General features: G+C 70.3%; 90 protein-coding genes, 1 tRNA gene and 2 pseudogenes (2 of these 93 only partly in view). 49 read left to right on the forward strand and 44 right to left on the reverse strand.

Translation table 11 applies throughout. The annotated features are described in order from the left end of the window. From ACN20J_RS18590 to iolC, 6 genes and pseudogenes are all read right to left on the reverse strand, one after another. Window positions 1-1243, reverse strand: partial view of an APC family permease gene (locus tag ACN20J_RS18590; RefSeq protein ID WP_419666354.1) — the 5' portion only. Its footprint begins 188 nt before the window's first position; only the first 1243 of its 1431 coding nucleotides appear in the window; its start codon is at window positions 1241-1243; its stop codon lies beyond the left edge, outside the window. Between the two features lie 256 nt (window positions 1244-1499). Continuing rightward, window positions 1500-3002, reverse strand: coding sequence for a CoA-acylating methylmalonate-semialdehyde dehydrogenase (gene mmsA / locus ACN20J_RS18595; RefSeq protein ID WP_189837725.1), 1503 nt, complete (start codon window positions 3000-3002; stop codon window positions 1500-1502). 14 nt (window positions 3003-3016) lie between these two features. After that, entirely contained in the window at window positions 3017-4912 is a 1896-nt protein-coding gene (gene iolD, locus ACN20J_RS18600) for a 3D-(3,5/4)-trihydroxycyclohexane-1,2-dione acylhydrolase (decyclizing) (protein ID WP_361919619.1), read from the reverse strand. A 119-nt stretch (window positions 4913-5031) separates the two neighbouring features. After that, window positions 5032-5250: pseudogene (locus ACN20J_RS18605) on the reverse strand (5-deoxy-glucuronate isomerase); the annotation flags it as partial. A gap of 39 nt (window positions 5251-5289) precedes the next feature. Next, window positions 5290-6168, reverse strand: coding sequence for a Cgl0159 family (beta/alpha)8-fold protein (locus tag ACN20J_RS18610; protein WP_419668906.1), 879 nt, complete (start codon window positions 6166-6168; stop codon window positions 5290-5292). An 80-nt stretch (window positions 6169-6248) separates the two neighbouring features. Then, window positions 6249-7220: a 5-dehydro-2-deoxygluconokinase gene (gene iolC / locus ACN20J_RS18615; protein ID WP_419666355.1), complete on the reverse strand. Its 972-nt coding sequence runs from the start codon at window positions 7218-7220 to the stop codon at window positions 6249-6251. Between the two features lie 123 nt (window positions 7221-7343). Here iolC and ACN20J_RS18620 point away from each other — a divergent pair, with 123 nt between their 5' ends. Together ACN20J_RS18620 and ACN20J_RS18625 are read left to right on the forward strand one after the other, a co-directional pair. Next, entirely contained in the window at window positions 7344-8273 is a 930-nt protein-coding gene (locus tag ACN20J_RS18620; RefSeq protein WP_055615576.1) for a sugar phosphate isomerase/epimerase family protein, read from the forward strand. Window positions 8274-8601: 328 nt separating this feature from the next. Further along, window positions 8602-8802: a helix-turn-helix transcriptional regulator gene (locus ACN20J_RS18625; RefSeq protein ID WP_055615575.1), complete on the forward strand. Its 201-nt coding sequence runs from the start codon at window positions 8602-8604 to the stop codon at window positions 8800-8802. Between the two features lie 89 nt (window positions 8803-8891). Here the strand turns inward: ACN20J_RS18625 and ACN20J_RS18630 are convergent, their stop codons facing one another. Then, a complete protein-coding gene (locus ACN20J_RS18630) occupies window positions 8892-9935 on the reverse strand; it encodes a zinc-dependent alcohol dehydrogenase family protein (RefSeq protein WP_419666356.1) in 1044 nt (347 codons plus the stop codon). Window positions 9936-10225: 290 nt separating this feature from the next. Between ACN20J_RS18630 and ACN20J_RS18635 the strand changes: the two genes are divergently transcribed. The 3 genes from ACN20J_RS18635 to ACN20J_RS18645 all read left to right on the forward strand — a co-directional run bounded on the left by ACN20J_RS18635 (window position 10226) and on the right by ACN20J_RS18645 (window position 13796). Continuing rightward, window positions 10226-11176 carry a PrsW family glutamic-type intramembrane protease gene (locus ACN20J_RS18635; protein WP_419666357.1) on the forward strand — a complete coding sequence of 317 codons (951 nt, stop codon included), beginning with the start codon at window positions 10226-10228 and terminating at the stop codon, window positions 11174-11176. A gap of 72 nt (window positions 11177-11248) precedes the next feature. Further along, a complete protein-coding gene (locus ACN20J_RS18640; RefSeq protein WP_419666358.1) occupies window positions 11249-11488 on the forward strand; it encodes a heavy-metal-associated domain-containing protein in 240 nt (79 codons plus the stop codon). A 25-nt stretch (window positions 11489-11513) separates the two neighbouring features. Continuing rightward, window positions 11514-13796 carry a heavy metal translocating P-type ATPase gene (locus tag ACN20J_RS18645; RefSeq protein ID WP_419666359.1) on the forward strand — a complete coding sequence of 761 codons (2283 nt, stop codon included), beginning with the start codon at window positions 11514-11516 and terminating at the stop codon, window positions 13794-13796. 587 nt (window positions 13797-14383) lie between these two features. Here ACN20J_RS18645 and ACN20J_RS18650 read toward each other — a convergent pair. Continuing rightward, window positions 14384-15673, reverse strand: a complete 1290-nt coding sequence (locus ACN20J_RS18650; protein ID WP_189837719.1) for a citrate synthase — start codon at window positions 15671-15673, stop codon at window positions 14384-14386. Window positions 15674-16051: 378 nt separating this feature from the next. Next, the gene (locus ACN20J_RS18655; RefSeq protein ID WP_419666360.1) at window positions 16052-18313 is read right to left on the reverse strand and encodes an ATP-dependent RecD-like DNA helicase; all 2262 of its coding nucleotides are present in this window, start codon (window positions 18311-18313) and stop codon (window positions 16052-16054) included. Window positions 18314-18725: 412 nt separating this feature from the next. Here ACN20J_RS18655 and ACN20J_RS18660 point away from each other — a divergent pair, with 412 nt between their 5' ends. The 5 genes from ACN20J_RS18660 to rbsD all read left to right on the forward strand — a co-directional run bounded on the left by ACN20J_RS18660 (window position 18726) and on the right by rbsD (window position 24674). Next, on the forward strand, window positions 18726-19802 hold the full coding sequence (locus ACN20J_RS18660) for a LacI family DNA-binding transcriptional regulator (protein ID WP_189837717.1): 1077 nt from the start codon (window positions 18726-18728) through the stop codon (window positions 19800-19802). Then, complete coding sequence (locus ACN20J_RS18665; protein WP_246574988.1) at window positions 19799-21361, forward strand: sugar ABC transporter ATP-binding protein; 1563 nt, start codon at window positions 19799-19801, stop codon at window positions 21359-21361. The genes ACN20J_RS18660 and ACN20J_RS18665 overlap by 4 nt, the downstream gene beginning before the upstream one ends. Next, a complete protein-coding gene (locus ACN20J_RS18670; RefSeq protein WP_361887846.1) occupies window positions 21351-23306 on the forward strand; it encodes a substrate-binding domain-containing protein in 1956 nt (651 codons plus the stop codon). Before ACN20J_RS18665 ends, ACN20J_RS18670 begins: the two co-directional genes overlap by 11 nt. A 79-nt stretch (window positions 23307-23385) precedes the next feature. Then, on the forward strand, window positions 23386-24285 hold the full coding sequence (locus ACN20J_RS18675; RefSeq protein ID WP_055615058.1) for a ribokinase: 900 nt from the start codon (window positions 23386-23388) through the stop codon (window positions 24283-24285). Continuing rightward, window positions 24282-24674, forward strand: a complete 393-nt coding sequence (gene rbsD / locus ACN20J_RS18680; RefSeq protein ID WP_361919603.1) for a D-ribose pyranase — start codon at window positions 24282-24284, stop codon at window positions 24672-24674. The genes ACN20J_RS18675 and rbsD overlap by 4 nt, the downstream gene beginning before the upstream one ends. A gap of 205 nt (window positions 24675-24879) precedes the next feature. On the opposite strand, the gene ACN20J_RS18685 is transcribed toward rbsD, so the two are convergent. Further along, on the reverse strand, window positions 24880-26082 hold the full coding sequence (locus ACN20J_RS18685) for a serine hydrolase domain-containing protein (RefSeq protein ID WP_419666361.1): 1203 nt from the start codon (window positions 26080-26082) through the stop codon (window positions 24880-24882). Window positions 26083-26213: 131 nt separating this feature from the next. On the opposite strand from ACN20J_RS18685, the gene ACN20J_RS18690 reads away from it, so the two are divergent. Together ACN20J_RS18690 and ACN20J_RS18695 are read left to right on the forward strand one after the other, a co-directional pair. Further along, window positions 26214-26714 carry a hypothetical protein gene (locus ACN20J_RS18690; RefSeq protein ID WP_419666362.1) on the forward strand — a complete coding sequence of 167 codons (501 nt, stop codon included), beginning with the start codon at window positions 26214-26216 and terminating at the stop codon, window positions 26712-26714. 245 nt (window positions 26715-26959) lie between these two features. Continuing rightward, a complete protein-coding gene (locus ACN20J_RS18695; protein ID WP_419666363.1) occupies window positions 26960-27280 on the forward strand; it encodes a DUF6355 family natural product biosynthesis protein in 321 nt (106 codons plus the stop codon). Here ACN20J_RS18695 and ACN20J_RS18700 read toward each other — a convergent pair. The 6 genes and pseudogenes from ACN20J_RS18700 to ACN20J_RS18725 all read right to left on the reverse strand — a co-directional run bounded on the left by ACN20J_RS18700 (window position 27277) and on the right by ACN20J_RS18725 (window position 35195). Further along, window positions 27277-27783 carry a hypothetical protein gene (locus ACN20J_RS18700; RefSeq protein WP_419666364.1) on the reverse strand — a complete coding sequence of 169 codons (507 nt, stop codon included), beginning with the start codon at window positions 27781-27783 and terminating at the stop codon, window positions 27277-27279. The two genes, ACN20J_RS18695 and ACN20J_RS18700, sit on opposite strands and share 4 nt — an antisense overlap. A 2-nt stretch (window positions 27784-27785) precedes the next feature. Further along, window positions 27786-29981: an amidase domain-containing protein gene (locus ACN20J_RS18705; protein ID WP_419668907.1), complete on the reverse strand. Its 2196-nt coding sequence runs from the start codon at window positions 29979-29981 to the stop codon at window positions 27786-27788. Window positions 29982-29987: 6 nt separating this feature from the next. Then, window positions 29988-31790: pseudogene (locus ACN20J_RS18710) on the reverse strand (DNRLRE domain-containing protein); the annotation flags it as partial. Between the two features lie 230 nt (window positions 31791-32020). Then, on the reverse strand, window positions 32021-32818 hold the full coding sequence (locus tag ACN20J_RS18715) for a sugar phosphate isomerase/epimerase family protein (protein ID WP_419668908.1): 798 nt from the start codon (window positions 32816-32818) through the stop codon (window positions 32021-32023). Between the two features lie 44 nt (window positions 32819-32862). After that, on the reverse strand, window positions 32863-34041 hold the full coding sequence (locus ACN20J_RS18720) for a dihydrodipicolinate synthase family protein (RefSeq protein ID WP_246574986.1): 1179 nt from the start codon (window positions 34039-34041) through the stop codon (window positions 32863-32865). Then, a complete protein-coding gene (locus ACN20J_RS18725; RefSeq protein WP_190227809.1) occupies window positions 34038-35195 on the reverse strand; it encodes a Gfo/Idh/MocA family protein in 1158 nt (385 codons plus the stop codon). The genes ACN20J_RS18720 and ACN20J_RS18725 overlap by 4 nt, the downstream gene beginning before the upstream one ends. Window positions 35196-35650: 455 nt before the next feature. Between ACN20J_RS18725 and ACN20J_RS18730 the strand changes: the two genes are divergently transcribed. Continuing rightward, on the forward strand, window positions 35651-36703 hold the full coding sequence (locus ACN20J_RS18730) for a LacI family DNA-binding transcriptional regulator (protein WP_189838461.1): 1053 nt from the start codon (window positions 35651-35653) through the stop codon (window positions 36701-36703). A 516-nt stretch (window positions 36704-37219) separates the two neighbouring features. On the opposite strand, the gene ACN20J_RS18735 is transcribed toward ACN20J_RS18730, so the two are convergent. After that, window positions 37220-38056 carry an aldo/keto reductase gene (locus ACN20J_RS18735; RefSeq protein ID WP_419666365.1) on the reverse strand — a complete coding sequence of 279 codons (837 nt, stop codon included), beginning with the start codon at window positions 38054-38056 and terminating at the stop codon, window positions 37220-37222. 175 nt (window positions 38057-38231) lie between these two features. Here ACN20J_RS18735 and ACN20J_RS18740 point away from each other — a divergent pair, with 175 nt between their 5' ends. Then, window positions 38232-39167 (forward strand): bifunctional helix-turn-helix transcriptional regulator/GNAT family N-acetyltransferase, encoded by a 936-nt coding sequence (locus ACN20J_RS18740; protein ID WP_055612356.1) that lies wholly within the window; start codon window positions 38232-38234, stop codon window positions 39165-39167. 247 nt (window positions 39168-39414) lie between these two features. Here ACN20J_RS18740 and ACN20J_RS18745 read toward each other — a convergent pair whose 3' ends face one another. Next, window positions 39415-40842, reverse strand: a complete 1428-nt coding sequence (locus ACN20J_RS18745; RefSeq protein WP_419666366.1) for an alkaline phosphatase family protein — start codon at window positions 40840-40842, stop codon at window positions 39415-39417. Window positions 40843-41293: 451 nt separating this feature from the next. Here ACN20J_RS18745 and ACN20J_RS18750 point away from each other — a divergent pair, with 451 nt between their 5' ends. Then, window positions 41294-42094: a sugar phosphate isomerase/epimerase family protein gene (locus ACN20J_RS18750; protein WP_189837704.1), complete on the forward strand. Its 801-nt coding sequence runs from the start codon at window positions 41294-41296 to the stop codon at window positions 42092-42094. 47 nt (window positions 42095-42141) lie between these two features. On the opposite strand, the gene ACN20J_RS18755 is transcribed toward ACN20J_RS18750, so the two are convergent. Then, window positions 42142-42498 carry an ATP-binding protein gene (locus ACN20J_RS18755; RefSeq protein WP_419666367.1) on the reverse strand — a complete coding sequence of 119 codons (357 nt, stop codon included), beginning with the start codon at window positions 42496-42498 and terminating at the stop codon, window positions 42142-42144. Window positions 42499-42699: 201 nt separating this feature from the next. Between ACN20J_RS18755 and ACN20J_RS18760 the strand changes: the two genes are divergently transcribed. The 5 genes from ACN20J_RS18760 (at window position 42700) to ACN20J_RS18780 (ending at window position 47862) form a co-directional block, all read left to right on the forward strand. Further along, window positions 42700-43518, forward strand: a complete 819-nt coding sequence (locus tag ACN20J_RS18760; RefSeq protein ID WP_419666368.1) for a helix-turn-helix domain-containing protein — start codon at window positions 42700-42702, stop codon at window positions 43516-43518. Then, window positions 43515-43766 (forward strand): DUF397 domain-containing protein, encoded by a 252-nt coding sequence (locus ACN20J_RS18765; RefSeq protein ID WP_419666369.1) that lies wholly within the window; start codon window positions 43515-43517, stop codon window positions 43764-43766. The genes ACN20J_RS18760 and ACN20J_RS18765 overlap by 4 nt, the downstream gene beginning before the upstream one ends. Continuing rightward, on the forward strand, window positions 43760-44731 hold the full coding sequence (locus ACN20J_RS18770) for a hypothetical protein (protein ID WP_419666370.1): 972 nt from the start codon (window positions 43760-43762) through the stop codon (window positions 44729-44731). Before ACN20J_RS18765 ends, ACN20J_RS18770 begins: the two co-directional genes overlap by 7 nt. A 522-nt stretch (window positions 44732-45253) precedes the next feature. Continuing rightward, on the forward strand, window positions 45254-47068 hold the full coding sequence (locus ACN20J_RS18775; RefSeq protein WP_189837699.1) for a glycoside hydrolase family 3 protein: 1815 nt from the start codon (window positions 45254-45256) through the stop codon (window positions 47066-47068). A 152-nt stretch (window positions 47069-47220) separates the two neighbouring features. Next, complete coding sequence (locus tag ACN20J_RS18780) at window positions 47221-47862, forward strand: hypothetical protein (protein ID WP_259333346.1); 642 nt, start codon at window positions 47221-47223, stop codon at window positions 47860-47862. A 63-nt stretch (window positions 47863-47925) separates the two neighbouring features. Here the strand turns inward: ACN20J_RS18780 and ACN20J_RS18785 are convergent, their stop codons facing one another. The 8 genes from ACN20J_RS18785 to ACN20J_RS18820 form a co-directional block, all read right to left on the reverse strand. Further along, complete coding sequence (locus ACN20J_RS18785) at window positions 47926-49374, reverse strand: S28 family serine protease (RefSeq protein ID WP_189837698.1); 1449 nt, start codon at window positions 49372-49374, stop codon at window positions 47926-47928. A 159-nt stretch (window positions 49375-49533) separates the two neighbouring features. Next, a complete protein-coding gene (locus ACN20J_RS18790; RefSeq protein ID WP_246574984.1) occupies window positions 49534-49920 on the reverse strand; it encodes a hypothetical protein in 387 nt (128 codons plus the stop codon). A 96-nt stretch (window positions 49921-50016) separates the two neighbouring features. Beyond that, entirely contained in the window at window positions 50017-53742 is a 3726-nt protein-coding gene (locus ACN20J_RS18795) for an ABC transporter ATP-binding protein (protein WP_419666371.1), read from the reverse strand. Between the two features lie 150 nt (window positions 53743-53892). After that, on the reverse strand, window positions 53893-54912 hold the full coding sequence (locus ACN20J_RS18800; protein WP_419666372.1) for an esterase-like activity of phytase family protein: 1020 nt from the start codon (window positions 54910-54912) through the stop codon (window positions 53893-53895). 429 nt (window positions 54913-55341) lie between these two features. Further along, the gene (locus tag ACN20J_RS18805) at window positions 55342-56208 is read right to left on the reverse strand and encodes a calcium-binding protein (protein ID WP_419666373.1); all 867 of its coding nucleotides are present in this window, start codon (window positions 56206-56208) and stop codon (window positions 55342-55344) included. 264 nt (window positions 56209-56472) lie between these two features. Then, window positions 56473-57072, reverse strand: a complete 600-nt coding sequence (locus tag ACN20J_RS18810) for an AAA family ATPase (protein ID WP_190227797.1) — start codon at window positions 57070-57072, stop codon at window positions 56473-56475. Continuing rightward, on the reverse strand, window positions 57069-57983 hold the full coding sequence (locus ACN20J_RS18815; protein WP_190227796.1) for a serine hydrolase: 915 nt from the start codon (window positions 57981-57983) through the stop codon (window positions 57069-57071). The genes ACN20J_RS18810 and ACN20J_RS18815 overlap by 4 nt, the downstream gene beginning before the upstream one ends. A gap of 290 nt (window positions 57984-58273) precedes the next feature. Beyond that, complete coding sequence (locus tag ACN20J_RS18820) at window positions 58274-59008, reverse strand: hypothetical protein (RefSeq protein ID WP_419666374.1); 735 nt, start codon at window positions 59006-59008, stop codon at window positions 58274-58276. Between the two features lie 296 nt (window positions 59009-59304). On the opposite strand from ACN20J_RS18820, the gene ACN20J_RS18825 reads away from it, so the two are divergent. From ACN20J_RS18825 to ACN20J_RS18835, 3 genes are all read left to right on the forward strand, one after another. Next, the gene (locus tag ACN20J_RS18825; RefSeq protein WP_419666375.1) at window positions 59305-61593 is read left to right on the forward strand and encodes an ArnT family glycosyltransferase; all 2289 of its coding nucleotides are present in this window, start codon (window positions 59305-59307) and stop codon (window positions 61591-61593) included. Between the two features lie 237 nt (window positions 61594-61830). Continuing rightward, the gene (locus ACN20J_RS18830) at window positions 61831-62634 is read left to right on the forward strand and encodes an endonuclease I family protein (protein WP_055616271.1); all 804 of its coding nucleotides are present in this window, start codon (window positions 61831-61833) and stop codon (window positions 62632-62634) included. Between the two features lie 176 nt (window positions 62635-62810). Further along, entirely contained in the window at window positions 62811-64298 is a 1488-nt protein-coding gene (locus ACN20J_RS18835; protein WP_419666376.1) for an FG-GAP-like repeat-containing protein, read from the forward strand. A gap of 85 nt (window positions 64299-64383) precedes the next feature. Here the strand turns inward: ACN20J_RS18835 and ACN20J_RS18840 are convergent, their stop codons facing one another. The 3 genes from ACN20J_RS18840 to ACN20J_RS18850 form a co-directional block, all read right to left on the reverse strand. Continuing rightward, window positions 64384-66084, reverse strand: a complete 1701-nt coding sequence (locus ACN20J_RS18840) for a thiamine pyrophosphate-binding protein (protein ID WP_419666377.1) — start codon at window positions 66082-66084, stop codon at window positions 64384-64386. Continuing rightward, the gene (speB, locus tag ACN20J_RS18845) at window positions 66081-67082 is read right to left on the reverse strand and encodes an agmatinase (protein ID WP_189837687.1); all 1002 of its coding nucleotides are present in this window, start codon (window positions 67080-67082) and stop codon (window positions 66081-66083) included. The genes ACN20J_RS18840 and speB overlap by 4 nt, the downstream gene beginning before the upstream one ends. A 63-nt stretch (window positions 67083-67145) precedes the next feature. Beyond that, entirely contained in the window at window positions 67146-68621 is a 1476-nt protein-coding gene (locus tag ACN20J_RS18850; RefSeq protein ID WP_419666378.1) for a sodium:solute symporter, read from the reverse strand. A 206-nt stretch (window positions 68622-68827) separates the two neighbouring features. On the opposite strand from ACN20J_RS18850, the gene ACN20J_RS18855 reads away from it, so the two are divergent. Further along, window positions 68828-70399 carry a PucR family transcriptional regulator gene (locus tag ACN20J_RS18855; RefSeq protein ID WP_419666379.1) on the forward strand — a complete coding sequence of 524 codons (1572 nt, stop codon included), beginning with the start codon at window positions 68828-68830 and terminating at the stop codon, window positions 70397-70399. 456 nt (window positions 70400-70855) lie between these two features. Further along, entirely contained in the window at window positions 70856-71659 is an 804-nt protein-coding gene (locus tag ACN20J_RS18860; RefSeq protein WP_419666380.1) for a phosphatase, read from the forward strand. 54 nt (window positions 71660-71713) lie between these two features. On the opposite strand, the gene tesB is transcribed toward ACN20J_RS18860, so the two are convergent. From tesB to ACN20J_RS18875, 3 genes are all read right to left on the reverse strand, one after another. Then, complete coding sequence (gene tesB, locus ACN20J_RS18865; protein WP_419666381.1) at window positions 71714-72586, reverse strand: acyl-CoA thioesterase II; 873 nt, start codon at window positions 72584-72586, stop codon at window positions 71714-71716. Window positions 72587-72643: 57 nt separating this feature from the next. Beyond that, on the reverse strand, window positions 72644-73801 hold the full coding sequence (locus tag ACN20J_RS18870) for an acyl-CoA dehydrogenase family protein (protein ID WP_419668909.1): 1158 nt from the start codon (window positions 73799-73801) through the stop codon (window positions 72644-72646). 109 nt (window positions 73802-73910) lie between these two features. Then, on the reverse strand, window positions 73911-74501 hold the full coding sequence (locus ACN20J_RS18875) for a TetR/AcrR family transcriptional regulator (RefSeq protein WP_361920770.1): 591 nt from the start codon (window positions 74499-74501) through the stop codon (window positions 73911-73913). A gap of 201 nt (window positions 74502-74702) precedes the next feature. Here ACN20J_RS18875 and ACN20J_RS18880 point away from each other — a divergent pair, with 201 nt between their 5' ends. From ACN20J_RS18880 to ACN20J_RS18925, 10 genes are all read left to right on the forward strand, one after another. Further along, window positions 74703-76319, forward strand: a complete 1617-nt coding sequence (locus tag ACN20J_RS18880; RefSeq protein ID WP_419666382.1) for a carboxyl transferase domain-containing protein — start codon at window positions 74703-74705, stop codon at window positions 76317-76319. A 14-nt stretch (window positions 76320-76333) separates the two neighbouring features. Next, window positions 76334-78526: an acetyl/propionyl/methylcrotonyl-CoA carboxylase subunit alpha gene (locus ACN20J_RS18885; protein WP_419666383.1), complete on the forward strand. Its 2193-nt coding sequence runs from the start codon at window positions 76334-76336 to the stop codon at window positions 78524-78526. Further along, window positions 78523-79479, forward strand: coding sequence for a hydroxymethylglutaryl-CoA lyase (locus ACN20J_RS18890; RefSeq protein WP_361920767.1), 957 nt, complete (start codon window positions 78523-78525; stop codon window positions 79477-79479). The genes ACN20J_RS18885 and ACN20J_RS18890 overlap by 4 nt, the downstream gene beginning before the upstream one ends. 5 nt (window positions 79480-79484) lie before the next feature. Continuing rightward, window positions 79485-80651 (forward strand): acyl-CoA dehydrogenase family protein, encoded by a 1167-nt coding sequence (locus ACN20J_RS18895; RefSeq protein ID WP_190227788.1) that lies wholly within the window; start codon window positions 79485-79487, stop codon window positions 80649-80651. A gap of 216 nt (window positions 80652-80867) precedes the next feature. Next, window positions 80868-81917, forward strand: coding sequence for an ABC transporter substrate-binding protein (locus ACN20J_RS18900; RefSeq protein WP_190227787.1), 1050 nt, complete (start codon window positions 80868-80870; stop codon window positions 81915-81917). A 176-nt stretch (window positions 81918-82093) separates the two neighbouring features. After that, window positions 82094-83011, forward strand: a complete 918-nt coding sequence (locus ACN20J_RS18905) for a siderophore-interacting protein (RefSeq protein WP_419666384.1) — start codon at window positions 82094-82096, stop codon at window positions 83009-83011. A gap of 184 nt (window positions 83012-83195) precedes the next feature. Next, window positions 83196-84638, forward strand: coding sequence for a lysine decarboxylase DesA (desA, locus tag ACN20J_RS18910; protein ID WP_419666385.1), 1443 nt, complete (start codon window positions 83196-83198; stop codon window positions 84636-84638). Next, window positions 84622-85908, forward strand: a complete 1287-nt coding sequence (locus ACN20J_RS18915) for a lysine N(6)-hydroxylase/L-ornithine N(5)-oxygenase family protein (RefSeq protein WP_419666386.1) — start codon at window positions 84622-84624, stop codon at window positions 85906-85908. The genes desA and ACN20J_RS18915 overlap by 17 nt, the downstream gene beginning before the upstream one ends. After that, window positions 85905-86465, forward strand: a complete 561-nt coding sequence (locus ACN20J_RS18920; protein WP_190227783.1) for a GNAT family N-acetyltransferase — start codon at window positions 85905-85907, stop codon at window positions 86463-86465. Before ACN20J_RS18915 ends, ACN20J_RS18920 begins: the two co-directional genes overlap by 4 nt. Beyond that, the gene (locus tag ACN20J_RS18925) at window positions 86462-88258 is read left to right on the forward strand and encodes an IucA/IucC family protein (protein ID WP_190227782.1); all 1797 of its coding nucleotides are present in this window, start codon (window positions 86462-86464) and stop codon (window positions 88256-88258) included. The genes ACN20J_RS18920 and ACN20J_RS18925 overlap by 4 nt, the downstream gene beginning before the upstream one ends. A 114-nt stretch (window positions 88259-88372) precedes the next feature. Here ACN20J_RS18925 and ACN20J_RS18930 read toward each other — a convergent pair whose 3' ends face one another. Further along, on the reverse strand, window positions 88373-89965 hold the full coding sequence (locus ACN20J_RS18930; RefSeq protein ID WP_419666387.1) for a beta-N-acetylhexosaminidase: 1593 nt from the start codon (window positions 89963-89965) through the stop codon (window positions 88373-88375). 62 nt (window positions 89966-90027) lie between these two features. On the opposite strand from ACN20J_RS18930, the gene ACN20J_RS18935 reads away from it, so the two are divergent. Beyond that, window positions 90028-90906 carry a DUF4429 domain-containing protein gene (locus tag ACN20J_RS18935; RefSeq protein WP_189843352.1) on the forward strand — a complete coding sequence of 293 codons (879 nt, stop codon included), beginning with the start codon at window positions 90028-90030 and terminating at the stop codon, window positions 90904-90906. Window positions 90907-91140: 234 nt separating this feature from the next. Here the strand turns inward: ACN20J_RS18935 and ACN20J_RS18940 are convergent, their stop codons facing one another. After that, window positions 91141-92715: a purple acid phosphatase family protein gene (locus tag ACN20J_RS18940; protein ID WP_419668910.1), complete on the reverse strand. Its 1575-nt coding sequence runs from the start codon at window positions 92713-92715 to the stop codon at window positions 91141-91143. Window positions 92716-92878: 163 nt separating this feature from the next. On the opposite strand from ACN20J_RS18940, the gene ACN20J_RS18945 reads away from it, so the two are divergent. Next, window positions 92879-93136 carry a hypothetical protein gene (locus tag ACN20J_RS18945; protein ID WP_055616059.1) on the forward strand — a complete coding sequence of 86 codons (258 nt, stop codon included), beginning with the start codon at window positions 92879-92881 and terminating at the stop codon, window positions 93134-93136. A 100-nt stretch (window positions 93137-93236) separates the two neighbouring features. Beyond that, window positions 93237-95054 (forward strand): glutamine--fructose-6-phosphate transaminase (isomerizing), encoded by a 1818-nt coding sequence (gene glmS, locus ACN20J_RS18950; RefSeq protein ID WP_055616058.1) that lies wholly within the window; start codon window positions 93237-93239, stop codon window positions 95052-95054. A 113-nt stretch (window positions 95055-95167) separates the two neighbouring features. On the opposite strand, the gene ACN20J_RS18955 is transcribed toward glmS, so the two are convergent. Together ACN20J_RS18955 and ACN20J_RS18960 are read right to left on the reverse strand one after the other, a co-directional pair. Further along, window positions 95168-95737: an acetate uptake transporter gene (locus ACN20J_RS18955; RefSeq protein ID WP_189843354.1), complete on the reverse strand. Its 570-nt coding sequence runs from the start codon at window positions 95735-95737 to the stop codon at window positions 95168-95170. 235 nt (window positions 95738-95972) lie between these two features. After that, window positions 95973-96497 (reverse strand): universal stress protein, encoded by a 525-nt coding sequence (locus ACN20J_RS18960; protein ID WP_055616056.1) that lies wholly within the window; start codon window positions 96495-96497, stop codon window positions 95973-95975. Window positions 96498-96961: 464 nt separating this feature from the next. Between ACN20J_RS18960 and ACN20J_RS18965 the strand changes: the two genes are divergently transcribed. The 5 genes from ACN20J_RS18965 to ACN20J_RS18985 all read left to right on the forward strand — a co-directional run bounded on the left by ACN20J_RS18965 (window position 96962) and on the right by ACN20J_RS18985 (window position 100785). Further along, window positions 96962-97345 (forward strand): hypothetical protein, encoded by a 384-nt coding sequence (locus ACN20J_RS18965; RefSeq protein ID WP_373310814.1) that lies wholly within the window; start codon window positions 96962-96964, stop codon window positions 97343-97345. Between the two features lie 377 nt (window positions 97346-97722). Continuing rightward, the gene (locus tag ACN20J_RS18970) at window positions 97723-98952 is read left to right on the forward strand and encodes a helix-turn-helix domain-containing protein (protein ID WP_189843355.1); all 1230 of its coding nucleotides are present in this window, start codon (window positions 97723-97725) and stop codon (window positions 98950-98952) included. A 150-nt stretch (window positions 98953-99102) separates the two neighbouring features. Next, a complete protein-coding gene (orn, locus tag ACN20J_RS18975; RefSeq protein ID WP_055618480.1) occupies window positions 99103-99705 on the forward strand; it encodes an oligoribonuclease in 603 nt (200 codons plus the stop codon). 95 nt (window positions 99706-99800) lie between these two features. Next, window positions 99801-99873, forward strand: a tRNA-His gene (locus tag ACN20J_RS18980). A 141-nt stretch (window positions 99874-100014) separates the two neighbouring features. Further along, window positions 100015-100785, forward strand: a complete 771-nt coding sequence (locus tag ACN20J_RS18985; protein ID WP_361920758.1) for a hypothetical protein — start codon at window positions 100015-100017, stop codon at window positions 100783-100785. A gap of 163 nt (window positions 100786-100948) precedes the next feature. On the opposite strand, the gene ACN20J_RS18990 is transcribed toward ACN20J_RS18985, so the two are convergent. Next, window positions 100949-102004: a LacI family DNA-binding transcriptional regulator gene (locus ACN20J_RS18990; protein ID WP_266739571.1), complete on the reverse strand. Its 1056-nt coding sequence runs from the start codon at window positions 102002-102004 to the stop codon at window positions 100949-100951. A 567-nt stretch (window positions 102005-102571) separates the two neighbouring features. Here ACN20J_RS18990 and ACN20J_RS18995 point away from each other — a divergent pair. The 4 genes from ACN20J_RS18995 to ACN20J_RS19010 all read left to right on the forward strand — a co-directional run bounded on the left by ACN20J_RS18995 (window position 102572) and on the right by ACN20J_RS19010 (window position 107441). Beyond that, window positions 102572-103894, forward strand: coding sequence for an ABC transporter substrate-binding protein (locus ACN20J_RS18995; protein WP_055616335.1), 1323 nt, complete (start codon window positions 102572-102574; stop codon window positions 103892-103894). Next, a complete protein-coding gene (locus tag ACN20J_RS19000; protein WP_190227777.1) occupies window positions 103891-104919 on the forward strand; it encodes a carbohydrate ABC transporter permease in 1029 nt (342 codons plus the stop codon). Before ACN20J_RS18995 ends, ACN20J_RS19000 begins: the two co-directional genes overlap by 4 nt. Beyond that, a complete protein-coding gene (locus ACN20J_RS19005; protein ID WP_190227776.1) occupies window positions 104916-105833 on the forward strand; it encodes a carbohydrate ABC transporter permease in 918 nt (305 codons plus the stop codon). Before ACN20J_RS19000 ends, ACN20J_RS19005 begins: the two co-directional genes overlap by 4 nt. Window positions 105834-106010: 177 nt before the next feature. Continuing rightward, window positions 106011-107441, forward strand: a complete 1431-nt coding sequence (locus ACN20J_RS19010) for a GH1 family beta-glucosidase (protein WP_419666388.1) — start codon at window positions 106011-106013, stop codon at window positions 107439-107441. Between the two features lie 165 nt (window positions 107442-107606). Here the strand turns inward: ACN20J_RS19010 and ACN20J_RS19015 are convergent, their stop codons facing one another. The 3 genes from ACN20J_RS19015 to ACN20J_RS19025 form a co-directional block, all read right to left on the reverse strand. Continuing rightward, window positions 107607-109073 (reverse strand): cellulose binding domain-containing protein, encoded by a 1467-nt coding sequence (locus ACN20J_RS19015; protein ID WP_419666389.1) that lies wholly within the window; start codon window positions 109071-109073, stop codon window positions 107607-107609. A gap of 133 nt (window positions 109074-109206) precedes the next feature. Then, a complete protein-coding gene (locus ACN20J_RS19020) occupies window positions 109207-110610 on the reverse strand; it encodes a HAMP domain-containing sensor histidine kinase (RefSeq protein ID WP_189843362.1) in 1404 nt (467 codons plus the stop codon). After that, window positions 110607-111320 carry a response regulator transcription factor gene (locus ACN20J_RS19025; RefSeq protein ID WP_055616868.1) on the reverse strand — a complete coding sequence of 238 codons (714 nt, stop codon included), beginning with the start codon at window positions 111318-111320 and terminating at the stop codon, window positions 110607-110609. The genes ACN20J_RS19020 and ACN20J_RS19025 overlap by 4 nt, the downstream gene beginning before the upstream one ends. 110 nt (window positions 111321-111430) lie before the next feature. Here ACN20J_RS19025 and ACN20J_RS19030 point away from each other — a divergent pair, with 110 nt between their 5' ends. After that, on the forward strand, window positions 111431-111991 hold the full coding sequence (locus ACN20J_RS19030) for a hypothetical protein (RefSeq protein ID WP_190227774.1): 561 nt from the start codon (window positions 111431-111433) through the stop codon (window positions 111989-111991). Between the two features lie 25 nt (window positions 111992-112016). Here ACN20J_RS19030 and ACN20J_RS19035 read toward each other — a convergent pair whose 3' ends face one another. Both ACN20J_RS19035 and ACN20J_RS19040 read right to left on the reverse strand, forming a co-directional pair. Then, window positions 112017-112907: a spermidine synthase gene (locus tag ACN20J_RS19035; protein ID WP_190227773.1), complete on the reverse strand. Its 891-nt coding sequence runs from the start codon at window positions 112905-112907 to the stop codon at window positions 112017-112019. An 80-nt stretch (window positions 112908-112987) separates the two neighbouring features. Then, window positions 112988-113356: a hypothetical protein gene (locus ACN20J_RS19040; protein ID WP_189843521.1), complete on the reverse strand. Its 369-nt coding sequence runs from the start codon at window positions 113354-113356 to the stop codon at window positions 112988-112990. Window positions 113357-113632: 276 nt separating this feature from the next. On the opposite strand from ACN20J_RS19040, the gene ACN20J_RS19045 reads away from it, so the two are divergent. Continuing rightward, window positions 113633-115117 (forward strand): hypothetical protein, encoded by a 1485-nt coding sequence (locus ACN20J_RS19045; RefSeq protein ID WP_419666390.1) that lies wholly within the window; start codon window positions 113633-113635, stop codon window positions 115115-115117. A 10-nt stretch (window positions 115118-115127) separates the two neighbouring features. Here the strand turns inward: ACN20J_RS19045 and ACN20J_RS19050 are convergent, their stop codons facing one another. Beyond that, window positions 115128-115343 carry the 3' portion of a histidine phosphatase family protein gene (locus ACN20J_RS19050; protein ID WP_361887690.1) on the reverse strand. The gene runs 381 nt beyond the window's last position, so 216 of the gene's 597 nt are visible here — the last part of the coding sequence; its start codon lies off the right edge, out of view — the gene reads right to left on this strand; its stop codon occupies window positions 115128-115130.

Here is a 115343-nt window from a genome sequence, read left to right on the forward strand (position 1 = left end):
GCATTCGCCACGCGGGCGTGTGTGCGTGGGAGCCGCGGCGGGCGAGCAGGGCGGCGACCGCGACCAGGAGGTACATGCCCGTCACGGAGACGCCGGTGATGCCGTACAGGGTGTCCAGGTCGACGAAGCACAGGACCGCGCCGGGCACGCCCACCAGGAGCGTGGCGACCCACGGGGAGCCGAACCGGCCGAGCCTCGACAGGACGTTGTTGACGGGCTCGGGCCAGGCCTTGTCGCGGGCGGAGGCGAACAGCACGCGGGAGTTCTGGATGACCATGACGATGCCCGCGTTGATGATGGCCAGGGCCACGCAGAGGCTGACGAAGGTGCCGACCGCGGAGTTGGACCAGGCGGCGACCATGCCGCTGATGTCACCGCCGGTCAGCTCGGCCAGGTCCGAGGCGCCCAGGGTGATCGCGATCACGGGTACGAGGATGATCACCGCGGAGATGGCGAGGGTGGCCAGGACCGTGCGGGCCACGTTGCGGCGCGGGTTCTCCATCTCCTCGGAGAGGTAGACGGCGGTCGAGAAGCCCTGGGTGACGAAGAGGGCGATGGCGAGCCCGGAGACGACCAGCATCGCGGTAACGGTGTCCGTGTGCCCGCCCTGTCCGGCCACCTCCATCGACACCAGGCTGCCCGCGCCGCGCTCGCTGTGGGCGAAGCCCAGGACGGCCACCACGGCCGCCGCGACGACTTCGAGGACCAGGAAGACGCCGGTGATCCAGGCGTTGGCCCGCAGGTCGAGCAGGCCCGCGAGAGTGGCGAGCAGCATCACGCCCGCACCCGCCATGGACGGGTTCAGATGCATGACCGGCGCCAGGTAGTCCGCCGTGCCCATGGCGATCACCGGCGGCACGATCATGACGACGAGCAGCGACAGCACGAAGACCAGCCAGCCCGCGAGCCGCCCGGCCAGCGTCGACACCATGGCGTACTCGCCGCCCGCGCTGGGGATGAGGGTGCCCAGCTCGGAGTAGCAGAACGCGACGGCGATACAGAGCAGCGAGCCGACGGCGATGGTCAGCGCGGTCGCCGTGCCGAGGGTCGAGAACAGGTCGGGCACGACCACGAAGAGCGTGGAGGCGGGCGTCACGCAGGAGATCGTGAGCAGCGTGCCGCCGACGACGCCGATGGAGCGCTTGAGTTTCCGGGGGCCGTCCGGTGCGGGGAGGTCCGGTGCGTCCGGTGCCTCGGCGGCGGGGGCGGCGGAGGGCTGGACGGGGCGGAGCGTGTCGGTCATACGCGGCGGTTCCGATCGACTCGTACAGCGGATTGCGGAGCATCGAACCCCGACGAAAACCATCGCGTCAATGGTTCCTCGGCAACGAAATCCGTAGCCCGAAGGCGACTTCACTGCTGTTTACGGCATCGATCCGCAAGCCACCGCTCGTCCGGCGCCCGTACGGGAACCGCAGCGCGGGCGTCAAAAAAACGTCAGGCCGTCCGGAGTCCGGACGGCCTGACGCGGGTGGGCGAGGGTGCTCGGTGGCTGCGGGTCAGTGGTTGCGCGGGAAGCCGAGGTCGACGCCCGTCGGGGCCTCCGACGGGTCCGGCCAGCGGGTCGTGACGACCTTGCCGCGGGTGTAGAAGTGCGTGCCGTCGTTGCCGTAGATGTGGTGGTCCCCGAAGAGGGAGTCCTTCCAGCCACCGAAGGAGTGGTACCCCACCGGCACCGGGATCGGCACGTTCACGCCGACCATGCCCGCCTCGATCTCCAGCTGGAAGCGGCGGGCCGCGCCGCCGTCCCGGGTGAAGATCGCGGTGCCGTTGCCGAAGGGGGACCCGTTGATCAGGGCCACACCCTCCTCGTACGTGTCGACGCGCAGCACGCACAGCACCGGGCCGAAGATCTCGTCCCTGTACGCGTCCGAACTCGTCGGCACCTTGTCGAGCAGCGAGAGCCCGATCCAGTGGCCGTCCTCGTGGCCCTCGACCGTGTAGCCCGTGCCGTCGAGGACGACCTCGGAGCCCTGGGCCGCCGCGCCCGTCACGTACGAGGCGACCTTGTCGCGGTGGGCCGCCGTGATCAGCGGGCCCATCTCGGAGGTCGGGTCGTTGCCGGGGCCGATCTTGATCTTCTCGGCGCGCTCGCGGATCTTCTCCACCAGCTCGTCGCCGACCGCGCCGACGGCGACGACGGCCGAGATGGCCATGCAGCGCTCGCCCGCCGAGCCGTAGGCCGCCGAGACGGCCGCGTCCGCCGCCGCGTCCAGGTCGGCGTCCGGGAGGACCAGCATGTGGTTCTTGGCGCCGCCGAGGGCCTGTACGCGCTTGCCGTTGGCGGAGGCGGTGGTGTGGATGTAGCGGGCGATCGGGGTCGAGCCGACGAAGGAGACCGCCTTGACGTCCGGGTGCTCCAGGAGACGGTCGACGGCCACCTTGTCGCCGTGGACGACGTTCAGCACGCCGTCCGGCAGCCCGGCCTCCGCGAACAGCTCCGCGAGCCTGACGGACGCCGACGGGTCCTTCTCGCTCGGCTTCAGCACGAAGGTGTTGCCGCACGCGATGGCCAGCGGGAACATCCACATCGGCACCATGGCCGGGAAGTTGAACGGCGTGATGCCGGCCACCACACCGAGCGGCTGGCGGATCGAGGCGACGTCGACCCGGGAGGCCACCTCGGTCGACAGCTCGCCCTTCAGCTGGACGGTGATCCCGCACGCCAGGTCGACGATCTCCAGGCCGCGCGCGACCTCGCCGAGCGCGTCCGAGTGCACCTTGCCGTGCTCGGCGGTGATCAGCTCGGCGATCTCGTCGCGGTGGGCGTCGAGCAGCGCGCGGAACTTGAAGAGGATCGTGGACCGCTTGGCGAGCGACGCGGTGCCCCAGGTCGCGTAGGCGTCCTTCGCGGCGGCGATCGCCGCGTCGACCTCGTCGACGGTCGCGAAGGCGACCTTCGTGGTCACGGCGCCGGTCGCCGGGTCGGTCACCGGCCCGTACGTGCCCGACGCGCCCTCGACGGACTTGCCGCCGATCCAGTGGTTGACGATCTTCGTCATGACCGAGTGCTCCTTCACAGATGGCGGCGCCGGGTGGAGACGTGCCGTTCGTACAGCTCACGGGCCTTGACCGCCGACGGTCGGGTCGCGGTCTCGGCCACAGGAACATCCCACCAGGCCTGGGCCGGGGGCGCGCCCGACACTGTGTCTGCCGTTTGGGTCTCCACGTAGACACAAGTGGGAGTGTCGTCGGCCCGGGCCTCGGCGAGGGCCGCCCGCAGGTCGCGCACGGTCTTCGCGCGCAGGACCCGCATGCCCAGGCTGGCCGCGTTGGCGGCCAGGTCCACGGGCAGCGGGCGCCCCGTGTAGGTGCCGTCCTCGGACCGGTGGCGGTAGGCGGTCGCGAACCGCTCGCCGCCCACCGACTCGGAGAGGCCGCCGATGGACGCGTACCCGTGGTTCTGCAGGATCACGACCTTGATCGCGATGCCCTCCTGGACGGCGGTGACGATCTCCGTCGGCATCATCAGATACGTGCCGTCGCCGACCAGCGCCCACACGGGCCGGTCGGGCGCCGCGAGCCGTACGCCGATGGCGGCCGGGATCTCGTAGCCCATGCAGGAGTAGCCGTACTCGACGTGGTACTGGTCGCGGGAGCGGGCGCGCCAGAGTTTGTGCAGGTCGCCGGGGAGGGAGCCGGCCGCGTTGATGAGGATGTCGTCGCCGGTGACGATCTCGTCGAGCAGGCCGAGTACCTGCGGCTGGGTGGGCCTGATGTCCGGGTCCTCGGCCTCGTAGGCGGCGTCGACGCGGTACTCCCAGCGCTCCTTGTCGTCCGTGTACTCGGTGACGTACGCGGGTTCGGCGCGGTGGCCGTGCAGCGCGAGCGCCTCGGTGAGGGACTCCAGGGCCGTGCGGGCGTCCGCGATGAGCGGCTGTCCGGAGAGCTTGTGGCCGTCGAAGGACGCGATGTTGATGTTCAGGAAGCGGACGCCCTGGGCGGTGAAGAGGGTGCCGGAGGCGGTGGTGAAGTCGGTGTAGCGGGTGCCGACGCCGATCACCAGGTCGGCGGTGCGGGCGAGTTCGCAGGCGGTCGCGGTGCCGGTGTGTCCGACGCCGCCGACGTCCGCCGGGTGGTCCCAGGTCAGCGAGCCCTTGCCGGCCTGTGTGGAGGCGACCGGGATGCGGGTGAGGTCGGCGAACTCCTTGAGCGCGTCCTCGGCCTCGCTGTGGTGGACCCCGCCGCCCGCGACGACCAGGGGGCGCCGGGCGTCCCGAATCGCCCTTACGGCGGCGGCCAGTTCCTCCGGGTCGGCGACCGGACGGCGGACCGTCCAGACCCGCTCGGCGAAGAACTCCTCGGGCCAGTCGAAGGCCTCCGCCTGCACGTCCTGCGGCAGCGCGAGCGTGACGGCACCCGTCTCGACCGGGTCGGTGAGCACCCGCATCGCCTGCAGCGCGGCCGGGATCAGGGCCTCGGGGCGGGTGATCCGGTCGAAGTACTTCGACACCGGGCGCAGACAGTCGTTGACCGACACATCGCCCGCGTACGGGACTTCGAGCTGCTGGAGGACCGGGTCGGCGGGGCGGGTCGCGAAGATGTCACCGGGCAGCAGGAGCACCGGCAGATGGTTGATCGTGGCGAGGGCGGCGCCGGTGACGAGGTTGGTGGCGCCGGGCCCGATGGAGGTCGTGACCGCCTGGACGGAGAGGCGGTTGGACTGACGCGCGTAGCCGACGGCCGCGTGGACCATGGACTGTTCGTTGCGGCCCTGGTGGTACGGCATCTCGTCGCCGTACTCCAGGAGCGCCTGACCGAGCCCGGCGACGTTGCCGTGTCCGAAGATGCCCCAGGTGGAGTCGACCAGGCGGCGTCGCACGCCGTCGCGTTCCGTGTACTGGGCGGCGAGGAACCGCACCAGTGCCTGCGCGACCGTCAGCCTTGTCGTCGTTGACGTCGGCTCTGTCATCGGTAGCCCTCTGCGCTTTCTTCGTGTCCCGGGTGGAAGCAGATCCGCCACGTCATACGTCTGAACGGGCCTTACGTCTCTATGGCCCGTCCGCCAATGTGCGGCCGTGCACACCCGATGACGGGGACCTCCGGCGCGGGGCCGTAGCGGGCGGGGAGTCGTCGCTCGCACTTCGCTCCTGCCAGGGCGAAGCGGCTTCCCGCGCCGGAGGCGATCAGGACCCGGGCGTCACGGGGGGCATGTGCGAAGTCGGCGACTCCGGCGAACACGCCCTCCCTGCCCGGGAGTTCAAACACTTTGTCCTCTTTATTCCCCTCTGTGCGCACAGTACAACCGCCGCCGGGGACGCGTGGCTCGTCGGTCATGTCGGCTTCCCCTCACAGCAGTCCGACGGCGGTGTCGACCGCGGCCCCGACATCGCCGTCGGCCGGGTAGAGCAGCGAACGGCCCACCACCAGACCCTGGACGGTGGGCAGTTGGAGGGCGCCGCGCCATTTCTCGTACGCGCCCTCCTGGTCGGCGCCGACGTCTCCGCCGAGCAGGACGGCCGGGAGGGTCGAGGTCTCCATGACGCGGGCCATGTCGTCCGGGTTCTCCGTGACGGGGACCTTCAGCCAGGTGTACGCCGAACTGCCGCCCAGGCCGCTCGCGATGGCGATGGACCGGGTGACGGCATCCGCGCCCAGGTCGTTGCGGAGGGTGCCGGTGGTGGGGTCGCGGCGGCTGAGGAACGGCTCGACGAACACGGGGAGCCGGCGCTCGGCCATGTCGTCCACGGCACGGGCCGTCGACTCCAGGGTGGTGAGCGAGCCCGGGTCGTCGTAGTCGATCCGCAGCAGCAGTTTGCCCGCGTCGAAGCGGAGCCGCTCGATGTCCCGCGGCTGGTGCCCGGTGAACCGGTCGTCCAACTCCCAGGCCGCGCCCGCGAGTCCGCCCCGGTTCATCGAGCCCATGACCACCTTGTGGTCCAGCGCGCCGAGCAGCAGCAGGTCGTCGAGGATGTCGGCGGTCGCGAGCACGCCGTCGACGCCCGGGCGGGAGAGGGCGAGGCAGAGCCGTTCGAGCAGGTCGATCCGGTTGGCCATGGCGAGCCTGCGGTCACCCACGGAGAGGGCTCCGCGGGCGGGGTGGTCGGCGGCGACGATCATCAGCCGCCCGGACTCACCGAGCAGCGACCGCCGGGGCCGCCGGGCGGCGGCCTCCTCGACGGCTTCGGGGCGCTGGGCCCGGATCCGGACGAGTTCCGAGATGTCGATGCGCGTCGGGGCGCCTGCCGCGGGGTCGTACGCCCCCGTGGCGCCCTCCTCGTGCCGGTCGACCCCCGCGTATCCCGCCGTCACAGCACCGCCCCCGCCTTCAGTGCCTGCTCGACTTCCGCCGGGGTCGGCATGGCCGAGGAGCACTCCAGGCGGGACGCGACGATGGCACCGGCGGCGTTGGCGTGCCGCATGATCCGCTCCAGGTCCCAGCCCGCCAGGAGGCCGTGGCAGAGGGAGCCGCCGAACGCGTCGCCCGCGCCGAGGCCGTTGAGGACCGTCACCGGGAGGGGCGGCACCTCCGCCAACTCGCCCTGCCGGTTCACGGCCAGGACGCCCTTGGGGCCCTGCTTGACCACGGCCAGCTCGACACCCGCGTCCAGGAGGGCGCGGGCGGCCGCGTGGGGCTCGCGCACGCCCGTGGCGACCTCCACCTCGTCGAGGTTGCCGACGGCGACCGTGGTGTGGCGCAGTGCCTCGGCGTAGAAGGGCCGGGCGGCCTCCGGGTCGCTCCAGAACATCGGCCGCCAGTCCAGATCGAAGACCGTCGTCCCGGACTTGGCGCGGTGGGCGAGAGCGGCGAGCGTCGCCGTCCGGCTGGGCTCCTCGCTCAGGCCCGTACCCGTGACCCAGAAGATCCGGGTGTCACGGATGGCGTCCAGATCCAGTTCGTGGGCGTCGATCTCCAGGTCGGGCGCCTTGGGGAGCCGGTAGAAGTACAGCGGGAAGTCGTCCGGCGGGAACACCTCGCAGAAGGTGACCGGCGTCGGCAGCCCGGGCACGGGTGTCACCCAGCGGTCGTCGACCCCGAAGTCCCGCAGCGCCTCGTGCAGATACGCCCCGAAGGGATCGTCACCGGTCCGCGTCACCACGGCCGTACGCCGCCCGAGCCGAGCCGCCGCCACAGCCACGTTGGTCGCCGAACCGCCGAGGAACTTCCCGAAGGAGGTCACCTGCGGGAGCGGCACCCCGGTCTGCAGCGGGTAGAGGTCCACGCCGATCCGCCCCATGGTGATGAGGTCGTACGCACTGGACTCCGCTGACTCGGCCATCGAGTTCCCTTCGTATCGGTTGACCCAAGGTCTAGCGGCGCTCACAGAGCCCTGTCAATTGGTTGTCCGGACATTCGGACCAGGCCTTGACACCTCTCCCCGACGGACCCGAAGCTGGCGCTCATGACGTCGTTGTCACCTCAGTCATCGCCGCAGTCCTCACTGTCGCGCATCCGCATCGGCTCGGCCCCCGACTCGTGGGGCGTGTGGTTCCCCGACGACCCCCAACAGGTGCCCTGGCAGCGGTTCCTCGACGAGGTCGCCGAGTCCGGATACGAGTGGATCGAGCTGGGCCCGTACGGCTATCTGCCGAGCGAGCCGGCCGTCCTCGCGGACGAGACCGCGCGCCGCAACCTGCGGGTGTCGGCCGGCACGGTCTTCACCGGGCTGCACCGCGGCCCGGACGTGTGGGACGCCACCTGGGCCCATGTCTCGGACATCGCCGCGCTCACCCAGGCGATGGGCGCCGAACACCTGGTCGTCATCCCGTCCTTCTGGCGCGACGACAAGACCGGCGAGGTCCTGGAGCCCGACACGCTCACCGCCGAGCAGTGGCGCCACCTCACCACGCAGACCGAGCGGCTCGGGCACGAGGTGCGCGAGCGGTACGGGCTGAAAATCGTCGTCCACCCGCACGCGGACACGCACATCGACAGCGAGGAGAACGTGGCGCGTTTCCTCGACGGCACGGACTCGTCGCTGGTCTCGCTGTGCCTGGACACCGGTCACTACGCCTACTGCGGCGGCGACAGCGTCAAGCTCATCGAGACGTACGGGGAGCGGATCGGGTACCTCCACCTCAAGCAGGTGGACCCCGAGATCCTGGCCGACGTGCGGGCGAACGAGGTTCCGTTCGGGCCGGCCGTTGCACGTGGCGTGATGTGCGAACCGCCGTCCGGGGTGCCCGCACTGGAGCCGGTACTGGCCGCCGCGCAGAAGCTGGACGTGGAGCTGTTCGCCATCGTCGAGCAGGACATGTACCCGTGCGAGCCGGACAAGCCGTTGCCGATCGCTCAGCGCACGCGGGCGTTCCTGAGGTCCTGCGGGGCGTAGGCGCTCCGCCGGGGGCGCGTTTTCGGCTGCGGGTCGTAGGTGCTGGGCGCACCCACGCGGCGGAGCCGCACATGTCACAGCCCCGCACCCCTGCCGGGGCACGCCCCTCACTGTTGCGCAATGCGTCACTCGTGTCACAAAAGACCCCTTCCTGTCACACATGTCGCGTGTACGCGGGTCTTGCGTCACACCCGCGCGACAGGCGCTACCGGCCGGTCACGCTGTGTCGTTGAGCGGGCACAGGCTTTGTGATCGCCAGCGCAGTGCCCGGCTCCCCCGACGGCCGCCCCTCGGCCGCCGCTGTGGCGCGCGCAGGGAGGTGCAACTCATGACCGACCGAAGGCTCTGGTCGTACAAGGAGATCGCGGCGCACATCAAGGTGCAGCCGGACACCGTGCGGTCCTACCGCAAGCACGGGCTGCTGCCCCCGCCCGACCACGTGGAGAGCGGCAAGCCCTACTGGTACGCCGACACGGTCCGCGCCTGGGTCGCCTCGCGGCCCGGCAACAGAGGCCGCAGAGACGGCTGATCACCTCCCGGCACGACAACCACGACAACCGGGCCCCCGCACGACGGACGTGCGGGGGCCCTCCCATGTCGGCCCGGCGAGCGAGCGGTTCACGCCCACGGTTCGATGATCGTCACTCCCGCCCCCGGCGCCGTCCCCATCGCCGCCAGCGCCGCGGGGGCCGCGCCGAGGGGGATCGTGGACGTCACCAGGAGGTCGGGGCGCAGCACACCGGCCCGTACGGACTCCAGCATCGGCGGGTAGGCGTGGGCGGGCATGCCGTGGCTGCCGAGGAGTTCGAGTTCCAGGCCGATCACGCGGGACATCGGCAGGGTCGGGTCCTGGGGCAGCAGGCCGACCTGGACGTGCCGGCCCCGGCGGCGCAGGCTTCCGACCGACGCGGCGCAGGTGGCGGGTGAGCCGAGGGCGTCGAGGGACAGGTGGGCGCCGCCGCCGGTCAGTTCACGAACGGCCTCCGCCGTCTCCTCGGGCCGGGCGTCCCGGGCCACCTCCACACACTCCGCCGCCCCGAACTCCCGCGCCAGCTCCAGCGCCCGCGGCGAGAGGTCGACCGCGACGACCCGAGCACCGGCCGCCGCCGCGATCATCACGGCGGACAGCCCGACCCCGCCGCAGCCGTACACGGCCACCCACTCCCCCGGCGCCACCCGCCCCTGCGCGACGACCGCACGGAACGCCGTGGCGAACCGGCAGCCCAGCGAGGCGGCCGTCCCGAAGGACAGCTCGTCCGCGACGGCGACGAGGTTCACGTCGGCGTGGTCCAGGGCCACGAACTCGGCGAACGACCCCCAGTGCGTGAACCCCGGCTGGGTCTGCCGCTCGCACACCTGCTGGTCGCCCGCCGCACAGGAGGCGCAGCTGCCGCAGGCGCAGACGAACGGCACGGTGACGCGGTCGCCGGGGCGCCAGCCGGTCACCAGGGCGCCCACCGCCTCGACGGTTCCGGCGAGTTCGTGGCCCGGCACGTGCGGGAGTGCGATGTCCGGGTCGTGACCCTGCCAGCCGTGCCAGTCGCTTCGGCAGAGGCCGGTGGCCGCCACCCGGACCACGACGCCGTGCGGTGCGGGGGTCGGGTCCGGGACGGTTCGCAGTTCGGCCGGCTTTCCGAATTGCTCGAACACCACTGCGCGCATGTGTTTTGCCCCTCCGCCGTCGGCCCGTGGATCGCTGTTGCTGATCGAACGCTAGACGCCCCGCGGGGAGCGCGGTTTTTGTGTGCGGGTCGGTAGGGGCGGGGTGCGCAGTTCCCCGCGCCCCTAAAAGCCACAAGATTGCGCCGTTCCCCGCGCCCCTAAAGACCAAAGGGTTGCGCCCTCCCCTACACCCCGAAAAGGGCGCATATGCCAAGGAGGCGCATAACAACCACTTGCCATAAAGTGCGGACAAATCTTCCGAGTCGCACTTTCGAGTCGAGGGATGTGTCGTGACCCAGCCCCCGCCGCCCGGCGCGCCCCGCGCGCGCATTCCCGGGCCTCAGCAGCCCCCTCCTTCCTATCCCCGGACGCGCACCGGGCTGTGGCGGCGGTGTCTGTGGGGCGGGCTCGTGCTCTGGGGGCTCAGCGCGGTCGTCACGTACGCGACCGGGAACACCACCCTGCTGCCGACGCTGATCCTGCTCGGCAGCTTCCTGGTCCCGGTCGTCTTCGTGCTGTGGGCGTACGAGCAGCACGGCCGCGACCTGGGCGTGAACGTGATCCTCGGCTGCTTCCTGACCGGTGGCGTACTGGGCGTGCTCGGCGCCTCGGTGATGGAGTACTACCTGCTCCATCCGTCCCTGTGGATGTTCGTCGGGGTCGGGCTGATCGAGGAGGCGGTGAAGGCGGCGGCGCTGATGTTCGTGCTGCGCCGGCAGACCCGTATCCGCGGACTGCGGGCCGGACTCGTGCTCGGGGCGTCGGTCGGTTTCGGGTTCGCGGCGCTGGAGAGCGCGGGGTACGCGTTCAACGCGGCCGTCTCGACCGAGGGCATCGATCTGCGGGCGCTGCTGGAGACCGAGATCCTGCGGGGCGTGCTCGCCCCCTTCGGGCACGGCCTGTGGACGGCGATCACCGGCGCGGTCCTGCTCGCGCACCGCCGCCCGAGCGGGCACTTCGCGTTCACCGCCCCGGTCGTCGGCACGTACGTCGGTGTCGCGCTGCTGCACGCCCTGTGGGACTCGACACACGGCATCGCGCTCTGGCTGGTGGCGCGGCTGACGCACGCGGGGCTCAACCCCGCCCTGTTCGGAGCGGGTTACCTGCCGGCCGTGACCGACCAGCAGAAACATCTCTTCACGCTGTTCTCGGTCGGCGGCATGGTCGCCGTGTCGTTGATGGGCATCGCCTGGGTACGTTCCCTGGCACGTCGCGACCCCTCTTGGCGAAATACCCCCTAGGGGTACAGTGTGGTTAGTGTGAGGCCCTCGTGGGCCACGCACGCCCCACACGTCTCGACGAGGAGCAACGACATGACCGCCCAGACCGACACCCCGGGCTCCCTCACCACCGTCTACCAGGCGAGCGGGATGAGCTGCGGACACTGCGAAGGCTCGGTGTCGAGCGAGATCTCCGAGATCGCCGGTGTCACCTCGGTGAAGGCCGTCGCCTCCACCGGCGAGGTGACCGTGGTCTCCGCCGCCCCGCTCGACGAGGAGGCCGTGCGCGCCGCCGTCGACGAGGCCGGCTTCGAGCTCGTCGGCAAGGCCTGACCCCGGCGAGACCCGGAGCACGGAGATGACCAGCACCACCGCGACGAGCCCGATAGGCGCGACCGCCGAGGTCGAGCTGACGATCGGCGGAATGACCTGCGCCTCCTGCGCGGCCCGCGTCGAGAAGAAGCTCAACCGGATGGACGGGGTCACCGCCACGGTGAACTACGCCACGGAGAAGGCGAAGGTCTCGTACGCGCAGGGGGTGCTGGTCACCGACCTGATCGCCACGGTGGTGAAGACGGGGTACACGGCCGAGGAGCCTCCCCCGCCGAGGATCGAGCCGCCCGCGGCCGACGCCGGGCAGTCCGCCCAGGAGAGCGCCCGGGATCCCGAACTGGCCGCGCTGCGCGAGCGTCTCACCGTCTCCGCCCTCCTCGCCCTCCCCGTCGTCCTGCTGTCGATGGTCCCGGCGCTGCAGTTCGACAACTGGCAGTGGCTGGCGCTCACCCTTGCCGCGCCTGTCGTCGTGTGGGGCGGACTGCCGTTCCACCGGGCGGCGTTCACGAACGCCCGGCACGGCGCGGCCACCATGGACACGCTCGTCTCGGTCGGCACGCTGGCCGCGTTCGGCTGGTCCCTGTGGGCGCTGTTCCTCGGCGACGCGGGGATGGAGGGCATGCGGGACGAGGGCTTCTCGCTGACCGTCTCGCGTACGGAGGGCTCGTCGGCCATCTATCTCGAAGTCGCCGCCGGGGTCGTCGCCCTCATCCTTCTCGGCCGCTATCTGGAGGCCCGCTCCAAGCGCCGCGCGGGTGCCGCCCTGCGGGCCCTCATGGAACTGGGCTCCAAGGACGTCTCCGTCGTGCGGGACGGCCGCGAGGTCCGTGTCCCGGTGGCCGCTCTGGCCGTGGGCGACCGTTTCGTCGTACGGCCCGGGGAGAAGGTCGCCACGGACGGCACGGTCGTCGAGGGTTCCTCGGCGGTCGACGCATCCATGCTGACCGGCGAGTCGGTGCCGGTGGACGTGACGGTGGGTTCGGCCGTCACGGGCGCCACCGTGAACGCGGGCGGACGGCTCGTCGTCGAGGCGACCCGGGTCGGCGCGGACACCCAGCTGGCGCGGATGGCGCGGCTGGTCGAGGACGCGCAGAACGGCAAGGCCCAGGTGCAGCGCCTCGCCGACCGGGTCTCCGGCATCTTCGTACCCGTCGTGCTGCTGATCGCGGTCGGCACGTTCGGGGGCTGGCTCGGTGTCACCGGTGACACGGCCGCCGCGTTCACCGCGGCCGTCGCCGTGCTGATCATCGCCTGCCCGTGCGCGCTGGGCCTCGCCACCCCGACCGCGCTCATGGTCGGCACCGGCCGCGGCGCCCAGCTCGGCATCCTGATCAAGGGCCCCGAGGTCCTGGAGTCCACCCGCCGCGTCGACACGGTCGTCCTGGACAAGACGGGCACGGTCACCACCGGCCGCATGACCCTCCAAGAGGTGTACGCGGCCGACGGCACCGACGAGAAGCTCGTGCTGCGGCTCGCGGGGGCCCTGGAGCACGCCTCCGAGCATCCGGTCGCCCGGGCGGTCGCCGAGGGCGCCGAGGCCCGTACAGGCCCTCTGGCGGCCGTGGACGGCTTCGAGAGCGTGGCCGGGCTCGGGGTGCGCGGCACGGTCGAGGGCCACGAGGTCCTCGTCGGGCGGGCCCGTCTCCTCGAAGAGGCCGGGATCGCGCTGCCGGAGGAGCTGGCCGCGTTCAAGGCGCGGGCCGAGGAGGACGGGCGTACCGCCGTGGCCGTCGCCTGGGACGGCGTGGCACGCGGTGTCGTCACCGTCGCCGACGCGGTCAAGGAGACCAGCGCGGAGGCGGTACGCGCCCTGCGCGCCCTGGGCCTGCGGCCGGTGCTGCTGACCGGGGACAACCGGACCGTCGCCGAGTCCGTGGCCCGCACGGTCGGCATCGACCCCGCCGACGTGATCGCCGAGGTGCTGCCGCGGGACAAGGTCGACGTGATCGAGCGGCTGCGCGGCGAGGGGCGGACGGTGGCGATGGTCGGCGACGGCGTCAACGACGCTGCCGCCCTGGCCACCGCCGACCTGGGCCTTGCCATGGGCACCGGGACGGACGCGGCGATCGAGGCGAGCGACCTGACACTCGTACGGGGGGATCTGCGGGTGGCCGCGGACGCCATCCGGCTGTCGCGGAGGACCCTTTCCACCATCCGGGGAAACCTCGTCTGGGCCTTCGGCTACAACGTGGCGGCGCTGCCGCTCGCCGCGGCCGGACTGCTGAACCCGATGATCGCGGGCGCGGCCATGGCCTTCTCCTCGGTGTTCGTGGTGACGAACAGCCTGCGGCTCAGGGCATTTTCATGACGAAGAGGTAAGAGTCCCCCTAGAGTCCGGCACACGCCTTCACATAAGCTCTTCACAAGGCTCGCGCATCATCCTTACGCTTGGGTTCCGGTAGCGATATCGGAGCGCTTGCGTATCTTCAGGACATACGCAAGAGACGCAGATCACAGTGATGTGAACGTAACCATCGAAGGGGTTCGTGAGTCTAGATTGACGATGTCAGAGACGTCTTGGGGGGCGAATCTGACATCTGGGGACGTCTTGGGGGACGTTCTCGGAATTGCGTTGCCGGGGCACGTACAGCGGGGAGCTTTGAGCGGCCCTCCCGTACGTACGGGTCCCGGCAGACCGCAGCTCACCAGTCCGACCAGTTTTGCTCGTTTAGCTCGCAGCGACTCAGGCGCTGCCTTCAGACGCCCGGCCGGATCCCGTGGGGGGAATCCGCACCGGGACATGGGAAGGCGCCCCGATCTACGGCCCGTGGGGGGACCGTAGCGGGGCGCCTTCTGTTTGCCCGTACGACTGACCAACCGAGTTGCCCGTACAACTGACTGAGGCTGGGGCGTCCCCTACAGGGACGCCCCAGCCTCAGCAGACGAACGGACCGTCTAGCGCTCTTCGACAGGAACGAAGTCGCGCTCGACGACGCCCGTGTAGATCTGGCGCGGGCGGCCGATGCGCGAACCCGGCTCCTTGATCATCTCGTGCCACTGGGCGATCCAGCCCGGGAGGCGGCCGAGGGCGAACAGGACCGTGAACATCTCGGTCGGGAAGCCCATGGCCCGGTAGATCAGGCCGGTGTAGAAGTCCACGTTCGGGTAGAGGTTGCGCGAGACGAAGTAGTCGTCGGAGAGCGCGTGCTCCTCCAGCTTGAGCGCGATGTCCAGCAGCTCGTCGGACTTGCCGAGGGCCGAGAGGACGTCGTGCGCAGCCGCCTTGATGATCTTGGCGCGCGGGTCGAAGGACTTGTACACCCGGTGGCCGAAGCCCATCAGGCGGACGCCGTCCTCCTTGTTCTTCACCTTGCGGATGAAGGAGTCGACGTCGCCGCCGTTGGCCTTGATGCCTTCGAGCATCTCCAGGACCGACTGGTTGGCGCCGCCGTGCAGCGGGCCCCAGAGGGCGCTGATGCCGGCGGAGATCGAGGCGAACATGTTCGCCTGCGACGAGCCCACCAGACGGACGGTGGAGGTCGAACAGTTCTGCTCGTGGTCCGCGTGCAGGATGAGCAGCTTGTCGAGCGCGGAGACGACGACCGGGTCCAGGTCGTACTCCTGGGCGGGGACCGAGAAGGTCATGCGCAGGAAGTTCTCGACGTACCCGAGGTCGTTGCGCGGGTAGACGAAGGGGTGACCGATGGACTTCTTGTACGCGTACGCCGCGATCGTCGGAAGCTTGGCGAGAAGGCGGATCGTCGAGAGGTGACGCTGCTTCTCGTCGAACGGGTTGTGGCTGTCCTGGTAGAACGTCGACAGGGCGCTGACCACCGACGACAGCATCGCCATCGGGTGGGCGTCGCGCGGGAAGCCCTGGTAGAAACGCTTGACGTCCTCGTGCAGCAGGGTGTGCTGCGTGATCTCGTTCTTGAAGACGGAGAGCTCGTCGACCGTGGGCAGCTCGCCGTTGATCAGCAGGGAGGCCACCTCAAGGAAGGTGGAGCGCTCGGCCAGCTGCTCGATCGGGTAGCCGCGGTAGCGGAGGATGCCCTGCTCACCGTCGAGGTAGGTGATGGCGGATTTATAGGCGGCGGTGTTCCCGTAACCGCTGTCCAGCGTCACCAGACCGGTCTGGGCGCGGAGCTTCCCGATGTCGAAGCCCTTGTCGCCGACGGTGCTGTCGATCACCGGGTAGGTGTACTCGCCGTCGCCGTACCGCAGTACTACAGAGTTGTCGCTCACGTCATCCCTCACCGACGTTGTGCCTCTTCTTCGAGGTGCCCTGACTGTCTCTACCATCCCCCATTTGGCGCAGGAGAGTGCACTCGGGGTCGACCATTGGGCCTATTGGCGGCACTCAGTGCCGCCAACCTGTTCATCCTGCCCGGTTCCTCCTTCTTCCGAAAGTGCCGTGTGACGTTTCCGACTCGTTTGATCGATCATTTTTTGGGGTGGGGGTGTCGGTGGGGGTTGGTTGTGGCTGGGGTGCGCGGTTCCTCGCGCCCCTGAAAGATGCGCCTGCGGTTGGGTAGGGGGCCGGGTTCCTTCAGGGGCGCGAGGAACCGCGCACCTGGCCACGACCCACCCGCACTTCTTAGGGGCGCGGGGAACGGCGCAGGCTCAGTCCGGGAGCCGTGTGCCGGAGAGGCGGTGGGCCAGGGCTGTGCAGCGGCGGCCGGCGGAGACCGTGCGGACGGCCTGGCCGAGGGCCTTGCGGGAGCCGACCAGGACCACGAGCTGCTTGGCACGGGTGACGGCCGTATACAAAAGGTTGCGCTGGAGCATCATCCAGGCCCCCGTGGTGACGGGGATGACGACGGCGGGGTACTCACTCCCCTGGGACCGGTGGATCGTCACCGCGTACGCATGGGCCAGCTCGTCGAGTTCGTCGAAGTCGTACGGGACCTCCTCGTCCTCGTCCGTCAGGACGGTGAGGCGCTGGTCGTCGAGGTTGAGGGAAGTCACCACCCCCACCGTGCCGTTGAAGACGCCGTTCTCGCCCTTGTCGTAGTTGTTGCGGATCTGGGTGACCTTGTCGCCGACCCGGAAGACCCGGCCGCCGAACCGCTTCTCGGGTAGGTCGGGGCGGGCCGGTGTGACGGCCTGCTGGAGCAGGCCGTTGAGGGTGCCGGCGCCCGCGGGGCCGCGGTGCATGGGCGCCAGCACCTGGACGTCCCGACGGGGATCCAGGCCGAACTTGGCCGGAATGCGCCGCGCGGCCACGTCCACCGTCAGCCGCCCCGCCTCCTCCGTGTCGTCCTCGACGAAGAGGAAGAAGTCCTTGAGCCCGTCCGTGATCGGATGCTGGCCCGCGTTGATCCGGTGAGCGTTCGTCACCACCCCTGATTGCTGGGCCTGACGGAACACCCGGGTGAGACGGACCGCCGGCACCGGGCCCCGCTCGGCGAGCAGGTCGCGCAGCACCTCGCCCGCCCCCACGCTCGGCAACTGGTCGACGTCCCCGACGAAGAGCAGATGCGCCCCCGGAGGCACCGCCTTCACCAGCTTGTTGGCGAGGAGGAGGTCCAGCATGGACGCCTCGTCCACGACCACCAGGTCCGCGTCCAGCGGGCGGTCCTTGTCGTACGCCGCGTCGCCGCCCGGCTTCAGCTCCAGGAGCCGGTGCACGGTGGAGGCGTCCGCGCCGGTCAGTTCGGCAAGTCGCTTGGCGGCGCGGCCCGTCGGCGCGGCGAGCACGACCTTGGCGCGCTTCGCCTTGGCCAGTTCCACGATCGAACGGACCGTGAAGGACTTGCCGCAGCCGGGCCCGCCCGTGAGCACCGCGACCTTCTCGGTGAGGGCGAGCCGGACCGCCTGCTCCTGCTCGGGGGCCAGCTCCACCCCCGTACGGTCCTTGAGCCAGGCCAGTGCCTTGTCCCAGGCCACGTTCCCAAAGCCCGGCATGCGGTCCTCGTCCGTACGCAGGAGGCGCAGGAGCTGGGCCGAGAGGGACAGTTCGGCCCGGTGGAAGGGGACCAGGTAGATGGCGGTGACCGGTTCGCCGCCGTCCGGGCCCGGCACGCGCTCCCGTACGACGCCCGGCTCCTCGCCCTCCTCGGACGGCGCCGCCAACTCCGCGAGGCACTCGATGACCAGGCCCGTGTCCACCTGGAGCAGTTTCACCGCGTCCGCGATCAACTGCTCCTCCGGGAGGAAGCAGTGGCCCTGGTCCGTCGACTGCGAAAGGGCGTACTGCAGGCCCGCCTTGACGCGCTCCGGACTGTCGTGCGGGATGCCCACGGACTGGGCGATCTTGTCGGCGGTGAGGAAGCCGATGCCCCAGACGTCGGACGCGAGGCGGTAGGGCTGGTTCTTGACGACCGAGATCGACGCGTCGCCGTACTTCTTGTAGATGCGGACCGCGATCGACGTCGACACCTCGACGGTCTGGAGGAAGAGCATGACCTCCTTGATCGCCTTCTGCTCCTCCCAGGCCTCGGCGATCTTCTTGGTCCGCTTGGGGCCGAGCCCTGGCACCTCGATGAGCCTCTTCGGCTCCTCCTCGATGATCTGCAGGGTGTCCAGGCCGAAGTGCTGCGTGATGCGGTCGGCGAAGATCGGGCCGATGCCCTTCACCAGGCCGGAGCCCAGATAGCGGCGGATGCCCTGGACGGTGGCCGGCAGGACCGTCGTGTAGTTCTCCACCGTGAACTGCTTGCCGTACTGCGAGTGGGAGCCCCAACGCCCCTCCATCCGCAGGGACTCCCCCACCTGGGCACCGAGCAGCGCCCCCACGACCGTGAGGAGATCACCGCCACCTCGGCCCGTGTCCACCCGGGCCACGGTGTAGCCGTTCTCCTCATTGGCGTACGTGATCCGCTCCAGCACGCCCTCCAGAACCGCCAGGTTCCGCTCCCCGTTCCCCGCCCCTTGCTTGGACATGATCCGACGCTACCCCCCACCGCTGACACCGAGGGCGGCCCGACGTAAGGCCTGCGGCATCCCTGACACCTGCGGCCCGACCGGGGGCCCGACTGCGCAGTTCCCCGCGCCCCTAGAAGCCAAAAGATTGCGCCGTTCCCCGCGCCCCTGAAAAGCGTGGCTGAGGTCGGATGCGTAGGTGCGGGTGGGTCGTGGCTAGGTGCGCGGTTCCTCGCGCCCCTGAAAAACCAACCCCGAGAACCCAACGGCAGGCGCATCTTTCAGGGGCGCGAGGAACCGCGCACCCCAGCCCCCACAAACCCCACCCCCCATCATCACGATCCGATCTCAGACACTTGTTAACTTCCGTGTAATCGATTCCAATCCTCCCTGTAGGCGCATGTAATCGATTCCACAAGGAGGTGGAGCGTCGATGGCGAGCATCAAGGACGTCGCCGCCGCGGCAGGCGTATCCGTCGCCACGGTCTCGCGCGTCCTGAACGACCACCCCTCGGTCAGCCCCGCGGCACGCGCAACCGTGCTGGCGGCCGTCGAGACGCTGGGCTACCGCCCGAACGCCGTCGCCCGCTCCCTGCGCACGGACCAGACCCGCACCCTCGGCCTGGTCATCAGTGACGTGCTCAACCCGTACTTCACCGAACTGGCCCGCTCCGTCGAGGAGGAGGCCCGCGCCCTCGGCTACAGCGTGATCATCGGAAACGCCGACGAGCGGCCCGAGCTGCAGGACCACCACGTCCGTACGCTCCTGGACCGCCGTATCGACGGCCTCCTGGTCTCCCCCACGGACGGCGGCTCCCCGCTGATGCTGGACGCCGCCCGCGCGGGCACCGCGATGGTCTTCGTGGACCGCTGGATCCCGGGCATGGACGTGCCCGTCGTCCGCGCGGACGGCCGCACCGCCATCCACGACCTGGTCACCCACCTGCACACCCTCGGCCACCGCAGGCTCGCCATCATCGCGGGCCCGGCGGCCACCACGACCGGCAGCGAGCGCGTCGACGCCTTCCGGGAGGCCCTCCAGGAGTACGGGCTCCCGCTGCCCGACGCCTACATAGGGCAGGGCGACTTCCAGGCGGCCAGCGGACGCCGGGTCACCGAGGAGTTCCTCGACCTCCCCGAACCGCCCGAGGTCGTCTTCGCGGCCGACAACCTGATGGCCCTGGGCGCCCTGGACGCCATCCGCGCGCGCGGGATGCGGGTTCCCGACGACATCGCGCTCGCGGCGTTCGACGACATCGCCTGGTTCGTGCACACCGATCCGCCGATCACGGCGATCGCCCAGCCCACCCCCGAGCTGGGCCGCGCCGCCGTACGCGCCCTCGTCGACCGCATCGAGGGCCGACCCCCGCAGTCCGTCACGCTCCCCGCCCGTCTGGTCGTCCGCCGCTCGTGCGGCGAGTCGCTCGGCGAATCCCGCGGCGAGTCGCGCGGCGAGCCCCTGTCCCCGCAACCCTCTCCGCACTCGTCCCCGCAAAGGAGCAACACGTGAGCAGTCCCGACGAGTTGCTGCGTATCGAAGGCATACGCAAGACCTTCCCCGGTGTGGTCGCGCTCGACAGCGTCGACTTCGATCTGCGCCGCGGTGAGGTGCACGTGCTGCTCGGTGAGAACGGCGCCGGCAAGAGCACGCTCATCAAGATGCTGTCCGGCGCCTACCGGCCCGACGCCGGGAAGATCGTGGTCGACGGCAAGAAGGTCCGTATCCATGGTGCGCAGGACGCCGAGCGCCTCGGGATCGCGACCATCTACCAGGAGTTCAACCTGGTCCCCGATCTGACGGTCGCCGAGAACATCTTCCTGGGCCGCCAGCCGCGTCGCTTCGGGCTGATCGACCGGAAGACGATGGAGGCCGACGCCGCCGAGCTGCTTGAGCGGGTCGGCGTGAACGTGTCCCCGCGCGCGCGGGTGCGTGAACTCGGTATCGCCCGTCTCCAGATGGTCGAGATCGCCAAGGCGCTGAGCCTGGACGCCCGCGTCCTGATCATGGACGAGCCGACCGCGGTGCTCACCTCCGGAGAGGTCGAAAAACTCTTCCGGATCGTGCGGCAGCTGCGCGAGGACGGCGTCGGCGTCGTCTTCATCACGCACCACCTGGAGGAGATCGCCGCCCTGGGGGATCGCGTCACGGTCCTGAGGGACGGCCGGAGCATCGGCCAGGTGCCCGCGTCCACGCCCGAGGACGAGCTCGTACGCCTCATGGTGGGCCGCTCCATCGAGCTGCAGTACCCGCGCGAACGGGCCGACACCGGGACCGCGTTGCTCACCGTGGAGGGGCTCACCAAGGACGGTGTGTTCCACGACGTGAGTTTCGAGGTGCGGGCCGGTGAGGTCGTCGGCATCGCGGGGCTCGTCGGAGCGGGACGCACCGAGGTCGTACGGGCCGTCTTCGGGGCGGATCCCTACGACAAAGGGTCGGTGGCCGTGGCCGGCGAGCAGTTGCCGCGCCACGACGTGAGCGCGGCCATGACCGCGGGCATCGGGCTCGTCCCCGAGGACCGCAAGGGCCAGGGCCTCCTCCTCGACGCCTCCGTCGAGGAGAACCTCGGGCTCGTCACGCTGCGGGCGGCGACCCGCGGCGGGCTCGTCGACCTCAAGGGGCAGCGGACGGCCGCCGCGAGGATCGCCGAGCAGCTCGGCGTACGGATGGCCGGGCTCGGCCAGCACGTGCGCACGCTCTCCGGCGGCAACCAGCAGAAGGTCGTCATCGGCAAGTGGCTGCTCGCCGACACCAAGGTGCTGATCCTCGACGAGCCGACGCGCGGTATCGACGTCGGCGCCAAGGTCGAGATCTACCAGCTGATCAACGAACTCACCGCCGCCGGCCATGCCGTCCTGATGATCTCCAGCGATCTGCCCGAGGTGCTCGGTATGAGCGACCGGGTGCTGGTGATGGCCCAGGGCCGGATCGCCGGTGAACTCACCGCCGACGAGGCGACCCAGGACTCCGTGATGGCACTCGCCGTCAGCTCACCCACGACACCTACGACACCCCCTACGACCGTTACCACCGACTCCGTTACCGCTGTGGAGGGCCCCGATGGCCACTGACACGCTCAAGAGCACACCGGGCGCGAGTGGCGCCTCGGGCGGCCTGCGCCGGCTCCTGCTCGACAACGGCGCGCTCACCGCGCTGATCATTCTCGTCATCGCGATGTCGGCCCTGTCGGGCGACTTCCTGACGACGGACAACCTGCTGAACATCGGCGTCCAGGCGGCCGTGACGGCCATCCTCGCCTTCGGTGTGACCTTCGTGATCGTCTCGGCGGGCATCGACCTGTCGGTCGGTTCCGTCGCCGCCCTGTCCGCCACCGTCCTTGCCTGGTCGGCGACTTCGGAGGGCGTACCGGTCTGGATCGCGGTGATCCTCGCGATCGCCACCGGCATAGCCTGCGGCCTGGTCAACGGCGTCCTGATCTCGTACGGGAAGCTGCCGCCGTTCATCGCGACGCTCGCCATGCTGTCGGTGGGCCGCGGTCTGTCGCTGGTGATCTCGCAGGGCAGCCCGATCGCGTTCCCCGAGTCCGTCTCGCACCTCGGTGACACGCTGGGCGGCTGGCTGCCGGTGCCGGTCCTCGTGATGATCGTCATGGGGCTGATCACGGCCCTGATCCTGGGGCGTACGTACATCGGGCGTTCCATGTACGCGATCGGAGGCAACGAGGAGGCGGCCCGCCTCTCCGGTCTGCGGGTGAAGAAGCAGAAGCTCGTCATCTACGCGCTGTCCGGCCTCTTCGCCGCCGCCGCGGGCATCGTGCTCGCCTCGCGGCTCTCCTCCGCGCAGCCGCAGGCCGCGCAGGGCTACGAGCTGGACGCGATCGCCGCGGTCGTCATCGGCGGCGCCTCCCTGGCGGGCGGTACGGGCAAGGCGTCCGGGACGCTGATCGGCGCGCTGATCCTCGCGGTGCTGCGCAACGGCCTCAACCTCCTCTCCGTGTCGGCGTTCTGGCAGCAGGTCGTCATCGGTGTGGTCATCGCGCTGGCGGTGCTCCTCGACACCGTGCGGCGCAAGGCGGGGGCGACTCCGGTCACCGCCGGTGCCGGGGGCTCGTCGGGTCTCAAGGGGCCACAGGCCGTCAAGTACGGGCTCGCCGTGGTCCTCGTGGCCGCGATCGTGGGCGGGCTGTCTCTCTTCAACAACGGCTCGTCCTCGTCGAACCCGAAGGTCGGCCTGTCCCTCTCCACGCTGAACAACCCCTTCTTCGTACAGATCAAGGAAGGTGCGCAGGCGGAGGCGAAGAGGCTCGGCGCGGACCTGACCGTCACGGACGCGCAGAACGACGCCTCGCAGCAGGCCAACCAGCTGCAGAACTTCACCAGCGAGGGCGTCGACTCGATCATCGTCAACCCGGTGGACTCGGACGCGGCGGGCCCGTCGGTGCGCTCCGCGAACAAGTCCGACATCCCTGTCGTCGGCGTCGACCGTGGCGTCAACAAGGCGGAGACGGCCGCGCTCGTGGCCTCCGACAACGTCGAGGGCGGCAAGCTGGGCGCCAAGGCGCTCGCCGAGAAGCTGGGCGGCAAGGGCAAGATCGTCATCCTCCAGGGTCTGGCCGGTACGTCCGCGAGCCGTGAGCGCGGCGCGGGCTTCGCGGAGGGCCTGAAGGCCTACCCGGGCATCGACGTCGTCGCCAAGCAGCCGGCCGACTTCGACCGCACCAAGGGCCTCGACGTGATGACGAACCTGCTCCAGGCCCACCCGGACGTCCAGGGCGTCTTCGCGGAGAACGACGAGATGGCGCTCGGCGCAGTCAAGGCGCTCGGCTCCAAGGCCGGGAAGTCCGTCCAGGTCATCGGTTTCGACGGCACGCCCGACGGTCTGAAGGCTGTCAAGGAGGGCACGATGTACGCCTCCGTGGCACAGCAGCCGAAGGAACTCGGCAGGATCGCGGTGGAGAACGCGCTGCGGGCGGCCGACGACAAGGAGGTCGAGAAGACGGTGAAGGTTCCGGTGAAGGTGGTCACGGCGAAGAACGTGGACGAGTTCACCGGCTGACCCCGACCGATGTCGCGGGGCGGGTGCACGGCTGCTGCCGTCCACCCGCCCTCAACTCACCCCCACAGGGAGACTGTTCATGTACGACTACGACCTGCTGGTCGTGGGATCGGCCAACGCCGACCTCGTCATCGGTGTCGAGCGGCGGCCGGGCGCAGGGGAGACCGTCCTCGGCTCCGACCTGGCCCTCCACCCGGGCGGCAAGGGCGCCAACCAGGCGGTCGCCGCCGCCCGGCTCGGGGCGCGTACGGGGTTGCTGGCCCGGGTCGGCGACGACGCGCACGGCCGGCTGCTGCTCGACTCGCAGCGGGCGGCCGGGGTCGACACGGCCGGGGTCCTCGTCGGCGGGGCGCCCACCGGGGTCGCGCTGATCACGGTGGACCCGTCCGGCGACAACAGCATCGTCGTGTCGCCCGGCGCGAACGGCCGCCTCACCCCGGCCGACGTCCACGCGGCCTCGGCCCTGCTCGCGGCCTCCCGGGTGGTCTCGGCCCAGCTGGAGATCCCCCTGGAGACGGTCGTGGAGGTCGTACGCGGTCTGCCGTCCGGCACCCGTTTCGTACTGAACCCGTCCCCGCCCCGGGAGCTGCCCGAGGAGGTGCTCGCGGCCTGCGACCCGCTGATCGTGAACGAGCACGAGGCGCGGGTGGTGCTCGGCGCCGACGCGGGCGCGACGCCCGAGGAGTGGGCCCAGGCGCTGCTCGCCCTCGGTCCGCGCTCGGTGGTCGTCACCCTGGGCGAGGAGGGCGCGCTCGTCGCGGACGCCTCCGGTACGGCCCGGGTGCCGTCCGTGAAGGTGAACGCCGTGGACACGACCGGCGCGGGCGACTCCTTCACCGCGGCGCTGGCCTGGCGCCTCGGCGCCGGGGAGTCCCTAGCGGACTCGGCGGCGTACGCGGCCCGCGTGGGCGCCGTCGCCGTCACCCGCGAGGGCGCGCAGGCGTCCTTCCCCACCGCCGAAGAGGTCGCCGCACTGTGAAGAAGGCCGGAATACTGAACCGTCATCTCGCGGGCGCGATAGCCGAGCTGGGTCACGGCGACGGCGTACTGATCTGCGACGCGGGCATGCCCATCCCGGCCGGGCCGAGGGTGGTGGACCTGGCTTTCCGTGCCGGGGTGCCGTCCTTCGAGGAGGTCCTGGAGGGCCTGCTGGACGAGCTGGTCGTGGAGAGTGCCACGGCGGCGAAGGAGGTACGGGAGGCGAACCCGGAAGCGGCCGCGCTGCTGGCCGACCGCTTCCCCTACGCGCTGACCCATGTCTCCCACGAGGACCTGAAGATCCTCTCGGCGAACGCCCGTCTGATCGTGCGGACCGGCGAGGCCCGCCCGTACGCGAATGTGCTGCTGCACTGCGGGGTCTTCTTCTAGGCCCCGGGGCACGCACGAGTGCCCGGACAAGCTTCGAGGGGGCCCGGTCCGTCGACCGGGCCCCCTCGGTTTCCCCTCCCCCAAACCAGAACCCCCGCGATCCCCCCGGATCCCCCTCCAGAAGTCCTGATGCCAAGTACGACCCACGGAGTGCGGGGAGGGTTGCACGGTCTCTTGAGATTTTTTTGAGGTCCGTTTCGGTGGCTCAGTCGGCCTCGGCGCGGACCCGGTCGGCGATGCCCAGGGTCAGCTTCTCCGCCTGGTCCTCAAGGTTCCACTTGCCGTCCTGGTAGGCGTGGTTGCTCACCCAGTAGACGAGGACGCCGTCGCGCAGCGACCTCGTGAGGACCGCCAGCGACCAGTCGTTGCCGCCGTCGTGCCAGACGACCCGGCCTTCGGGGCTCTCACGGACGGCCCAGCCGTATCCGTACCAGCCGTCGTCGGAGTCGGGCACCCGCACGCGGGGCGCGAACAGCTTCTCCCTGGCCCGTTCCGGCAGGATCTCGTCGCCCGACAGGGCCCGGTGCCAGCGGAACATGTCCTCGGCGGTGGAGAGCATTCCGCCGTTGCCGCGCAGGTTCCAGTACGGCCCGTCGGCGGCCCAGGGATGGTCGAGGGGCCTGCCCTTGCTGCGCCCCTTGCTGTCGTACTCCACCGCGACCAGGTGCCGCGGCCAGCGAGGCAGTACGTATCCGGTCCGCTCCATCCCCGCCGGGCCGAACAGGTGCCGGGCGAGGAACGGCTCGTAGCCCTGCCCGGACGCCTTCTCGACGATCGCGGCGAGCAGGCTGTAGCCGGTGTTGGAGTAGTGGAACTCCTTCCCAGGGGCCGACTGCGGCTTCGACGCCAGGGCCTGCCGCACCATCTCGTCGCGGGAGACCGGGTCGTAGTCGTCGCCGAGCCCCTCGACCAGGCCCGAGGTGTGCGTGAGCAACTGCTCGATGGTGATGTCCTGTTTGTCCTCGGGGACCGGGCCGAGGAACCGGCTGATCCGGTCGCCGACCTTCAGCCGTCCCATCACCTCCAGCTTCAGGATCGCGGCGGCGGTGAACTGCTTGGTGATCGACATGACGTCGTAGACCGTGCGGCAGCTCGCGGGGGTGCCGGCCGCGCGGTCCGCCGTCCCGAAGCCTCCGCAGTACACGAGTTCGTCGCCACGTGCGGCGATCACGGTCCCGCCCGGACCGGCGGGAATGGTCCGGCGGAGGAAGTCGGCGACCGACTCCCCGTCGCGCGCCTTCGCGGCGGACCCGGCGGCCGACCGCTCCTCGGCGGGTTCCTTGGCTCGCTCCCTGGCGCGCTCCTTGGCGGGCCCGGCGGCGCGCTCTTCGGCGCACGCGCCCAGCGTCAGCAGAGCCGCAAGTGCGGTGACGGCGGCGGCAGTACGGCGGCAGCGGAGCTGACCCATATGACCTATGACCTCCAACATCGGGAATCCGCACCGAGGTTGACCGCCGCCGTCGCCGTTCCTCAAGCTGTCAGGGTGTTCGAGCTTGTGCGAACCCGTGTACGTCCAGCTCACCAGGGGGGACCACCGTCATGACCACCGCACCGCCCAGCCCGCCCGACACCGACGCCGCCGCCTTCGTGGCGGGGCTTCGGCGCCTCAAGGCGTGGTCGGGCCTCAGCTATCGCCGCCTGGAGCGTCAGGCGGCGGAGGCGGGCCACTCCCTGCCGTACTCCACGGCGGCGAGCATGCTCGGCCGTGAACGGCTGCCCCGCGAGGAGTTGGTCGCCGCGTTCGTCGCGGCGTGCGGGATTCGGGGCGCCGAGGCGGAGGCGTGGCTGGACGCCCGCACCGACATCGCGTGCGGGCCCGTACCGGAGGACGCCACGCCTGCCCCCGTACCCGCGGTCGTCGCGCCCTTGAACACCGCGCCCTTGAACCCCGCACCGGCGCGCACCAGGCCCTGGCGGCCACGCTGGACCCTCGTCGCCGCGGCGGCGCTCGTCACCGCGCTCCTCGGCGGGGTGACGGCGTCCGGCGTCTTCACCGACGACGAAGAGGTGCACGAGACGCGGACGTCGGTCCGCCTGTGATTCCTCGGACGGGATCACCCTTTGCGGGCCCCGGCTGCAGGCTGACGGGCCCGGCAGACAGTGGAATCCACCGAGGCCGTCCAGCCGATGTCGTTGACGGCGACTGGTGAGGAACGGTCATGGTCCCGTCACACTCTCCGCGCGGAGCGGTCATGGACCGCTGCGAGCCTCCTGCGTGACCCCGCGACAGGTCCGGGGAGAAGGAGAGGCACAACATGTCCTTGCAGAAGAAGAGGAACCCTTCCATGCAGAAAACCGCAAGCAAGCTCCGCCTCGCCACGGCCGCGTTCAGCGCTGTACTCCTCGCGGGCACGGCGCTCACCGGAAGCGCCCACGCCGCGCCCGAGGGGAGAGCCGCCGCGGAGATGGGGGTCAAGGCCTGCGGCTACTACGAGACGCAGACAGACGCGTACTACGGACACTGCGGCAGCACCTGGGTCAAGATCCAGGTCGACATCGACTGGTGGCCGACCGACATCAAGAGGTGCGTCCCGCCGGGCGAGACCCATCTCGGCACGACCGACGGGATCGACAACGCATGGGCCATCCCGGGCACCTGCGGCTAGCCGCCCGAGCTCCTCGACCCCGTGCCGCCCGGTTCGGCCGGGGCCCAGGTCGGACCCGTGGAGGCTTCCTTCGGGTCCGGCTCGTTGAGGAGGAGGCCCCAGGTGTCGTCGTCGCCGATGCGCGCGGTGATCTCCTTGGTCTGCCGGGACTTCGCGAAGTAGAGCACCACGGTCTGGCGGGTGGAGCCCTCGTCGTAGAAGTCCGCGGTGACCTCGCCCTTGGCGGCCTTGCCGAAGGACTCGACCCAGTTGCGGGCGGTCTTCTCGGCGGGGCCGTCCTCCACGGACAGGTCCGCGAGCGCGTCGGTGTCACCGTCGGCGAGCCGCCAGACGGCCTCCTGGACCACGCCGAGGCTGCCCGTGGAGGGGTAGCCGACGACGTGCAGCGGCTCGTGGCCGGTGTAGTCGGTCTGGTAGGCCGACGTGCTGTCGTCGGACGAGCAGGCCGTCACGGTCAGCAGGGCACCCGCGGTCAGTGCGCACCCCAGCAGGGTTCGCCTCATGATCAGCTCCTCGACTTCGGGCGGAGGATGACCACGCGCTCGATGTAGTTGGCCTTGTTGCGGTAGCGGGCGATCGCGGCGCTCAGCGTGGTCTTGCTGACCCCGCCGTGCTGGCGGAGCTGCAGGTCACGGCCGTTGTTGCCGACGACGACCGCCGCGTGGTTGTACACCCTCTCCTTCTTCCACTTGAACAGGACGATGTCTCCGGGCCGCGCGTTCCGCTTCGAGACCGACGGGGCCTTGCGGTACTTGGTCATGTGGCGGCGGAAGTTCTCGGTGCCCGACCAGGTGTAGCTCTTGTTCTTGATCGAACCGAAGAGGTAGTACTGCTGCCACCAGGCCCGGTCGTGCTTGCGGCCGCCCATGCGGGTCTTCATCTTGCCGCCGTAGTAGAGGGCCTTGGACACGAAGTTGGTGCAGTCCTGGCCGTACTCCCACTTGGTGCCGATGTTCTTCGAGGCCCACTTGGCGGTGCCGGACCCGGAGACCGCGGCGCGCAGGGCGATCGCCCGCTGGACCGTGCCGGTCTCCTCCGCGGGGAAGCCGTCCGCGTCGAGCGCGATCGGCTCGTCGGGCACGTCGTCGGCGTCCTGGCCCTCGGCCGGTGCCACGTCGAGGCCCTGCCAGGTGGACGCGGACTCCGTGAGGACCGTCTCTGCGGCGGGCGCGTCGGCTTCGAGGTGCAGGATCGGGGCGCCGCCGTTGGTGCTGAAGGTGAAGCGCTGCTCCTGGCGGCCCTCGTCGGCCTCGCCCGTCGGGTCGTCCGCACCCTGCTTGAGGACGGCCTTCTCGTCGACCGCCGCCCGCAGGAACACACGGCCACTGTCGTCGGTGCCGACGAGCACGTCGGAGAGTGCCGCGGTGGCATCCGTGTACGTGCTCCCGTGCCGGGCCAGCGCCTCGCGGCTCTCGACCAGTCCGGGCGCCTGGGCCTTCAGCAGGTCCTGGAAGGACGCGGCACGGGGGCTCGCGGCCAGGGCGGCCGTGACGGTGGCGTGCTTGCCGGTGAGGAGTCCGGCCCGCGCGTCGAGGTACTGGCGCACGATCTCCCGGTAGGTAGCCGATCCGGCCGGGACGGCTGCGGTGGTCACCGCGTCGGCTCCGGCGGCGGCCGGGCTCGTGCCGTGTGCCGTACGGGCCGTCACCGCGACGCGGTACGCGGTCCCGTTGACGAGGCCGCCCACGACGGCGCGCGGTTCGGCACTCGTGACCCGCGCGGCCTCGCTGCCGTCGGCCTTCGTCACGACGACCGTGTACTCCGGTTCGTCCCCCGCCGAGCCGTTGTCCTGCGGCGCGTTCCAGGTGGCCAGCAGACCGGCGTCGCCGGGGGTGACCCGTACGTCCTGGGGAGCGCCCGGCGCGGTCGGCGCCACGTAGTCGATCTCCAGCTTCGGGCGCAGCGCGGTGTCCGTCGCCCGGGCCGAGTGGTAGGCGGCGGTGGAGGCGCGTTCGGCGGCGGGCAGGCGCACGGCCAGGCCCTCGCCGGACTCCTGCTCCAGCCAGGACTGGACGACCGGGGCGAGATCCTGGTCGGCCAGGGGTGCCGCGTCGGCGAAGGGGGCCTCGTCGAGCGCGGCGAGCAGTTCGCCGCCCTTCTGCGTGGGCGTCCAGGGGTCGAGGAGGTCGTACACCTCGACCGGCCGCGGTGCCCCGGACTGCGTGGGGCTGAGGACGAGCCGTGCCTTGGTGATCCGGGCGCCGGCGGGCAGCTTTGTGAGGTCGGGCCTGAGCCAGGCGGCGCGTTCGCCGTCGGCCCCGCCTAGCGTCAGCCTCGCGTCACGGACGGCCGGGCAGGCGCCGCCCTCGGGGCAGGCCTTGCCGCCGACGGGCACGGTGGCGTCGTCGAGCGTGGCGCCGGTCAGGGTGAGCGAACGGGTCTGCGGTGCCTTGGGATCCGTACCGGACTGTGCGGTGAACTCCTGTTCGTAGGACCAGGCGGAGCAGCCGAGGTCGGTGCAGGCGCGCATCGCCCAGCGGTACGCCGTGCCGTCTTTCAGCACGCCGTCGGGGACCTGGGCCGCCGCGCGGCGCCCGCTGTCGACCCACGCTTCCGGCACGGTCACTCCGGACAGCGGCTTGCCGTCCTCGTCGCGCAGGATGAACTCGGCCCGTACACGGCCCTGTGCGGGGCTCGTCACGAGGCCCGACAGGAGCGGGGTGAGCGTCTTGACGGCGCCGGACTCCAGGGCCTGCGGCATGTCGGGCGGGCCGCTGGGCCGGCCGGCGGTGGAGACCGTGAACGTGCTCCACTCCGACCAGGCGGTGTTGAAGTGGGTGCCGTCGTAGGGGCTCGTACGGAAGCGGTAGGTCGTGCCGTCCTTCAGCAGTCCGTCCGGCAGGGTCACCGCGGCGGCCCGCCCGGACTCGACGAAGGGCGAGACGAGGAGGTTGCCCACCCGCTTGCCGGAGGCCGCCTCGACGATCTCGAACGTGCCGTTGATCCGGTCGCCGTCCTTGTCGGAGAACGTGTCGCGCAGGGTCGGCGTGGTCGTGTTGACCTGCCAGGTACCCGAGGCGTCGGCGGTGAACGGCGGACCCGCCTGCCGGTTGTTCCCGGACCGCGGACGGAAGTTGTACGTCACGGTCAGCTTGGGCGGATTGGCCGTCGCGTTGGCCGAGTTGACGCGCTTCCACTGGCCGACCGCGGACTCGTCGGCGGCCCGCAGGCCCATGGTGGAGCGCGGTGCCTTCTCCGAGGCCCAGGTCTGCGCGAGGTCGGTGACGTCGGCGGTGATCCAGCCGTCGTCGCCGCAGGCCGGGTTGCCCTTGGTCTCGGTCGCGGTCGCGTACCTGGTGTGCATCGCGGGCCGGTTGGTCCAGCGGCTGGCCGTGGTGGCCGCGTCGGCCGACCACACCTCCCACGCGTTCGGCCTGCAGTCGGTGTTCGCCGAGTGGAAGTTCCACAGGCTCACCTTGGCGCTGCTCACCAGGGCGTCCGCGATCGGCGCGGTGCCCCAGGTGATGTACGACTGGGCGGTGCGCGGCGTCCCGTTGGCGTTCTTGGTGCCCGGGTTGCCGAAGTCCAGCTCGGTGTCGGTGGACCAGTCGCGGGTCTCGCCCTGCTGGACGTACGTGTCGAAGAGGTTGCCGAGCGCGGAGGTCGAGGGGTCCACGGTCACCGGGTAGCGCGTCTTCGGGTCGGCGAGGAAGCGGGCGTCCGGGGTCACGACCAGGTCGAGCGAGGCGCCCTTCTGGACGACCTTCATCGCGACCGGCACCCGGCGGGTGTGCTCGCCGGACCGCTGGTCGACGGTCGAGTCCCACATCACGGGGGCGGGCATCACGGCCCGCCGCTCGCCGGTCCTGCGGTCGGTGAACACGACGCTGCCGTCGGCCTGTTGCTTGGCTCGCAGGCCCTTGGCGCGCAGCGGAAGGGTGTAGCCGTAGGCGCCCTCGGCGGGGCGCTTCTTGATCTCGACGTACTGCTCGAAGCCGGTCCTCGTCGCCTCGACGATCACGTCGGCGCCCGGGACGGCCTCCGGGTACTCGGCGCGGTTGCCGTCGAGCCGGGGCCTCGGCAGTCCGCCCTTCCACTGGAGGGTGACGCGCTGGTCGCCCTCGCCGAGCGTGACGAGGTCGCGGGCCTTGGCCGTGCGGGACTCGGCGAGCGAGTCGGCCGGGTCGCCGCCCCTGCCCGCGAGGGTCAGGTCGGCGGGATGGGCCTTGGCGGCGACCGTGCCGTCGGCGCGGCGCGTGAGGTCGGTGTCGACGGCGACCCACTTGCCGTTCCGCTCGAACCGGACGGGTCCCGCGGTGAGTTCGGTGGTCAGCGAGCCGTTCTCGTGCACCCACGTGGTGGTGGTCCCGGTGCGCTCGGACAGCGCCTCCACGCGGGCGCCGGTTCTTCGGGCCTCGGCGCGGGCGGACGGTACGTCGGCCGCCTGGCGTGCGGCGGGAGTCGATGCCTCGGCGGGCGCCGGCGCCTGCGTCGCGGACACCGGGGCGGCGGGCAGCAGGGTGGCCGTGAAGACCAGTCCCGTCAGGCCCGCCGCGCGGCGTATGGCTATGTGCATGTGTGTGTTCGGCCTTCGGTCAATATCGGGCAATGCGACGACAGAGCCTAGGAGGAGGGGCAGAGCGTCACATGCCGACCAGCGACCGTATTAGCCGTGTTTAGCCATGTATGAGGTGGGTGACATTGATCATCGGGCGCGACGGAACGCCGACGGGCGAAATCCCGTCGGCGTTCCGTGTTCCGTTCTTCAGGCTGTTGTCGCGCCTGCTGCTCGGCTGGTCTTCAGGCCGCGTGTTCCACGAACCGTGCGGCGGTCTCGGCGAGGACCTCGCGGCCGTCCCTGGCCCACAGCCCGTCGTTGAACAGCTCGACCTCGATCGGTCCGGTGTAACCGGCCGCCTCGACGTACGCCTTCCACTCGCGCATGTCGATCGAGCCGTCGCCGATCTGGCCCCGGCCGTTCAGGACGCCCTCGGGCAACGGGGTTGTCCAGTCGGCGAGTTGGAAGGTGTGGATGCGGTCGCCGGCACCGGCGCGGGCGATCTGCGCGGGCGCCTGGTCGTCCCACCAGATGTGGTACGTGTCGACCGCGACGCCGACCTGGTTCGCGGGGAAGCGTTCCGCGAGGTCGAGGGCCTGGGTGAGGGTCGAGACCACGCAGCGGTCGGAGGCGTACATCGGGTGGAGCGGCTCGATGGCCAGCCGGACGCCGTTGGCGGCCGCGTACGGGCCCAACTCGCCCAGCGCGTCCGCGATGCGCTCCCGCGCCCCGTGGAGGTCCTTCGAGCCCGCCGGGAGGCCGCCCGAGACGAGGACGAGGGTGTCCGTGCCCAGGGTGGCGGCCTCGTCGATGGCGCGGCGGTTGTCGGCCAGGGCCTCGGCCCGCTCGGCCGGGTCGATGGCCGTGAAGAAGCCGCCGCGGCAGAGGGTGGTGACAGCCAGACCGGCGTCGCGGACCAGCTTGGCCGTCTCCTCCAGGCCGTACGTCTCGACCGGCGCCCGCCACAGGCCGACGCCCGGGACGCCCAACTCCAGGCAGGTGTCGACCAGTTCGGGCATCAACAGCTGCTTGACCGTCATCTGGTTGATGGAGAAGCGGGAGAGGTCGCCGAGGGGGCTCGTGCTCACTGGTTCACTCCGTACAGGGAGAGCAGGTTCTTCATGCGGGCCGCCGCGAGCGCCGGGTCCGGGAACAGGCCCAGGCCGTCGGCGAGTTCGTACGCGCGGGCGAAGTGCGGGAGCGAGCGGGACGACTGGAGGCCGCCGACCATCGTGAAGTGCTCCTGGTGGCCCGCGAGCCAGGCGAGGAAGACCACGCCCGTCTTGTAGAAGCGGGTCGGGGTCTGGAAGAGGTGGCGGGACAACTCGACGGTGGGGTCGAGGAGTTCACGGAAGCCGCCCGTGTCGCCGGTGTCGAGGACGCGTACGGCCTCGGCGGCCAGGGGGCCCAGCGGGTCGAAGATGCCGAGCAGGGCGTGGCTGAAGCCCTGGTCGTCGCCCGCGATCAGCTCGGGGTAGTTGAAGTCGTCGCCGGTGTAGCAGCGCACGCCGTCGGGCAGCTTGCGGCGCAGGTCGATCTCGCGCTGGGCGTCGAGGAGGGAGACCTTGATGCCGTCGACCTTGTCGGGGTGGGCGGCGATGACCTCCAGGAAGGTGCTGGTGGCGGCGTCGAGGTCGGTGCTGCCCCAGTAGCCCTCCAGGGCCGGGTCGAACATGGGGCCCAGCCAGTGCAGGACCACCGGCTCGGCGGCCTGGCGGAGCAGGTGGCCGTAGACCTCCAGATAGTCCTCGGGGCCCTTGGCGATGGCGGCCAGGGCACGGGAGGCCATGAGGATGGCCCGCGATCCGGACTCCTCGACGAGGGCCAGCTGCTCCTCGTACGCGGCCCGCACCTCGTCCAGGCTGTACGGGTAGCCGACCTCGGTGACCGACAGCTGGTCGGTGCCGACGCCGCAGGCGATCAGGCCGCCGACCGCCTTGGCCTCGGCGGACGAGCGGCGGATCAGCTCGGCCGCGCCCGCCCAGTCGAGCCCCATCCCGCGCTGGGCGGTGTCCATGGCCTCCGCGACGCCGAGCCCGTGGGACCACAGATGGCGGCGGAAGGCGAGGGTGGCGTCCCAGTCGACGGCGGCGGGCGAGTCGGGGGTGGTGTCGGCATACGGGTCGGCGACCACGTGGGCCGCCGAGTAGACCGTACGGGAGGTGAAGGGGGCGCCAGTGGTGAGGGGCAGGGGTTCGGTGCGTGGTGTGTAGGCGCGCAACACGCCGTTCGCGTCGGGGAGTTGGATCTGCCCGTTCGTCACAGTGCGATCTCCGGTACGTCGAAACGGCGGCCCTCGGCGGAGGACTTCAGGCCCAGTTCGGCGAGCTGGACGCCGCGGGCGCCGGCCAGCAGGTCCCAGTGGTAAGGCGCGTCGGCGTAGACGTGCTTGAGGAAGAGCTCCCACTGGGCCTTGAAGCCGTTGTCGAACTCGGCGTTGTCGGGGATCTCCTGCCACTGGTCGCGGAAGGAGTAGGTGGCCGGGATGTCGGGGTTCCAGACCGGCTTGGGGGTGGAACTGCGGTGCTGGACACGGCAGTTGCGCAGGCCCGCGACGGCCGAGCCCTCGGTGCCGTCGACCTGGAACTCGACGAGTTCGTCGCGGTTGACGCGGACGGCCCAGGAGGAGTTGATCTGGGCGATGGCCCCGCCGTCGAGTTCGAAGACTCCGTAGGCGGCGTCGTCGGCCGTGGCGTCGTACGGCTTGTCCTGCTCGTCCCAGCGCTGCGGGATGTGCGTGGCGGTCAGGGCCTGTACGGACTTCACGCGGCCGAACAGCTCGTGGAGGACGTACTCCCAGTGCGGGAACATGTCGACAACGATGCCACCGCCGTCCTCGGAGCGGTAATTCCAGGACGGGCGCTGGGCCGACTGCCAGTCGCCCTCGAACACCCAGTAGCCGAACTCTCCGCGGATGGAGAGGATGCGGCCGAAGAAGCCGCCGTCGATGAGCCGCTTCAGCTTGAGCAGGCCCGGGAGGAAGAGCTTGTCCTGGACCACGCCGTGCTTGATGCCGGCGGCGGTGGCCAGGCGGGCCAGCTCCAGGGCGCCGTCCAGGCCGGTCGCGGTCGGCTTCTCGGTGTAGATGTGCTTGCCCGCCGCGATCGCCTTCTTGATCGCCTCCTCGCGGGCCGAGGTGACCTGGGCGTCGAAGTAGATCTCGATCGTCGGGTCGGCGAGGACCGCGTCGACGTCCGTGGAGATGTTCTCCGGGTCCAGTCCGTGCTGCTCCGCGAGCGCCTTCAGGGCGTGCTCGCGGCGGCCGACGAGGACCGGCTCGGGCCACAGCACGGTGCCGTCGCCGAGGTCGAGACCGCCCTGTTCGCGCAGGGCGAGGATCGAGCGGACGAGGTGCTGGCGGTAGCCCATGCGTCCCGTCACACCGTTCATCGCGATGCGCACCGTCTTGCGTGTCACGTGATTCCCTTCGTACGCGTCCCGCGCCGCGTACGCCCCACAGGTGGACCCCGGTACGTCCGGTGCACCCTGGTGAACTGGTGAGCGTCACAGCAAGCGCTTTCTATGTGTAGAGAAGCTAGCCTCTGAGGAGCGGTCTGGACAAGACCGTGACGGGGATGAGTTGTTCGAGGGGGCGAACAACTGGGGGTTTCGGCCTTAGGGTCTGCACGGAACCGTGCGCGTGCGCTCGCTTGCCTGTGCGTGTGGGGGCTTGGGCTCTGGTGTGGGCTGGGGCGTCGGGCGTCGGTGTGGGCTGGGGCTTGGAGCTTCGGTGCGTGCTGGGGCTTGGAGCTTCGGTGCGTGCTGGGGCTTCGAGCTTCGGTGCGTGCTGGGGCTGGGAGCTTCGGTGTGGGCTGGGGCTGGAGCAGTGCATGAGGACTTACTACGAGATGCGCGACCGGAGGACGACGAAGATGACGGTGACCCTGGCGGACGTGGCGGCCCGCGCGCAGGTCTCGCCCGCGACGGTGTCGCGCGTGCTGAACGGGAACTATCCCGTGGCCGCCTCCACCCGTGAGCGGGTGCTGCGGGCCGTGGACGAGCTGGACTACGTACTGAACGGCCCCGCGAGCGCGCTCGCCGCGGCGACTTCCGACCTGGTCGGGATCCTGGTCAACGACATCGCCGACCCGTTCTTCGGGATCATGGCGGGGGCGATCCAGGGGGAGATCGGGGGGCCGGGGGGTCGGGCCGGCGGGGAGCGGCTCGCCGTTGTGTGCAACACCGGGGGGTCCGCCGAGCGGGAGCTCACGTATCTCACGCTGCTTCAGCGGCAGCGGGCCGCGGCGGTCGTGCTGACCGGTGGGGCCGTGGAGAACACCGCGCATGCGGAGGCCGTGGCTACGAAGCTGCGCAAGCTCGCGGCCGCGGGGACTCGGGTCGTGCTGTGCGGGCGGCCGCCCGCGCCCGCCGACACGGATGCGGTCGCTCTCACCTTCGACAACCGGGGTGGGGGGCGGCGGCTCACCGAGCATCTGATCGAGCTCGGGCATCGGCGGATGGGGTACATCGCGGGGCCTGAGGAGCGGACTACGACGCGGCATCGGCTTGAGGGGCATCGGGATGCGCTTGCCGCGCACGGGATTCCGGATGAGGCGTCGCGGACTGTGCATGGGCGGTACGACCGGCGGGCCGGGTACGAAGCCACTCTTGAACTGCTGCGGCGGGATCCGGAGTTGACGGCTGTTGTCGCTGCGAATGACACGGTTGCTCTTGGGGCGTGTGCGGCTCTGCGGGACTCCGGGTTGCGGATTCCGGATGACGTGTCCGTGGTCGGGTTCGATGATCTTCCCTTCAGCATTGATGCTGTGCCTGCGTTGACGACTGTGCGGTTGCCGTTGGCGGAGGCGGGGACTCGGGCCGGGCGGATCGCCATGGGGCGGGAGGAGGCGCCGCCTGGGGGGATTGCCACGATTCGGGGGGAGTTGATGGTGCGGGGGTCTACGGGGGCGCCGAAGAACTCCTGAGGTTGGTGGGGGGGTGCGGGTTGCTTGTCGCTGGGGTGCGCGGTTCCTCGCGCCCCTGAAAGACGCGCCTGCCGTTGGGCGGTTGGGTCGGGGCCGCGACGGGGCATCCGATCGCAGCTGTGTCATCCAGCACCAACACGTTGCCCATGAGAGGTCGTGCTGCGATCGGAAACCCCGACACGCCCCCTTCGTCGGGAGGGCGGCAGCCGGAGGGGTAGGGGGCACTTGAGGGAGGGGCCTACGCCCCTGCATCTTTTAGGGGCGCGAGGAACCGCGCACCGAGCGACGTCCCACCCGCACTTTCAGGGGCGCGGGGAACGGCGCAATCTTGTGGCCTTTAGGGGCGCGAGGAACCGCGCACCCAGCCCTGACTCACCCGCACCGACGCATCCGACCTCAGCCACACCCACCAGGGGCGCGGGGAACTGCGCAATCTTTTCGCTTTTAGGGGCGCGAGGAACCGCGCAGTCAGCCTCCACCCACCCGCGCAGTCAAGACTCCCCCGCCCCGGGAGGGCTACAGCGCATCCAAGCGACCCTGTTGCCCCGGGCCCAGGCGGAGCCCACCCGCCGCGACGTTCTCCTCCAGGTGGGAGAGCCGGGCCGTGCCGGGGATCGGCAGGATCACAGGTGAGTGGCCGAGGAGCCAGGCAAGGGCCACCTGCGTGGGCGTGGCGTCGAGTTCGGCCGCGATCGCCGCGATCTCGGCCCGGTCCCCGGACGTCCCCCACGCCACGGTCCGCCACGGCAGGAAGGCGATACCGGCCGCCTCACAGGCGGCCAACACCGGCTCATGCTCCCGGTCGAGCAGGTTGTAGCGGTTCTGGACGCTCGCGATGTCCACGATCTGCCGGGCCTGGTCGAGTTCGTCGACGGTGACCTCGGACAGGCCGATCCGCCCCACCTTGCCCTCGTCCCGAAGGTCCCGCAGCACCCCGAGCTGGTCGGCGAGCGGCGTCGCCGGGTCGATGCGGTGCAGCTGCAGGAGTTCGATTCGTTCCATGCGGAGGCGGCGCAGGGCCTTGTCGACCTGGGCCCGCAGGACCTCCGGGCGGCCGTTCAGCTCCCACTCCCCCGAGGACTCCGACCGCTCCAGACCGATCTTGGTGGTCACGAGCAGCCCGTCCGCGTACGGGTACAGGGCCTCGGCGAGGAGTTCCTCGTTGGCTCCCCCGCCATACATGTAGGCGGTGTCGATCAGCGTCACGCCCAGTTCGACGGCCCGCCGCGCCACTGCGACGGCGGCCTCCCGGGCATCGCCGGGCTCGGTGGGCAGGTGCATCGCCCCGAATCCGAGCCGCCCCACCTCCAGGTCCCCGCCGATACGGAACGTGCTCGATGTGGTCGTCGTCATCTACGAGTCTCCCCCTCGATCGAACGGCCACGCTAACAGCGCCCCCGGACCGACAAAACCCGTGCGCGCGACGGCCACAGCGGGCATAATCTCTGACTGAGTCAGAGATCAGAGTCAGCTATCCAGCCCGGTGTGCGAACCCCAAGGCAGGTGTCAAAGGCAGGTGCCGGACGTCATGACCATTCAAGAGATCCGTGCTTTCAACCGCTTCTACACGAACCTCATCGGCGCGCTCGACTACAGCCGCCAGCTCCACGCCCCGTACACGCTCACGGAGTCCCGTGTGCTGTACGAACTCGCCCACTCCCCTCGTACGGACGCGGCCGACCTCCGCGGTGAACTCTGTCTGGATTCCGGCTACTTGAGCCGTCTGCTCGCGAAGTTCGAGAAGGACGGGCTGATCGAGCGGGCGCCGTCGGAGAAGGACACCCGGCGGCGCCGGATCACGCTCACGGACCGCGGCCGGGAGACCGCCGATCTGCTGAACGAGCGCTCGCGGGAGGCCGTCGGCTCGCTGCTCTCCACCGTGCCGCCGGAGGCCCGGCCCCGGCTCGCCGAGGCCATGCGGGACATCCGGGAGATCCTCTCGGACGCAAGCCGGAGGCCGCCGCGTCGGGAGGACGTGCTGCTGCGCGAGCCTGGGCCCGGCGACCTCGGCTGGGTCGTGCAGCGCAATGCGGCGCTCTACGCCTCCGAGTACGGCTTCAACACGGACTACGAGGGCCTGGTGGCCCGTATCGTCGCCGACTTCGCCGAGGACCACGACCCGCACCTGGAGCGGGTGTGGATCGCGGAGCTCGACGGTCGTCCGGTGGGCTGCGTGATGTGCGTACGGGACGAGGCACCCGGCGCCGCCCGGCTGCGCCTCCTGCTCGTCGAGCCGGACGCGCGCGGTCTCGGCATCGGCGATCAACTGGTGGGCGCCTGCGTCGAGTTCGCACGCGGTGTCGGCTACCGGGAGATGGTCCTGTGGACGAACGACGTCCTTTCCGCCGCCCGCCGCATCTACCAGCGCCACGGCTTCGTCCTAGTCGACGAGAAACCCCACCGCTCCTTCGGCACCGACCTCAACGGCCAGGACTGGCGCCTCGACCTGCATGGCGTGAGCTGACAGGCGCCGACACACCTGCCTGCCCGGCGGAGACGACAGGGGGCGCCCCATCAGGGGCGCGGGGAACAGCGCAGTCTTTGGCTTTCAGGGGCGCGGGCAACGGCGCAGCCTTTGGCTTTCAGGGGCGCGGGCAACGGCGCAGCCTTTGGCTTTTAGGGGCGCGAGGAACCGCGCACCCTGCCGAGTCCGACGGTCCCTCGATATCCGGCCCAACCCCCAGCCGCCCCACCCACGCCCCCCGACGGAGTCACACGCGCGGGCGCCGCCCCTTCTCCTGCCTCGGGAAGGACTGGCGCCCGCCAGGAAGCGTCGGCTTCGGCAAGGTAGCCACCTCCTCCTTCGCCCGTTCCAGTTGCTCCGCCGTGTCGTCCGGGAGGCGCGGCGCTCGCGGGCGGCCGTGGGAGAAGCGGAACGCGGAGGTGAAGTCGCCGAAGGTGTCCCGGCGCCAGTCGCTGATGTTCGGTTCCTCCACGCCCGTGAAGGCCTCAAGGAAGCGCAACGAGGAGGTGTGGTCGAACGCCTCCGACGCCACCCAACCGCCCACCGTCCAGGGCGAGATGACGATCGCCGGGACGCGGAAGCCGCCGCCGATCGGCAGGCCCTGGACGAACTCGTCCGCCGTGCCCGCACGCGGCGTCGGCGGGGCAACATGGTCGAACAGGCCGTCGTTCTCGTCGTAGTTGAGGATGAAGGCGGTCTTCCGCCACACCTTGGGGTTGGAGGCGATGGCCTCGATCTTCGACGCCACGAAGTCCGCGCCCGCGGCGGGCAGGTAGTCCGGGTGTTCCGACTGGAAGCTCGTCGGCATGATCCACGAGACGGCCGGCAGGCGGTCGTTGCGGGCGTCGTCCTCGAAGGTGCCCTCGGGCTGGGGGCGTACGCCGCGCTCGTAGAGGTCGGAGCCCGGTGCCGCGTTCCTGAAGGACGCGAACTGCTCCAGCATGTTGCAGCCGTAGTCGTCGTCCTGCTGGTACACCTTCCAGCTGATCCCGGCCGCCTGGAGCCGCTCGGCGTACGTCGTCCAGCGGTACGGCGTCGGCGCCACGTTGCTGAGGATCGGGCCGCCCTGCTGTCCGCCGGGGTCGATCGTGCCCGTCATCCACATCAGACGGTTCGGCCAGGTCGGGCCGAACACCGAGCAGTAGTAGTTGTCGCAGATGGTGAAGGCCTCGGCGAGGGCGAACTGGAAGGGGATGTCCTCGCGGGTGTAATAGCCCATGACGTACGGGCCGTTGACGCCGTCCGCCTTGCGGTGGGCCGGCAGCCAGCGGTCCATTTTGCCGTTGTTCCAGGCCTCGTGCTGGACCGACCAGGCGTGGCTGGTGGACGGTATCGCCTGGGCGCTCGACTTGCGCGTGTCGAGGTGGAAGGGCAGCAGATAGCCCTTCGGGTTCTCGGCGTCGGGCTGGTAGAAGACCGAGCGGCCGTTGTCGAGTTTCAGCGCGTGCGGGTCGGCGAAGCCGCGCACCCCGGACAGGGTGCCGAAGTAGTGGTCGAAGGACCGGTTCTCCTGCATCAGCATCACGACGTGCTCGATGTCCCGGAGCGAGCCGCGCTTCGGCGGTCCGGCCGCGACTGCCTTCTGCACGCTGGGCGGGAGGAGAGTGAGAGCCGCGGCGCCGCCCACGGTGGCGGCGGCGGAACCGAGGAGTCTACGACGAGTCAACTCGGGCATGGTTGCCCCTTCTTGAGCCAATGGGCTCTGCGGAGTGGCGTGGGCCCGTGACGGAGAGCGCGGGCCGCCGATCACTCTCCGCCCGGTTCGGCATGCCACATCAGGGGCGTCCGGTGAACAAGTGAGAAACGGGTGGAAAGGGGTTGGCCAAGCCATGACATGCCAGGTCGGGGCATTGCCGGGCCGTTGCCGGGACTTGGCGGACGGATGGGCCGTACATGGGTCGAGGGCCGCGAGGCGCGCTGCCCGGAGTCGGCCTTCGAACCCGCGAGGCGCGCCGGCCGAGGTCGGTCTCCGGACCCGCGAGGCGCGGCCGGGAGTCGATCGCCGGACCCGCGCCGCACTGCCCGGAGTCGATCTCCGGACCCGTTCGGCACTGCCCTGATTCGATCTCCGGACCCGTGCCGCACGCAGGAGTGAAAAAAGACTGGTGGCGGGTACTGTCCGAGTCATGAAGCTGGCCTTCTCCACCCTCGGCGTTCCTGGACTCCCGATCAGCGACGTGGTGCGCCTCGCCGCCACGCACGGCTATCACGGCGTCGAGTTGCGCACGCATCCCGAGGAGCCGGTCCACCTCGGCCTGGATCCTGCCGAACGGACCGACGTGGCTGCCGAGTTCAAGGCCGCGGGCATCGAGATCCTGGGCCTCGCCGGGTACGCGCGCGTCGCGGCGCCGGGCGACGACGGCCCCGTGATCGCCGAGATCCGCGAGCTCCTCGAACTGGCCCGGGACCTCGGCGCGCCCTACATCCGCGTCTTCCCCGGCGGCAGCCCCGACCAGAGTCCCGAGGAGGCCGACGCCACGGCCGCCCGGCGCCTGGGCACGGCCGCCGAGTACGCCGCCGACCTGGGCGTACGCATCCTGCTCGAGACCCATGACTCGCACCGCACGGGCGCCGACGCGATCCGTGTCCTCGGCCTGGTCGGCCACCGTCAGGCCGGCGCCCTGTGGGACGTCATGCACACCTGGCTCGGCGGCGAACAGCCCCCGTCCACCTTCGCCGCGCTCTCCCCGCACCTCGGCTACATCCAGGTCAAGGACATCGCCTCCGCCGACGACACCACCCCGCTGCCGCTCGGCACGGGCGTCCTCCCCCTCACCGAGTGCGTCGAGCTGCTGTCCCGCGAGGGCTGGGACGGCTGGCTGTGCTGGGAGTACGAGAAGCGGTGGTACGCGTCGGCCGCACCGCTCGAAGGGTTGCTGGGGGCGGGGCGGGAGCATCTGGCGCGGTTGCTGAACGAGTCGGCGTAGAGCGGCGGCGGCGCGTCGGCTGGCACGCCGGGGCCCCATAGGCGTGCCTACTGTGTGAGCACTCTCGCCCATACCGTCTTGCCGATCACTCTGCCTCTCAGCTCCCAGCTCTCCGCCAGCGCCGCCACGAGGTGCAGGCCCCGGCCCGACTCCGCGTCCAAGTGCGGGACTTGGGGTTCCGGGAGGCGGGGCGAGGCGTCGGAGACCTCCACCTCGACCGCCTTCTGGCCGTCGTAGGTGAGCGCCACCTCGAAGAAGCGGTCGGGGACGCGGGCGTGGCGTACCGCGTTCGTCGCCAGCTCCGAGACGATCAGTTCGATCGCCTCCGCCACGTCGGTCGGGATCCGCCATTCCGTGAGTACGGACCTGGCCCCACGGCGGGCCTCCGGCACGGAACGGGTCACCGGTGTGAGCCTGCGCCGCCATGTCCGGACTCGGAGGTCGCGGAAGTCTCGGAGGTTTACTCCGTCACTTTCTGTGTTCACATGAACACTGTCGGCCCTGGTGGCTACCGTCGCCAGTGACCAAGCGTCGACGCCTGCGGCGGGCAACTGTGCCTGTGCGGGCGTTGATTGGCGTTGAGTGCCGTAGAGGGGAAGGTTGCAATGGCGCAGCCCAAGAAGAACTCGTCGTCACCTGCCGCGCAGTATTTCGCGGAGGTACTGCGGATGCTGCGCACGAAGGCGGGGTTGTCGCAGACCGAGTTGGGCGAGCGGATGGCTTATACGGGGGCCGCGGTGAGCGCGGTCGAGACGTGCGCGAAGCCGGCGACGGATGAGTTCATCGAGGCTGCGGAGAAGGCGCTGGAGGCCGGTGGATTGATCGCGGCTGCGGCCAAGTATTTGCGGCTGGAGCGCTATCCGGCCCACTTTCAAGGCATGGTCCAGCTGGAGCAGGATGCGCTGACGGTCTCCTCGTACTGCGTCCAGCTGATCCACGGGTTGTTGCAGACCGAGGCATACGCCTGTGCTCTGTATGACCACGCTGTTCCTCCGGTCGACCCCGAGGAGATCGAGCATCACGTTGCGGCCCGCATGGAGCGCAAGGCGCTGTTCGACCGCAAGCCTGTGGCGATGATCAGCATGGTGCTGGAAGAGGCCGCGTTGCGGCGGCACATCGGCGGTGCGAGCGTGATGGGGCGACAGTACGAATACCTCGTCGAATGCGCCACGCGCCCCAACCTGGCGCTGCAGGTGATGCCCATGGGGCGGGCCGGACATGCGTGCCTGGCCGGTCCGATGACGGTCATCGAGACCCCGGAGGAGGTCACTCTGGTCTACTTGGAGGGGCAAGGAAACAGCCACTTGGTCTCCAAGCCCGACGAAGTGGGAGTACTCGCGCGGCGTTATGCGATGATCCGAACACAGGCCCTCAACCCCGAGGAGTCCGTGATTCTGATCGAGCAGCTGGCGGGTGAACTGTGAGCAACTTGACCTGGTTCAAGAGCAGTTACAGCGACAACACCGGCGGCGAGTGCGTCGAAACCGCCTTCACTTGGTTCAAGAGCAGCTACAGCGACTCCAGTGGCGGTGATTGCGTAGAGGTGGCCACCACCTCCGCCATCCACATCCGTGATTCCAAAGACATCGCACGCCCCTCCCTCCGCGTCTCCCCCGTCGCCTGGGGTGTCTTCATAGCCGAGGTAAGGACCGCTTCTCACCCCTCATGCTGATCCGCGAAGCCCTCCGCAACCTCCGTCTCACCTGGCGCCCCCTGTACCGGCTCACGCTCCTCGTCACCGGGCTCACCACCCTTGCGGGGAGCGCCGTCGTGGGGGCCGGGTTCCTCCTGTCGTGGGGGACGTTCGAGGAGGTGCGGAGGAGTGCGGACCAGGATGTCGCCTACGAGGACCCCATCGCGGCGTACATCGACGGGACGATGGAGAGCCTGCAACGGGTCGGCGCGGGCGTCACCGTGCTGCTGCTGGCGCTCGCCGCGGGCGTCGTCGCCGTGTTGCAGACCGCGTACACCGTGGCCTTCGAGCACGCGTCGGAGGAGGGGCAGAAGAGCCTGAGCGTCCATGTGTTGTGGGCGCGCATGCGTCCGCACCTCGGGGTCGCCTACTGGGTGCAGTGGCGGGTCTGGCTGCGCGTCGGAGCGGTGGGGTTCCTGGCGCTCATGACCTCGGTCGCCGCGGACTCGGGGGAACTGCCGGGTGTCGAGCGGACGCTGGTGGGTGAGACCGCGACCTGGCAGTACCGGCTGGTAGGCGGGGTCCTGCCGATCACCATCGCGGCGCTCGCCCTGCTCGTGTACTTCCGCCACTGCGTGGCCACCGCCGCGCTGGTGACCGAGAACTCCTCCTCCAAGGCGGCGGTCCGACGTGCCTGGGCGCTGACGAAGAGGGCGCCCTGGAAGACGTACGGCATCGGGCTGCTGCTCGCGGCCGCGGTCGTGCTCGCCTTCGTCGTCCTGAGGTATGCGGCGGGTCCCGTCGCACACGTGCTGGGCCTCGGCATGCTGTGGCTGAGCGACGACAACGCGTACATCACCGGGGTGCTGGTGCTGATCACCCCGACGGCGGTGGCCCTGCTCCTGCTGCCGCTGGTGGTTCTGCCGTTCGTGTGCTCGGTGGTCGCCGTGCTGTACCGGGACCTCAGCGTTCGGGAGCCTCGCTTCGCGACCCCGGTGGCGTGACGACTACATCGGCGCCACCAGGACTGCGAACGAGCGGCCCAAAACAGCACCCCATCAACCCCGTTGTGCACTCCCGTGCCCACCCGTACCAATTTCCGGGAATCGGTGGAATCAGGGGAACCCATCCTCGCCACCCCCCGTCCAACCCGCATGCTGCCGGATGAGTCACCGCAGTGCGGTGTCGGCCTCGCTGCTGGCTGCGATCGCTGACTTACCCTCTCCGCCGCCTGCGGCCGACAGCACGCCGTCATCGGCGCGCCCCCCTCCAACAGCGCCGATGACGGCCCCTCTTGTGTCAGGCAGTCCGTACGTCGGCGAGTGGTGATTCCTCCCCTGACCGGTCCCCCGCTGGCAGAGCCCCGGGCAGCCCCGTCGGAAGGGCTCGAGCGGGGTGTATCCGCCGTGTCGGCTGTCCGCGCTATTGACTGGCAGAAATTTCCCGGATATCCGTGACTCCTTGGAAGTTTCCTTCATACTCGCCCCTCCACGGGCCCTACGAGGCCCTCTCCGGAAGGAGCGCACGTGCACACCTCCAGACGTACGCTGCTCGCGGCGACCGCGGGCGCGGCGGCGGTTGTCGCCGTCGGCGGCGGTCCGGCGCTGGCCGAGGACGACGACACCGGCAGGCTCGACGACAAGAGGCTCCGGGCCCTGATCTCCCGTATGACGCTCGAAGAGAAGGTCGGGCAGCTCTTCGTGATGCGGGTGTACGGGCACTCGGCGACCGCGCCCGACCAGGCCGACATCGACGCCAACCTCAAGGAGATCGGCGTACGCGACGCCGCCGAGCTGATCGCGAAGTACCGGGTCGGCGGGATCATCTACTTCGGGTGGGCGCACAACACCCGTGACCCGCACCAGATCGCGGACCTGAGCAACGGCATCCAGAAGGCCTCGCTGGCACAGCCCCGCGGGCTGCCCGTGCTCATCTCCACCGACCAGGAACACGGCATCGTCGCCAGGGTGGGCAGGCCCGCGACGCTCTTCCCGGGTGCCATGGCCCTGGGCGCCGGCGGCTCGCGCACGGACGCCCGTACGGCGGGGCGGATCGGCGGTGCCGAACTGCGCGCAATGGGTGTCCGGCAGGACTACGCGCCGGTCGCCGACGTGAACGTCAACCCGGCCAACCCCGTCATCGGCGTACGGTCCTTCGGTGCCGATCCCCAGGCGGTGGCGGGGATGGTCGCCGCGCAGGTGAAGGGGTACCAGAGCGCCGGGGTCGCCGCCACGTCCAAGCACTTCCCGGGGCACGGGGACACCGAGACCGACAGCCACTACGGGTTCCCGGTCATCGAGCACACCGAGGCCCAGTGGGCCGAGCTCGACGCGCCGCCGTTCCGTGCCGCCATCGCGGCCGGGATCGACTCGATCATGACCGCGCACATCATGGTCCCGGCGCTCGATCCGTCCGGCGACCCGGCGACCCTCTCCCGGCCCATCCTCACCGGCATCCTGCGCGAGCGGCTCGGCTACGACGGGGTCGTGGTGACGGACTCGCTGGGCATGGAGGGCGTACGGACCAAGTACGGGGACGACCGGGTGCCCGTGCTCGCCCTGAAGGCCGGTGTCGACCAGCTCCTCAACCCGCCGAAGCTGGACGTCGCCTGGAACGCCGTTCTCCAGGCCGTCCGCGGCGGCGAGCTGACGGAGGCGCGCCTCGACGAATCGATCCTGCGGGTGCTGCGGCTGAAGGCCAAGCTGGGGCTGCTCAAGGATCCGTACGTCACCCGGCGCGGGGTCGACCGGGTCGTCGGAATCCCTTCGCATCTGAAGGCCGCCGATCGCATTGCCGAGCGGACCACGACCTTGCTGGTCAACTCCGGGGGGCTGTTGCCGCTTTCGCGTCGTACGCATCGGAGCGTTCTTGTCGTCGGGGCCGATCCTGCCTCGCCGTCCGGGACCACCGGGCCGCCCACTACCGTGCTCGGCGCCGCGCTGACCGAGCTGGGCTTCACGGCGACCGTCCTCTCCACGGGCACGGCTCCCACCGAGGCGACGATCGCCAAAGCCGTCGCGGCGGCCCAGGGCGTGGACGCGGTGCTCGTGGGGACGTACAACGTCACGGCCGCCTCCAGCCAGCGGACGCTCGTGAACCGGCTGCTCGCCACGGGCCGCCCGGTGGTCGCGCTCGCCATCCGCAATCCGTACGACGTGGCCCAGCTGCCCGATGTCAAGGCCTACTTGGCGGCGTACTCCTGGACGGATGTCGAGCTGCGCGCCGCCGTGCGCGTGCTCGCGGGGCGTGCCGACCCGGTGGGCGAGCTGCCGGTGCCGGTGCAGAAGGCGGACAAGCCGAAGGAGGTGCTGTACCCCGTGGGGCACGGTCTGAGGTACTAGCCCGACGTACCCGGCCCGTCCTACTGGGCCTGGCGTACGGGACCTACGCCGCACACCCGGCGCACCGCCCCCAACTGACGCAAAGCACCCCGTACGCCTGGCGGGGCCCGCCGCGACGGGTCACGCTGGGCGGGGGGATCGGGGGGAGCGCCATGCGCGATGGACGGGGCGTGGGAGCACGTCGTACGGGGATGGTGTGCGGGCTGCTGATGCTGGTGGCGGCGGCGCTCACGGGATGCCAGCAGTCGTCCGGGACCCAGGAGCGCAAGCTGGACGAGACGACTCCGGCTCCGACGCGGGCCTCGGGATACGGGGTGGTGTTCCTCGCGATCGACGAGTGCAGTTCGTTCGGGCGCGAGTCGTTCACCGAGGTGCCGTGCACCAGTGAGAAGGCGGCGGCCCGGGTGGTCGCGCGGCACGAGGGGAAGGTCGGCGCGGGGCCGCCCTGTCCCGCCACCACGGACTTCGTGCTGCACATCAGCGAGCAGAAGCCCTCGGCCGACGAGGACGGCGACGGCGCGGTCCCGCAGGGCTACGCCTGTATGCGCAATCTTGAGGCCCCGCATCCGGGCGACCCGGGCGGCGGCGGAGGCCCCCGCACCATCGTGGGCGACTGTGTCTACAGCGCGGGCGAGGGCGAGGTCCGTGAGACGTCGTGCGACAGCACGGGCAAGAAGGCGCCGGAGTTCAAGGTGACCGCGGCGGTGGAGAAGCGCACCGGCTGCCCGCCCTCGACTGCGTTGTACGTCCAGCTGGGCGGGCCGAAGCCGGTGGGCTGCGCCCGCCCGGTGTAGCCCCGGGGTTTCCCCGGGAACTCCACCGGACGGGCGCGGCAGGGCGCTTGCGGCGTCGGCCGGTTACGGCCTCAGCTGGCGCTCCACCTTGCGCTTGTCGAGCTTCGAGTCGTACTTGGCCAGCGGCTTCGCCTTGTCCGGGTTCGCCTGGACCGCGGCGGAGGCGACGCCCGCCCACTCCAGGATCCGGGCCGTGGCGAGGGCCTTCTGGTCGGCGACGAGACCCGCGACGTTGGCGCCGTGGTTCATGCCGGGGGCCGTGAAGACGTACGAGTCACGCGCGCCCTTGCCGAGGTGGAACGGCTCGGCGCCCCACGGGTCGTTCTGGCCGTACACGAACAGCATCTGGTTCGCGTTGCGCTTCACCCAGGCGTCGACGTCGTGCATGACGCCGGGCTGGAACTTCATGGAGATGTCGCGCGGCACGAAGTTCCGCGGCGGCTGGTAGCCGTACCGGATCAGCTTCTTCTCGATGTGCGGGAAGCCGATGGTCGGCGCGCCGAGCTGCGTACCCGCCTGGTAGTAGTACGGCGTGTACGGCTCCAGGCCCTGGTCCGTGTAGAAGGAGAAGCCGGAGATCGTGTCGACCGACGTCCAGATCTCCTCGTCGGTCGCGTTCTTCGCGTCCGCCGGGATCTCGTCGCAGCCGGCGAGCGTGCCGTACTGCCAGAAGCCCCAGACGTAGTCCAGGACGACCGCCTCGTACGCCTTGTCCAGGCTGCCGACGGTGTTGAAGGTGTAGCCCTCGGCGGCGGCCACCTCCTTGTACTTCTTCTCCAGCGCGGTACGGCGGACGAGTGCCTCGCGCTGCACCGCGTTCAGCCGGGTGCGGCACTCCTTGGTGCCGACCTTCGCGAAGAACCGGTCGTACGCCGAGTCCTCCTTGTTCACCACGTCGTTGGGGGCGACGTACGCGACGACGCCGTCCATGTCACGCGGGTAGAAGCGCTCGAAGTACGTGGCGGTCATGCCGCCCTTCGAGCCGCCGGTGGAGACCCACTTCTTGTCGTAGATCGGCTTGAGGGCCTTGAAGATGCGGTGCTGGTCGCTGGCGGCCTGCCAGATGTCCAGCTTGGTCCAGTCGGCCGGCGCGGGCCGGGACGGAGTGAAGTAGCGGTACTCCATCGAGACCTGGTTGCCGTCCACGATCTGGGTCGGCTCGCGGCGACTCGGGGTCGTGGAGACGTTGTAGCCGCCGGTGTAGAAGACCGTCGGACGGGCCGTGTCCTTGTGCAGCACGGTGATCCGCTGCTGGAAGGTGCCCTTGGACGGCTTCCGGTGGTCGACGGGCTGGGTGTAGTTGAGGACGAAGAACCGGTAGCCCGTGTAGGGCTTCTCCTCGATCAGGCTCATGCCCGGGATCGCGAGGAGCCGGTCCTTGATGTCCGCGGCGTCGTCGTTGACGACGTTTGTGCCGGTGGCGTCCGGCTGGGCGGCGGTGGCCGCCCCGGCCGTGCTCACGGTGCCTATCAGCACCACGAGCGACAACAGCCATCTGAGCGTCTTGCGCATGCGTTCTCCCCTGAATACGCAGATGTCCGCCGGAACCTAGCGGAGCAACTGCTGTCGCACCAGGGGATGTTGGGTGCATTACGGACAGGATGGTACGAAGATCGCGCAACTCGGCCGGGAGAGTCCGCTCAGCGGGGAATCCGGTCGGTGGGGATCAGGTCAGCAGAGAATCCAGCCCGTGCTCACCGAGCCCGAGCCGACGGCGCCCTTGATCCATACGCAGCGGTTGCCGGCGTGCACCCTCACCGGGCCCGCGTACTTCTTGAACATCCCGTCGTTGGGGACCGCCTGGTTCCCCCGCGCCCGCACGCTCACCAACATGTACTTGCGGGCGCCCACCTTGTGGGGACGGGTCACCGCGCAGACGTAGCCGCGCTTCTTGTAGACCTGCACGTATCCGGTGGAGAAGGTCACCGTGCGCACCTTCCGCCCCGCGCACGGGCTCGCCGCCGACGCCTCGCCCACGCCGGGGCCCGCGAGCGCCAGCAGCCCCGAGGCGGTCACCAGGGCAGTACCGAGCGCCAGACGTCGGCGTATCACGCCCATGTCCACTGGTGTCCCTTCCACGGCCCGCAGCAATCGGCGTACTGGTGTACGGACGCATGACGTACGGCGGATGGTTGCGTGAAAGGGGCTACAGAGTCACCTCGGCGTACTGACGGCCGCGGCCTCGTCCTGGTCGGGCTCCCCCACGAACGTCCGCCACAGCTCCGCGTACCGGCCGCCCCGGGCGAGCAGCTCGTCGTGCGTGCCGTCCTCCGCGACCTTGCCGTCGGCCATGACCACGACGCGGTCCGCGCGGGCCGCCGTGGTCAGGCGGTGGGCGACCACCAGCGTGGTGCGGCGGCCCGCGATGCGGTCGGTGGCCTGGTTGACCTGGGCCTCCGTGGCCAGGTCGAGGGCGGCGGTGGCCTCGTCGAGGAGCAGGATGTCCGGGTCGACGAGTTCCGCGCGGGCCAGCGCGATGAGCTGCCGTTGTCCGGCGGAGAGGTTGCGGCCTCGCTCGGCGACCTCGTGGAGGTAGCCGCCGTCCAGCGTGGCGATCATGTCGTGCGCGCCGACCGTGCGGGCCGCCGCCTCCACCTCGGCGTCACTCGCGTCCGGACGCCCGTACGCGATGGCGTCCCGGACCGTGCCCAGGAAGAGGTACGCCTCCTGCGGGACGACGCCCAGACGGTGGCGGTACGACGTGATGTCGAGGGAGCGCAGATCGGTGCCGTCGACCGTGACCCTGCCGCCGGTCGGGTCGTAGAAGCGGGCCACGAGCTTGACGAGGGTCGACTTCCCGGCGCCCGTCTCGCCGACGAACGCCACGGTCTGCCCGGCCGGGATGCTCAGGGAGACCTCGCTGAGGGCCTCTTCGTCGTCCCCGTACGCGAAGTCCACGCCCTCGAAGGCGATCTCGCCCCGCAGGGACAGCACTTCGAGCGGCTCGTCAGCGGCCTTCGTCGACGTCGGCTCCTGGAGCAGCTCCTGGATGCGGCCGAGCGAGACGGTCGCCTGCTGGTACCCGTCGAAGACCTGCGAGAGCTGCTGCACGGGGGCGAAGAACAGGTCGATGTAGAGGAGGTACGCCACCAGCGCACCGGTGGTGAGGGTGCCCGCGTCGACCCGGCCCGCGCCCACGATCAGCACCGCTGCCGCCGCCACCGACGACAGCAGCTGCACGAACGGGAAGTAGATCGAGATCAGCCACTGGCCGCGGATACGGGCCTGGCGGTAGCTGTCGCTGCGCTCCGCGAACCGCCTGCCGCCCGCTCCCTCGCGGCGGAACGCCTGGAGGATCCGCAGCCCGGACACCGACTCCTGGAGGTCCGCGTTCACCACGGAGACGCGCTCACGGGCGAGTTCGTACGCCTTCACGCTGGCCCTGCGGAAGAAGAACGTGCCGATGATCAGCGGCGGCAGTGTCAGGAAGACGACCACCGCCAGGCCCACGTCGATCACCAGGAGGGCGACCATGATGCCGAAGAAGGTGACGACCGAGACGAACGCGGTGACCAGGCCCGTCTGGAGGAACGTGGACAGCGCGTCCACGTCCGTCGTCATCCGGGTCATGATCCGGCCGGTCAACTCACGCTCGTAGTAGTCGAGTCCGAGACGCTGGAGCTGGGCGAAGATCTTCAGGCGCAGTGAGTACAGGACGCGTTCGCCGGTGCGTCCGGTCATGCGGATCTCGCCGGTCTGCGCCACCCACTGGACGACGACGGTCACCAAGGCGAGGGCGGACGCGGCCCAGACGGCGCCGAGGGCGACCTCGGAGACACCCTGGTCGATGCCGTGCCGGATCAGGACCGGCAGGAGCAGACCCATGCCCGCGTCCACGGCGACCAGGCCGAGGCTGACGAGCAGCGGAAGCCCGAAGCCCCGCAGCAGACGCCTCAGGCCGTACGACTCCTCCGGCGTGACCGCGCGTGCCTCGTCGATCTCCGGGATGTCGGTGGCCGGGGGCAGCGCGTCGACCTGGGCGAGGAGCTCGGGGGTCGCGGGCGAGCCGTCGAGGGCGGTGTCCTTGGGCTCGCGGTCGCCCGTCCACAGGTGTGGGGTGACGCCCCGCTCGGCGTCGAACTCGGCGTCCAGCTCGTCCCGTACGGACGTGTCCTCCTGCGGACAGGTCGGCCGGGCGTGACCGGGCGAGACGCCGCCCAGCTCGTCCGGGTCGGTGAGCAGGCGCCGGTAGAGCGGTGAGCGTTCGGTCAGTTCCTTGTGCGTGCCGATGTCGGCGAGGCGGCCTTCGTTGAGGACCGCGATGCGGTCGGCGAGGTTCAGGGTGGAGCGGCGGTGGGCGATGAGGAGTGTGGTGCGGTCCGCCATGACCTGCTTGAGGGCCTCGTGGATCTCGTGCTCCACGCGGGCGTCCACGGCCGAGGTCGCGTCGTCCAGGACCAGCAGGCGGGGGTCGGTGAGGATCGCGCGGGCCAGGGCCACGCGCTGGCGCTGGCCGCCGGAGAGGGTGAGGCCGTGCTCGCCGACCTTGGTGTCGTAGCCCTCGGGCAGCGCGGCGATGAAGCGGTCCGCCTGGGCGGCCCGGGCCGCCTTCTCGATCTCTTCCTGGGTGGCCTCGGGGCGGCCGTACGCGATGTTGGCGCGGACGGTGTCGGAGAAGAGGAAGGAGTCCTCGGGGACGAGCCCGATCGCGGCCCGCAGCGAGTCGATGGTCAGCTCGCGCACGTCGTGGCCGCCGATGAGGACCGCGCCCCTGGTCACGTCGTAGAAGCGGGGCAGCAGGAGGGAGACCGTGGACTTGCCCGAACCGGAGGAGCCGACCACCGCGAGGGTCTCGCCCGCGCGGATCTCGAACGAGAGGCCGTCCAGGACCGGGCGGCTGTCCTCGTAGGCGAAGGACACGTCGTCGAACTCGACGGTCGCGGGGGCGTCGGCGGGCAGCGGCTTCGTGCCGTCCTTGATCGACGGCCTGGTGTCGATCAGCTCCAGGACGCGCTCGGCGCCGGCGCGGGCCTGCTGGCCGACCGTGAGGACCATCGCGAGCATCCGGACGGGGCCGACGAGCTGGGCGAGGTAGGCGGAGAAGGCCACGAACGTGCCGAGGGTGATCTGCCCCTTAACCGCCAGCCAGCCGCCGAGGGCCAGCATCGCGACCTGGCCGAGGGCCGGGACCGCCTGGAGCGCCGGGGTGTACTTGGAGTTCAGCCGGATCGTGCGCAGCCGGCCCGCGAAGAGCTTGCGGCCGATCTCGCGCAGCTTGCCGGTCTCCTGGTCCTCCTGCCCGAAGCCCTTGACCACGCGTACGCCGCTGACCGCGCCGTCCACGACACCGGCCACGGCTGCCGCCTGTGCCTGGGCGTACCAGGTGGCGGGGTGGAGCTTGGAGCGGCTGCGCTTGGCGATGACCCACAGGGCCGGGGCGACGGCAAGGGCGACCAGGGTGAGCGGCAGCGACAGCCAGGCCATGATCACGAGGGAGATCAGGAAGAGCAGTACGTTCCCGACCGTCATGGGGAGCATGAACAGCAGGCCCTGGATGAGCTGAAGGTCGCTGGTCGCGCGGCCCACGACCTGGCCGGTCGACAGCTCGTCCTGGCGCCGGCCGTCGAGGCGGGTGATCGTCTCGTACATGTCCGTACGCAGGTCGTGCTGGACGTCGAGCGCGAGCCGGCCGCCGTAGTAGCGGCGGATGTAGGTGAGGACGTAGACGACGACTCCGGCGCCGATCAGCGCGGCTGCCCAGGGGGCCATGCCCCGCGTGTGGTCCCCGACGACGTCGTCGATGATCACCTTGGTGACCAGCGGGACCAGGGCCATGACGGCCATGCCCCCGAGCGAGGCGCCCAGCGCGAGCACGACGTCCTTCGGGTACCGCCAGGCGTACCCCGCCAGCCGTCGTGCCCATCCCTGCTGTGTCGCCACGAGTGCCTTCCATCCGTCCAGTCGTTCTGATCGTCCGGAAGGCACCAACGCGGACGGGAGGGGATTTCATCCCTCCGCAACAATCGGGCCCGTGCTCGGGCCGCGTTCGGGGCACGTTCGGGTCTGCCGTCGGCGGCGGACCCGGAGGGATCAGAGGCGGACCCGGAGGGAGTAGAAGCGGGTGATCTGGACCGGGTTCTGGTTGTCGTCGCTGACGAGCAGCAGGTTCAGCCGGCCGTGGCCGCCGCCGCCCGTGACGGCGAGGCCCTCGATGTTGTCGAGAAGCGGGTTGGGCTGCGGCTGCTTGGCCTGGGCGCCGAGTGAAGGACAGTTCACGAGATCGGCGAGCAGGGTCTTGCGCACGAGGCGTACGCCGCTCTGGCCCGTCAGGGTGTCGATGCCGGACGTGTCCGTGGCACGGCGCAGGTCGGCCAGGTAGAGCCTGACCGTGTTGCCGACGCCCGCGGTGAAGCCGCGTTCCAGGACGAGGAGGCGTCCGTCGGGGGTGGCCGTGGTCTCGGAGACGTTCAGGCCGGTGTCGGTGCGGTAGCCGTACTGGGCGTCCAGGGCGAAGTGGCCCCGCTGCCGCTCCCAGGTCTGGAAGCGGACGATGCCCGTGGTGTCCCCCGCGAGGGAGCCCTCCATGCCGGCCAGCAGGGTGCGGCGGCCGGGGAGGAAGGTCAGCCCCTCGAAGGTCTGGTTCGAGGTGGCCCGGCCCGCGGGGGCGACCCTGAGCGCGTCCGGTACTGGGAGACGGTCGAGGATGCGGCCGTCCCGGGCGTACCGGCGTATGGACGGCTCGGTCTCGGAGGCGACCAACCGGGTCCCGTCCCGGTCCACGGCCAGCCCCTCGGAGTCGAGCGCGGCACCGGCCTCGTCGGCGAGCGGGACGACGGAGGCGGGCCGGAGCGTCTTCCGGTCCAGCGTGAACAGTGCGGACCGGTCGAAGACCGCCGCGATCCTGCCGTCGCGGTCCACCGCGAGCGCGGAGAAGTTCCCGACGAACGTTCCCTCGTACGTCGTCTTGTCGAGCGCATCGGAGAAGCCCTCGATGGAGACGGAGGGCGAACAGGCGTTCCCGCGCTGGGCGTTGGCGGGCGCTGCCGCGGTGAGGCAGGTGGCTGCCGCCAGAGCGGCCGTGACGGTGGCGAGGAGTGGTCTCAGGCGCATGGCGTCACGGTAGGCGGACGGGGGTTGAGGGGGAGGGTACGGGCCGTTAATTCCAGGGAGTCGGGGATTCGAGGGAGACGGGGAGCCGGAGATTCCGGGGAGCTGGAGGATTTCGGGGGCCGGGCGGCTGGGAAGCCCCAGAAGCCCGGGATTCCTAGGAACCGAGGACTCCGGGGAGCCCGGCGGGCCGGGAAGCCAGGAGAGCGCGAGGGGAGCCGGAGAGCCAGGGGCCGGGAAATGGGCGGCCGGAGGCCCAGGAGGCTGAGGATCCCGGGATGCCGAGAAGCCGGGCGGTCGGGAGCCCAGAAGCCCGGGACCCGGGAAGCCCAGCGAGCCCGGGATTCCGGGGAGCCCGAGGATTCCAGGGAGCCCAGAGCCGGAGTCGCGTGGGCACCGGTTACCCACGCGGCTCCGACCGAGCGCCAGGTCTCAGTCCTGGTAGACCTTGTTGTTGCCCGCGCCGCCGGAGAGCGTGTCGTTGCCCGTGCCGCCGTGGATCACGTCGTCGCCGGTGTTGCCGAAGATCGTGTCGTCGCCTCCCAGGCCGTACAGGGTGTCGTTGCCCCGGCCGCCGTAGAGGGTGTCGTTGCCGGAGCTGCCGCGGACGATGTCGTTGCCGTCGTCGCCGTACAGGGTGGTGTAGCCGAGGTCGTCCTCGCCGGTCGCCGTGAGGACGTCGTTCCCGGCGCCGCCGCTGCAGTGGTACGCGCAGCCCGTGAGGATGGTGTCGTTGCCGGCCTCACCGAAGGAGCCGTTGACCCAGACGCCGTCGACGCCTTCGAGGTGGTCGTCGCCGTCCCCGCCCTTGAGGACGTTCGCCCCCTTGCCCAGGATGACGTCGTCGCCCGGGCCGCCGCCGAGGGTGCCCTGCGTGTGGACGTCGTCGCCGACCGTCACGGTGTCGTCGCCGTCACCGAGGTCCACGTCGTAGATGTCCGAGTCGTCGGACCCCAGGGGCTCGGGCTCCACGCACTCCACGACGGTGCGGTCGGTCGCCGAGGGGTACGTACACACGTCCGTGCTGGTGATGGTGATCTCGAACTTGTCCCGGAAGGTGACGAGGTAGTCGCCGCCGAACTCGTTCGGGTCGACGTCGATCGCCTTGGTGGAGATCTGGAGGTCGTTCACCTGTCCGGCGGCGGCCCGGTACCAGATCGCGCCGTCATAGCGCTCGACGGTGGCCGTGGTCGCCGCCGTGTCCGTGGTGTCCGCCTGGGCGGCGGGCGCGGCGAGTACGGCTCCTCCCAGAGCCAGTACGAGGGTGGAGGTGGCGGCGATGCTTCGTAAAACGCGCATGCGAAAGAGACCCTTCGAGGAGTGCGTGCTGAATGGAGTCGGTGGCGAGGGCGCCGGTGACGTCGTCGGCGCCCTCACCGCGATCGGCGATCGGCGATCGGACAGCCGGTGCGACCTGCACGACCTGTGCGGCCGGCGCGGTCCGTACTGTCCATGCCGTCCGTGACGGGTGTGGCAGGTGTTGTTTCCGATCACCCATTCAGACAGCGGACCGGGGCCGAGGGTTGCACCGGAAAATCGCTTCTTTTCGCCGGACTCCGCAGGTCAGCGGGGGTTTCTAACACTCCTGGATGAGCTCTCGCGGAAACCCGGGTGAACGTTCTCCCTCATCGCGGAGGCGCCCTGATGCCGGATCATCGTCTTGACGAGTTTCGCGACCATGGCAGGCGGGACGCCGGTGGTGTCGATCAACTCGGCCTCCCCGCGCAGCCAGAGCAGCGCCTCGTCGTAGTCGTGGAGATGGTCCAGGCGCCGCCGGCGGGAGCCGACGCTCTCCGGGTCCGTGTCGTTCTGGATGCGCTCGACGAGCGTGTTGTGGTCGGCGTGCAGGACGAAGTGGCGTAAGGGAACGCCCGCCTGGACCAGTCCCGTGCGGATCTCACGCCAGTACGGCTTCTCCAGCACGGTCTGCGGCACGACCAGCGTGCCGCCCACATGGTCGAGCACCTGACGCGCGGTCTCCACCACGAGACCGCGCCACGGCGGGAACTCCTGGAAGTCACGGGCGGGCTTCCCCAGGACGTGCCAGAGCATGTAGCCGACCTGTTCGGTGTCCAGGAGCCTGGCGTCCGGGAGGAGGGTGGTGAGCTGCCTGGCGGTCGTGGTCTTGCCGACGCCGAAGGCGCCGTTGAGCCAGATGATCATGAAGCGGGCACCGCCGGGAAGGCTTCCTGAGGGTCGGTCGTGGGCGTGTAACGCTGCGCTCTGGTCGGCACGAGGTCCTTGTGGATCGCTTTGGCCACGGCCTGAATCGTCGTCACGCCGTAGTTCATGGTGCTGTTGCCGTGGGTCAGGACCGAGATCGTGTAGTCGTGGCCCGCGCCCTTGAAGGTGCCCACGCTGTGGACCCGCCAGCCGTGCGTGGAGCGGGACAGCCAGCCGTTCTTCACATGGACGGCGACGGAGGAGGGGGCTCCCGCCGGAGTGCCCCAGCGCTGCGAGGAGATGACCTTGCCCATGAGTTTGAGTACGTAGGCACGGGAGTTGTCGCTCAGCACCGTGTTCTTGGCGGTGAGCAGCGCGAGGAGCTTCTGCTCGTCCTGGACGGTGATCTGGGTGAGGCCCCAGTAGCCGTTCGCCCCGGGCTTGGTCCGGGTCATGCCGGCCGCGGCGAGGAAGCCCTTCACCTTCGTCGTGCCCAGCTGGTTCCAGAGCTTGGTCGTGGCCGCGTTGTCCGACTTGGTGATCATGGCGGTGGCCAGATCGGACTCCCGCTGGGTGAGATAGCGGTTGGTCTTCTTGGCGTCCCACAGAAGCGTGGCGAGGACGGTCACCTTGACGACGCTGGCCGAGTCGTAGGCCTGGGTCGGTCTCAGCGTGCAGGTGGTGTTGGTGCTCCGGTCGTGGAGGCCGACGGCCACGGTGCCCTGGCGGTTCGCGAGGGCCGTGGTGATGTCCTTCTGCAGTTTGGTGGCCAGGGCCGGCTGGGCGGACGTGCACGTCGCCTGCGGTGTGGCCGCGGTCGCTGGTGCCACGGCCACGGTGAGCGGCACTAGGACCCCGGCACCGAGGCCCGCGCAGAACACACGGGTACGCCGGGATATCCGGTGAGTCATCGAGTACTTCCATCCCCTTGGGTACGAACGAGCGCGCCTCGGCACACTCGCCTCTCTCGACTCACCGGGACGGCCGGGGGTTGTACGCGGGTTTCTGGAAGCGGAGTTGAGCGGCCTCGGGGCCCTGGAGACAGGGGCTTCGGGACCAGAAGCGGAATGCCAGAGGCGGCCCGGAACCGGGATGCCCAGGCGGCCTGGAGAGGGGACTCCGGATCCCCCCTCGTACGACAGCCGACAGCCGACAGCGGTCACGGCTGCTGCAACTGCTTCGGCTCCTACGACGACTTCGGCTACTTCTGGGTGACCCGCCCGGCGATCCCCTTCTTGATCGTCACCTCCACCGTCAGGTTGCCGGCCTCGGCGGCGGCGTCCAGGTCGTCGGCGGTGCACTTCTCCGCCTCGGCGGTCTCGGGGTCACCGCAGATGTCGCCGCCCGTGATCTCCGTGTCCTCGGCGACCCAGAAGGCACGCTCACCGACCAGCAGCTTGCCCGGCGCCAGGAACGTCAACGTGCCGGAGAACGTACCGTCCGAACCCGCCGGCGCCTCCGAGGAGTCGCCGCCCCCGCCCTCCGCGGCGAAGACCTTGGTCGCTATGCCCTTCTCGATCGACACCTCGGCCTTGGTGTTCCCGGCCTTCGCGGTGTCGTCGAGCTGGTCGGCGGTGCAGTTCTCCGCCCCCGCGGTCTCGGGGTCACCACAGATCCCGGCGCCCTGGATCACCGTGTCCTCCGCGACCCAGAAGGCACGCTCACCGACCAGCAGCTTGCCCGGCGCCAGGAACGTCAACGTGCCGGAGAACGTACCGTCCGAACCGGCCGGCGGCTCGGAGGCGTCGGCGCCACCGGAAGCGACGGGAGAACCGGCGGGGGCCGAGGCGCTGGGAGAGTCGGACGCGCCGCTGGGAGAGGAGGAGGCACCCGCTTCGGCGGAGTCCTCCGGGCCGCACGCGGTGAGGAACAGCCCCGTGGCGGCCAGGAAACCGATGGCGGCGAGCGTACGGGAGCGGGTGCGGCTGAGCGACATGTCGGGGTGCCCTTTCGGCGTCTTTGCTTGTTGATCTCAAACGTCAAACGCCGTACACAGCAAGCGCGTTCATCGGCGGTCACTCCTGTTGCACAGCCGGTATGAACCGCCGGTAACTGTTACCGGGCGGCGCGCTCTGTGACCGTCCGGCCCTGGCGCCGATCAGCGCCCTCTATCTACGACCGTCCGGCCCTTTACGTGTTCATACGCTTCCATGGCACCCCCCTTCCCCCACTCACAGCCGGGCCCCAGGTTCACCACAGCCCTCGCCCACACCGCTTTCGCACGATGCACGCGTGACATCTGCCACCGATCCGTACCCCCACGCCCCCGAGGCCGCCCAGGCCGCCCCCGCGGCGGACCGGGACGCCTCCTCCCCGCCTCCCGCCGAGACCGGCGCGCAGCCCGGGAAGCCACCCCGCTGGTCGCTTCCCGCGCTGGTCGCGATCATGGTTCTGGCCGGGGTGCTCTACTCCTGGAACTTCTCCTCGTCCAGCCTGAACAGCTTCTACAGCGCCGCCGTGTACAGCGGTACGCAGAGCTGGAAGGCGTGGTTCTTCGGGTCGTTGGACGCGGGGAACTTCATGACCGTCGACAAGCCCCCCTTCGTCCTGATGGTGATGGGGCTGTCCTGCCGGGTCTTCGGGTACGGCACCTGGCAGATGATGCTGCCGCTGGTCGCCTCCGCCCTCGGCACGATCTGGATCCTGCACGCGTCGGTCAAGCGGGTCTGGGGCCACGGCGCCGCGGCCGTCGCCGCGCTCGTGCTCGCCCTCACCCCGATCACCGTCGCCATCAACCGCGACAACAACCCGGACACACTGCTCGTCTTCCTGATGGTCGCGGGCGCCGCCCTGGCCCTGCGCGCCGTCCACAACGGCAGGCTCCTGCCGCTCGTCGGCTCGGCCGTCTGCTTCGGCCTCGCCTTCAACACCAAGATGCTCCAGGGGTACATCGCCCTGCCCGCCGTCTTCGCGGTCTACCTGTACGCGGCCCAGGGCGGCTGGCTGCGCCGGGTGCGCAACCTCGCGATCGCCGCGGTCGCCCTCGCCGTCTCCAGCTTCTGGTGGGCGGCGGCCGTGTCGCTGGTGCCCGCCTCCGACCGGCCCTACATCGGCGGCTCGACGGACGGCACCGCCTGGAACCTGATCATGGGCTACAACGGCCTGGGCCGCGTCTTCGGCGGCGAGGGCAACGGCGGCGGTGGAGGCGGTGGCGGAGGCGGCTTCTCCGGGACCGCCGGGATCGGCCGGATGTTCAACGAGGTGCTCGGCGGCCAGATCTCCTGGCTGCTCCCCTTCACGGCCATCGCCCTCGTCGGCGGCCTCGTACTGCGCGGTCGCGCCCCCCGTACGGACCTCACGCGGGCCGCGCTGGTCCTGTGGGGCGGCTGGACCGCCCTGCACTACCTCACCTTCAGCCTCGCCGAAGGCACGATGCACCCGTACTACACGACCGCCCTGGCGCCCGGCATCGCGGCGCTGTGCGGAGGCGGCGGGCTGATGCTCCTGCACGCCTTCCGCACCGACAAGAAGTGGCTGTGGGTCCTGCCCGTCGCGTTCGCCGCCACCGGCATCTGGGCCGTGGTGCTGCTGCGCCGCGCCTCCGGCTGGAACTCGTGGCTGTGGCCGACCATCGCCGCGGTGATGGTCCTCGCGATCGTCGGACTCCTCCTCTTCCGCTCGGGCCGACGCGTACGGCTGCTCGCCGTCGCCCTGACCGCGGCCGTCGCCGCCTCCCTCGCCGGACCGACCGCGTACGCGGCCTCGGTGACCGCGGGTTCGAGCGGCGGCATGAGCGGTACGAACCCGACGGCCGGCCCCACCACGGGCGGCGGCATGGGCGGCGGACCCGGCGGCGGTGGCGGTGGCGGTGGCGGCCGGGGCGGCTTCCCCGGCGGCGGCCAGGCCCCGGGCGGCCAGCAGCAGGGCAGTCAGCAGGCGGGTGGCGAGGCCCCCGGTGGCGGCCAGACGGGCACACCGCCCAGCGGCGCCCCCAGCGGCCAGCTGCCCGGCGGCGGCCAGCAGCAGGGTGGCCAGGAGCAGGGCAACGGCCAGACCGGCACCCCGCCCAACGGCACCTCCGGCACCGGCGAACAGGGCGGCACCACCTCCCGGCCCGGTGGCGCGGGCGGCGGTGGCATGGGCGGCGGTCCCGGCGGCGGCGCCGACAGCGCGATGGTCACGTACCTGGAGAAGCACCGCGACGGCGCCAAGTGGCTGGTGGCGGTGTCCAGTTCGCAGAGCGCGGCCCAGCTGATCGTCAGCACCAAGCAGCCCGTCATCTCCATGTGGGGCTGGTCCGGCAGCGACAAGGCCATGACCCTCGCCAAGCTGAAGGAGCTCGTGAAGAAGGGCGAGCTGCACTACATCGTGCTCGGCGGCGGCATGGGCGGCGGCGGTGGCATGGGCGGCGGTGACAGCGCCAGCTCCGAGGTGACCGCCTGGGTCCAGGAACACGCGACGGCGGTGAAGGCGAGCGAGTACGGCGGTACCGACTCCTCGTCGTCCGATTCCTCCACCGACTCCCAGAGCACTCAGAACACCCAGGCGCTCTACCGCCTGGACGCCTCGGACGTCAACTAGGGCAAACCCTCCCCCGATTGGGGAGAACCCTCGCTCTTCGCAGCCCCTGGACCGGCAACGGCCAGGGGTTGCGTCGTATGCAAGAACGTCACACAAACGCCTCCTCCCGGTTACACGAGCGACCCCATGTCCATGTCACGCTCCCGATTGACCGAAGTGTCAACACGCGTAGAACGCGGGCCCGTTGAGCAGGATCCCGCGTCCCGGCGCGTGCCGTTCCCGGGAAAGGGCACCCCCATGTCCGTTGCGCACAAAGGCAGTTGGAAGGCGCTGGCGGTAGGCGTATCCGCCGTCCTCGTCGGCCTCACGCTCCCGACGGTCGCCGCGACCCCCGCCGCGGCAACTACCACCGCGTACGACGACACGTACTACGCGGGCGCGATCGGCAAGACCGGCACGGCCCTCAAGAGCTCGCTGCACTCGATCATCAGCGACCAGACCGCGATCTCGTACTCCGCGGTCTGGAACGCGCTCAAGGTCACCGACCAGGACCCGAACAACAGCAGCAACGTGGTCCTGCTGTACTCCGGCATCTCGCGGAGCAAGACCCTCAACGGCGGCGCGACCGGCAACTGGAACCGCGAGCACACGTGGGCCCAGTCGCACGGCGACTTCGGCACCTCGGCCGGCCCCGGCACGGACCTGCACCACCTGCGCCCCGAGGACGTCCAGGTCAACAGCATCCGCGGCAACAAGGACTTCGACAACGGCGGCAGCAGCTTCACCAACAGCGGCGGCAGCCTCACCGACTCGAACTCCTTCGAGCCCCGCAGCGCCGTCAAGGGCGACGTGGCCCGCATGATCCTCTACATGGCCGTCCGCTACGAGGGCGACGATGCGTGGGAGGACCTGGAGCCCAACGACGCCGTCACCAACGGCAGCGTCCCCTACCACGGCCGCCTCTCGGTCCTGAAGCAGTGGAACGAGGCGGACCCGCCCAGCGCCTTCGAGGAGCGCCGCAACGAGCTCATCTACTCGAACTACCAGGGCAACCGGAACCCGTTCATCGACCACCCCGAGTGGGTCGAGGCGATCTGGTAGACCGACGGTGACCCGCGCTGAACTCCCTGTGACAGAAAGGGAGTTCAGCGCCACATCTGTCCCCTCGGTTACGAACCCATGACATTGGGGCGTACAACTGGGGGCGCTCCGATCGAGTCGAACTGACTGAACGCGGCATTCCGCGTGCAGAACCGACCGACTCGAAAGGCTTACGTATGTCCCGAGCACACCGCCGAACTCGTACCGCGCTCACCGCACCCCTGGCAGCCGCGGTGCTGCTCGCCGGAGGATTCGGCGCCATGGCCCTCACCGGGGGCTCGGCGCAGGCGGCCACCGGGTCCGCGGACGCGCAGGACGACTTCAACGGCGACGGATACGCCGACCTGGTCGTGGGAGCCCCCAACGCCACGATCTCGAGCAAGGCCAAGGCGGGCTATGTGGCCGTCACGTACGGCTCCGCCAGTGGCGTCTCAGCCTCCAACAAGAAGCTCATCAGCCGCTCCACCAGCGGCGTTCCCGGCTCCGCCGTGGCGAGCGAGCGCTTCGGGACCAACTTCACCAAGGGTGACCTCGACGGCGACGGCTTCAGCGACCTGGTGATCTCGGGCGGCAAGGCCGGCTCCGTCGTCCTGTGGGGCTCCGCCTCCGGACTCACCGGCGGCACGGCGATAGCCGGGTACGGCCAGTCCCCCACGGCCGGTGACTTCGACGGCGACGGCAAGACGGACCTCGCCCTGTTCGAGCAGGTGTCCTCCTTCGGCGACGAAGCCCCCAGCAGCGCCGCCGCCGTGTGGAAGGGCCCGATCTCGCGGACCGGCACGCCCACCGCCGTCCTGCCCGTCCTGGACAAGTCCCTGTGGTGGGGCTACGACGCCGACGACGCCTCCTGCGCCACCAACGGCGGCTGCGAGGAGGACGCCGACTCCATCAGCGGCCCCTACACCTCCACCGAGACCGGTGACGTCAACGGTGACGGCAAGGACGACATCGTTGTCTGGGAGTACAAGGGCGACGGCGTCTACGGCAACCGCCTGCTCCTCGGTGGCGGCAGCACCGGCTTCAAGAGCGGCTGGGTCCCCGGTGAGGCCGCCGGCAACAAGACGGGCACCGGCGTCGGGGACGTCAACAAGGACGGCTTCGACGACGTCGTGGTCGGCAACGACTGGGGCAGCGGCACCGTCAAGGTCGCTCTCGGTTCGGCCACCGGCCTGTCCTCGGACCGCGTCCAGACCTTCAACCAGGACAGCCCCGGGTTCCCGGGAGTCGAGGAAGAGGAGGACGAGATCGGCGGGTCGGTCTCGGTCGCGGACGTCACGGGTGACGGCTACGCCGACATCGCGCTCGGCATCCCGGGCGAGGACATCGGCGACATCTACGACGCCGGCTCGATCGCCCTGGTCCCCGGCAGCGCCTCCGGCGCCACGGGCGCCGGAACGAAGACCTTCCACCAGAACACCGCCGGTATCCCCGGAGTCGCCGAGAACAGCGACGAGTTCGGTGTGACCACCGCTCTCCTGGACCTCAACGGCGACGGTCACTCCGACCTCGCGGCCGGTTCCACGGCCGAGAACGCCCAGAACGGCGCGGTCTGGGTGCTGAAGGGCACGGCGAGCGGCCTCACCGCCACGTCGTCGTTCGCGTTCGGCGCCGGTGACCTCGGCGCGCCCGCCACGGCGGCGCACTTCGGCGCGTACCTGCGCTGAGCGAGCGGTCCACGGACATGACGGTGGGGCGGCCTGGTGCCGCCCCACCGTCATGTCCGGGCCGGATCTCCGGGTCAGGGGCGGTTCAGTCCAGGTGCGTCGGCGCGAACATCCGCAGCAGCGCCGGCAGCACGACCACCGAAGGGCCGGGCGTGGCAAGGGACTTGGCGAGGTCGTCGGCGAGGGTGTCCGGGGTGGTCCGTACGCCGGGGACGCCGAAGGACTCCGCGAGGGCCACATAGTCGGGGCGGGACAGTTCCGTCGCCGTGGCCTGGCCGAAGGCGTCGGTCATGTACTCGCGCAGGATGCCGTAGCCCCCGTCGTCGACGATGAGCCAGGTCACGTCGAGGTTGTGCTGCCTGGCCGTGGCGAGTTCGGCGATGGAGTACAGCGCGCCGCCGTCGCCGGAGACCGCGAGGACGGGGTGGGTCGGGTCGGCGACCGCGCCGCCGATGGCCGCCGGGAAGGCGTAGCCGAGGCCGCCCGCGCCCTGGGCGGAGTGCATGGTGTTCGGCCGGCGGGCGTCGAAGGCGGACCAGGCCCAGTAGGCGAGGATCGTCATGTCCCAGAAGCTGGCCGACCGGTCGGGCAGGGCCTCGCGGACGGCAGCCAACACTCGCTGTTCCAGGGTGAGTTCCTGGGCGTCGATGCGCTCGCGGACGAGGTCGAGCACGGTTCGTACGCGGTCCGCGGCCTCCTCGTCCTCCCGTACGGGAGCAGTCCCTTCGGGCAGGGTTTCGAGCAGCGCCGACAGGGCGAGGCGGGCGTCCGCGTGGATGCCGAGGGCCGGGTGGTTGGACTCCAGTTTGCCGAGGTCGGCCTCGATCTGGATGACCCGGCCGCGGGGCCTGAACGTGTAGTAGTTCGAGGAGAGTTCACCGAGGCCCGAGCCGACGACGAGCAGGACGTCGGCGTCCTCCAGGAAGTCCGTGGTGTGCCGGTCCTCCAGCCAGGACTGGAGGGAGAGCGGGTGGTTCCAGGGGAAGGCGCCCTTGCCGCCGAAGGTGGTGACGACCGGTGCGTTGAGGCGCTCGGCGAGCTGACGCAGCTTGCCGGACGCGTCGGACCGTACGACTCCGCCGCCCGCGATGATCGCGGGGCGGGCCGCCTTCGAGAGCAGGTCGGCGGCCACGGCGGTCAGTTCGGGGCGGGGCGGCAGGTCGTGGGGCGCGGCGTCCGCGGCCGTGACGACGGGCAGTGACGTCTCGGCGAGCAGCACGTCCTGCGGGATCTCGACCCAGACCGGGCCGTGCGGGGCGGTGAGCGCCGATTCCCAGGCCTCGGCGATCGCGGACGGGATCTGCGACTGCGTACGGACGGTGTGGACGGACTTCACGACGCCCCTGAACGAGGCCTGCTGGTCGGGGAGTTCGTGCAGATAGCCGTGCCGTCCGCCGCCGAGTCCAGCGCCGGGGATCTGGCTGCTGATGGCGAGGACGGGGGCGCTCGCGGCGGCGGCCTCCTGGAGCGCGGCCAGCGAGGTCAGCGCGCCGGGGCCGGTCGACAGGAGCAGCGGGGCCGCCTCGCCGGTGATCCGGCCGTACGCGTCGGCCGCGAACCCGGCGTTGTTCTCGACCCGCAGGCCGATGTAGGCGAGGTCGGAGCGGCGCAGCGCGTCGAACATGCCGAGCGCGTGCTGGCCGGGCAGGCCGAAGACGGTGGTCGCGCCGAGACCGGTGAGGGTCTCCACGACCAGGTCTCCGCCGTTGCGTCCGGGGGGCGGGTTGAGTGCGGCCTCCGTCTGCGCGGCGGTCGGGCGGAGCACCAGGTCGTGGTCGTGGGTCACTTGGCGTCGGTCTCCTCGGGCGCCTGCGCGTTCTTCTCGCGGGCCTGCGCGATCTGGCGGGACATGATGGTGGTCAGTTCGTACGCCGTGTGGGACGCGGCGACGGAGGTGATCTCGGCGTGATCGTACGCGGGGGCGACCTCCACGACGTCGGCGGAGACCAGGTGGCAGGAGGCCAGGCCGCGCAGGATCTCCAGGAGTTCGCGGGAGGTCATGCCGCCGGCCTCGGGGGTGCCGGTGCCGGGCGCGTGGGCCGGGTCGAGGCAGTCGATGTCGATGGAGATGTAGAGCGGACGGTCGCCGATGCGCTGCCGCAGCTGGTCGGCGACCTCGTCGGCGCCGCGCCGGTAGATGTCGGCGGAGGTGACGATGCCGAAGCCGAGCTTCTCGTCGTCGGTGAGGTCCTGCCGGCCGTAGAGCGGGCCGCGCGTGCCGACGTGGGAGAGGGCCTCGGTGTCCAGGATCCCCTCCTCGACGGCCCGGCGGAACGGGGTGCCGTGGGTGTACTCGGCGCCGAAGTACGTGTCCCAGGTGTCGAGGTGCGCGTCGAAGTGGAGCAGCGCGACCGGGCCGTGCTTCTTGGCGACCGAGCGCAGCAGCGGCAGCGCGATGGTGTGGTCGCCGCCGAGGGTCATCAACCGGGCGCCGGTGCCGAGGAGTTCGTCGGCTGCGCCCTCGATGGTCTCGACGGCCTCGTTGATGTTGAACGGGTTCGCGGCGATGTCACCGGCGTCCGCGACCTGGGCGAGGGCGAAGGGCGAGGCGTCCTGGGCCGGGTTGTACGGGCGCAGGAGCCGGCTCGCCTCGCGGATCGCGTTGCCGCCGAAGCGGGCCCCCGGCCGGTACGAGACGCCCGCGTCGAACGGCACACCGACGACGGCGACGTCGGTGGTGCCGACCTCGTCGAGCCGGGGCAGCCGGGCGAAGGTCGCGGGTCCCGCGAACCGCGGCACGCGGGACGAGTCGACGGGGCCGCGGGGCGTCTCGTAACTGCTCATGGGGGTAATGCCTTCTTTCCTGCGATTCATACGCTTCATCGCGTATGTGCTGCTTCTCCGACTCTACTGGTGAGCCGGAACCGATTCGGACGCGGGTTCGGAGCCGCGGCCCGCAAGCCGCTCGCGCCAGGCGGCGAGGACCGCCGGGTCGGTGGCGGGGGTGGCCAGCGAGACGATCACGTAGACGGCCAGGGAGGAGAGGAGCCCGTAGTAGATGGGCTCGTTGGCGAGGATTCCGTAGGACGCCATCAGGCCGATCACCGCGAGGCCGCCGACCGCGACGGCGGCGAGGGCACCCTGGGCGGTGCCGCGCTTCCAGAGCAGTCCGCCGAGGATGGGCACGAGGAGACCGCCGACGAGCAGGTTGTAGGCGACGGTCAGGGCCTCGACGACGTTGTTGAGCGCGATCGCCGTACAGATCACCGCGACGCCCATGATGAGGATGAAGGCCCGGTTGCCCCTGACCTCGTCGCGCTCCTCGTCGGAGTCGGCGGTGCCGGAGGTGGTGACGGCGCCGCGCAGCCGCGACCAGATGTCGTTGTTGGCGACGGTCGCGCAGGCGATGAGGGCTCCGGAGGACGTGGACATCACCGCGGCGAGGGCGGCGGCGAGGACCAACCCCCGTACACCCATGGGCAGTTCGTCCTTCACGATGGTCGCGAAGGCGTCGTCGGCGCTGTCCAGCTTCGGGTAGAGGACCTTGGCCGCCGTGCCGATGACGGCACCGGCGAGCGCGTAGACCAGGCAGTACGTGCCCGCGACGGTGCCGCCCCACTTGGCGGTGCGGTCGCTCCCCGCGGTGAACACGCGCTGCCAGATGTCCTGCCCGATCAGCATGCCGAACGTGTAGATCAGCACGTACGTGAAGATCGTCTCGCCGCCGATGCCCAGCGGGTCGAAGTACTCGGTGGGCAGCTGCGCCTTCATCTCGCTGAACCCGCCGGCCTTGACGATCGCGATGGGCAGCAGGAGCAGCAGCACACCGATGGTCTTGACGACGAACTGCACCATGTCGGTGAGCGTGATCGACCACATGCCGCCGAGCGTCGAGTACGCGACGACAATCGAGCCGCCGAGGATGATCGCGACCGTGCGGTTCATGTCGAAGAGGACGTCGAAGATCGTGGCGTACGCGATGGTCGACGTGACCGCGAGCATGAGGGTGTACGCCCACATGACGACGCCGGAGATGACACCTGCCCGGCCGCCGTAGCGGAGATCCAGCATCTCGGAGACGGTGTAGACCTTCAGCCGGGCGATGCGGGCCGAGAAGAAGATCGACAGGGCCAGCAGCCCGAGGCCGATGGTGAAGACCATCCAGGCGCCGGAGAGCCCGTACTGGTAGCCGAGGCCGACGCCGCCGATGGTGGACGCGCCGCCGAGGACGATCGCGGCCATGGTGCCGGAGTACATCGTCGGTCCGAGCCGCCGTCCGGCGACCAGGAACTCGCTCTTGGACTTGGCGCGGCGCATGCCCCACCAGCCCACGGCCAGCATGCCGACCAGATAGACGACGATCACTGTGTAGTCGACGGCCATTGGGGGCTCCTCTTCGCGCGTTCGGTGGCGTGTCGTGCGGGTGGGTGTGTGCTGTGGATTCGCCGGTGGCTGACCGCTCGCGACGTCGCGTGGCGTGGCGTGTTCGCGGGGACATCCGCCCGTACCCGCGGCCTCCGGTGGGGACGACCCTAGGTGGCCGGAAAGCAACGAAGAAGTGTACGTTTCATCCACAGTCACCGGATCCGATGGAGGAAACGTCCACCATGCCGGACGCTGCCGTTCCAGGCCCCGCCCCTGCCGTCCCACCCACACCTCCCGTCCCTCTCGCCGCACTGCTGGCCCGGGAGGACCTCGGGCTGCGGCAGATCGCGGGCCCCCAGGATTCGGCCACGGTGATCCACTGGGCGCACACCTCTGAGATGGCGGACCCGTACCCCTATCTCCTCGGCGGCGAGCTGCTGCTCACGGCGGGGGTGCATGTACCGGAGGCGGCGGGCTCGGGCACCTACTTCGACGACTACGTCTCCCGGATCGTCGAGGCGGGCGGCGCCGCCCTCGGCTTCGGCGTGGCCCCGGTCCACGACACGGTCCCGCGAGCCCTCGTCGTGGCCTGCGACGACTACGGCCTGCCGCTCATGGAGGTCCCGCCCCGCACGACCTTCTCCGGCGTGGCCCGGGCGGTCTGGCAGCTCATGGCTCAGGCCCGCCACACCGAACTCCGCCGCGTCACGGAGGCCCAGCAGAGCCTGGCCGCCGCGGCGGCCCGCCCGGACCCCGTCCCGTCGGTCCTGCGCCAACTCGCCCAGCGGGTGGGCGGCCGGGCCACGCTGTACGCCCCGGACGGCGGGGAGGTGGCTTCGGCGGGGCGGATGCCGGGGGCCGGCGGCGCGGGCGGGGGCGGCGAGGTGAGCGGGGCGCTGGCGGGGCTGGTGGCGGTGGTGCGGCCGACTACGAGGGACGGTTCCGGGAGCGTGAGTGCGAGCGGGGGCGGCGGGGGCCCCACTCCCTCCTCCGCGAGTGACACCGCCGCCGGGGTCCACCTCGCGGCGTACGTCCTCGGCACCGGGCAGGGTTTCGTGCTGGGCGTGGCCGCCCCGCGCCGCGACCCCGGCGACCACACGATCGCGTCCGTCGGGGCCGTACTCCTCTCCCTCCTCACCGGCGAACACCAGAGCAGCACGGGTGCGGCCCGCTCCTCGGCCCTCGTACGGCTACTGCTGGGCGCCGCCCCGGAGGAGGTCGCTCCGCTGCTGGGCGGGGGTGAGCGCTGGGTGGTGGTACACGCGCGGCCGGACGGTCCGGCGCCGGACGCCGTGACCGCGTCCGCGCTGGGGGCGGCGCTCGGTTCGGCGCTGGTGGATGTGGACGGTGACGTCGTACGGGTCCTGGTGCCCGCGGGCCACCGTGAGTTGACCGTCCAGCCGGGCTGGACGTGCGGGGTGAGTGCCCCGGTCGGCTCCCACGACTGGGCATCCGCGGACACGCAGGCGGGCCGGGCCCTGTCCCGCGCGAGGGCGACCCGAGCCCGCCTGGTCCGCCACGGCGAACACCAGGGCCTCACCGACCTGGTCCCACCGACGGAGGCCGCCGCCCACGCACGTACGTTGCTGTCCCCCATCACCGCGAACCCGGCCCTGACGGAGACCCTCCGAACCTGGCTCTCCCTCCACGGCAGCTGGGACCGCACGGCCGTCGCCCTCTCCGTCCACCGCAACACGGTCCGCCAACGCATCACCCGCTGCGCGACCCTCCTGTCGACGGACCTGGACGACCCGGACGTCCGCATGGAGCTGTGGTTCGCGCTGCGGCACGCGTAAAAACGTTCCTCGCCCCCGCCGCCCCTACCCATTCCCGTCCCTTTTCGGGGGCCAGCCCCCGAACCCCCGCTCCTCAAACGCCGGAGGGGCTGAAAGATTGCGCGGCAGGGCCGAACCTCTATAGCCCAGTCCAGGCGCATCTCAGCCCGTCCGGCGTTTGAGGACAAGGCCGTTCAGGCCGATCTCCCACCCAGCCCCGTTCAACCCACCCACCCACTCCAGCCCCCACCCAGCCCGTCCGGCGTTTGAGGACGAGCGCGTTCAGCGCGATGCGGGGGTCTGGGGGCGGCAGCCCCCAGGGGCGGGACGGGTAGGGGCGGCGGGGGCGAGAACCCGGTCGTACCGTCGCCGCACCACGGAATCCCCCCCACCCCCACCCCAAACCCCGAGTGACCCATGTCCCACGGTTCGATACACCGGCGCCACCCAGCGGACCGCACCGGCAGAATGGGAGGCATGCCGATACCCGGGACCCCCAGCCGCGCCGACCTTGTCGACCACCTCGTACGGACGCGTATCGCGGGCGACGTAGCCACCCCCCGCGAGAACAACCTCTCCCACTACCGCAAGCTGGCGAACGGCGACCGCAACTACTGGCTCGGCCTGGAGCTCGGCGACCGCTGGACCGACGAGCAGGACGTCCTGGCGGTCATGGCCGAGCGATGCGGCGTGAACGACGACCCGGAGTACCGCTACGGCCAGGACACCATCGACCCGGACCTGACGGTCGACGCCCTGGAGCGGATGGCGGGCCGACTGCGCAAGGCGGCAGCGGGCAGGCAGCGGGTGCTGTTCGCGACGGGCCACCCGGGCGGCCTCCTCGACGTACACCGAGCCACCGCAGCCGCCCTCCGCTCCGCCGGCTGCGAGATCGTCGTGATCCCGGACGGCCTGACCACGGACGAGGGATACGTCTTCCAGTTCGCGGACGTCGCGGTCCTGGAACACGGCGCGACCCTGTGGCACACCCACTCGGGCGAGCCGATGCGCGCGATCCTGAAGGGCCTGGAGAGCGCGGGCCGCCCCCTGCCCGACCTGGTCGTCGCCGACCACGGCTGGGCAGGCTGCGCGGGCCAACTGGGCGTCGACTCCATGGGCTACGCCGACTGCAACGACCCAGCCCTGTTCCTCGCGGAGTCCGAGGGCACGGTCCAGGTGACCGTCCCCATGGACGACCACGTCACGAGCCCCCGCCACTACGACCCGATGACGGCGTACTTGCTGGACGCGGCGGGCCTCACGGACACCGACACGGACTGAGCCCGCGCTCGACTGAGCCCACGCCCGGCGGGGCCCCTCGGCCCCCCAGACCCCTCACCGAGGAATCCGTACAACCCCCTCCTGGATCACCGTGACCGCCAGCCGCCCGTCCTGTGTGTAGATACGGGCCTGGCCGAGGCCTCGCCCGCCGGACGCGGACGGTGACTCCTGGTCGTACAGGAGCCATTCGTCGGCGCGGAACGGGCGGTGGAACCACATCGCGTGGTCCAGGGAGGCGCCGACGACGTCGCCCGTGACCCAGCCGCCGCGGCCGTGGGCGAGCAGTACGGAGTCGAGGAGCGTCATGTCGGAGACGTACGTGGCGAGGCAGACGTGCAGGAGCGGGTCGTCGGCGAGCTTGCCGTTGGTGCGGAACCACACCTGGGAGCGGGGCTCGCGTTCCTCCCCGACGCTGGCGAACGGCGGCGCGTCGACATAGCGGAGGTCGACGGCCTCGCGGGCCTCCAACAGCCGCTCCACGACGCCCTGTTCGCGGTACAGGTCGATGTACCGCGGCAGCAGTTCGGCCGCCGTCGGCAGGGTCTCCGGATCGGGCGCGGCCGGCATGTCGGCCTGGTGGTCCATTCCCTCCTCGTACGTCTGGAAGGACGCGGAGAGGTGGAAGATCGGCTGCCCGTGCTGGACGGCGACCACCCGGCGGGTCGTGAAGGACCGGCCGTCGCGGATCCGGTCGACGGTGTAGACGATCGGCGCGCCCGCGTCCCCGGCGCGCAGGAAGTACGCGTGCAGGGAGTGGGCGAACCGGTCGTCGGGGACCGTACGCCCCGCGGCGACCAGTGCCTGCGCGGCGACCTGCCCGCCGAAGACGCGGGGGACGACGGCGAACCGGGACTGGCCGCGGAAGATGTCCTGCTCGATCCGCTCCAGGTCGAGCAGATCGAGCAGGGCTTCAAGTGCCTGACTCATGTGTCAGTTGTACCGTGCAGTGATTTCGCGGGTGTTTTCTCGGCTGGTTTCCGGGCCCTACAGGCCCATGTCCTTGGCGATGATCGACTTCATGATCTCGCTGGTGCCGCCGTAGATGCGGTTGACGCGGTTGTCCGCGTACAGGCGGGCGATCGGGTACTCGTTCATGAAGCCGTAGCCGCCGTGCAGCTGGAGGCAGCGGTCGATGACGCGGTGCGCGACCTCGGTGCAGAACAGCTTCGCGGACGCGGCCTCGGCGGGGCTGAGTTCGCCCGCGTCCAGGGCCTCCAGGGAGCGGTCGGCGACGGCCTGCGCGGCGTCCACCTCGGCCTGGCAGGCGGCCAGTTCGAACTTGGTGTTCTGGAAGTGCGAGACCGGCTTGCCGAAGACCGTGCGCTCCAGCACGTACTCCTTGGCGAACCGGACGGCCGCCGCGGCCTGCGCGTACGCGCCGAACGCGATGCCCCAGCGCTCGGACGGCAGGTTGCCGCCGAGGTAGTAGAAGCCCTTGTTCTCCTCGCCGAGGAGGTCCTCGATGGGCACCTTCACGTCGACGAACGCCAGCTCGGCGGTGTCGGAGGTCTTCAGGCCGAGCTTGTCGAGCTTGCGGCCCACCGAGTAGCCCTCGGCCTTGGTGTCCACGGCGAAGAGGGAGATGCCGAAGCGGCGGTCCTCGGCCGTCGGGGCGGACGTACGGGCGCAGACGATCACACGGTCGGCGTGCACGCCACCGGTGATGAAGGTCTTGGCACCGTTGAGGACGTAGTGCGAGCCGTCCTCGGAGAGCTTCGCGGTGGTCTTCATGCCCGCGAGGTCGGAGCCGGTGCCCGGCTCGGTCATCGCCAGCGCCCACATCTCCTCGCCGGAGACGAACTTCGGCAGGAAGCGCTTCTTCTGCTCGTCGGTGGCGAGCGCCTTGATGTAGGGCAGGCCAAGCAGCACGTGCACACCGGAGCCGCCGAAGGAGACACCCGCGCGGGCGGTCTCCTCGTACATCACGGCCTCGAACTTGTACGAGTCGATGCCGGCGCCGCCGAACTCCTCGTCCACGCGGATGCCGAAGACGCCCAGCTCGGCGAGCTTGTAGTAGAAGTCGCGCGGCGCCTGGCCGGCCGCGAACCACTCGTCGTAGACGGGAACGACCTCGGCCTCGATGAAGGCCCGGAGGGTCTCCCGGAACGCCTCGTGATCCTCGTTGAACACCGTACGGCGCACCGCCGCCACCTCCACCTGGCTCATGAGTCCATGTCTAAGCGCTTGCTCAGAACATCACCGTACCGGCGAGTAGGCGGCAGCGTCCAGAGGAGCACCCGCGTAACGCTCGTCACGCCGCGGCGGCCGCGAAGGCGCCTCTCGCCATGCGATGGAGCAGCTCCGCCGTGCCCGCGCGGCCCGGGAGGGCGCCGGGGCGGCCCAGGTGGGGGGTGGAGTTCAGCAGTCCGAACACCGAGTGCACCGCCGAGCGGGCCGCCGGTTCGGCCAGTGCCGGATAGACCTCGCGGACGACCTCCACCCACAGCTCGACGTACTGCCGCTGCAGCTGCCGCACCAGCTTGCGGTCGCTGTCCCGGAGGCGGTCCAGCTCGCGGTCGTGCAGGGTGATCAAGGGGCGGTCGTCGAGCGCGAAGTCGATGTGCCCCTCGATGAGCGAGTCGAGGAGCGCCTCGGGATTCCCGTCGGACTCCGCCAGCCGGCGCTTGCCGCCGGTCAGCAGCTGCCCGCTGATCCCCACCAGCAGCTCGGCGAGCATCGCGTCCTTGCCGGGGAAGTGCCGGTACAGGCCGGGGCCGCTGATGCCGACCGCCGCCCCTATCTCGTCGACCCCGACCCCGTGGAAACCGCGCTCGGCGAAGAGCCGCGCGGCCTCCTTGAGGATCTGCTCGCGGCGGGTGGGGGCGTCGGTTCTCGTGGCCATGGACGCAATTCTAGACAGGGAGGTTAGCGCTCGTTAACCTGAAGGAAACGCGTTAACGCTCATTAACCTGATTCATGGGCCGACCAGACCTTGGTTCATGGATCGCTGACGACTTGGTTCATGGGCCACTGGCGACTTGGCTCATGGACTGCTGACGGCTTGGTTCATGGACCGGTGACCACCGGGTGAGGGGACCGCAGAATGCACGAGGCACCGGAGCTGACGACCGCGGGGGACCCCGCGGCGGAGGCCTGGCGGGCCAACGAGGAGGCGCACCGCACGCTCGTCGACGAGCTGCGGGGCAAGCTGGCCGCGGCCCGTCTCGGCGGCGGTGAGCGGGCCCGTGCCCGGCACACCGCCCGCGGCAAGCTGCTGCCGCGCGACCGCGTGGACACGCTCCTCGACCCCGGCTCGCCCTTCCTGGAGCTGGCCCCGCTGGCGGCCGACGGGCTGTACGACGGGCAGGCCCCGGCCGCGGGCGTCATCGCCGGGATCGGCCGGGTGAGCGGCCGCGAGTGCGTGGTGATCGCCAACGACGCCACGGTCAAGGGCGGCACGTACTACCCGATGACGGTGAAGAAGCACCTGCGCGCCCAGGAGGTGGCCCTGGAGAACCACCTCCCCTGCGTCTACCTGGTGGACTCGGGCGGCGCCTTCCTCCCCATGCAGGACGAGGTCTTCCCCGACCGCGAGCACTTCGGGCGGATCTTCTACAACCAGGCCCGGATGTCGGGGGCCGGCATCCCGCAGATCGCGGCCGTCCTCGGCTCGTGCACGGCCGGCGGGGCGTACGTCCCGGCGATGAGCGACGAGGCCGTGATCGTGCGCAACCAGGGCACGATCTTCCTCGGCGGCCCGCCCCTGGTGAAGGCCGCGACCGGCGAGGTCGTCACGGCGGAGGAGCTGGGCGGCGGCGAGGTCCACTCCCGCATCTCCGGCGTCACGGACCACCTCGCGGAGGACGACGCGCACGCGCTGCGGATCGTCCGGACCATCGTCTCCACACTCCCCGACCGCGGCCCCCTCCCCTGGTCGGTCACACAGGGCATCGAGCCGAAGGTGGACCCGGCCGGGCTGTACGGCGCGGTGCCGGTCGACTCCCGCACCCCCTATGACGTACGCGAGGTCATCGCGCGCGTGGTCGACGGCTCGCGGTTCGCCGAGTTCAAGGCGGAGTTCGGGCAGACCCTCGTCACCGGCTTCGCCCGGATCCACGGCCACCCGGTCGGGATCGTCGCGAACAACGGCATCCTGTTCTCCGAGTCCGCCCAGAAGGGCGCCCACTTCATCGAGCTGTGCGACCAGCGCGGCATCCCGCTGGTGTTCCTGCAGAACATCTCGGGCTTCATGGTGGGCCGTCAGTACGAGGCTGGGGGCATCGCCAAGCACGGCGCGAAGATGGTCACGGCCGTCGCCTGCACCCGCGTACCGAAGCTGACGGTGGTGGTCGGCGGGTCGTACGGCGCGGGCAACTACTCGATGTGCGGCCGGGCGTACTCCCCGCGCTTCCTGTGGATGTGGCCCAACGCCAAGATCTCGGTCATGGGCGGCGAGCAGGCCGCCTCGGTCCTCGCGACCGTCAAGCGCGACCAGTTGGAGGGCCGCGGCGAGTCCTGGCCGACGGATGAGGAAGAGGCCTTCAAGGCTCCGATCCGCGCCCAGTACGAGACCCAGGGCAACGCCTACTACGCCACGGCCCGGCTCTGGGACGACGGTGTGATCGACCCGATGGAGACCCGGCAGGTGCTGGGACTCGCTCTGACGACTTGCGCGAACGCCCCGCTGGGTGACCCCCAGTTCGGCGTCTTCCGGATGTAAGGGGACGGACGACGATGTTCGACACGGTACTTGTGGCCAACCGGGGCGAGATCGCCGTACGGGTCATCCGTACGCTCCGGTCGCTGGGCGTCCGCTCGGTGGCCGTCTTCTCGGACGCGGACGCTGACGCCCGGCACGTGCGCGAGGCGGACACGGCGGTACGGATCGGTCCGGCGCCGGCCGCCGAGAGCTATCTGTCGGCGGAACGCCTGCTGGAGGCGGCGGCGAGGACGGGCGCTCAGGCGGTGCACCCCGGGTACGGATTCCTGGCGGAGAACGCCGAGTTCGCGCGGGCATGCGCCGATGCCGGGCTCGTCTTCATCGGGCCTCCGGCGGATGCCATCTCGCTCATGGGCGACAAGATCCGCGCCAAGGAGACGGTGAAGGCGGCGGGGGTACCGGTGGTGCCGGGGTCGTCCGGCAGTGGGCTCACGGACGCGGAGTTGGCTTCCGCGGCCCGGGAGATCGGGATGCCCGTGCTGCTGAAGCCGTCGGCGGGCGGTGGTGGCAAGGGGATGCGGCTCGTGCGGGACGCCTCCGTGCTGGCGGACGAGATCGCCGCCGCGCGGCGGGAGGCGCGGGCCTCCTTCGGCGACGACACGCTCCTCGTCGAGCGGTGGATCGACCGACCGCGGCACATCGAGATCCAGGTCCTCGCGGACGGCCACGGGAACGTCGTACATCTCGGCGAGCGCGAGTGCTCCCTCCAGCGCCGGCACCAGAAGATCATCGAGGAGGCTCCCAGCGTCTTCCTCGACGAGAAGACCCGGGCCGCGATGGGCGAGGCGGCCGTCCAGGCGGCCCGCTCGTGCGGGTACTCGGGGGCGGGCACGGTCGAGTTCATCATGCCGGGCGTCACTGTGCCCATCGGGGGGACACCCCCCGAACCCCCCGTGTCCTCGTACTACTTCATGGAGATGAACACGCGTCTCCAGGTCGAGCATCCGGTGACCGAGATGATCACCGGGATCGACCTGGTGGAGTGGCAGTTGAGGGTGGCGGCGGGCGAGCGGCTCGGCTTCGCCCAGGAGGACATCACGCTCACCGGGCACGCCGTCGAGGCCCGGATCTGCGCCGAGGATCCGGCGCGGGGGTTCCTGCCGTCCGGCGGTACGGTCCTGCGGCTGCACGAGCCCCAGGGGGACGGCATCCGTACGGACTCGGGGCTGTCCGAGGGCACGGAGGTCGGGTCGTTGTACGACCCGATGCTGTCCAAGGTCATCGCGTACGGGCCGGACCGGGCGACCGCGCTGCGGCGGCTTCGCGGGGCGTTGGCGGGGACGGTGACGTTGGGGGTGCAGACGAACGCGGGGTTCCTGCGGAGGCTGTTGGCCCACCCTGCGGTTGTGGCGGGGGAGTTGGACACGGGGCTGGTGGAGCGGGAGGTCGAGGGGCTGGTCTCGACCGGGGTTCCGCCGGAGGTGTATGTGGTGGGCGGGTTGCTGCGACAGGCGGCTCTTTTCCCCGGCCCCACCCCTTCCCGAAGCGCCAATCGGCCTGAACGGCCTCGTCCTCAAACGCCGGACGGGCTGAATGAGTCGGGCTGGGTCGATCCGTTCTCCGTGCCCAGTGGGTGGCGGCTCGGCGGGGAGCACGCCTGGATCGTGCACCACCTCCGGGTGCCCGGCCACGACCCCGTGACCGTCCGCGTGCGGGGCACGGCGGAGGGCGCGGAGTTCCGGCTCGACGGCGTGGACGGCGCAGCCGAACCCGTCCATGAGTCCAGTGGCGAAGCCGCCATCTCCTGGGGGTCTGGGGGCCTGCCCCCGGTTTCGGGAAGGGGTGGGTCTGGGGAAGAGAACCGCTTGTCACAGCCCTCCACCGTCACCCTCCACCTCGACGGCATCACCCACACCTTCCACCAGGCCGGCACCTGGATCGGCCGAGACGGTGACGCCTGGAACCTCCTGGACCACGACCCCGTCGCCGCCTCCCTCACCGGCGCGGCACACGCGGGCGCGGACTCCCTCACCGCGCCCATGCCCGGCACGGTGACCGTCGTAAAGGTGGCCGTCGGGGACGAAGTGACCGCAGGCCAGAGCCTGTTGGTGGTGGAGGCGATGAAGATGGAGCACGTCATCTCCGCCCCGCACGCCGGCACCGTCACCGAGCTGGACGTCACCCCGGGCACGACGGTCGCCATGGACCAGATCCTGGCCGTGGTCGCACCGAGCGAGGAAGCGCAGGAGGAGGAGAAGAAGGCATGACCACCCCCGAACTCGGCCTGCCCATGGCCGTACCGGCCGACGGCCTCCCGGCCCACGTCCGCATCCACGAGGTCGGCGCCCGCGACGGGCTGCAGAACGAGAAGGCGACCGTCCCGACGGAGACCAAGGCGGAGTTCGTACGGCGGCTGGCCGACGCGGGCCTCACCACCATCGAGGCGACGAGCTTCGTCCACCCGAAGTGGGTGCCCCAACTGGCCGACGCGGAGGACCTGTTCCCCCTCGTCCGGGACCTGGGCGACCTCTCGGGCACGGCCCTCCCCGTCCTCGTACCGAACGAACGGGGCCTGGACCGGGCGCTGGCCCTCGGCGCGACCCGTATCGCGGTCTTCGCCAGTGCCACGGAGTCCTTCGCCAAGGCCAATCTCAACCGGACCGTGGACGAGGCGCTGGCGATGTTCGAGCCGGTGGTCGCGCGGGCCAAGGCGCAGGACGCCCATGTGCGCGGCTATCTGTCGATGTGCTTCGGCGACCCGTGGGAGGGACCTGTGCCCGTCCCCCAGGTCGTACGGGTCTGCCGTGCGCTCCTCGACATGGGCTGCGACGAACTGAGCCTGGGCGACACGATCGGCGTGGCGACCCCGGGACATGTGCGGGCGCTCCTCACCGCCCTGAACCAACAGGACATCCCCACCTCCTCCCTCGGCGTGCACTTCCACGACACGTACGGCCAGGCGCTCTCCAACACCCTGGCCGCGCTCCAGCACGGCGTCACGACGGTGGACGCGTCCGCGGGCGGCCTCGGCGGCTGCCCGTACGCGAAGAGCGCCACCGGCAACCTCGCCACCGAAGACCTCGTATGGATGCTGACGGGCCTCGGCATCGACACCGGGGTCGACCTCGACCGTCTCACCGCCACCAGCGTGTGGATGGCCGAACAACTGGGCCGACCCAGCCCGTCCCGCACCGTCCGTGCCCTCTCCCACCAGGAGTGATCCCCATGCCTCTCGACCACCGCCTCTCCCCCGAACTCGACGAACTCCGCCGTACGGTGGCCGACTTCGCGCACGACGTCGTGGCACCGAAGATCGGCGACTTCTACGAGCGCCACGAGTTCCCGTACGAGATCGTCCGCGAGATGGGCCGCATGGGCCTGTTCGGGCTGCCGTTCCCGGAGGAGTACGGGGGCATGGGCGGCGACTACATGGCCCTCGGCATCGTGCTGGAGGAACTGGCCCGCGTCGACTCGTCGGTGGCCATCACCCTGGAGGCGGGCGTCTCCCTCGGCGCGATGCCGATCCACCTCTTCGGCACCGACGCCCAGAAGGCGGAGTGGCTTCCGCGCCTCTGCTCCGGCGAGATCCTCGGCGCGTTCGGTCTCACCGAGCCGGACGGCGGCTCGGACGCGGGCGCGACCCGTACGACGGCCCGCCTGGACGAGGCGACGAACGAGTGGGTGATCAACGGCACCAAGTGCTTCATCACCAACTCGGGGACGGACATCACGGGCCTGGTCACGGTGACGGCGGTGACCGGCCGCACCGAGGCGGGCAAGCCGCTCATCTCCTCGATCATCGTGCCGTCCGGCACCCCCGGTTTCACGGTCGCGGCCCCCTACTCGAAGGTCGGCTGGAACGCCTCCGACACCCGCGAGTTGTCCTTCGCCGACGTCCGCGTCCCGGCCGCGAACCTCCTCGGCTCCGAGGGCCGCGGCTACGCGCAGTTCCTCCGCATCCTCGACGAGGGCCGCATCGCGATCGCGGCTCTCGCGACGGGCCTCGCCCAGGGCTGCGTGGACGAATCACTGAAGTACGCGAAGGAACGCCACGCCTTCGGCCGCCCGATCGGCGCCAACCAGGCGATCCAGTTCAAGATCGCGGACATGGAGATGAAGGCCTACACGGCCCGCCTCGCCTGGCGCGACGCGGCCTCCCGCCTGGTCGCGGGCGAACCCTTCAAGAAGGAGGCGGCCCTCGCCAAGCTCCACTCCTCCACCATCGCCGTCGACAACGCCCGCGACGCCACCCAGATCCACGGCGGCTACGGCTTCATGAACGAGTACCCGGTCGCCCGCATGTGGCGCGACTCCAAGATCCTGGAAATCGGCGAGGGCACGAGCGAGGTCCAGCGGATGCTGATCGCGCGGGAGTTGGGGTTGGTGGGCTGAACCGGCGGCTGAGCCGGCACCCGAGCCGGTGGCCGAAAAGCGCGCCCCTGGACCTCCGGGCTCAGGGGCCGCACAGGCCGCTCACAAGGGCTCATGTGGGCCACCTCCGGCATTCCCGCAGGTGAGACCCACCCCCTGGACAGGTGATGAGGTTAGGCTAACCTACCTTTCGCACTGTCCGGTGGGTCATCCGCCCTGTTCGAAAGCAGCCACGCCATGTCCAACGCCCGTGCCACCCACCTCACCCGCCGCGGCATCCTCGCCGCCGGTGGCGCCCTCGGCCTCGGGGCCGTGCTCGCCGCCTGCGGTGACGAAGACTCGAAGAGCGGTGGCTCGGCGGACGCGACGAAAAGCGCCGCCGCGTCAGGCCCGTGGAGCTTCGAGGACGACCGCGGTACGACGGTGAAGCTGGACAAGATCCCGGCCAACATCGTCGCCTTCACCGGTGTCGCCGCCGCCCTCTACGACTACGGCATCGAGGTCAAGGGCGTCTTCGGTCCGACGAAGACCAAGGACGGCAAGGCCGATGTCCAGGCCGGCGACATGGACGTCAGCAAGCTGACGGTCATCGGCAACACCTGGGGCGAGTTCAACATCGAGAAGTACGCGGGGCTCGCCCCCGACGTGCTGCTCTCCACGATGTTCGACGACGCCGGCACCCTCTGGTACGTCCCGGCCGAGTCCAAGGACAAGATCCTCAAGCTCGCCCCGAGCGTCGGCATCTCCGTCTTCGACCGCCAGCTGCCCAAGCCGCTGGAGCGCATGCTCGCGCTCGCCGAGTCGCTGGGCGCCGATGTGAAGGCCGCCAAGACCGTCGAGGCGAAGAAGAACTTCGAGACGGCCGCCGAGCGGCTGCGCAAGGCCGCCAAGGCCCGCCCGGAGATCAAGGTCCTCGTCGGCTCCGCGAGCCAGGACATCTTCTACGTCTCCGGCTCGAACCTCTCCATCGACCTGGAGTACTTCAAGGCCCTCGGCGTGAACCTCGTCGAGCCCTCCGCCAAGGCCCTGAAGGCCAGCGGCGGTTGGTACGAGAACCTGAGCTGGGAGAACGTCGACAAGTACCCGGCGGACATCATCATGATGGACGACCGCACCGCGACCATCCAGCCGGCCGACATCACCGAGGCCACCTGGAAGAAGCTCCCCGCGGTCAAGGCCGACCAGGTCATCCCCCGCACCCCCGAGCCGATCCTCTCCTACGACAAGTGCACCCCCATGCTCAACACCCTCGCCGAAGCAATAGAGAAGGCCAAGAAGGTCGCCTGACCGTCGACCCCTTGAAGGCGCGCCGCCACCTGGGCGCCCCTTCAGGGGCGCGGGGAACTGCGCAATCTTTCAGGGGCGCGGGGAACTGCGCGAGCAACCCGGACCGACCCGCACGCAACGCACCGCCTCACCCAGCGGAGCGACCCGCCCCCTGACGCAACTCAGGAGCAAAAGACATGCCGACGGCAGTAGCCGCCCCGTTCCGTTTCTTCACCCTTCAGGTCACACGGACGAGGCGGCTCAGCCCGTCCCTCGTCCGCGTCACCTTCACCGGCCCGGACCTCCACGCCTTCGCCTCGAACGGCCAGGACCAGAGCCTCTCGCTCTTCCTCCCCCGTCCGGGCCAGCAGACCCCCGTCATGCCGATGGAGTACGGCGACGGCTGGCGCCAGGCCTGGATCGACACCCCCGAGGACGTCCGCGCGGTCATGCGCTCGTACACCCTGCGCGCCCTGCGCCAGGACGCGAACGGCGCCACCACCGAGATCGACATCGACTTCGTGCTGCACGGCACGGAACCCGGCGCCGCGACTCCCGCGGGCCCGGCCTCCCGCTGGGCCGCGGACGCCGAGGCCGGCGACCGGGCGGTCCTGCTCGGCCCGTCCGTCGCCGACAACACGGCGATCCGGTTCCGCCCGCCCGCCGACGCCGACCTGATCCTCATCTGGGCCGACGAGACGGCCCTGCCCGCCGCCTCGGCCATCCTGGAGACCCTGCCCGCCGGGACGAAGGCCCGTGTCTGGCTGGAGGTCCCGCACACCGGCGACCGCGTCGAGCCCACCACCTCCGCGGACGCGGAGATCACCTGGCTCGTACGCGACGAAGCACGCGCCGACGCCCCCGACGAGGACCCCGACGGCACCCCCGCAGCCGCCCCCGCCGAAGAAACCCCCCTCGCCCTGGAAGCCATCCGCACCGCCCAACTCCCCTCCGCCCAGGCCCCGTACGCCTGGATCGCAGGCGAGTCCGGCTGCGTGAAGGCCCTGCGGCGCCACCTCGTGCGGGAGCGGGAGATCGACCGCAGGCGGGTCACCTTCGTCGGCTACTGGCGGCGCGGACTCAGCGAGGAGCAGCTGCGCGAACGAGGCGAGTGAGGGGAGAAGTGACCGGCGAGTGACGGGAGAAGCAACGGGCGGCGTAACGCGAGGGAGGCAAAGGTCACAGCGTGACGGGTGGGGCGGACACCCTCAGAAAGTTAGGTTAGGCTTACCTAAGTTGAACGCCGCCCCCACTTCACTCCCGCGCCCGTTTCTCTCCTGTCCCCCGGAGGACTCCCCCATGCGCTCGCACCTGCTCAATGACACGACCGCGGAGCGGTACCGCCGTTCCGTGACCGAAGGAATAGAGCGGGTGGCGGCCAAACTCGCCACCACCGACCGTCCGTTCACAGGCGTCACGGTCGACGCCCTCGCGCCCCGGATCGAGCGGATCGACCTCGACAAGCCGCTGCACGACACGACCGCGGTGCTCGACGAGCTGGAGGACGTCTACCTCCGGGACGCCGTCTACTTCCACCACCCCCGCTACCTCGCGCACCTCAACTGCCCGGTGGTCATACCCGCCGTGCTCGGCGAGGCGGTCCTCTCCGCCGTCAACTCCTCCCTCGACACCTGGGACCAGTCGGCCGGCGGCACCCTCATCGAGCGCAGGCTCGTCGACTGGACCAACGAACGCATCGGGTTCGGGCCCGCCGCCGACGGCGTGTTCACCTCCGGCGGCTCGCAGTCCAACCTCCAGGCACTGCTGCTCGCCCGCGAGGAGGCCAAGAGCGACTCGCACGCCAAACTGCGGATCTTCGCCTCCGAGGTGAGCCACTTCAGCGTCAAGAAGTCGGCGAAACTCCTCGGCCTCAGCCAGGACTCCGTGATCTCGATCCCCGTGGGCAACGACAAGCGCATACAGACGGTCGTGCTCGCCCGCGAGCTGGAGCGCTGCAAGCGCGACGGCCTGGTCCCGATGGCCGTCGTCGCGACCGCCGGCACCACCGACTTCGGCTCCATCGACCCGCTGCCCGAGATCGCCGAGCTGTGCGAGCAGTTCGGTGCCTGGATGCACGTCGACGCCGCCTACGGCTGCGGACTGCTCGCGTCCCTGAAGAACCGGCACCGCATCGACGGCATCGAGCGCGCCGACTCCGTGACCGTGGACTACCACAAGTCCTTCTTCCAGCCCGTGAGTTCGTCCGCCGTGCTGGTCCGCGACGCGGCCACCCTGCGCCACGCGACCTACCACGCGGAATACCTGAACCCGCGCCGCATGGTGCAGGAGCGGATCCCCAACCAGGTCGACAAGTCCCTGCAGACCACCCGCCGCTTCGACGCGCTCAAGCTGTGGATGACGCTGCGCGTGATGGGCGCCGACGGCATCGGCCAGCTCTTCGACGAGGTCTGCGAACTGGCCGAGGAGGGCTGGCGGTTGCTCGCCGCCGACCCCCGCTACGACGTCGTCGTCGCGCCTTCCCTCTCCACCCTCGTCTTCCGCTACATCCCGGCGGCCGTCACCGACCCGGCCGAGATCGACCGCGCCAACCTGTACGCCCGCAAGGCCCTGTTCGCCTCCGGCGACGCGGTGGTCGCGGGTACGAAGGTCGGTGGCCGCCACTTCCTCAAGTTCACCCTGCTCAACCCCGAGACCACGGCGGACGACATCTCCGCCGTTCTCGACCTGATCGCCGGCCATGCCGAGCAGTACCTGGGAGAGTCCCTTGACCGCGCTTCCTGAACCCGCTGAATCCGCCGTGCGGACGCACGACTTCATCGGCATCGGGCTCGGCCCCTTCAACCTCGGCCTCGCCTGCCTCACCGAGCCGATCGACGAACTCGACGGTGTCTTCCTGGAGTCCAAGCCGGACTTCGAGTGGCACTCCGGGATGTTCCTGGAGGGCGCGCACCTCCAGACCCCGTTCATGTCGGACCTGGTCACCCTGGCCGACCCCACGTCCCCGTACTCCTTCCTCAACTACCTGAAGGAATCGGGCCGTCTGTACTCGTTCTACATCCGCGAGAACTTCTACCCGCTGCGCGTCGAGTACGACGACTACTGCCGCTGGGCCGCCTCGAAACTCACCAGCGTCCGTTTCAGCACGACGGTCGCGGAGGTGACGTACGCGGACGACGTGTACGCCGTCCGCACCACGGCAGGTGACGTGTTCCGCGCCCGCCACCTCGTCCTGGGCACCGGCACTCCCCCGTACGTACCGGAGGCCTGCGCGGAGCTCGGCGGGGACTTCATCCACAACTCCCGCTACCAGCAGCACAAGCGGGAGCTGCAGGCCAAGAAGTCGATCACGCTGGTCGGCAGCGGGCAGTCCGCCGCCGAGATCTACTACGACCTGCTGAGCGAGATCGACGTCTACGGCTACCGGCTGAACTGGGTCACCCGCTCGCCGCGCTTCTTCCCTCTCGAGTACACCAAGCTGACGCTGGAGATGACCTCCCCGGAGTACATCGACTACTTCCACGCGCTGCCCGAGCGGACCCGCTACCGCCTCCAGACGGAGCAGAAGGGCCTGTTCAAGGGCATCGACGGCGAGCTGATCGACTCGATCTTCGACCTGCTCTACCAGAAGAACCTCGGCGGCCCGGTCCCCACCCGCCTGCTCACCAACTCCTCCCTCAGCACGGCGAGTTACGAGAACGGCACGTACACCCTGGGCCTGCGCCAGGAGGAGCAGGGCAAGGACTACGAACTGCACTCCGAGGGCCTGGTCCTGGCGACCGGCTACAAGTACGTGGAGCCCGAGTTCCTGAGGCCCGTCCGCGACCGCATCGTCTACGACGAGCAGGGCAACCACGACGTGGCCCGCAACTACGCCATCGACACCACCGGCCGAGGCATCTTCCTCCAGAACGCCGGCGTCCACACCCACTCGATCACCTCCCCCGACCTGGGCATGGGCGCCTACCGCAACGCCTACATCATCCGAGAACTGCTCGGCACCGAGTACTACCCGGTGGAGAAGTCCATCGCGTTCCAGGAGTTCGCCGTATGAGCGCCGCCGGAACCGGCAACACCGTGGGCTCCCTGAGCCTGCGCCCCCTCGACCCCCTGAAGGACGCCGAGCTCCTGCACTCCTGGGTGACGCATCCCAAGGCCGCCTTCTGGATGATGCAGGAGGCGAAACTCCAGGACGTGGAGCGGGAGTACATGGCCATCACGGCCAATGAGCACCATCACGCGTATCTCGGGTTCCACGACGGACGGCCCGCGTTCCTGATGGAGAAGTACGACCCCCGGTACATCGAGCTGGTCGGGCTGTACGAGCCCGAGCCCGGTGACGTCGGTATGCACTTCCTGGTCGCCCCCACCGACCGGCCCGTGCACGGCTTCACCAGGGCCGTCATCACCGCGGTGATGGACGAGCTGTTCGCCGACCCGCGCACCCGGCGGGTCGTCGTCGAGCCGGATGTCACCAACAAGGCAGTGCACGCGCTGAACGAGGCCGTCGGCTTCGTCCCGGCGCGCGAGATCGACAAGCCGGAGAAGCGCGCGCTGCTGTCCTTCTGCACGCGCGAACAGTTCCTGGCCACCCGAGGAGTTTCCCTGTGACCCTGTCCGACGCCGTGGCACATCTGTCCCCCCACCGCTGGGCCCGGGCCAACCGCCTCCTCATCCGCAAGGCCCTCGCCGAGTTCGCCCACGAACGGCTGATCACCCCGGAGCCGACCGACAGCAGCGATGGCAAGGACGGCAGCCCCGCCGAGTACGCCATCCGCAGTGACGACGGCCTGACCCGCTACCGGTTCACCGCCACCCGCCGTGCCCTCGACCACTGGCAGGTCGACGCCGAGTCGATCACCAGGCACCGCGACGGCAGCGAACTCCCCCTGCACGCCCTGGACTTCTTCATCGAGCTGAAGGGTGCGCTCGGCCTGAGCGACGAGGTGCTCCCGGTGTACCTGGAGGAGATCTCCTCCACCCTCGCCGGCACCTGCTACAAGCTCACCAAGCCTCAACTCACCTCCGCCGAGCTCGCGAGAAGCGGCTTCCAGGAGATCGAGACGGGCATGACCGAGGGCCACCCCTGCTTCGTCGCCAACAACGGGCGGCTCGGCTTCGGGGTCCACGAGTACCTCTCGTACGCGCCGGAGACGGCCAGCCCCGTACGGCTGGTCTGGCTGGCCGCGCACCGCTCGCGGGCCGCCTTCACGGCGGGCGTGGGCATCGAGTACGAGTCGTTCCTGCGCGACGAGCTGGGCGAGGAGACGGTCACGCGGTTCAACGACAGCCTGCGTGCACAGGAGTTGGACCCGGCCGACTACCTCTTCATCCCGGTCCACCCCTGGCAGTGGTGGAACAAGCTCACCGTCACCTTCGCCGCCGAGATCGCCCGGAAGCACCTGGTGTGCCTGGGTGAGGGCGACGACGAGTACCTGGCCCAGCAGTCGATCCGGACGTTCTTCAACAAGACCACCCCCGAGAAGCACTATGTGAAGACCGCCCTGTCGGTCATCAACATGGGCTTCATGCGCGGCCTGTCCGCCGCCTACATGGAGGCGACCCCGGCCATCAACGACTGGCTGGCCCAACTCATCGACAACGACCCGGTGTTGAGGTCGACGGGCCTGTCGATCATCCGGGAGCGGGCGGCCGTCGGCTACCGGCACCTGGAGTACGAGGCGGCCACCGACCGCTACTCCCCGTACCGGAAAATGCTCGCCGCGCTGTGGCGCGAGAGCCCGGTGTCCTCGCTCCGGGACGGCGAGTCGCTGGCCACCATGGCCTCGCTCGTGCACGTCGACCACGAGGGCGCGTCGATCGCGGCCACGCTGATCGAGCGCTCGGGGCTGACTCCGGTGGAGTGGCTTCGCCGCTATCTGCGGGCCTACTTCACCCCGCTGCTGCACAGCTTCTACGCGTACGACCTGGTGTTCATGCCGCACGGCGAGAACGTCATCCTCGTGCTCAAGGACGGTGTCGTCGAGCGGGCGATCTACAAGGACATCGCCGAGGAGATCGCCGTCATGGACCCGGACGCGGTGCTCCCGCCGACGGTCGAGCGGCTGCGCGTCGACGTGCCCGAGGACAAAAAGCTCCTGTCGATCTTCACCGACGTCTTCGACTGCTTCTTCCGCTTCCTCGCCGCGAACCTGGCGGGCGAGGGCGTCCTGGAGGAGGACGACTTCTGGCGGACGGTCGCCGACTGCGTACGCGAGTACCAGGAGGCCACACCCGAACTCGCGGACAAGTTCAAGCAGTACGACATGTTCGCGCCCGAGTTCTCGCTGTCCTGCCTCAACCGTCTCCAGCTGCGCAACAACAAGGAGATGGTGGATCTCGCCGATCCCGCCGGAGCCCTCCAGCTCGTCGGGAACCTGAAGAACCCCATCGCCGGGCTGTAAGCACCGACCCAGTCACCGACTTACAGCTCCCACAAGCAGGCGGGCGTCCCCCATGTACGGTCCCAGGGGGCGCCCGCCGCCGTGTTCACCTGCCGAGCGTCAACTGCTCCCTAACTACTGGGCGGGCCAAGGGACTTGCGAAGACCGGTAGTAGCCGGTCCCCATCGCGTCCCACCGCGGCGCCTGTGCCGCGAGCCGCACCTTGTACGTGTCCCAGTCGTGCGTGGCCGCGGGCGACCAGCCGAGCTCGGCCACCCCGGGCAGCCGCGGGAACGCCATGTAGTCGAGGTTCGCCGAGGTGGCGAGGGTCTCCGTCCACAGCGGCGCCTCGACGCCCCGGACCGCCGAACCGGGCACGCCCGCAAGGTAGTTGCCGGGATCCCAGTCGTAGGACCGCTTGACCTCCACCAGGCCGGCCCAGTCGAGGCCGAGCGGCGTGTCCGCGTTGTACTTCATGTCGAGGTACACCCGGTCGGCGGGCGACAGGACGATCCCGGTCCCGTTCCGCGCCGCCGCCGCGACCTGCTCCTTCTCGGCGGCGTTCGTGTCGTCCAGGCCCCAGTACTGGGCCAGCGCGCCCTTCGCGGGGGTCGCCCCGGTCAGCTGGTGCCAGCCCATGACCTTCTTCCCGTACTTGGCGACGACCGGCTGGACCTTGGTCATGAACTCCACGAAGTCCTCGTGGGGCGTTGAGTGCGCCTCGTCGCCCCCGATGTGGATGTACCTGCCGGGCGTGATCGCGGCCAGCTCACGGATGACGTCGTCCACGAAGTCGTACGTCACCGGCTTGCCGACGCACAGCGAGCTGAAGCCGACCTCGGTACCGGTGTAGAGCGGCGGCGCGACCCCGTCGCAGTTCAGCTCGGCGTACGAGGCGAGCGCCGCGTTGGTGTGGCCGGGCATGTCGATCTCGGGCACGACTTCGAGGAAGCGCGAGGAGGCGTACCGGACGATCTCCTTGTACTGGGCCTTCGTGTAGAAGCCGCCGGTTCCGCCGCCGACCTGCGTGGACCCGCCGTACGTGGCGAGCCGCGGCCAGGAGTCGATCGCGATCCGCCAGCCCTGGTCGTCGCTGAGGTGGAGGTGCAGCGTGTTGACCTTGTAGAGCGCCAACTGGTCGATGTAGCGCTTGACTTGATCGACGCCGAAGAAGTGCCGGGAGACGTCCAGCATCGCGCCGCGGTAGCCGTAGCGGGGCGTGTCGGTGATGGTGCCGCCGGCGACCGCCCAGGGTCCGGGCTGCACGGAGTCCTTCTCGACCGCGGCGGGGAGGAGCTGGCGCAGGGTCTGCACACCGTGGAAGAGCCCGGCGGGCTCCCGGGCCGTGATGGTGACGGCGCCCTTGGCGCTCTTCAGCCGGTAGCCCTCCGCGCCGAGCGCGGAGTCCTTGCGGCTGAGCTGGAGCCGAATGCCGTCTCCGCCGTCGTCCGTGACCGGCAGCCGATAGCCGGTCGAGGGACGCAGCACATCGGCCAGATACGAGCCGATGCGCCGGGCCTCCCGCGAGTCGTCCACGCGAATGCGCGTACTGCTGGTGATCCGGTACGGGGATCCGCCCGCGTCGACAGAGGCGGGGGCCGGAATCACCTGGCCGAGCGGAGTGGCGGTTCGGCCGGCGGCGGACGGTGCCGCGCCGACGACGGAGATACCTGCGGCCACCACGAGCAGCAGCGTACCGAGGAGTCGGGGCGTTCTGTGCTGTCTCACATGCGCTCCCTTCGAATGGGTATAGACCACTCTCCCGCACAGGCGGTGAAACAATCACCCCCATGGCGGAAATCATCCAACGGGACGGCACGTGGACCTTCGACGGCGACGCCCTGCGGCTCGTGCCCGGCCGTGACAAGAACGTGGGCCTGCTGCGCAAGACGTTGGGCGAACTCGCCGTACCGCTGGGCGCGTTGGCGGGGATCTCGTTCGAGCAGGGCAAGAAGTCCGGACGGCTCAGGCTCCGGCTGCGCGACGGCGCCGACCCGCTGCTGCACGCGACCGGCGGCAGGCTCACGGACTCCCACGACCCCTACCAGATGACCGTCGACTCGGACCGGTACGGCGTCGCCGAGTACTTCGTGGACGAGATCCGCAACGCGCTGCTCCTGGACGAGGTGCCCGCCACCGCTGTCGACCGCTATCTGCTGCCGGGGCCCGCGGTGCCCCTGTCGGTCTCCGCGGGCGACGGCACCGCGAGCTTCGACGGGGAGACCATCCGCCTGGAGTGGAACTGGAAGACGGAGGAGGCCAAGTCTGCGGCCGGCGCCCGCACGCTCGCCCTGGCCGACATCCAGTCCGTGGAGTGGCATCCCGCGGTAGGCCTGGAGAACGGCTTCCTCCGCTTCACCGTCCGGGGCGCCCCCACAAAGGCCCCACCGAAGTACGACCCCAACTCGGTCGACCTGTGGGGCTTCAAGAAGGACCCCCTGATGGCCCTGGTAGCGGCGGCGGTCCAGGCCCGCCTCCCCCACCCGTCGGCCCCGTCCCCCACGGACACCCCACCCAAGCAACTCACCCCCACCCCGGACCCACCCCCGGAAGCCGACCACGACGCCCTCCTCCGCCGCCTCCGCGAACTGGGCGACCTACACAAGTCCGGCGTCCTGACGGACGAGGAGTTCACGTTGGCCAAGCAGGCGGTACTGAGGGGCATGTAGCCGCAGAAAGGAAGACGCCCGCGTCTCCGAGGGAACACGGGCGCCTTCCTTGAGGGGCGCGGCAATAAGGGGCGCGGGGAACTGCGCAGTCTTTTTGGGGGCGCGGGGAACGGCGCAACCTTTCAGGGTCGCGGGGGACGATTAAGGGGCGCGGGGAACGGCGCAATCTTTTAGGGGCGCGAGGAACTGCGCACCCAGCCCCGACTCACCCGCACCCCCCGCCCCACCCTCCGCTCACCGAACCCGCCGAGCCACAGTGAAGTGATCAACCTCCTCACCGGTCTCGGCAATCCCCCGCACCTTCAAGGTCGCAAGCCGCCCCCGAGACGCCGGCGCCACATCCACCCGCAGGAACGAGTAGTCGAGATACCGCACCCGAGACCACACAACCGTCTCATTGACCTTGCCCTCCTTCGTATTGACGAAGGAGGCAACGGACTCCACCTCGTTCTCATGCCCCTCGTACGACACCGGCGCGGTGAACGCGTACAGACTGCGCCCCGCCGCCCCCGCCGTCACGTACACCACACCGTCCGTCTCGGGATACGCCGTACCACCGATCGGCAGCTTCTTGGTGACCTTGCCCGCCTTGATGACGTCCGTGCGCTCGTACTGGTGGTTGTGGCCGTTGATGACGAGATCCACCGTGTACTTCTCGAACAGCGGCACCCACTCCTGGCGCACACCCCCCTCCGAGGCGTGCGCGGTGGAGGTGCAGTAGGCGCAGTGGTGGAAGAAGACGACGACGAAGTCGACGTCCTTGGAGGCGCGGTACTTCTTCAGCTGCGCCTCGAGCCACTTGGTCTGCGTACCGCCGGAGATCCCCAGGTTGGCCGGGATCTCGAAGGAGATGTCGTTGGCGTCGAGGGAGATGACCGCCGTGTTGCCGTAGACGAAGGAGTAGACGCCCGGCAGGTTCTTCTTGTCGGGGCCATTGTCGGGGAGGTTCCAGCGGGCGTCCTCGCCGCCGTAGCCGTTGGGCGAGTACCAGGCCTCCATGTCGTGGTTGCCGTAGGCCGGCATCCACGGGACGGACTTGGCGACGGACTCGGTCTGCGCGAGGAACTGGTCCCACACGCGCGAGTCGAACCCGGCGTCGGTGGTCTGGCCCGCACCGGCGGGGTCGGCGTACGCGATGTCGCCCGCGTGCAGGTGGAAGGCCGGGTTCTGGCCGAGCAGCAGGCTGTTGTTGGCGAGGCCGTGGTAGCCGACGCCCTCGTCGCCGAAGGCCGTGAAGGTGAACGGCTCCTTGTGCGCGGGGGCGGTGGTGAAGGTGCCGAGCGTGCCCAGCAGATGCGCCTCGGCCGGGTCGAAGCCCGCGTGGCCGACGCCGTAGTAGTACGTCCGGCCGGGCCGCAGGTGGGTGAGCTTGGCGTGCACGTAGTACTGGGTGTGGTTGCCGCTCGCGCCGACACCGGCCGGGGTGAAGAGCGTGCGGACCTCGGCGTCGATCTTGTGGGAGAGGTCCCAGGGGTGGGCGCCGATCCGGACGAAAGGTTTCTTCACCGCGACGGGGACCTGCCAGGAGACGGTGATCTCCGTACGGGGGTCGCTGCCCCAGGCGAGGTGGCGGCCGAAGGGGGCGGCGAGCGCGCCGTCGACGCTCTCGGTGCGCGCGGCGGTCTGCGTCGGTACGGAAGTCTTCGTCGCTGCCTGTGCGACGGCGCCGGGCACGAAGACCCCGCCCGCGACGGCGCCCAGCGTGACGGCCCCGCCCCTGATCATCGTGCGCCGCGAGAATCTGGCGCGAAGGTATTCGTGCTGCTCGGCCATGCTCATGCGCGCGGCGAGCTGCTCCGGTACGCCCATGCGTGGAGTGTCCATGGCCGAAAAGGTGCTCCTGGCAACCATCGCACCGCGGGCCACAGGATGAACAGGCCCCGAACAGCCTCCCATAAGAGTTTCAACAGCCTCGTGCCCGAAATCGGGCAGGATTCTTGCGATTGCCAGCGCTTTACCTCAGGATCGACGGGTGCACGACGAACTTGTTGATCATCTGACGCGCTCCTCGCCCCTCAGCCGGGGCGAGGCGCTGCGGGTGATCCAGGACGTCCTCGCCTACTTCGACGAGGCGACCGACGACTACGTCCGTCGCCGCCATCGCGAGCTCCAGGCTCAGGGACTGGTGAACTCGACGATCTTCGAACGGATCGCGGCGGACCTGAAGTACCGCGCGGTCGCACCGCCCGAGCTCACGCTCAGACAGCTGCGCCGCATCGTCTACGGCTGACCGCCGGACGAACGACAGCCTGCCGGAACAGCGTGAGCGCCGGCCGGGCGAAGCAGCACCACAGAGCCGAACTGAACGACTGAGGGGACAGAGAAACCGTATGTGCGGAATCGTGGGATACATCGGCAGGCGTGATGTGGCACCGCTCCTCCTCGAGGGCCTGCAGCGCCTCGAGTACCGCGGCTACGACTCGGCGGGCATCGTCGTGACGTCTCCGAAGACGGCCGGGCTGAAGATGGTCAAGGCCAAGGGCCGCGTCCGTGACCTGGAGGCCCGCGTCCCCAAGCGCTTCGCCGGCACCACCGGCATCGCCCACACCCGCTGGGCCACCCACGGCGCCCCTTCCGACGTGAACGCGCACCCGCACATGTCGGCCGACAACAAGGTCGCCGTCGTCCACAACGGCATCATCGACAACGCCTCCGACCTGCGGAAGAAGCTGGAGGCCGACGGCGTCGAGTTCCTCTCCGAGACCGACACCGAGGTCCTCACCCACCTGATCGCCCGCTCCCAGGCCGAGAAGCTGGAGGACAAGGTCCGCGAGACCCTCCGGCTCGTCGAGGGCACGTACGGCATCGCCGTCATGCACGCCGACTTCCCGGACCGCATCGTGGTGGCCCGCAACGGCTCCCCGGTCGTCCTCGGCATCGGCGAGAAGGAGATGTTCGTCGCCTCGGACATCGCCGCGCTCGTGACCCACACCCGCCAGATCGTCACCCTTGACGACGGCGAGATGGCCACGCTGAAGGCCGACGACTTCCGTACGTACACGACCGAGGGCACGCGCACCACGGCCGAGCCGACCACCGTGGAGTGGGAGGCCGCCTCGTACGACATGGGCGGCCACGACACGTACATGCACAAGGAGATCCACGAGCAGGCCGACGCCGTGGACCGTGTGCTGCGCGGCCGGATCGACGACCGGTTCTCGACCGTGCACCTGGGCGGCCTGAACCTGGACGCCCGCGAGGCGCGCCAGATCCGCCGCGTGAAGATCCTCGGCTGCGGCACCTCGTACCACGCGGGCATGATCGGCGCGCAGATGATAGAGGAGCTGGCCCGTATCCCCGCGGACGCCGAGCCCGCCTCGGAGTTCCGCTACCGCAACGCGGTCGTCGACCCCGACACCCTGTACGTGGCGGTGTCCCAGTCCGGTGAGACGTACGACGTGCTGGCGGCCGTGCAGGAGCTGAAGCGCAAGGGCGCGCGGGTCCTGGGCATCGTGAACGTGGTCGGTTCGGCCATCGCCCGCGAGGCCGACGGCGGCATGTACGTGCACGCGGGCCCCGAGGTGTGCGTGGTCTCCACCAAGTGCTTCACGAACACCACGGTCGCCTTCGCGCTGCTGGCGCTGCACCTGGGCCGCACCCGTGACCTCTCGGTCTCCGACGGCAAGCGGATCATCGAGGGCCTGCGCAAGCTGCCCGGCCAGATCACGGAGATCCTCGACCAGGAGGACGAGATCAAGAAGCTCGCCGAGCAGTACGCCGAGGCGCGCTCGATGCTCTTCATCGGCCGGGTCCGCGGCTATCCGGTGGCCCGCGAGGCCTCGCTGAAGCTGAAGGAGGTCTCGTACATCCACGCCGAGGCCTACCCCGCCTCGGAGTTGAAGCACGGCCCGCTCGCACTGATCGAGCCCGCGCTGCCGACGGTCGCGATCGTCCCGAACGACGACCTGCTGGAGAAGAACCGCGCGGCCCTGGAGGAGATCAAGGCCCGCAGCGGCAAGATCCTCGCCGTGGCCCACGAGTGCCAGGAGAAGGCCGACCAGACCATCGTCGTCCCGAAGAACGAGGACGAACTGGACCCCATCCTGATGGGCATCCCCCTCCAACTCCTCGCCTACCACACGGCATTGGCCCTGGGCAGGGACATCGACAAGCCGAGGAACCTCGCCAAGTCGGTCACGGTGGAGTAGCCCAACAGCCCCCGCAGAGGCCGAACATGAGGACGGACCCCCACGTGTCGCCACCAGTACACGGGGGGTCCGTCCATGCGCCGGGGCCGCCCAAAACCCCGGCAGGCTGCCGACTAGCCGGTTGCCGTCACGCCCCGGCCGGCAGCACGACGCGGCATGGCCGTAGGCCAGTGAGCCAGCGCCGCAGTCGCCGCGTACCAAGCGGCCAGCCCGCCGACGACCGCGAACCACCCGCCCACCTTGGCAAGCGCCGCGGAGTCACCGAACTGCGCCACGGCGAGCAACACCATCGCCACGAACAACAGCCCGTACGCGCCCCTGGTGAGCGGCGCCGCGGCGGACGCTCCCAGCGTCAGACTCAGCGCGACGAGGGCGAAGAGCAGCAGGAACAGCCCCGCCGCGTTGTCGGAGACCTGCGTGTCGACGCCGACACCCCAGGTGAACCAGAACGCCCCGAGACCGGCGAACGCCGTGCCCGTGAACGTGTCGCGGTCGCGGAAGGCCATGAGGCCGGCGACGAAGAGGGCGATGCCACCGACATAGGTGGCGAGAGAGACGGAGTCGGCTGCCGTGACGCCGTCGATCACTTCGGTGTGACCGAGGCCGAAGGCCAGCAGGGTGAGTCCGAGTGCGAGGTGGCCGAGGGTCCAGGTGGTGCTTCCCGCGGAGACGTCATTGTCCACGGCGGGCTCCCTTCGTGCATGTGCTGTTGTGCGGTGACCGGTATATGCCCTTCACAAGCGCACAAACACATCTACGCGCGAGTAGATTTACCCGACACGTAAAGGAAGTTGACCTCGCCCACGGCTCATCTCACCTGGGACAACACCGAGTTGCGAAACGACAACACCGAAGGCGTTCGAACAGAGGTCGAAACAGAGGGCGTTGGGCGGTCAACTGGGAGCGGCCGGGGGCCGATCAGGGAATGACGACCACCGGGCGCTGCGCGCGCTTCGCGAGCCGGCCGGCGACCGAGCCGAAGATGCGCCCCACGATGCCGTGGGTCGATCCGACGACGATCGCGTCCGCCTCGTACTCCCGCCCCACCTCTTCGAGTTCGTGGCAGATGTCCCCGCCGCGCTCTACGAGGATCCAGGGGACCTCGGCCAGATACTCCGCGCAGGCGAGTTCGAGGCCGAGCACCTCGGTGCGGTGGTCGGGGACGTCGACGAAGACCGGGGGCTCGCAGCCCGCCCACACCGTGGTGGGCAGCCGGTTGGCGACGTGGACGATGATCAGGCCGGAGCCTGAGCGGCAGGCCATGCCGATCGCGTACGCGAGGGCGCGCTCGCTCGATGTCGATCCGTCGAAGCCGACGACGACGCCGTGCTTGAAAGCGGGATCGCAGGACTGACGTGGTTCTTCCGCCGCCAAGGGCTCGGCCGCCGTGGGATCGGCGACGGGGCGCTTGCGGTCCGCGGGTTCGAATTCGTGACCGGCCATGAGTGTCTCGGCGTTCGGATCCTCGTGGGTGGGACGACAGGTGCTACGGAGCTGTGTCCGGGAATCATCTTCCCAACCCCATACCCCCAAGGGTACGGCGGCACGCCTCCTCTGCCCAGATCCCGCTCTCGCCGCGGGAGGGTTCCAGGGAGCATGCACGAGGGAACGCCCGTAACGCAATGGTTGCTGCCCCGTACAGGCGGTTTGCACAGCGTTCACTCAGCAAGAAAGCCCCGGGACGGGTATTCGGGGCGCCAGGGCGGCCAGGGGCGGCATTTCAGGGGCGCGGGGCTGTGACATTGCGGCTCCGCCGCGTGGGCGCGATCAGCCGCAACGCACCCGCGGCCGTCCCACGCCCCCCGACACCCCCATGGCTTCCGAGGGCACCCCTGGGAAGCCCCCCGTGACCGGTGGCTCGAACACGCGTTGAACCCTCGTAAGCCACCGCCCCAGGGAGCCCCACCGTGTCCGGACGACCCTCGACCGCGCCCCAGCCCCCCTCCAGGACACCCGCCGCCCGCTCCGCCGCCACCCAGGACACGGTGAGCGACGTGGTCCGCTGGGCGGCCTTCAGCTGTGTCCTGGTTCCGGTCGTCCTCGTCGGGTACGGGGCCTCCCTGGCGGGCGCCGCCGGCACGGCTCTCGGTCTGGCCGCGGTGACGGGGGCGTGCCGGGTGCTGCTGCGCCGGTCCGAGCGGGGCGCGGCACGGCTGTGCACGGGAGAGCCGGCGCCGCACCGGGTACCCCGCGGCGAGGACCCGGCGCCGCATCATGTGCCCCGCGGCAGGGTAGGCGCGGGAGCGCACCGGGGCGGTCGGCATGCCGGTGGAAATACGCCGGTTGACTGACCGGTTTCCGCGCACGAGCCCGTTGCTTTTCAGCCAACTTCTGGACACCGCGCACCCCTTGGCCGACCAGGCCCCCAACCCCCGTTCGACCTGCACTGAAAGGGTCCAGTAGGGTGCCCGCACCCTACTGGGACCGGCCACGCGGGGCAGGCGCACTTCCCTGTACGGCCCACGAGTGCAACGCTTCGTGATCGAATGCTTCACGCCAAGTTGCCATGTCGACAATCTGCCGAGTGCTGAACTGGCCACCTCGGCACCACGGGACACAGTAGATTCGATCTTGACGTCTTACGGCGGGGGACTCGTGCAGGACCGAGGGGAAACGTGCAGGAGCGACACAACCGAGGAGCCGCGACCACCGAGGGGGGCTTAGCAGTATGAGCCACGACTCCACTGCCGCGCCGGAAGCCGCGGCCCGGAAACTTTCCGGGCGACGCCGCAAGGAGATCGTCGCGGTGCTGCTGTTCAGCGGCGGCCCCATCTTCGAGAGTTCCATACCGCTTTCGGTGTTCGGGATTGACCGCCAGGACGCCGGCGTGCCGCGCTACCGACTACTGGTGTGCGCCGGCGAGGAAGGCCCACTGCGGACCACAGGAGGCCTGGAACTCACCGCGCCCAATGGGCTGGAGGCGATCTCCCGGGCAGGCACGGTCGTCGTGCCGGCCTGGCGGTCGATCACCTCACCACCACCGGAGGAGGCGCTCGACGCACTGCGCCGGGCCCATGAGGAGGGTGCCCGCATAGTCGGGCTGTGCACCGGCGCCTTCGTACTCGCGGCGGCCGGTCTGCTGGACGGCCGTCCCGCGACGACACACTGGATGTACGCGCCGACGCTGGCCAAGCGCTATCCGTCGGTGCACGTCGATCCCCGCGAGCTGTTCGTGGACGACGGCGACGTACTGACGTCGGCGGGCACGGCGGCCGGGATCGACCTCTGTCTGCACATAGTGCGGACGGACCACGGAAACGAGGCAGCCGGAGCGCTGGCCCGCCGTCTGGTGGTCCCGCCCCGCCGCAGTGGCGGTCAGGAGCGCTATCTCGATCGATCTTTACCAGAGGAGATCGGCGCCGACCCCCTCGCGGAGGTCGTCGCCTGGGCGCTGGAGCACCTCCACGAACAGTTCGACGTGGAGACGCTGGCGGCACGCGCGTACATGAGCAGGCGTACGTTCGACCGCCGGTTCCGCTCGCTCACCGGGAGCGCTCCCCTGCAGTGGCTGATCACGCAGCGGGTGCTCCAGGCGCAGCGGCTCCTGGAGACGTCCGACTACTCGGTGGACGAGGTGGCGGGCCGTTGCGGCTTCCGCTCCCCGGTGGCCCTGCGCGGCCATTTCCGCCGGCAGCTCGGCTCGTCGCCCGCCGCGTACCGGGCCGCCTACCGGGCCCGCCGTCCGCAGGGCGAGAAGCAGTCGGACTCGGACGGTTCCGGCGCGCCACCGCCGCCGCCGGTGCAGCAGGAGGCACCCGTGCCCCTGCAGACCCGGCGTACGGCCGCCGCGCACGCGGTCGGCCCGGCGACCTCGTCCCTCTCCACCGAGGGACGGGCCGGCGCGGAGATGTACGCGGGTGGACGGGCGAGCCTGCCCGGACAGCGGAGCGCGCCCTAGCCGCGGCCGTTTCGGAGCGTTGCGCGCCGGCCCCGGACCGTTGTGGTCCGGGGCCGGCGCGGTTTTTGTCCGTCATCGGTACCGACATCGGTGCCGACTGCCGAGGTCCCGGGCCTGCCCGGGCGCGGGGGCGGGCCGTAGGGTGAGCCCATGAACGATCGCATGGTGTGGATCGACTGCGAGATGACCGGTCTCTCGCTGTCGGACGACGCGCTCATCGAGGTGGCCGCGCTGGTGACCGACTCTGAGCTGAACGTACTCGGCGAGGGGGTGGACATCGTGATCCGCCCGCCGGACGCCTCATTGGAGACGATGCCGGACGTGGTGCGCCAGATGCACACGTCCTCCGGCCTCCTCTCCGAGCTGGCCGGCGGCACGACCCTGGCGGACGCGGAGGAGCAGGTCCTCACCTATATCCGTGAGCACGTCAAGGAACCGGGCAAGGCCCCGCTGTGCGGGAACTCGGTCGGCACGGACCGCGGCTTCCTGCTGCGCGACATGGCGACCCTGGAGGAGTACCTCCACTACCGCATCGTGGACGTCTCCTCCGTCAAGGAGCTGGCGCGCCGCTGGTACCCCCGGGCGTACTTCAACAGCCCGGAGAAGAACGGCAACCACCGCGCGCTCGCCGACATCCGCGAATCGATCGCGGAGCTCCGCTACTACCGCGAGGCGATCTTCGTCCCGCAGCCCGGCCCCGACTCGGAGACGGCCCGCGGCATCGCCTCGAAGCACGTCCTACCTGCGGGATAACCCCCACCGAAACACGGGCGCGAGCACCCCTTCGGACCCTGTACACTTTTTCTCGGCCGGTCGGTGAACCACTCGGAGAACCAACCCCGGTCATGGTGGGTGTAGCTCAGCTGGTAGAGCACCTGGTTGTGGTCCAGGATGCCGCGGGTTCAAGTCCCGTCACTCACCCTGAAGTCCTGAGGGCCGGTCCGCGAAAGCGGACCGGCCCTCAGGCGTTTCCCCATCACCCGGCACCACCCGGCCACCGGACCGATCGGATTCCCCGGTGGTACTGGACTGCCCCTCCCGCACCCCGTCACAGTTACGAGCATGCTGGAGGCAGTCGTCGGGGTGGTCGGGGTCGTTGTCGGGGTGGCGGGGCTGGTCACGAGCTATGCCGGGCATCGGCACTCCGTGCGGGAGTCGGCGCGGGTGGCGGCCATGGCCCGGGAGGTCGAGGAGCGGGAGCGGGAGCTCGCGCTGGAGGCCGAGCGGCGGGCGGAGGTGGTGCAGGCCTCCCTGGTGCAGGTGATGATGAGGAGCCGGCCGTCGCCGCTGGCCGAGCAGTGGGTCGGCTGGAGTCTTCAGGCGACGAACGGGAGCGACCAGCCCGTCAGGGACGTCGCTCTGCACTACGACGGTCTGCCGCTCCCCACGACCCTCACCGGCGGGCTGCTGCACGCCGGGGAGAGCGTCAGCGCCCTGCTGCCCACCAGCGACACGAGCCTCGGTCCCGCCCGTCCCTCCCAACCCGCCCTCGGTGTCGTGCAGTTCACGGACGCGGCGGGAGTCCGGTGGCGGCGGTCGGCCACCGGAATGCTGGAACAGCGGTACGAGAGCGGGAGTTGGGACCCCCGGTCTCCGCGGGTGGCTCCGTTTCAACCACCCGCGACGCAGACAGGGGCGCAACCGGGGGCGTACGGGCGGCCGACCCCTGCCGGACCTCCGGGCACGGGCCCGGCACAACCACAGCCACAGCCGTGGCACCAGCCGCAGTCACGGCCGCGGTCACGGAAGCCGCTGCCCCGGTCGGTGTCCGCCGCGATGGTGCTGGTCGGCGCGGGCCTGGTCGCCTGGGCGGTGTGGTCCCTCACTCGGTAGGCGCCGCTCGGGGGCAGAACGACCCGAGGACCTGCGCCACCCGGGCGCCGGAACCGCCGAGGGGCGGCACCGCCCGACGGTCTGCATCACCCGGGCGCCGGCACCACCCGAGGGCCCGCCCCCACCCGGAGGCCGCCCCCGCCCCAGGACCGCGCCCCTCCCCCTAAGAAGACGCCCGCGCCACCAGTTCCGTAGGCAGGACCAGCTGTCGTCTCTCCAGCCCCCGGGACACCGCCGGGCGGCGGTCCGCGATCTCGTCGATCAGGAGGGCGAGCATCGCGCGGCCCATGTCCTCGATCGGCTGGCGCACGCTTGTCAGGGGCGGGTCCATGTGGCGGGCGATGGCCGAGTCGTCGTAGCCGACGAGGGCCACGTCGTCGGGTATGCGGCGGCCCGCCTCGCGCAGGACCTGGCGGGCGCCGGCCGCCATCACGTCGGAGCCGGCGAAGACCGCGTCCAGGGTCGGGCAGACGGCGAGCAGCTCCTTCATCGCCCGGCGACCGCCCTCCTCCGTGAAGTCACCGGGGACGATGAGGCGGTCGTCGACCTCGCGGCCCGCCTCGCGCAGCGCCTCGCGGTAGCCGTCGACACGGCGCTGGGCACCGAAGACGTCGAGGCGTCCCGCCAGGTGGGCTATGGTCTGCCGGCCCTGGGCGATCAGGTGTTCCACGGCGAACCGGCCGCCGCCGAAGTTGTCCGAGTCCACCGACGGCAGCGTCTCGTCGGCCGAGCGCCGGCCGCTGATCACCGCCGGGATCTCCAGCTGGGCCAGCAGGTCGGGCAGCGGGTCGTCCGCGTGGACCGAGACCAGCAGGACCCCGTCCACCCGGTGCGCGGCCAGGTACTGGGCCAGCCGGCGCCGCTCCCGGTCGCTGCCCGCGAAGATCAGCAGGAGCTGCAGCTCGGTGTCGGAGAGTGCCGCGCCCACTCCGCGCAGCATGTCGGAGAAGTACGGCTCGGCGAAGAAGCGGGTCTCGGGCTCGGGGACGACCAGGGCGATCGCGTCCGTACGGTTGGCGGCGAGGGCACGGGCCGCCGTGTTGGGCACGTATCCCAGCTCCGCGACCGCCGCCTCGACGGCCGCGCGGGTGGCGTCGCTGACCCGCGGGGAGCCGTTGATCACGCGGGAGACCGTGCCGCGGCCCACACCGGCGCGCGCGGCGACCTCTTCGAGGGTCGGCCGTCCGCCGCTCCGGCTACGCGCTCCGTGGACTGCCATGGTCCGCCTCCCGTCCGGCACGGCTCTCGCCGTGCTTGGCCTGGAATGTAACAGTCGTGATCGGGACCGGGCGCCCGGAGTCCAGGCCTCCGCACTCCACCCGTACTCCCACACCGTCCCGGCCCGCACCCCGGCCGGCACCCCGACCCGTATCCCGGCCGGCACCCCGCCCGTACTCGCTCAGCATCCGGCCGCACCTCCTGGACACCCGTCCGTGACGAAGCGGCCAGTCCGACGCCGCTCGACGCCACGCGACGCAACTCCGACGCCACTCCGACGCCGATCCGGAGCCTTCCCGAGGCCGTCCCGAAACCGTCGGAGACCTACTCTCCCGAGCCCAACCTCCGTTAGCTAACAGCCCGATAACTGAAGACATATCTCTATGCCCTCTCCCTTGACACCCCCGCGCCGAGCGACGAACCTTCAACACATCACCTGTGGGAGCGCTCCCACAGTACCTGACACATACACATCCCGCACGTTCCCCGCCCGAGCCGCAGCGTGAACTAACGGGCCCAACAATGCAGTTGGCCGGGGGGTCGGCACGTCAGGCAACAGGAGGACGCAATGCGCACGAGTACCCGCGGGTCCCGCAGGCTGATGGCCCTCGCGGCCGTCGCCGCGCTGACGACGGGGCTGCTTGCCGGCTGCGCCGAGGACTCGGACGACGGCTCGTCGAACTCGGACGGCGGCAGCGGCGGAGGCAAGACCACGCTCACCATCGGCACCTTCGGTGTCTTCGGCTACAAGCAGGCCGGCCTCTACGACGAGTACATGAAGAAGAACCCGGACATCACCATCAAGGAGAACGTCACGACCCGTACCGACGTGTACTGGCCGAAGACGCTCACCCGTCTGCAGGCCGGTTCCGGTACCGACGACATCCAGGCGATCGAGATCGGCAACATCGCCGAGGCGGTGCAGACGCAGGCCGACAAGTTCGTCGACCTCGGCAAGGAGGTCGACAAGTCCCAGTGGCTGGACTGGAAGACCGCGCAGGCCACCACCAAGGACGGCAAGACCATCGGGCTCGGCACCGACATCGGGCCGATGGCGGTCTGCTACCGCAAGGACCTCTTCAAGGCGGCAGGTCTGGAGACGGACCGCACCAAGCTCGCCGAGCAGTGGAAGGGCGACTGGTCCAAGTACGTGGACGTCGGCAAGGAGTACATGAAGAAGGCGCCGAAGGGCACCAAGTTCGTGGACTCCGCCTCCTCGGTCTACAACGCGGCGCTCGGTGGCGAGAGCCAGCGCTACTACGACGCGGACGGCAACGTCATCTGGGACAAGTCCACAGGAGTGAAGAAGGCCTGGGACGCCTCGATGGAGGTGGCGACCAGTGACATGTCGGCGAAGCTGAAGCAGTTCGACAAGCCGTGGGACCAGGCCTTCGCCAACGCCAAGTTCGCGACGGTGGCCTGCCCCGCCTGGATGATCGGCTACATCCAGGAGAAGTCCGGTGACGCCGGCAAGGGCAAGTGGGACATCGCGGCGGCACCCACCGCGGCCAACTGGGGTGGCGCGTTCGTCGGTGTGCCCACGGCGGGCAAGCACCAGAAGGAGGCCATCGCCCTCGCGAAGTGGCTGACCGCCCCGGAGCAGCAGGCGAAGGTCTTCGCCAAGCAGGCGAGCTTCCCGTCGATCCCGGCGGCGTACCCGAGTCTGAAGCCGCAGGCCGCCACGACGGCGTTCTTCTCGGACGCGCCGATCACGCAGATCTTCTCCGACTCGGCGAAGACCATCCCGACGCAGATCTTCGGCGTCAAGGACCAGCCGATCGGCACCGCCATCACGGACATCGGCATCCTTCAGGTCGAGCAGAAGGGCAAGACCCCGGCCCAGGGCTGGGACGCGGCCAACAAGGAGATCAAGGACGTGCTCGGCCAGTGACCAGCTCCAAGCAGGCTCTCGCGCGATCCGCGTCGAGCGCCGACGCCGCGCCCGGCTCCCAGCCGGGCGCGGCGCGCCGTGCTCACGGTCGCGGTACACCGCCCCCCGGCCCCGGCTCCTGGCGCAGCCGGCTGTACCGCTGGGACATGAAGGCGTCGCCGTACGCGTTCATCGCCCCCTTCTTCATCTTCTTCGGCGCCTTCGGGCTCGTCCCGCTGCTGTACACGGCCTGGTACTCGCTGCACAACGTGCAGTTGTCCAACCTGGACCAGCAGACCTGGGTGGGCCTGGACAACTACAAGAACCTGATGTCCTCGGACTTCTTCTGGGGGGCACTGCAGAACACCTTCACCATCGGTGTGATCTCGACCGTGCCGCAGCTGATCATGGCGATCGGCATCGCGCACCTGCTCAACTACAAGTTGCGTGGCTCCACCGTGTGGCGGGTCGTGATGCTCACCCCGTACGCCACCTCGGTGGCGGCGGCGACCCTGGTGTTCGTGCTGCTGTACTCCTGGGACGGCGGCATGATCAACTGGCTGCTGGGTTTCGTCGGGGTCGACCCGGTCAACTGGCGTGAGTCCACCTGGGGTTCGCAGTTCGCCGTCTCGTCGATCGTGATCTGGCGGTGGACCGGCTACAACGCCCTGATCTACCTCGCGGCGATGCAGGCGATCCCCTCCGACCTGTACGAGTCGGCGGCCCTGGACGGCGCGGGCCGCTGGCAGCAGTTCCGCCATGTGACGATCCCGATGCTGCGGCCGACGATCCTGTTCACGGTGGTCGTCTCCACGATCGGCGCGACGCAGCTGTTCGGTGAACCGCTCCTGTTCGGCGGGGCCAGCGGCTCCAAGGGCGGCTCGGAGCACCAGTACCAGACGCTCGGCCTGTACATGTACGACCAGGGCTGGATCATCGGCAACCTCGGCAAGGCGTCCGCGATCGCCTGGACGATGTTCCTGATCCTGCTGATCGTGGCCGCGGTCAACCTGCTGATCACCCGACGGCTGAGGAAGTCACAATGACCACTAGTGAATTGACGCCACCTCAGGCGCCGATGGACGCGGCCGAGAAGGCCGCCCGGGAAGGCTCCGGGCGCCGCCGTCTGATGGGCGCGGGCAAGCAACTGCACGCGGGCCCTCTCACATACGTCGTCCTTGCGGTCTTCGCCCTCGTGTCGCTGGCGCCGCTGCTGTGGACGGTGGTCGCGGCCTCGCGCACCAACCAGCGGCTCGCCGAGACGCCGCCGCCGCTGTGGATCGGCGGGAACCTGTTCAAGAACCTGGAGTCCGCGTGGGAGGAGGCGGGTCTCGGCACCGCGATGCTCAACAGCACGATCGTCGCCGGGACCATCACCGTCGGTACAGTCCTGTTCTCCACGCTCGCCGGGTTCGCCTTCGCCAAGCTGCGGTTCAGGTTCTCCAGCCTTCTGCTGCTGCTGACCATCGGCACGATGATGATCCCGCCCCAACTGGCGGTCGTACCGCTGTACTTGTGGATGAGCGAGCTGGGCTGGTCCAACCAGCTGCAGACGGTCATCCTGCCCACCCTGGTGAGCGCCTTCGGTACGTTCTTCATGCGGCAGTACCTGGTACAGGCGCTGCCCAGCGAGCTGATCGAGGCGGCGCGGGTGGACGGCGCGAGCAGTCTGCGCGTCGTGTGGCACGTGGTCTTCCCGGCGGCGCGGCCGGCGATGGCCGTGCTCGGGCTGCTGACGTTCGTGATGGCCTGGAACGACTTCCTGTGGCCGATCATCGCGCTCAACCAGCAGAACCCCACCGTGCAGGTGGCCCTCAACTCGCTCGGCACCGGCTACGTCCCCGACCAGGCGGTGATCATGGCGGGCGCGCTCCTGGGCACCCTGCCGCTGCTCATCGCCTTCCTGCTGTTCGGCAAGCAGATCGTGGGCGGGATCATGCAGGGCGCGATCAAGGGCTGACCCACCGCGCCCGCCTCCGCGCGACGGACCAACCTCTTGCGGTGCCGGGCCGGACGGGGCGAACCGCCACGCCCGGCCGAAGGGGCCGAGCCGCCGCTGCCTCGGCCCCTGCTCCTCCCCCCTCCGACCCCATATCCCCAGGTCTCCTACGACCTTTCCTCCCATGGGAGCGCTTCCATGCCTGAGCCCGCAACGCCCGTGACCTTCCCGCCCGCCTTTCTCTGGGGCGCGGCCACCTCCGCGTACCAGATCGAGGGGGCGGTGCGGGAGGACGGCCGTACGCCCTCGATCTGGGACACCTTCAGCCACACGCCCGGCAAGACGGCCGGCGGCGAGAACGGCGACATCGCCAACGACCACTACCACCTGTACCGCGACGACGTGGCCCTCATGGCGGAGCTGGGCCTGACCGCGTACCGCTTCTCGGTGTCGTGGTCGCGGGTGCAGCCGACGGGCCGCGGTCCCGCCGTCCAGCGCGGCCTGGACTTCTACCGCCGTCTGGTCGACGAGCTGCTCTCCCACAACATCAAGCCCGCGATCACCCTCTATCACTGGGACCTCCCCCAGGAGCTGGAGGACGCGGGCGGCTGGCCCGAGCGGGACACGGCGCTGCGGTTCGCCGAGTACGCGCAGATCGTCGGTGAGGCGCTGGGCGACCGCGTCGAGCAGTGGATCACGCTCAACGAGCCCTGGTGCAGCGCGTTCCTGGGCTACGGATCCGGGGTGCACGCTCCTGGGCGTACGGATCCGGAGGCGTCCCTGCGTGCCGCGCACCACCTCAACCTGGCGCACGGGCTCGGGACTTCGGCGCTGCGCACCGCGATGCCGGCCCGCAACAGCATCGCGGTGAGCCTCAACTCCTCGGTGGTCAGGCCGCGTTCGCAGGACCCGGCGGACCTGGTGGCGGTCCGGCGCATCGACGACCTGGCCAACGGCATCTTCCACGGCCCGATGCTGCACGGCGAGTACCCGGAGACCCTGCTGGCCGACACGTCGTCGATCACGGACTGGTCGTACGTCCTGGACGGCGATCTCGCCCTGATCAACCAGCCGTTGGACGCGCTCGGCCTCAACTACTACACGCCGACGCTGGTCGGCGCCGCCGAGACCGCCCCGGACGGCCCGCGTGCGGACGGTCACGGGGCGAGCGACCATTCGCCGTGGCCGGGCGCGGACGATGTGATGTTCCATCAGACTCCGGGCGAGCGTACGGAGATGGGCTGGACCATCGACCCGACGGGCCTGCACGAGCTGATCATGCGCTACACGACGGAGGCTCCCGGGCTCCCTCTCTACGTCACCGAGAACGGCGCCGCGTACGACGACAAGCCCGACCCGGACGGCCGCGTCCACGACCCGGAGCGCATCGCCTATCTCCACGGCCATCTGTCGGCCGTACGCCGGGCGATCGCCGACGGCGCGGACGTCCGCGGCTACTACCTGTGGTCCCTGATGGACAACTTCGAGTGGGCGTACGGCTACGAGAAGCGCTTCGGCGCGGTGTACGTGGACTACGCGACCCAGGCCCGTACGCCGAAGTCGAGCGCCCTCTGGTACGGCGAGGCGGCGCGGACCGGTGCGCTTCCTTCGGTGAACACGACCGAATAACCCCTCTCCCAGTGGGGACACGGGGCGGACGGGGAACGGGGCGCGGCACTGTGAGGGGAGTGCCGCGCCCCTCCGTGGACCCCGGCCGGGTGGGGGGGGAAGGCCGGCCGGGGCGTCGACCCCCGTGCGGAGATGGCTGGTTGGACCTTGGACCCTTCTGGCGGGCTACTTGTAGGCGGCGAATGCCTTCGAGAAGGCGTGGGGGTCCTGGAGGATCGAGCTGCAGGTCGCGTCGGCCGAGGGCTTGGTGCCGCCGGGGCACTGCTTGTCGCGGGTGGCGGACCACATGGAGAGCCAGCCGATCCCCTTCGACCTGGCGAAGTCCACGAGCTGGGTGGCGTCGTCGACCTTGAAGATCTCCGTCACCACGTCGTTGACGCCGATCATCGGGGTGACGGCGACCGCCTTCCAGGCCGCCGACTCGGACAGGCCCAGAACTCCCTTGATCTGCGCCTGCGTCGCCGTGGCGGCCTGTTCGGCGTAGGTGCCCATGTCGCCGCTGTACGCCGGGCCGTAGTCCATCGCCATGATGTTGACCGTGTCGATGCCGACGCCGTTCGACTTGGCGTCGGCGAGCAGGTTCACGCCGTCCTGGGTGAGCCCCTCGGGCATGACGGGCAGGGTGAACGAGATGTCCAGGTCCGGGTGTTCGGCCTGGAGCGTGGCTATCGCCTTCGCCCGGCGGGTGTTCGCCGCGGTGTCGGGGAGCGCACCGCCCTCGACGTCGAAGTCGACCTTCGTGAGCTTGTACGCGTCCACCACCTTCTCGTACGCCGCCGCGAGGGCGTCCGCCGAGGAGCAGTTGAGGGCCAGTTCCGAGCCGGCCGCGCCGCCGAAGGAGACGCGGACGTCGCCGCCCTTGGCGCGCAGGGCGCCGATCTGCGCGGCGACCGCGTCGGTGCCGAGGTCCGTCACGCCGCCCCACTTGGGGGTGCAGCCGCCGCCGTCCGTGACGAAGGCGAGGTTGTAGTCCTTCACGCCGGTGGCCGTCGCGGCGGCGACCAGGTCGAAGGCGGGGTAGAGGGAGGTGTCGACGTAGGGCGCGAAGCCGGCGGTGGCCGCCGTGCCGCCGTCGGTGGACTCGGAGGGCGAGGCGGTGGGACTCGCGGTCCGGGTCGGGGTGGCCGTGGGAGTGGCCGTGGGGGTCGCGGTGGGCTTGGGTGTCGTGGTCTGCGTCGGGCGGCCGGTCGGTTCCGGGGTCGCCCCGTCGTCCACCGAACACTTGGCGTCGTCGATGAGACAGCCGGTGGGGGTGCCGGAGCCGTTCACCACGAAGCCGACCGTCACCGACTCGCCCTTGGCCAGCCCGTCCTTGTCCCAGGCGGGCGGCCTCACGGTGACGTGCCGTCCGCTCACGCTCGACTCGCCGTTCCACAGGGAGCTCAGCTCGGCCCCGGACGGCAGGTCGAACTCCAGCGTCCAGTCCGTCTTCGCCGTACCGGTGTCGTTGGTGACGACGTACTGCGCGGTGTAGCCGGTCGACCAGTCGCTGGTCCTGGTGTAGGCGGCGCCGACCCCGGCCGCCTGCGCCGTACCGGAGAACACGAGGGCTCCACCGCCGACCACGGCCGCGGCGACCACGCCTCCGATCGCCTTGTTCCTGCCGTTGACCGTGCGCCGGTGGGTGCTCATGGCGTGCCTGCCTTCGCTGTTCCGTCAGTCCCCGAGGGGGTCACGGGTGGGGGTGGGGTGCGGCAGCACGCTAGCGAGCCGGAAACGGGCAAACAGCCTGATCCGGACGGGGGTTGGGGATCTTAGGGTGCGCTTAAGGAAGGGATCGGGACCGGTTAAAGGTCGAGACCAATTTGGCCGATCGGCGGCGGCGCACCGAGCCCCGGTGACCTCGCCTCTCGGGCTCCCGGCCGTCGAGCTGGATCCAGATCCGCACCTCGGTCCCGCCCAGGACGGAGCGCCCGATCCGTACGTCCCCGCCCGTCGACTCCGCGAGCCTGCGCACGATGTCGAGCCCGAGCCCGGTCGAGCCGTCGCTGCCCGATCCGCCGCCCCGCGCCATCGCCGCCTCGGGGTCGGTGATCCCCGGGCCGGCGTCCGAGACGAGCACGATGACGGCGTCCTCGCCGTTGTGCACGTCGACCGCGAAGGCGGTGCCCTCGGCCGTGTGCCGGAAGACGTTCCCGAGCAGCGCGTCCAGCGCGGCCACCAGGTCGGCGCGGGCCACGGGTATCCGTACCGGCCGGTCGACCCCGGCCACCCGCACCTTGCGGCCCTCGTCCTCCGCGAGCGCCGACCAGAAGTCCATCCGCTCCCGGACGACCTCGGCCGCGTCGCACCCGGCACCCACGCCTATCGCCGCGGTCTGCGGCTTGGCGTCCCGGGCGGTCCGGATGATCGTGTCGACCTCGCGCTCCAGCTGCGCGACGGCGGCCCGGGTCTGCTCGGCGGCGGGCCCGTCCCCCAGCGAGGCCGCGTTCAGCCGCAGCACGGTCAGCGGTGTACGCAGCCGGTGCGAGAGGTCGGCCGCCAACTCCCGCTCGTTCGCGAGCAGTTGGACGACCTGGTCGGCCATGGAGTTGAAGGCGACCGCCGCGAGCCGCAGTTCGGTCGGCCCCTCCTCGGGCACCCGGGCGCCCAGCTTCCCCTCCCCCAGCTCGTGCGCGCTCTCCACCAGTCGCTGAGCGGGCTTCACCATCCGCACGCCGAGCCGGTCGGCCACCGCGACCGAGCCGACGATGAGCGCGACACCGACCCCGGCGAGCACGGCCCAGGCCGTGGCCACGCCATTGGTGACCTCCGACTGCGGTACGTACACCTCCACGACGGCGATCTTGCCCGTACTCAGCGCGATGGGCTGGAGCAGCGTGAAGCCGCCGGGGACCTCGGTGGTGGAGGCCCGGCCCAGCTTCCGGGTCGTGGCGATGTCCTTGCCGACGGCGCGCTGCCGGCCGAGGTCGACCGCCTCCACCCCGTCGCTCGCGGGTATGTGGACGGCCATGCCCTCGTCCGAGCCCGCCGAGGCGACGACCTTCTCCAGCTGGCGCCGGTCGGTGGTGATGGAGAGGGCTGGGGCGATGGCCGCGGCCTCCCGCTCGGCATTCGAGAACGCGCGGTCCCTCGCCATCTCCCTGATGACAAGCCCCAGCGGCACCGCGAAGGCCACTACGACCATGGCCGTCACCGCCACACAGACCTTGACCAGTGCCCATCTCATCGCGGCGGCTCCGCTCCCGACGGTCCCGGCGGCTCCAGCTTCACACCCACTCCGCGCAGGGTGTGCAGATAGCGCGGGCGGGCCGCCGTCTCGCCCAGCTTCCGCCGCAGCCAGGACAGATGGACGTCGATGGTCTGGTCGTCCCCGTACGACTGCTGCCACACCTCGGCGAGCAGTTCCTTGCGGGCCACGACGACCCCGGGCCGCCCGGCGAGGAAGGCCAGCAGGTCGAACTCGCGCCGGGTCAGGTCGAGTCGTACGCCGTCCAGCTCGGCCTGGCGGCGCAGCGGGTCGATGGACAGTCCGCCGACACGGATCTCCGGCGAGGGCGGGGCCTCCCCTGCCGTGGACCGGGCGCGGCGCAGCACCGCCGCCATGCGTGCCGCCAGGTGCTCGACGGAGAACGGTTTGGTCAGGTAGTCGTCCGCGCCGTCGTTCAGCAGCCGCACGATCTCCGTCTCGTCGTCCCGGGCGGTCGCGACGATCACGGGCACGTCGGTGATGCCGCGCAGCATCTTCAGCGCCTCCGACCCGTCCAGGTCGGGCAGGCCGAGATCCAGGATCACGACGTCGAAACGGAAATGGGCGACCTCGCGCAGCGCCTCAAGTGCCGTACCGACGCTGCGCACGGTGTGCGCGGCCTCGGTCAGATGCCGGATGAGGGCCGAGCGCACGAACTGGTCGTCCTCGACCACGAGCACACTTGCCATGGCCCGCAACCTACGCCATACGAGGTGGGCCGGTCCGGGGCCTGTGGATAACCGTCCGGGCAGCACCGACAGGGGACATGTGTGGGGCGCGTGGGGCAGTATGGCCCGCGATGCGCAGAGGACTCGTACACGGCTTGGCTTGGTCGCTCGCCACGGGCGCGGCGGTCACGCTGTCGTGGTGGGGTGTCCACACGGTGATGGCGGGGACGGCGTACGACCCGCCGCTCGCGCTGCCCATCCCGGCGGACGGGACGACCGCGCAGGGCGCGAAGCCGCTCGCCTCCTCGACGAGTCGGCCCGAGTCGGGGCCGGAGACCGGACCGTCGAAGAGCCGTGAGCCGAGCGCGGGGCGTTCGCCCTCCGCCCCGGCTTCGTCCTCGCCTTCGACCTCCCCTTCGCCCTCGAAGTCGGCGGGTGCGGGAGGTGCCGCTTCCGGCGCGGGTGCCTCCGGCGAGGTGAAGAGTTACGACACCGATGGGGGCCGGGTCGTGTTCGACCTCGGCAAGTCGTACGCGTCGCTGGTGTCGGCGACGCCCGCGTCCGGGTGGTCGATGCAGGTGTGGAAGACCGAGACGTGGATTCGGGTGGAGTTCTCGGCGGGTGCTGATCGGGTTTCGGTGTTCTGTACGTGGCACGACTCCGCGCCGCGGGTTTCGATCAACGACTACTGAGCGCCGAACTGCCGGCGGGACATGCCTACCGGAACACCGATGGCGGGGGTGCCGGTGAGGCGACCGCTGCCGCGTCCGTGACCGGGGTCGCTCCGCCGGTGAAGTCCCGCAGCGCCTTGCCGTGTTCGACTCTCGCCGGGTGGGGGTCGGAGGCGGCGCGGCGGGTCAGTTCGGGCACGGGGAGGGGGACGGCCGAGGCGATCAGGACGGCGTTGCCGAAGCGTTTGCCGCGCAGGACCGTCGGGTCGGCGACGAGGGCGAGTTCGGGGAAGACCCCGGCGGCGGTGGCGATCTGGCCGCGCAGATGCGCGAGGGGCGGGCCGTCGGCGAGGTTGGCGGCGTACATGCCACCGGCGTTGACGACCCGGCGTACGTCGGTGAGGAACTCGCCCGATGTCAGATGCGCGGGGGTCCGTGCCCCGCTGAACACGTCCGCGATGACCAGGTCCGCCCAGCCGTCCGGCACCTTGGCGAGCCCTTCGCGCGCGTCGACGGACCGTACGCGGATCCGGGCGTTCGGGTCCAAGGGCAGTTCGCGGCGGACCAGTTGGACGAGCGCCGCGTCCCGTTCGACGACCTGCTGGGTGGAGCGGGGCCGGGTGGCGGCCACGTACCGGGCGAGGGTGAAGGCGCCCCCGCCGAGGTGCACGACCTGTACGGGCTTGCCGGGCGGGGCGACGAGATCGATGACGTGACCGAGCCGGCGCTGGTACTCGAAGCTCAGGTACGAGGGGTCGTCGAGGTCGACGTGCGACTGCGGGGCCCCGTCGATGAGCAGCGTCCAGGCGCGCCCCCGGTCCCGGTCGGGCATGAGCTCGGCAAGCCCGCCGTCCACGCTCTCGACGACGGCCGAAGCGGCAACACGTCTGTCACCGCCCCGCTTGTCGTCCGCCCGCTTGTTCTTAGCCCGCGCCATCCACCCATTATCGACGGCACCGGACGGTTCGGCTCAGCGACGGCGGGCCCCCGTCCTTCAGGGGCGCGGGGCTGCGACACTCAACGGCAGTTGTCCGCCGCCTCGATCAGACGAGCCGCCTCCCCCAACGCGGCGCGCAGCACCGCGGGATCCGTGGCCAGCTCGGCGTCGCCCGGAGGCAACAGCCAGTCCGACCCCTCGACCGGCGGCTCCGGCGCCAGCCGAAGGCCCCGCCCGTCCGTCCGCGTACACGTACTGCCCGGGACGTCCCAGGCGGAAGCCGTCCCCGACGGCACCAAAAAGCCGAGCGTGTCGCAGCTGTCGTCGTGCAGGACGGGGCCGACGGCCTCCGCCGACGCACCGCGCCGCAGGATGTCGACCGCCTCCAGCCCCTGCCGAGCGGGGACGGTCACGAGATCACAAGGATCGACGCTCTGCCTGCTCTCCATCCTGGCCTCCACCACGGAACCCCTCCTCGATCGGGCACACCGCATGGTTCAACGCCGTACGGCGTCAACGGCTACGGCGAAACTCGGCCGCAAAGGATGGCAGTTCATGGCAGATCAGGGATGAGATATCCGTTTTGTAGCCAAACCCCGAGTGGTGGACTCGTCACAGCGGGTACGTTCGTGCCCGCCGGAAACACAGGTGCGGCCGGGTCGACAACATGATCAACTCGCCCTGCTTCCGGCATGGTTCGACGGTTCGTGAGAGAGGGCCCGGCCATGGCGTCGTCACCGATGACCTCGTCGTCCCAGTCACCTCGGCCGGCGCGGCCGAATCTCGCCTTCCGGCGGCTGCGCGGCCAGCGCTCGCCCGGCGAGTTCGCCGCGGCGGTGCGACGGGCCGCCCGGGAGATCGACGAGCAGGTCAGCTGCGACGCGCGTTACATCGGGCGGGTCGAAGCGGGAGAGATCCGGTGTCCCAACTACGCGTACGAGCGGGTGTTCCTGCACATGTTCCCCGGCCGGACGCTGACGGACCTGGGTTTCGTGCCCCGTTCGGCGGTACGCGGCCGAGGGGCGCGCACCTTCGAGGAGGCGCCCGACCCGCACACCACGAGCCCGATGTACGCCCCGCATGAGACGGACGGGGCGTACGAGCCGTATGACACCACGTACGGCTCGCACGAACCGAACGACCGGTATGACCCGCACGAGATCGACGACCAGAACCACGAGGAGAGCGACGTGCAACGTCGCGCATTCATGAGCGGCGGTACCGCCACCGTGGCGGCCGCCTCACTGGGCCCCATAGGGCTCGCGTTCAGCGGCGCTGCCGTGGCGGCGGACCGTTCCGTGCGCCGGCCCGGCGAGGCCGAGGCGGGGGCACTGGAAGAGGCCGTTCGCAAGATCAGGCTGCTGGACGACCGGCACGGCGCCGACGGGCTGTACCGCAGGGCGTCGGCTCCGCTGCGGGCCGCGTACGCCCTGCTGGACGCGGGCGCCGCGCGGCAGGCGACCGCCGAGCGGCTGCACACGGGGGCCGGTGAACTGGCCATCTCCGTAGGGTGGCTGGCACACGACTCGGGGCGTTTCGAGGACGCGCGTTCGCACTACGCGGAGGCGCTCGCGACCGCCCGGGTGGCCGGGGACCCGGCCCTGGAGGCGCACGCCTTCTGCAACACGTCCTTCCTCGCGCGTGACGCGGGACGGCCGCGCGAGGCGGTACGGGCGGCCCAGGCGGCCCAGTTCGCGGCGCGCCCGCTGGGCTCGGCGCGGCTGCTGTCGCTCCTCTCGCTGCGCGAGGCGGGCGGCTGGGCGGGCCTCGCCGACCGCAGGGGCTGCGAACAGGCGCTGACCCGCGCGCAGGCGCTGTACGGACGCGGCCCCTGTGACGCCGATCCCGAGTGGATGAGCTTCTACGGAGACGCCGAGTTGGCCGGTCTGGAGGCCCAGTGCTGGTCGACGCTGGGCGACTGGTCCCGCGCGGCCCATCAGGCGCGGCGCGCAACCCGGCTCCAGGACCCGCACTTCACCCGCAACCTCGCCCTCTACACGGCCGAGCTCGCCGACGACCTGGCCCGCGCCGGGCACCCCGACGAGGCGGCGGCGGCCGGACTGCGCGTCCTGGACCTGCTGGACGAGGTCCAGTCGTCCCGCGTGCAGACGATGCTGGCGGGGACGGCCCGGGTCCTGCTGCCGCACCGCCGCGCTTCGGGGGTGTCGGACTTCCTGGAACGGCACGGGGCGCTGCCGCGACCGGCCTGAGCGAGCGGGGCTACGCCGCCAGGTGGGCGCAGTCGTTCCACGTCTCGATCGCGGGCTCTCCGTAGGCCCAGCCCAGGACCGAGAGGGAGGTCGGGTTGAGGCGGATACGGGACGCGAAATCGATGTCCAGGCCGAGCCAGCGGGCCCCGATGGAGCGCAGGATGTGTCCGTGGGCGAAGACCAGTACGTCACGGTCGGCGGAGCGGGCCCACTCGACGATCTCGTC

It is taken from the genome of Streptomyces sp. 2-1 (assembly GCF_048564895.1).
Taxonomy (GTDB): domain Bacteria; phylum Actinomycetota; class Actinomycetes; order Streptomycetales; family Streptomycetaceae; genus Streptomyces; species Streptomyces phaeochromogenes.

Coding starts and splice junctions, on each gene's coding strand:
- ACN20J_RS18805 (WP_419666373.1), bottom strand. CDS start 56,208: ATGCGCGTTTTACGAAGCATCGCCGCCACCTCCACCCTCGTACTGGCT.
- desA (WP_419666385.1), top strand. CDS start 83,196: ATGCGCTCGCACCTGCTCAATGACACGACCGCGGAGCGGTACCGCCGT.
- ACN20J_RS18735 (WP_419666365.1), bottom strand. CDS start 38,056: ATGACGACGACCACATCGAGCACGTTCCGTATCGGCGGGGACCTGGAG.
- ACN20J_RS18875 (WP_361920770.1), bottom strand. CDS start 74,501: ATGGCCACGAGAACCGACGCCCCCACCCGCCGCGAGCAGATCCTCAAG.
- ACN20J_RS18730 (WP_189838461.1), top strand. CDS start 35,651: ATGACGGTGACCCTGGCGGACGTGGCGGCCCGCGCGCAGGTCTCGCCC.
- ACN20J_RS18970 (WP_189843355.1), top strand. CDS start 97,723: ATGAGCCACGACTCCACTGCCGCGCCGGAAGCCGCGGCCCGGAAACTT.
- iolD (WP_361919619.1), bottom strand. CDS start 4,912: ATGACAGAGCCGACGTCAACGACGACAAGGCTGACGGTCGCGCAGGCA.
- ACN20J_RS18760 (WP_419666368.1), top strand. CDS start 42,700: ATGGCGCAGCCCAAGAAGAACTCGTCGTCACCTGCCGCGCAGTATTTC.
- ACN20J_RS18785 (WP_189837698.1), bottom strand. CDS start 49,374: ATGCGCAAGACGCTCAGATGGCTGTTGTCGCTCGTGGTGCTGATAGGC.
- ACN20J_RS18905 (WP_419666384.1), top strand. CDS start 82,094: ATGCCGACGGCAGTAGCCGCCCCGTTCCGTTTCTTCACCCTTCAGGTC.
- ACN20J_RS19015 (WP_419666389.1), bottom strand. CDS start 109,073: ATGAGCACCCACCGGCGCACGGTCAACGGCAGGAACAAGGCGATCGGA.
- ACN20J_RS18625 (WP_055615575.1), top strand. CDS start 8,602: ATGACCGACCGAAGGCTCTGGTCGTACAAGGAGATCGCGGCGCACATC.
- ACN20J_RS18740 (WP_055612356.1), top strand. CDS start 38,232: ATGACCATTCAAGAGATCCGTGCTTTCAACCGCTTCTACACGAACCTC.
- ACN20J_RS18815 (WP_190227796.1), bottom strand. CDS start 57,983: ATGACTCACCGGATATCCCGGCGTACCCGTGTGTTCTGCGCGGGCCTC.
- ACN20J_RS18830 (WP_055616271.1), top strand. CDS start 61,831: ATGTCCGTTGCGCACAAAGGCAGTTGGAAGGCGCTGGCGGTAGGCGTA.
- ACN20J_RS18630 (WP_419666356.1), bottom strand. CDS start 9,935: ATGCGCGCAGTGGTGTTCGAGCAATTCGGAAAGCCGGCCGAACTGCGA.
- ACN20J_RS18935 (WP_189843352.1), top strand. CDS start 90,028: ATGGCGGAAATCATCCAACGGGACGGCACGTGGACCTTCGACGGCGAC.
- ACN20J_RS18750 (WP_189837704.1), top strand. CDS start 41,294: ATGAAGCTGGCCTTCTCCACCCTCGGCGTTCCTGGACTCCCGATCAGC.
- ACN20J_RS18780 (WP_259333346.1), top strand. CDS start 47,221: ATGCGCGATGGACGGGGCGTGGGAGCACGTCGTACGGGGATGGTGTGC.
- iolC (WP_419666355.1), bottom strand. CDS start 7,220: ATGGCCGAGTCAGCGGAGTCCAGTGCGTACGACCTCATCACCATGGGG.
- ACN20J_RS18790 (WP_246574984.1), bottom strand. CDS start 49,920: ATGGGCGTGATACGCCGACGTCTGGCGCTCGGTACTGCCCTGGTGACC.
- ACN20J_RS18695 (WP_419666363.1), top strand. CDS start 26,960: ATGCAGAAAACCGCAAGCAAGCTCCGCCTCGCCACGGCCGCGTTCAGC.
- ACN20J_RS18640 (WP_419666358.1), top strand. CDS start 11,249: ATGACCGCCCAGACCGACACCCCGGGCTCCCTCACCACCGTCTACCAG.
- tesB (WP_419666381.1), bottom strand. CDS start 72,586: ATGAGTCAGGCACTTGAAGCCCTGCTCGATCTGCTCGACCTGGAGCGG.
- ACN20J_RS18820 (WP_419666374.1), bottom strand. CDS start 59,008: ATGTCGCTCAGCCGCACCCGCTCCCGTACGCTCGCCGCCATCGGTTTC.
- ACN20J_RS18835 (WP_419666376.1), top strand. CDS start 62,811: ATGTCCCGAGCACACCGCCGAACTCGTACCGCGCTCACCGCACCCCTG.
- ACN20J_RS18850 (WP_419666378.1), bottom strand. CDS start 68,621: ATGGCCGTCGACTACACAGTGATCGTCGTCTATCTGGTCGGCATGCTG.
- ACN20J_RS18990 (WP_266739571.1), bottom strand. CDS start 102,004: ATGGCAGTCCACGGAGCGCGTAGCCGGAGCGGCGGACGGCCGACCCTC.
- ACN20J_RS18940 (WP_419668910.1), bottom strand. CDS start 92,715: ATGGGCGTACCGGAGCAGCTCGCCGCGCGCATGAGCATGGCCGAGCAG.
- ACN20J_RS19045 (WP_419666390.1), top strand. CDS start 113,633: ATGGCGTCGTCACCGATGACCTCGTCGTCCCAGTCACCTCGGCCGGCG.
- ACN20J_RS18895 (WP_190227788.1), top strand. CDS start 79,485: ATGCCTCTCGACCACCGCCTCTCCCCCGAACTCGACGAACTCCGCCGT.
- ACN20J_RS18705 (WP_419668907.1), bottom strand. CDS start 29,981: ATGCCGCAGGCCCTGGAGTCCGGCGCCGTCAAGACGCTCACCCCGCTC.
- ACN20J_RS18855 (WP_419666379.1), top strand. CDS start 68,828: ATGGAGGAAACGTCCACCATGCCGGACGCTGCCGTTCCAGGCCCCGCC.
- ACN20J_RS18690 (WP_419666362.1), top strand. CDS start 26,214: ATGACCACCGCACCGCCCAGCCCGCCCGACACCGACGCCGCCGCCTTC.
- ACN20J_RS19020 (WP_189843362.1), bottom strand. CDS start 110,610: ATGAGATGGGCACTGGTCAAGGTCTGTGTGGCGGTGACGGCCATGGTC.
- ACN20J_RS18800 (WP_419666372.1), bottom strand. CDS start 54,912: ATGCGCCTGAGACCACTCCTCGCCACCGTCACGGCCGCTCTGGCGGCA.
- ACN20J_RS18645 (WP_419666359.1), top strand. CDS start 11,514: ATGACCAGCACCACCGCGACGAGCCCGATAGGCGCGACCGCCGAGGTC.
- ACN20J_RS18860 (WP_419666380.1), top strand. CDS start 70,856: ATGCCGATACCCGGGACCCCCAGCCGCGCCGACCTTGTCGACCACCTC.
- ACN20J_RS18675 (WP_055615058.1), top strand. CDS start 23,386: ATGTACGACTACGACCTGCTGGTCGTGGGATCGGCCAACGCCGACCTC.
- ACN20J_RS18660 (WP_189837717.1), top strand. CDS start 18,726: ATGGCGAGCATCAAGGACGTCGCCGCCGCGGCAGGCGTATCCGTCGCC.
- speB (WP_189837687.1), bottom strand. CDS start 67,082: ATGAGCAGTTACGAGACGCCCCGCGGCCCCGTCGACTCGTCCCGCGTG.
- ACN20J_RS18745 (WP_419666366.1), bottom strand. CDS start 40,842: ATGCCCGAGTTGACTCGTCGTAGACTCCTCGGTTCCGCCGCCGCCACC.
- ACN20J_RS18655 (WP_419666360.1), bottom strand. CDS start 18,313: ATGTCCAAGCAAGGGGCGGGGAACGGGGAGCGGAACCTGGCGGTTCTG.
- orn (WP_055618480.1), top strand. CDS start 99,103: ATGAACGATCGCATGGTGTGGATCGACTGCGAGATGACCGGTCTCTCG.
- ACN20J_RS18995 (WP_055616335.1), top strand. CDS start 102,572: ATGCGCACGAGTACCCGCGGGTCCCGCAGGCTGATGGCCCTCGCGGCC.
- ACN20J_RS19010 (WP_419666388.1), top strand. CDS start 106,011: ATGCCTGAGCCCGCAACGCCCGTGACCTTCCCGCCCGCCTTTCTCTGG.
- ACN20J_RS18685 (WP_419666361.1), bottom strand. CDS start 26,082: ATGGGTCAGCTCCGCTGCCGCCGTACTGCCGCCGCCGTCACCGCACTT.
- ACN20J_RS18715 (WP_419668908.1), bottom strand. CDS start 32,818: ATGACGGTCAAGCAGCTGTTGATGCCCGAACTGGTCGACACCTGCCTG.
- ACN20J_RS19030 (WP_190227774.1), top strand. CDS start 111,431: ATGCGCAGAGGACTCGTACACGGCTTGGCTTGGTCGCTCGCCACGGGC.
- ACN20J_RS19005 (WP_190227776.1), top strand. CDS start 104,916: ATGACCACTAGTGAATTGACGCCACCTCAGGCGCCGATGGACGCGGCC.
- ACN20J_RS19040 (WP_189843521.1), bottom strand. CDS start 113,356: ATGGAGAGCAGGCAGAGCGTCGATCCTTGTGATCTCGTGACCGTCCCC.
- ACN20J_RS18920 (WP_190227783.1), top strand. CDS start 85,905: ATGAGCGCCGCCGGAACCGGCAACACCGTGGGCTCCCTGAGCCTGCGC.
- glmS (WP_055616058.1), top strand. CDS start 93,237: ATGTGCGGAATCGTGGGATACATCGGCAGGCGTGATGTGGCACCGCTC.
- ACN20J_RS18770 (WP_419666370.1), top strand. CDS start 43,760: ATGCTGATCCGCGAAGCCCTCCGCAACCTCCGTCTCACCTGGCGCCCC.
- mmsA (WP_189837725.1), bottom strand. CDS start 3,002: ATGACGAAGATCGTCAACCACTGGATCGGCGGCAAGTCCGTCGAGGGC.
- ACN20J_RS18620 (WP_055615576.1), top strand. CDS start 7,344: ATGACGTCGTTGTCACCTCAGTCATCGCCGCAGTCCTCACTGTCGCGC.
- ACN20J_RS18700 (WP_419666364.1), bottom strand. CDS start 27,783: ATGAGGCGAACCCTGCTGGGGTGCGCACTGACCGCGGGTGCCCTGCTG.
- ACN20J_RS19025 (WP_055616868.1), bottom strand. CDS start 111,320: ATGGCAAGTGTGCTCGTGGTCGAGGACGACCAGTTCGTGCGCTCGGCC.
- ACN20J_RS18900 (WP_190227787.1), top strand. CDS start 80,868: ATGTCCAACGCCCGTGCCACCCACCTCACCCGCCGCGGCATCCTCGCC.
- ACN20J_RS18960 (WP_055616056.1), bottom strand. CDS start 96,497: ATGGCCGGTCACGAATTCGAACCCGCGGACCGCAAGCGCCCCGTCGCC.
- ACN20J_RS18885 (WP_419666383.1), top strand. CDS start 76,334: ATGTTCGACACGGTACTTGTGGCCAACCGGGGCGAGATCGCCGTACGG.
- ACN20J_RS18670 (WP_361887846.1), top strand. CDS start 21,351: ATGGCCACTGACACGCTCAAGAGCACACCGGGCGCGAGTGGCGCCTCG.
- ACN20J_RS18890 (WP_361920767.1), top strand. CDS start 78,523: ATGACCACCCCCGAACTCGGCCTGCCCATGGCCGTACCGGCCGACGGC.
- ACN20J_RS18810 (WP_190227797.1), bottom strand. CDS start 57,072: ATGATCATCTGGCTCAACGGCGCCTTCGGCGTCGGCAAGACCACGACC.
- ACN20J_RS18985 (WP_361920758.1), top strand. CDS start 100,015: ATGCTGGAGGCAGTCGTCGGGGTGGTCGGGGTCGTTGTCGGGGTGGCG.
- ACN20J_RS18880 (WP_419666382.1), top strand. CDS start 74,703: ATGCACGAGGCACCGGAGCTGACGACCGCGGGGGACCCCGCGGCGGAG.
- ACN20J_RS19035 (WP_190227773.1), bottom strand. CDS start 112,907: ATGGCGCGGGCTAAGAACAAGCGGGCGGACGACAAGCGGGGCGGTGAC.